100 protein-coding genes and 1 tRNA gene (1 of these 101 only partly in view) are annotated in these 113,505 nt (G+C 71.3%); 46 read left to right on the top strand and 55 right to left on the bottom strand.

Annotated elements, in window-relative coordinates:
• Window positions 1-22, bottom strand: partial view of a DUF2188 domain-containing protein gene (locus K8556_RS39700; RefSeq protein WP_223738916.1) — the beginning only. Its footprint begins 218 nt before the window's first position; only the first 22 of its 240 coding nucleotides appear in the window; it begins with the start codon at window positions 20-22; its stop codon lies off the left edge, out of view.
• A gap of 1,163 nt (window positions 23-1,185) precedes the next feature.
• Between K8556_RS39700 and K8556_RS05280 the strand changes: the two genes are divergently transcribed.
• Both K8556_RS05280 and K8556_RS05275 read left to right on the top strand, forming a co-directional pair.
• Window positions 1,186-2,268 carry an AAA family ATPase gene (locus K8556_RS05280; protein ID WP_223738915.1) on the top strand — a complete coding sequence of 361 codons (1,083 nt, stop codon included), beginning with the start codon at window positions 1,186-1,188 and terminating at the stop codon, window positions 2,266-2,268.
• Window positions 2,255-2,791 (top strand): hypothetical protein, encoded by a 537-nt coding sequence (locus K8556_RS05275; protein ID WP_223738914.1) that lies wholly within the window; start codon window positions 2,255-2,257, stop codon window positions 2,789-2,791. The genes K8556_RS05280 and K8556_RS05275 overlap by 14 nt, the downstream gene beginning before the upstream one ends.
• Window positions 2,792-2,832: 41 nt before the next feature.
• Here K8556_RS05275 and K8556_RS05270 read toward each other — a convergent pair whose 3' ends face one another.
• Window positions 2,833-3,915 carry an IS630 family transposase gene (locus tag K8556_RS05270; protein ID WP_223738913.1) on the bottom strand — a complete coding sequence of 361 codons (1,083 nt, stop codon included), beginning with the start codon at window positions 3,913-3,915 and terminating at the stop codon, window positions 2,833-2,835.
• Between the two features lie 128 nt (window positions 3,916-4,043).
• On the opposite strand from K8556_RS05270, the gene K8556_RS05260 reads away from it, so the two are divergent.
• Complete coding sequence (locus tag K8556_RS05260; RefSeq protein WP_223739278.1) at window positions 4,044-4,523, top strand: tyrosine-type recombinase/integrase; 480 nt, start codon at window positions 4,044-4,046, stop codon at window positions 4,521-4,523.
• A gap of 80 nt (window positions 4,524-4,603) precedes the next feature.
• Here K8556_RS05260 and K8556_RS05255 read toward each other — a convergent pair.
• Window positions 4,604-4,680: transfer RNA gene (locus K8556_RS05255), tRNA-Pro, on the bottom strand.
• Window positions 4,681-4,932: 252 nt separating this feature from the next.
• Here K8556_RS05255 and K8556_RS05250 point away from each other — a divergent pair.
• Window positions 4,933-5,331: a two-component system response regulator gene (locus K8556_RS05250; RefSeq protein WP_223738912.1), complete on the top strand. Its 399-nt coding sequence runs from the start codon at window positions 4,933-4,935 to the stop codon at window positions 5,329-5,331.
• Between the two features lies 1 nt (window position 5,332).
• On the opposite strand, the gene rpe is transcribed toward K8556_RS05250, so the two are convergent.
• Complete coding sequence (gene rpe / locus K8556_RS05245; RefSeq protein ID WP_223738911.1) at window positions 5,333-5,992, bottom strand: ribulose-phosphate 3-epimerase; 660 nt, start codon at window positions 5,990-5,992, stop codon at window positions 5,333-5,335.
• A gap of 174 nt (window positions 5,993-6,166) precedes the next feature.
• Here rpe and K8556_RS05240 point away from each other — a divergent pair, with 174 nt between their 5' ends.
• Window positions 6,167-7,675 (top strand): HD family phosphohydrolase, encoded by a 1,509-nt coding sequence (locus K8556_RS05240; RefSeq protein WP_223738910.1) that lies wholly within the window; start codon window positions 6,167-6,169, stop codon window positions 7,673-7,675.
• A 9-nt stretch (window positions 7,676-7,684) separates the two neighbouring features.
• Here the strand turns inward: K8556_RS05240 and pyk are convergent, their stop codons facing one another.
• The 4 genes from pyk to K8556_RS05220 form a co-directional block, all read right to left on the bottom strand.
• On the bottom strand, window positions 7,685-9,115 hold the full coding sequence (gene pyk / locus K8556_RS05235) for a pyruvate kinase (RefSeq protein WP_223738909.1): 1,431 nt from the start codon (window positions 9,113-9,115) through the stop codon (window positions 7,685-7,687).
• A gap of 99 nt (window positions 9,116-9,214) precedes the next feature.
• Window positions 9,215-10,030 carry a hypothetical protein gene (locus K8556_RS05230; protein WP_223739277.1) on the bottom strand — a complete coding sequence of 272 codons (816 nt, stop codon included), beginning with the start codon at window positions 10,028-10,030 and terminating at the stop codon, window positions 9,215-9,217.
• 152 nt (window positions 10,031-10,182) lie between these two features.
• Entirely contained in the window at window positions 10,183-11,643 is a 1,461-nt protein-coding gene (locus K8556_RS05225; RefSeq protein ID WP_223738908.1) for an NFACT RNA binding domain-containing protein, read from the bottom strand.
• Window positions 11,644-11,767: 124 nt separating this feature from the next.
• Window positions 11,768-11,971 (bottom strand): hypothetical protein, encoded by a 204-nt coding sequence (locus K8556_RS05220; protein ID WP_014399699.1) that lies wholly within the window; start codon window positions 11,969-11,971, stop codon window positions 11,768-11,770.
• A 347-nt stretch (window positions 11,972-12,318) separates the two neighbouring features.
• Between K8556_RS05220 and K8556_RS05215 the strand changes: the two genes are divergently transcribed.
• Window positions 12,319-13,635: a glycoside hydrolase family 1 protein gene (locus K8556_RS05215; RefSeq protein WP_223738907.1), complete on the top strand. Its 1,317-nt coding sequence runs from the start codon at window positions 12,319-12,321 to the stop codon at window positions 13,633-13,635.
• Here K8556_RS05215 and dusB read toward each other — a convergent pair.
• Window positions 13,614-14,627, bottom strand: coding sequence for a tRNA dihydrouridine synthase DusB (gene dusB, locus K8556_RS05210; protein WP_223738906.1), 1,014 nt, complete (start codon window positions 14,625-14,627; stop codon window positions 13,614-13,616). The genes K8556_RS05215 and dusB overlap by 22 nt on opposite strands.
• 97 nt (window positions 14,628-14,724) lie before the next feature.
• Here dusB and K8556_RS05205 point away from each other — a divergent pair, with 97 nt between their 5' ends.
• The 3 genes from K8556_RS05205 (at window position 14,725) to K8556_RS05195 (ending at window position 17,632) form a co-directional block, all read left to right on the top strand.
• On the top strand, window positions 14,725-16,152 hold the full coding sequence (locus K8556_RS05205) for a site-2 protease family protein (protein WP_223738905.1): 1,428 nt from the start codon (window positions 14,725-14,727) through the stop codon (window positions 16,150-16,152).
• A gap of 116 nt (window positions 16,153-16,268) precedes the next feature.
• Window positions 16,269-16,853 carry an RNA polymerase sigma factor gene (locus tag K8556_RS05200; protein ID WP_223738904.1) on the top strand — a complete coding sequence of 195 codons (585 nt, stop codon included), beginning with the start codon at window positions 16,269-16,271 and terminating at the stop codon, window positions 16,851-16,853.
• Window positions 16,850-17,632, top strand: a complete 783-nt coding sequence (locus K8556_RS05195) for an NrsF family protein (protein ID WP_223738903.1) — start codon at window positions 16,850-16,852, stop codon at window positions 17,630-17,632. The genes K8556_RS05200 and K8556_RS05195 overlap by 4 nt, the downstream gene beginning before the upstream one ends.
• Window positions 17,633-17,643: 11 nt before the next feature.
• Here the strand turns inward: K8556_RS05195 and K8556_RS05190 are convergent, their stop codons facing one another.
• Window positions 17,644-18,084 (bottom strand): peroxiredoxin, encoded by a 441-nt coding sequence (locus K8556_RS05190; protein ID WP_223738902.1) that lies wholly within the window; start codon window positions 18,082-18,084, stop codon window positions 17,644-17,646.
• 177 nt (window positions 18,085-18,261) lie between these two features.
• Between K8556_RS05190 and K8556_RS05185 the strand changes: the two genes are divergently transcribed.
• Both K8556_RS05185 and K8556_RS05180 read left to right on the top strand, forming a co-directional pair.
• A complete protein-coding gene (locus K8556_RS05185; protein WP_370639887.1) occupies window positions 18,262-20,373 on the top strand; it encodes a chloride channel protein in 2,112 nt (703 codons plus the stop codon).
• Between the two features lie 79 nt (window positions 20,374-20,452).
• Window positions 20,453-24,013, top strand: a complete 3,561-nt coding sequence (locus K8556_RS05180; protein WP_223738901.1) for a hypothetical protein — start codon at window positions 20,453-20,455, stop codon at window positions 24,011-24,013.
• Between the two features lie 130 nt (window positions 24,014-24,143).
• On the opposite strand, the gene K8556_RS05175 is transcribed toward K8556_RS05180, so the two are convergent.
• The 3 genes from K8556_RS05175 to K8556_RS05165 all read right to left on the bottom strand — a co-directional run bounded on the left by K8556_RS05175 (window position 24,144) and on the right by K8556_RS05165 (window position 27,304).
• Entirely contained in the window at window positions 24,144-25,196 is a 1,053-nt protein-coding gene (locus tag K8556_RS05175; protein WP_223738900.1) for a glycosyltransferase, read from the bottom strand.
• Window positions 25,197-25,407: 211 nt separating this feature from the next.
• Entirely contained in the window at window positions 25,408-25,968 is a 561-nt protein-coding gene (locus K8556_RS05170; RefSeq protein WP_223738899.1) for a peroxiredoxin, read from the bottom strand.
• A 55-nt stretch (window positions 25,969-26,023) separates the two neighbouring features.
• Entirely contained in the window at window positions 26,024-27,304 is a 1,281-nt protein-coding gene (locus K8556_RS05165; protein ID WP_223739275.1) for an amidohydrolase family protein, read from the bottom strand.
• A 325-nt stretch (window positions 27,305-27,629) separates the two neighbouring features.
• Here K8556_RS05165 and K8556_RS05160 point away from each other — a divergent pair, with 325 nt between their 5' ends.
• From K8556_RS05160 to K8556_RS05150, 3 genes are read left to right on the top strand one after another with little or no spacing between them, the layout of a single operon-like run.
• A complete protein-coding gene (locus K8556_RS05160; RefSeq protein WP_370639893.1) occupies window positions 27,630-29,789 on the top strand; it encodes a protein kinase in 2,160 nt (719 codons plus the stop codon).
• Between the two features lie 11 nt (window positions 29,790-29,800).
• Window positions 29,801-30,817, top strand: a complete 1,017-nt coding sequence (locus tag K8556_RS05155) for a PHB depolymerase family esterase (protein WP_223738898.1) — start codon at window positions 29,801-29,803, stop codon at window positions 30,815-30,817.
• Window positions 30,720-31,592, top strand: coding sequence for a carbohydrate deacetylase (locus K8556_RS05150; RefSeq protein ID WP_223738897.1), 873 nt, complete (start codon window positions 30,720-30,722; stop codon window positions 31,590-31,592). Before K8556_RS05155 ends, K8556_RS05150 begins: the two co-directional genes overlap by 98 nt.
• On the opposite strand, the gene K8556_RS05145 is transcribed toward K8556_RS05150, so the two are convergent.
• Window positions 31,579-33,483: an ATP-binding protein gene (locus K8556_RS05145; protein ID WP_223738896.1), complete on the bottom strand. Its 1,905-nt coding sequence runs from the start codon at window positions 33,481-33,483 to the stop codon at window positions 31,579-31,581. The genes K8556_RS05150 and K8556_RS05145 overlap by 14 nt on opposite strands.
• A 194-nt stretch (window positions 33,484-33,677) precedes the next feature.
• Between K8556_RS05145 and queF the strand changes: the two genes are divergently transcribed.
• Entirely contained in the window at window positions 33,678-34,043 is a 366-nt protein-coding gene (gene queF / locus K8556_RS05140) for a preQ(1) synthase (RefSeq protein ID WP_043322193.1), read from the top strand.
• A gap of 13 nt (window positions 34,044-34,056) precedes the next feature.
• Here the strand turns inward: queF and K8556_RS05135 are convergent, their stop codons facing one another.
• Complete coding sequence (locus tag K8556_RS05135) at window positions 34,057-35,070, bottom strand: serine/threonine-protein kinase (RefSeq protein ID WP_370639892.1); 1,014 nt, start codon at window positions 35,068-35,070, stop codon at window positions 34,057-34,059.
• 235 nt (window positions 35,071-35,305) lie between these two features.
• Between K8556_RS05135 and K8556_RS05130 the strand changes: the two genes are divergently transcribed.
• From K8556_RS05130 to K8556_RS05095, 8 genes are all read left to right on the top strand, one after another.
• Window positions 35,306-36,112, top strand: coding sequence for a hypothetical protein (locus K8556_RS05130; protein ID WP_223738894.1), 807 nt, complete (start codon window positions 35,306-35,308; stop codon window positions 36,110-36,112).
• Complete coding sequence (locus K8556_RS05125; protein WP_223738893.1) at window positions 36,109-37,047, top strand: DUF3396 domain-containing protein; 939 nt, start codon at window positions 36,109-36,111, stop codon at window positions 37,045-37,047. The genes K8556_RS05130 and K8556_RS05125 overlap by 4 nt, the downstream gene beginning before the upstream one ends.
• An 85-nt stretch (window positions 37,048-37,132) precedes the next feature.
• Window positions 37,133-37,720: a hypothetical protein gene (locus K8556_RS05120; RefSeq protein WP_223738892.1), complete on the top strand. Its 588-nt coding sequence runs from the start codon at window positions 37,133-37,135 to the stop codon at window positions 37,718-37,720.
• Window positions 37,721-37,837: 117 nt separating this feature from the next.
• Entirely contained in the window at window positions 37,838-39,358 is a 1,521-nt protein-coding gene (locus K8556_RS05115) for a Ppx/GppA phosphatase family protein (RefSeq protein ID WP_223738891.1), read from the top strand.
• 162 nt (window positions 39,359-39,520) lie between these two features.
• Window positions 39,521-40,744: a zinc-dependent alcohol dehydrogenase gene (locus tag K8556_RS05110; protein WP_223738890.1), complete on the top strand. Its 1,224-nt coding sequence runs from the start codon at window positions 39,521-39,523 to the stop codon at window positions 40,742-40,744.
• 88 nt (window positions 40,745-40,832) lie between these two features.
• Window positions 40,833-41,390 carry a helix-turn-helix domain-containing protein gene (locus tag K8556_RS05105; protein WP_223738889.1) on the top strand — a complete coding sequence of 186 codons (558 nt, stop codon included), beginning with the start codon at window positions 40,833-40,835 and terminating at the stop codon, window positions 41,388-41,390.
• Window positions 41,391-41,662: 272 nt separating this feature from the next.
• Window positions 41,663-42,322 (top strand): DUF6310 domain-containing protein, encoded by a 660-nt coding sequence (locus K8556_RS05100; protein ID WP_370639886.1) that lies wholly within the window; start codon window positions 41,663-41,665, stop codon window positions 42,320-42,322.
• A 1-nt stretch (window position 42,323) separates the two neighbouring features.
• Complete coding sequence (locus tag K8556_RS05095) at window positions 42,324-43,082, top strand: DUF5953 family protein (RefSeq protein WP_223738887.1); 759 nt, start codon at window positions 42,324-42,326, stop codon at window positions 43,080-43,082.
• A 106-nt stretch (window positions 43,083-43,188) separates the two neighbouring features.
• Here the strand turns inward: K8556_RS05095 and K8556_RS05090 are convergent, their stop codons facing one another.
• Entirely contained in the window at window positions 43,189-43,935 is a 747-nt protein-coding gene (locus K8556_RS05090) for a hypothetical protein (protein WP_223738886.1), read from the bottom strand.
• A 174-nt stretch (window positions 43,936-44,109) separates the two neighbouring features.
• Between K8556_RS05090 and K8556_RS05085 the strand changes: the two genes are divergently transcribed.
• The gene (locus K8556_RS05085) at window positions 44,110-45,600 is read left to right on the top strand and encodes a hypothetical protein (RefSeq protein ID WP_223738885.1); all 1,491 of its coding nucleotides are present in this window, start codon (window positions 44,110-44,112) and stop codon (window positions 45,598-45,600) included.
• Window positions 45,601-45,675: 75 nt separating this feature from the next.
• On the opposite strand, the gene K8556_RS05080 is transcribed toward K8556_RS05085, so the two are convergent.
• Window positions 45,676-46,380: a hypothetical protein gene (locus K8556_RS05080; RefSeq protein WP_223738884.1), complete on the bottom strand. Its 705-nt coding sequence runs from the start codon at window positions 46,378-46,380 to the stop codon at window positions 45,676-45,678.
• 251 nt (window positions 46,381-46,631) lie between these two features.
• On the opposite strand from K8556_RS05080, the gene K8556_RS05075 reads away from it, so the two are divergent.
• Entirely contained in the window at window positions 46,632-47,162 is a 531-nt protein-coding gene (locus K8556_RS05075) for a hypothetical protein (RefSeq protein WP_223738883.1), read from the top strand.
• Window positions 47,163-47,185: 23 nt separating this feature from the next.
• Here K8556_RS05075 and K8556_RS05070 read toward each other — a convergent pair whose 3' ends face one another.
• Entirely contained in the window at window positions 47,186-47,788 is a 603-nt protein-coding gene (locus K8556_RS05070) for a 2OG-Fe(II) oxygenase (RefSeq protein WP_223738882.1), read from the bottom strand.
• A gap of 95 nt (window positions 47,789-47,883) precedes the next feature.
• Here K8556_RS05070 and K8556_RS05065 point away from each other — a divergent pair, with 95 nt between their 5' ends.
• Window positions 47,884-48,501, top strand: coding sequence for a DUF4230 domain-containing protein (locus K8556_RS05065; protein ID WP_223738881.1), 618 nt, complete (start codon window positions 47,884-47,886; stop codon window positions 48,499-48,501).
• Window positions 48,498-49,007 carry an O-acetyl-ADP-ribose deacetylase gene (locus K8556_RS05060; protein WP_223738880.1) on the top strand — a complete coding sequence of 170 codons (510 nt, stop codon included), beginning with the start codon at window positions 48,498-48,500 and terminating at the stop codon, window positions 49,005-49,007. Before K8556_RS05065 ends, K8556_RS05060 begins: the two co-directional genes overlap by 4 nt.
• Before the next feature lies 1 nt (window position 49,008).
• On the opposite strand, the gene K8556_RS05055 is transcribed toward K8556_RS05060, so the two are convergent.
• On the bottom strand, window positions 49,009-50,265 hold the full coding sequence (locus tag K8556_RS05055; RefSeq protein WP_223738879.1) for a tetratricopeptide repeat protein: 1,257 nt from the start codon (window positions 50,263-50,265) through the stop codon (window positions 49,009-49,011).
• A gap of 35 nt (window positions 50,266-50,300) precedes the next feature.
• A complete protein-coding gene (locus K8556_RS05050) occupies window positions 50,301-52,346 on the bottom strand; it encodes a response regulator (protein WP_223738878.1) in 2,046 nt (681 codons plus the stop codon).
• Between the two features lie 174 nt (window positions 52,347-52,520).
• On the opposite strand from K8556_RS05050, the gene K8556_RS05045 reads away from it, so the two are divergent.
• The gene (locus K8556_RS05045) at window positions 52,521-53,306 is read left to right on the top strand and encodes a DUF2270 domain-containing protein (protein WP_223738877.1); all 786 of its coding nucleotides are present in this window, start codon (window positions 52,521-52,523) and stop codon (window positions 53,304-53,306) included.
• Between the two features lies 1 nt (window position 53,307).
• Here K8556_RS05045 and K8556_RS05040 read toward each other — a convergent pair whose 3' ends face one another.
• Together K8556_RS05040 and K8556_RS05035 are read right to left on the bottom strand one after the other, a co-directional pair.
• Window positions 53,308-55,224, bottom strand: coding sequence for a HEAT repeat domain-containing protein (locus tag K8556_RS05040; protein WP_223738876.1), 1,917 nt, complete (start codon window positions 55,222-55,224; stop codon window positions 53,308-53,310).
• 88 nt (window positions 55,225-55,312) lie between these two features.
• Entirely contained in the window at window positions 55,313-57,496 is a 2,184-nt protein-coding gene (locus tag K8556_RS05035; RefSeq protein ID WP_223738875.1) for a hypothetical protein, read from the bottom strand.
• A 389-nt stretch (window positions 57,497-57,885) separates the two neighbouring features.
• Here K8556_RS05035 and K8556_RS05030 point away from each other — a divergent pair, with 389 nt between their 5' ends.
• Entirely contained in the window at window positions 57,886-58,893 is a 1,008-nt protein-coding gene (locus K8556_RS05030; protein ID WP_014399738.1) for an isocitrate/isopropylmalate dehydrogenase family protein, read from the top strand.
• Between the two features lie 79 nt (window positions 58,894-58,972).
• Here K8556_RS05030 and K8556_RS05025 read toward each other — a convergent pair whose 3' ends face one another.
• Genes K8556_RS05025 through K8556_RS05015 form a run of 3 tightly spaced genes read right to left on the bottom strand, consistent with a single transcriptional unit; the run spans window position 58,973 to window position 61,104 of the window.
• Window positions 58,973-59,350, bottom strand: coding sequence for a translation initiation factor (locus tag K8556_RS05025; protein WP_223738874.1), 378 nt, complete (start codon window positions 59,348-59,350; stop codon window positions 58,973-58,975).
• Window positions 59,351-59,377: 27 nt separating this feature from the next.
• The gene (locus K8556_RS05020) at window positions 59,378-60,781 is read right to left on the bottom strand and encodes a thioredoxin domain-containing protein (protein WP_223738873.1); all 1,404 of its coding nucleotides are present in this window, start codon (window positions 60,779-60,781) and stop codon (window positions 59,378-59,380) included.
• A complete protein-coding gene (locus K8556_RS05015; protein WP_223738872.1) occupies window positions 60,778-61,104 on the bottom strand; it encodes a cupin domain-containing protein in 327 nt (108 codons plus the stop codon). Before K8556_RS05015 ends, K8556_RS05020 begins: the two co-directional genes overlap by 4 nt.
• A 38-nt stretch (window positions 61,105-61,142) precedes the next feature.
• On the opposite strand from K8556_RS05015, the gene K8556_RS05010 reads away from it, so the two are divergent.
• Window positions 61,143-62,219, top strand: coding sequence for a folate-binding protein YgfZ (locus tag K8556_RS05010; RefSeq protein WP_223738871.1), 1,077 nt, complete (start codon window positions 61,143-61,145; stop codon window positions 62,217-62,219).
• Window positions 62,220-62,279: 60 nt separating this feature from the next.
• Here K8556_RS05010 and K8556_RS05005 read toward each other — a convergent pair whose 3' ends face one another.
• The 7 genes from K8556_RS05005 to K8556_RS04975 form a co-directional block, all read right to left on the bottom strand.
• Window positions 62,280-63,374: a hypothetical protein gene (locus K8556_RS05005; protein ID WP_223738870.1), complete on the bottom strand. Its 1,095-nt coding sequence runs from the start codon at window positions 63,372-63,374 to the stop codon at window positions 62,280-62,282.
• A gap of 136 nt (window positions 63,375-63,510) precedes the next feature.
• The gene (locus K8556_RS05000; RefSeq protein ID WP_223738869.1) at window positions 63,511-64,386 is read right to left on the bottom strand and encodes a DoxX family membrane protein; all 876 of its coding nucleotides are present in this window, start codon (window positions 64,384-64,386) and stop codon (window positions 63,511-63,513) included.
• A 35-nt stretch (window positions 64,387-64,421) separates the two neighbouring features.
• Entirely contained in the window at window positions 64,422-66,032 is a 1,611-nt protein-coding gene (locus K8556_RS04995) for a bifunctional UDP-sugar hydrolase/5'-nucleotidase (RefSeq protein WP_223738868.1), read from the bottom strand.
• 96 nt (window positions 66,033-66,128) lie between these two features.
• Complete coding sequence (locus tag K8556_RS04990) at window positions 66,129-66,470, bottom strand: rhodanese-like domain-containing protein (RefSeq protein ID WP_223738867.1); 342 nt, start codon at window positions 66,468-66,470, stop codon at window positions 66,129-66,131.
• Window positions 66,471-66,575: 105 nt separating this feature from the next.
• Window positions 66,576-66,917, bottom strand: a complete 342-nt coding sequence (locus K8556_RS04985; RefSeq protein ID WP_223738866.1) for a co-chaperone YbbN — start codon at window positions 66,915-66,917, stop codon at window positions 66,576-66,578.
• 207 nt (window positions 66,918-67,124) lie between these two features.
• Complete coding sequence (locus K8556_RS04980; protein ID WP_223738865.1) at window positions 67,125-67,886, bottom strand: anti-sigma factor; 762 nt, start codon at window positions 67,884-67,886, stop codon at window positions 67,125-67,127.
• A complete protein-coding gene (locus tag K8556_RS04975; protein WP_223738864.1) occupies window positions 67,873-68,394 on the bottom strand; it encodes an RNA polymerase sigma factor in 522 nt (173 codons plus the stop codon). The genes K8556_RS04980 and K8556_RS04975 overlap by 14 nt, the downstream gene beginning before the upstream one ends.
• A gap of 195 nt (window positions 68,395-68,589) precedes the next feature.
• On the opposite strand from K8556_RS04975, the gene K8556_RS04970 reads away from it, so the two are divergent.
• Genes K8556_RS04970 through K8556_RS04960 form a run of 3 tightly spaced genes read left to right on the top strand, consistent with a single transcriptional unit; the run spans window position 68,590 to window position 70,575 of the window.
• Window positions 68,590-69,282, top strand: a complete 693-nt coding sequence (locus tag K8556_RS04970; protein ID WP_223738863.1) for an MBL fold metallo-hydrolase — start codon at window positions 68,590-68,592, stop codon at window positions 69,280-69,282.
• Window positions 69,283-69,310: 28 nt separating this feature from the next.
• A complete protein-coding gene (locus K8556_RS04965; protein WP_223738862.1) occupies window positions 69,311-69,766 on the top strand; it encodes a beta-lactamase hydrolase domain-containing protein in 456 nt (151 codons plus the stop codon).
• Between the two features lie 35 nt (window positions 69,767-69,801).
• The gene (locus K8556_RS04960; protein WP_223738861.1) at window positions 69,802-70,575 is read left to right on the top strand and encodes an MBL fold metallo-hydrolase; all 774 of its coding nucleotides are present in this window, start codon (window positions 69,802-69,804) and stop codon (window positions 70,573-70,575) included.
• A gap of 45 nt (window positions 70,576-70,620) precedes the next feature.
• Here K8556_RS04960 and K8556_RS04955 read toward each other — a convergent pair whose 3' ends face one another.
• The 5 genes from K8556_RS04955 to K8556_RS04935 all read right to left on the bottom strand — a co-directional run bounded on the left by K8556_RS04955 (window position 70,621) and on the right by K8556_RS04935 (window position 74,086).
• The gene (locus K8556_RS04955) at window positions 70,621-70,854 is read right to left on the bottom strand and encodes a hypothetical protein (RefSeq protein WP_223738860.1); all 234 of its coding nucleotides are present in this window, start codon (window positions 70,852-70,854) and stop codon (window positions 70,621-70,623) included.
• A complete protein-coding gene (locus K8556_RS04950; RefSeq protein ID WP_223738859.1) occupies window positions 70,851-71,144 on the bottom strand; it encodes a hypothetical protein in 294 nt (97 codons plus the stop codon). Before K8556_RS04950 ends, K8556_RS04955 begins: the two co-directional genes overlap by 4 nt.
• A gap of 101 nt (window positions 71,145-71,245) precedes the next feature.
• Complete coding sequence (hppD, locus tag K8556_RS04945) at window positions 71,246-72,409, bottom strand: 4-hydroxyphenylpyruvate dioxygenase (protein WP_223738858.1); 1,164 nt, start codon at window positions 72,407-72,409, stop codon at window positions 71,246-71,248.
• A gap of 40 nt (window positions 72,410-72,449) precedes the next feature.
• Entirely contained in the window at window positions 72,450-73,109 is a 660-nt protein-coding gene (maiA, locus tag K8556_RS04940) for a maleylacetoacetate isomerase (RefSeq protein WP_223738857.1), read from the bottom strand.
• A complete protein-coding gene (locus K8556_RS04935; protein WP_223738856.1) occupies window positions 73,106-74,086 on the bottom strand; it encodes a fumarylacetoacetate hydrolase family protein in 981 nt (326 codons plus the stop codon). Before K8556_RS04935 ends, maiA begins: the two co-directional genes overlap by 4 nt.
• Before the next feature lie 441 nt (window positions 74,087-74,527).
• On the opposite strand from K8556_RS04935, the gene K8556_RS04930 reads away from it, so the two are divergent.
• Entirely contained in the window at window positions 74,528-79,486 is a 4,959-nt protein-coding gene (locus K8556_RS04930) for an ATP-binding protein (RefSeq protein ID WP_223738855.1), read from the top strand.
• On the opposite strand, the gene K8556_RS04925 is transcribed toward K8556_RS04930, so the two are convergent.
• Complete coding sequence (locus K8556_RS04925; protein WP_223738854.1) at window positions 79,487-80,518, bottom strand: class I SAM-dependent methyltransferase; 1,032 nt, start codon at window positions 80,516-80,518, stop codon at window positions 79,487-79,489. It abuts the gene before it with no gap.
• Window positions 80,519-80,805: 287 nt separating this feature from the next.
• On the opposite strand from K8556_RS04925, the gene K8556_RS04920 reads away from it, so the two are divergent.
• The 3 genes from K8556_RS04920 to serA all read left to right on the top strand — a co-directional run bounded on the left by K8556_RS04920 (window position 80,806) and on the right by serA (window position 84,387).
• On the top strand, window positions 80,806-81,183 hold the full coding sequence (locus K8556_RS04920; protein WP_223738853.1) for an STAS/SEC14 domain-containing protein: 378 nt from the start codon (window positions 80,806-80,808) through the stop codon (window positions 81,181-81,183).
• 126 nt (window positions 81,184-81,309) lie between these two features.
• Window positions 81,310-82,977, top strand: coding sequence for a trypsin-like peptidase domain-containing protein (locus K8556_RS04915; protein WP_223738852.1), 1,668 nt, complete (start codon window positions 81,310-81,312; stop codon window positions 82,975-82,977).
• Window positions 82,978-83,133: 156 nt separating this feature from the next.
• Complete coding sequence (gene serA / locus K8556_RS04910; RefSeq protein WP_223738851.1) at window positions 83,134-84,387, top strand: phosphoglycerate dehydrogenase; 1,254 nt, start codon at window positions 83,134-83,136, stop codon at window positions 84,385-84,387.
• Here serA and K8556_RS04905 read toward each other — a convergent pair.
• Entirely contained in the window at window positions 84,384-85,787 is a 1,404-nt protein-coding gene (locus tag K8556_RS04905) for an FAD-binding oxidoreductase (RefSeq protein WP_223738850.1), read from the bottom strand. The genes serA and K8556_RS04905 overlap by 4 nt on opposite strands.
• 167 nt (window positions 85,788-85,954) lie before the next feature.
• Between K8556_RS04905 and K8556_RS04900 the strand changes: the two genes are divergently transcribed.
• Both K8556_RS04900 and K8556_RS04895 read left to right on the top strand, forming a co-directional pair.
• Window positions 85,955-86,302: a hypothetical protein gene (locus K8556_RS04900; RefSeq protein WP_223738849.1), complete on the top strand. Its 348-nt coding sequence runs from the start codon at window positions 85,955-85,957 to the stop codon at window positions 86,300-86,302.
• Between the two features lie 27 nt (window positions 86,303-86,329).
• The gene (locus tag K8556_RS04895; protein WP_223738848.1) at window positions 86,330-88,120 is read left to right on the top strand and encodes a hypothetical protein; all 1,791 of its coding nucleotides are present in this window, start codon (window positions 86,330-86,332) and stop codon (window positions 88,118-88,120) included.
• A gap of 5 nt (window positions 88,121-88,125) precedes the next feature.
• On the opposite strand, the gene K8556_RS04890 is transcribed toward K8556_RS04895, so the two are convergent.
• From K8556_RS04890 to K8556_RS04870, 5 genes are all read right to left on the bottom strand, one after another.
• Complete coding sequence (locus K8556_RS04890; RefSeq protein ID WP_223738847.1) at window positions 88,126-88,986, bottom strand: alpha/beta fold hydrolase; 861 nt, start codon at window positions 88,984-88,986, stop codon at window positions 88,126-88,128.
• 154 nt (window positions 88,987-89,140) lie between these two features.
• The gene (locus K8556_RS04885) at window positions 89,141-91,945 is read right to left on the bottom strand and encodes a YncE family protein (RefSeq protein ID WP_223738846.1); all 2,805 of its coding nucleotides are present in this window, start codon (window positions 91,943-91,945) and stop codon (window positions 89,141-89,143) included.
• Between the two features lie 113 nt (window positions 91,946-92,058).
• Window positions 92,059-93,312: a hypothetical protein gene (locus K8556_RS04880; protein WP_223738845.1), complete on the bottom strand. Its 1,254-nt coding sequence runs from the start codon at window positions 93,310-93,312 to the stop codon at window positions 92,059-92,061.
• 106 nt (window positions 93,313-93,418) lie between these two features.
• Window positions 93,419-94,153 carry a hypothetical protein gene (locus K8556_RS04875; protein ID WP_223738844.1) on the bottom strand — a complete coding sequence of 245 codons (735 nt, stop codon included), beginning with the start codon at window positions 94,151-94,153 and terminating at the stop codon, window positions 93,419-93,421.
• A gap of 2 nt (window positions 94,154-94,155) precedes the next feature.
• Window positions 94,156-94,797, bottom strand: a complete 642-nt coding sequence (locus K8556_RS04870; protein WP_223738843.1) for a carboxypeptidase-like regulatory domain-containing protein — start codon at window positions 94,795-94,797, stop codon at window positions 94,156-94,158.
• A gap of 362 nt (window positions 94,798-95,159) precedes the next feature.
• On the opposite strand from K8556_RS04870, the gene K8556_RS04865 reads away from it, so the two are divergent.
• The 3 genes from K8556_RS04865 to K8556_RS04855 all read left to right on the top strand — a co-directional run bounded on the left by K8556_RS04865 (window position 95,160) and on the right by K8556_RS04855 (window position 97,201).
• Window positions 95,160-95,759 (top strand): hypothetical protein, encoded by a 600-nt coding sequence (locus K8556_RS04865; RefSeq protein ID WP_223738842.1) that lies wholly within the window; start codon window positions 95,160-95,162, stop codon window positions 95,757-95,759.
• 18 nt (window positions 95,760-95,777) lie between these two features.
• On the top strand, window positions 95,778-96,329 hold the full coding sequence (locus tag K8556_RS04860) for a hypothetical protein (protein WP_223738841.1): 552 nt from the start codon (window positions 95,778-95,780) through the stop codon (window positions 96,327-96,329).
• Between the two features lie 92 nt (window positions 96,330-96,421).
• The gene (locus K8556_RS04855; protein ID WP_223738840.1) at window positions 96,422-97,201 is read left to right on the top strand and encodes a lytic transglycosylase domain-containing protein; all 780 of its coding nucleotides are present in this window, start codon (window positions 96,422-96,424) and stop codon (window positions 97,199-97,201) included.
• Between the two features lie 29 nt (window positions 97,202-97,230).
• Here the strand turns inward: K8556_RS04855 and K8556_RS04850 are convergent, their stop codons facing one another.
• Window positions 97,231-98,004, bottom strand: a complete 774-nt coding sequence (locus K8556_RS04850) for a glucosamine-6-phosphate deaminase (protein WP_223738839.1) — start codon at window positions 98,002-98,004, stop codon at window positions 97,231-97,233.
• Between the two features lie 229 nt (window positions 98,005-98,233).
• Here K8556_RS04850 and K8556_RS04845 point away from each other — a divergent pair, with 229 nt between their 5' ends.
• From K8556_RS04845 to K8556_RS04835, 3 genes are all read left to right on the top strand, one after another.
• Entirely contained in the window at window positions 98,234-99,271 is a 1,038-nt protein-coding gene (locus K8556_RS04845; RefSeq protein WP_223738838.1) for a 6-phosphofructokinase, read from the top strand.
• A 104-nt stretch (window positions 99,272-99,375) separates the two neighbouring features.
• Window positions 99,376-101,010: a long-chain fatty acid--CoA ligase gene (locus K8556_RS04840; RefSeq protein ID WP_223738837.1), complete on the top strand. Its 1,635-nt coding sequence runs from the start codon at window positions 99,376-99,378 to the stop codon at window positions 101,008-101,010.
• An 84-nt stretch (window positions 101,011-101,094) separates the two neighbouring features.
• Window positions 101,095-101,631: an FHA domain-containing protein gene (locus K8556_RS04835; RefSeq protein ID WP_223738836.1), complete on the top strand. Its 537-nt coding sequence runs from the start codon at window positions 101,095-101,097 to the stop codon at window positions 101,629-101,631.
• Here the strand turns inward: K8556_RS04835 and K8556_RS04830 are convergent, their stop codons facing one another.
• Window positions 101,632-102,333, bottom strand: coding sequence for a double-CXXCG motif protein (locus tag K8556_RS04830; RefSeq protein WP_223739273.1), 702 nt, complete (start codon window positions 102,331-102,333; stop codon window positions 101,632-101,634).
• Window positions 102,334-102,351: 18 nt separating this feature from the next.
• A complete protein-coding gene (locus K8556_RS04825) occupies window positions 102,352-103,008 on the bottom strand; it encodes a TIGR02269 family lipoprotein (protein ID WP_255651401.1) in 657 nt (218 codons plus the stop codon).
• 169 nt (window positions 103,009-103,177) lie between these two features.
• Between K8556_RS04825 and K8556_RS04820 the strand changes: the two genes are divergently transcribed.
• Window positions 103,178-104,350: a metallophosphoesterase gene (locus K8556_RS04820; protein ID WP_223738834.1), complete on the top strand. Its 1,173-nt coding sequence runs from the start codon at window positions 103,178-103,180 to the stop codon at window positions 104,348-104,350.
• Window positions 104,351-104,358: 8 nt separating this feature from the next.
• Here K8556_RS04820 and K8556_RS04815 read toward each other — a convergent pair whose 3' ends face one another.
• The 8 genes from K8556_RS04815 to K8556_RS04780 form a co-directional block, all read right to left on the bottom strand.
• Window positions 104,359-107,559, bottom strand: coding sequence for a CHAT domain-containing tetratricopeptide repeat protein (locus K8556_RS04815; protein ID WP_223738833.1), 3,201 nt, complete (start codon window positions 107,557-107,559; stop codon window positions 104,359-104,361).
• A 105-nt stretch (window positions 107,560-107,664) separates the two neighbouring features.
• On the bottom strand, window positions 107,665-108,309 hold the full coding sequence (locus tag K8556_RS04810) for a class II aldolase/adducin family protein (RefSeq protein ID WP_223738832.1): 645 nt from the start codon (window positions 108,307-108,309) through the stop codon (window positions 107,665-107,667).
• Window positions 108,306-109,421 (bottom strand): S-methyl-5-thioribose-1-phosphate isomerase, encoded by a 1,116-nt coding sequence (gene mtnA, locus K8556_RS04805; protein ID WP_223738831.1) that lies wholly within the window; start codon window positions 109,419-109,421, stop codon window positions 108,306-108,308. Before mtnA ends, K8556_RS04810 begins: the two co-directional genes overlap by 4 nt.
• Window positions 109,422-109,447: 26 nt before the next feature.
• Window positions 109,448-110,332, bottom strand: a complete 885-nt coding sequence (locus K8556_RS04800; RefSeq protein ID WP_223738830.1) for an S-methyl-5'-thioadenosine phosphorylase — start codon at window positions 110,330-110,332, stop codon at window positions 109,448-109,450.
• 34 nt (window positions 110,333-110,366) lie between these two features.
• Window positions 110,367-111,068 (bottom strand): acireductone synthase, encoded by a 702-nt coding sequence (gene mtnC, locus K8556_RS04795; RefSeq protein ID WP_223738829.1) that lies wholly within the window; start codon window positions 111,066-111,068, stop codon window positions 110,367-110,369.
• Window positions 111,065-111,610, bottom strand: coding sequence for an acireductone dioxygenase (locus tag K8556_RS04790; protein WP_223738828.1), 546 nt, complete (start codon window positions 111,608-111,610; stop codon window positions 111,065-111,067). Before K8556_RS04790 ends, mtnC begins: the two co-directional genes overlap by 4 nt.
• Window positions 111,607-112,236 (bottom strand): methylthioribulose 1-phosphate dehydratase, encoded by a 630-nt coding sequence (locus K8556_RS04785; protein ID WP_223738827.1) that lies wholly within the window; start codon window positions 112,234-112,236, stop codon window positions 111,607-111,609. Before K8556_RS04785 ends, K8556_RS04790 begins: the two co-directional genes overlap by 4 nt.
• A 124-nt stretch (window positions 112,237-112,360) precedes the next feature.
• A complete protein-coding gene (locus K8556_RS04780; protein ID WP_223738826.1) occupies window positions 112,361-113,173 on the bottom strand; it encodes an alpha/beta hydrolase in 813 nt (270 codons plus the stop codon).
• Window positions 113,174-113,505 lie beyond the last annotated feature (332 nt).

Genomic DNA, 113,505 nt, shown 5'->3' with positions numbered 1-113,505 from the left:
CGCGGTTCGTGTTCTTCGCCACCTGCGTACCTCCTACCAAGTGCCCCGGAATTGGGGACAGCAGGCAAGGTACCTCCGGGGTCTGACACCCGGCTGACCACCAGGGGAGTTCGCCGCGAGGGTGCGAGCGGAGCCCGGCCAGCCCGCCAAGGGCGAAAAGACGAAGGGCGCGGACCCGAGGATTTCTCCAAGGATTCCGCGCCCTCTGAATGGTCGGGGAGACAGGATTTGAACCCGTGAACACGGGGTACCCTAAACCCGCGACGGCGCACACCTTTCGCCCAGTCGTGAGTGAATCCGGGCACTTCGAGTCCACGGGAGAGTCCTCGCCAGTCCGCCTGTCGCCCACAGGCCCCTCCAGTCTTGGAGACATTCTAGAGACGGGAAACAAGAGGGACACGGTGCCCAGGGAGATTCGTGGGAGCCGCCTATGGCGTGTCCTCATAGTGAGCGCCTAGTAGGGAGCGGACTGAAGTGGGAGAGCTTCCAGTGCCGCACGGCCTCTATACCTGCTTGGCGCACAGTCTAGGGGCCCGTCAGCGGGCCTGGTTGCCCCTCTGCTTCAGACCGCACCTTCCACAGTCCTCCCATTCGCATAACGCACCACGTCACAGGCGGTTACGTGGAAGCCCGGATTCGGCGGATTGCTCCGCCCCCCCTATCACGGCGCCGTCGTTCCCCCGTCACCGGAGGAGTTCAAGCTCACGCGTCGGTGCCCAGAAACTGGACAGTCCAGCGCGGAAGGCACGGCGTTGAGCGGGGAGCCAACGATCGTCTGTGCCGAGGAGCAACCGAATACAGGCCCTCCCGTCCACGGAATCGGGCTACGCTCGGGTGTGCGAGCGGGTCGGGAAGGTGCTCGCGTGGCGTTGAGCACCAAACAACCGCTGCCCACAGGCTCACGCCTTGACCGCGCCCTGTTGGACGGGAGGCCTGGGCTGGAGTGTAACCCAAGGGAATTGCACTTTCTTCTGCCCCTGCCCGGTGCGCGCCCCCTGGGGCACCCGCCAGCAGCCCCTCTACTCACTGCACCAGCAGTACAACCCTCCACAAGGGATCTTCTCTACCCTATTTGCTCCATTGGGCCTCTCTTTGAGTCGTGATGGTCGCGCCCACGCCCCTCAGCATGTAAAGTGCGGGACCTTGATGCTGACGCGCCTCTACGCTCACAACTATCGATGCTTCGTGAACTTCGAGATCTGCCCCGGCTCGAACAGCCTGTTGCTTGGCTATAACGGCGTGGGCAAGACCTCCGTGTTCCATGTTCTTGGCGCCATCCAAGATCTGATTGTGTGGAACAAGGAGGTGGCCGAGGCGTTCCCAGGCGACACCTTGACCTTCTTCGGTGAAGGGACGCGGCAGCGGTTCGAGATCGACATCAAGTCACCACACGGTCCCATGCGCTACGTCCTTGTCCTCGATCACAGTGTCGAGCACGACACAGCGACGATCATGAGCGAGGATGTTCTCTGGCTTGAGGGCCCTCACGGGACTGATCGGGTCTACGGCTTCGTCAACGGCGAGGTGAGCCTGTCGGGCTCTGACGAGCCCGTCGATGTGCGCACCTTCCCGTTCACCGGCCAGCGCTCCTACCTGTCGTCCGTCGACAGGGAGAGAGCGAACCCTCGGTTGCTCTGGTTCCTCGACTTTATTCAGCAGATCTGGATTCTGAAACTTAATCCCCAGAACATTCGCGCGTCGGCGAAACGAGACGACCTGTTCCTGGAGCGCGACGGCACGAACTTCCCGTCGTGGTGCAGGCACCTGCTACTTGAGTCACGACATCATGTCGAAGCCGCCGAAGAACAGTTGCGACAAGTCATGCCCGGCTTTCGCTCGCTGAGCGTCCAAGCTGCGGGGCGCGTACGTGTCCTGGTTGCCAAGTTCGCGCCGGAAGGAACGAAAAAATCGGTCGATGTCGATTTCGACGTGCTGTCCGACGGACAGCGCGCCCTTATCATCCTGTACGTCATCCTCCATGCCCTACGGGGTAGTGCGAGGCTGCTGTGCCTTGATGAGCCGGACAACTACGTGTCGATCCGCGAGATCCAGCCTTTCCTCATCGAGCTCGCAAATGCTGCGGACGATTCCGGGCTTCAGACGCTGATCGTGTCACACAGCTCCGAGGTCATTGACTTCCTCGGCGTCAGCAACGCGCTGCTACTTGAACGTCCGGACGGGGGCCAGACTCGTGTCGGAACCCTCAGCCTGGGGCCGGGATTGAAGCTCTCCGAACAGATGGCGCGAGGCTGGCATGTCTCGCCCTGAGGTGCGTATCGTCGTCGTGTACGAGGACGAGCCGCACGGGAAGTTCGTGCGCCAGCTTACTCGCAAGCTAGGGCTCCGCCCCGAGCGTCTCGAACCGTGTGGCGGCTGCGTCAACGTGCTCGACCGCTTCGTCGTGGAACTCAAGGCGATGCGGCACCGGATGAAGTACCAGCACAACCTCGGGCTCATGGTTGTCATTGACGCGGACAAGGCCTCGATCGCGCCCCGCATCCGGGAACTTGAAGAGCGCTTGCGGGATACAGGCGGGCCGCGAGGAGCGACCGAGCGCATCGCGTACATCGTGCCGGCGCTGGAAATCGAGAATTGGTATGTCCACCTTTGCGTGCCAGCCGAGCGCCCCGTGGATGAAGGCAAGGACTACAAGCCCGAGCGGGTCTGGAAGGATCTTGAGAAGGATCTCGCGGCAACTGCCAGCCAAGCCGTCGACGCCTGGGTCCGTGCTGACAAAAAGGACGAGCCCGCGTCTCTAACCGCCGCGCGGCTGGAACTTGATCGGCTGTGAGCCGTCGCGGCTAAACGGACGATCGTAATTCTCGAACGGTCTCAAGCTGCGCGTCGAGCAGGTTCAGCGCGCAGAAGAGGACTGGCCGTCTTCTGCGAGTTGCGCGCGTCGAGGTAGGCGTCCACCTCGGCCATGAGCGCCTCCATCTTCTTGCAGCGGTGGTTGCGGGTGACGTTGGCGTGCACGTCCCACCACACGCGCTCGATGCGGTTACCTTCCGGGCAGTACGGCGGCAGGAAGTGCAGCACTACTCGCTCGCCCAGGTCCTTCAGGGCCTTCTTCGTCTTCTTGCTGGAGTGGGTGGCTGCATTATCGAGGATGAAATGCAGGCGCCTGGCCAGGGGGTAGGAGGCGTCCACGGCACGCACCAGGTCGATGAAGAGCGCACTCGTCTTCTTCTCCCCCTGCACCCAGGTCATCCGGGCCGTGCTCGCGTCCAGCGCGCCGGCCACGTAACGCTTCTGGTTGTTGCCGGGAGTCACCACTTCGCGCCTCTGCCCAGGCAGCGTCCAGTCCGGGCCGATTTTCGGGTTGAGGTGCACGTCCATCTCGTCCTCGAAGAGGACGGGCTCGTCGGGCCGCGCGTGGGCTACCCGGCACTTCAGTTGCCAAAGGCACCGCTGGCGTCGACGCGCAGGCCAGGGACAGCGCACCACGGGACGCGGACGCCTTCTCTTGGCCCCTACCGAGGCCAAGGCACGTCCCATCGTCGCGGGCGAGACATGCACCCGGCCTCGCCTCTCCACCTCGCGGGCCAACAACTCGCGCGTCCACGTTGTGCGTCGCCAGCCGGACTGCTGCGGCGTGCCTTCCAGCACCCGGCACAATGTCTGCCGGAATCGCTCGTCCACCTTGCGCTGCCCATTCTGGGCGCGACCGTCCAAGAGGCCTTCTCGGCCTGACTTCTGGAAACGCTGGACCGCGGCCACCACCGTGGACGTCGCGCACAGCAGTTGCCGCGCCGCCTGCGCTCGTGACTGACCACTGGCCACCTTCGCTACCGCCAGGCACCGCCGCAGGGTGAGCGGGCAGCCAGTCCTCTCTCCCCAGCGAATCAGCCGCCTGCGGTCAGGACATCGCAGGCGCAGCTGTTGCCTTCCCTGAGGCAGGGCTCGCTTCTTCATCCGGTTCTTGCGCACACAAGGCCGAACGGCGCGAGCTCCTGCCCCTTTCCTTGGCGAATAGAGGCGATGAGGACCATCGCCAGGTAGTTGGCGGCGCGCTTCTCGTAGCGCCTCGCCACGCGCCGGTTCTGCTTCAAGCGATTGAAGAGGCACTCCACCAGCACCTCGTATTCGTCCTGCTCGGCGGAGAGGCGGGGCTGCGCTGTGGCGAAATCATTGCCCTGGAGCAGACGGATGTGGACCTCACCCGGGGCGTCATCCACGTCCGCCGCTCGGAGTGGGAAGGGCACGTCACCCTGCCCAAGGGCGGACGGGCCCGGCAGGTGAACATGACCGCCCGGCTGGCGGACACCCTCCGCAAGCAGCGGCACCTCCGGGGCGAGCGCGTCCTCTGGCGGGCCGACGGTCACCCGAAGGTGCCCCAGGTGCTGCTGAACAAGTGGATGAGCCGCGTCCAGCGGCTGGCCGGGCTGAAGGTGACGAGCGGCATCCACATCCTCCGCCACACCTTCTGCTCCCGGCTGGCGATGGCGGGAGCACCGGCAAAGCCATCCAGGATCTGGTCGGTCATCAGAACCTCTTCACCACCCAGCGGCACATGCACCTGACCCCGGTGGCCATCCGGATGCTGGAGCCCAGAAACGAAAACGGGCTGGAAGCCTTTCGGCCTCCAGCCCGCTTCGTCGTTTGGTCGGGGAGACAGGATTTGAACCTGCGACCCCTTGGTCCCGAACCAAGTGCTCTACCAGGCTGAGCCACTCCCCGATATCCGGTGCTGCGCCAGGAACTGCCCTCGGGCCCGGCGAAGCGTGGGCGGATCTATCCGAGCCGCTTCCTTCAGTCAACGGACTCTTTTGCCTCCCCCTTCCCCCACCCCTCCCAACCCCCTCGCTCCCCCGATTGTTGTCCTACCTACCCTTCAGGACGGGACAATGTTCACCCTCTTCACAAGATCCGGGCCTTCCTGTACTTCCAAGATGTTGCACGGTGTTCCCCCCTGTCCCCCCACAGAGGACCATGACTGCTCCCACTGTCCTCATCTCGGATGATGAGCCCCTGGTCGTGTCCGCGCTCGCCCGGGAGGCCAAGCGCTCCGGCCTCGTCTGCGTGTCCGATACCACCTCCGAACATGTGCTGGAGCTGGCCCGCAAACACCGGCCCGCGGTCATCATCCTGGACATCAACCAGAACCAGGACGGACGGGACCTGCTCGCGCAACTGAAGAAGGACCCCGTCACCCGCGACAGCAAGGTCATCATGCTCAGCGGCGTGGAGGATCAGTTCACCCGCCACGTGTGCTTCGAGCTGGGCGCCGACGACTACGAAGTGAAGCCGTGCGACCCCACCTTCATGACCCGCATCGCCCGCATGGCCGCCGCCGCCGCGCGCCCCCCCGCTTCCCCCGAAGCCGCCTGACTCACGACGGCCGCAGCGACCGGATGGCCTGCGCGTAGTCCTTCGCGCCAAACACGTAGCTGCCCGCCACCAGCACCGTCGCCCCCGCGGCCACCACGCGCTTCGCCGTCTCGGCGTTGATACCGCCGTCCACCTCGATGTCCACGTCCTTCAGCCCCCGCGCGTCCAACATCGCGCGCAGCCGGCGGACCTTCTCCACCGAGGGCTCGATGAACGTCTGCCCCCCGAACCCCGGGTTCACGCTCATCAGGAGCACCATGTCCACGTCCCCCAGCACATCCTCGATCGCCGACAGCGGCGTGCCCGGGTTCAACACCACCGCCGGCTTCGCCCCCGCGTGACGGATGTGCTGCAACGTGCGGTGCAGGTGGGGGCTCGCCTCCTGGTGCACCGTCAGCACGTCCGCCCCCGCCTTCACGAACGCGTCCACGTACTTCTCCGGCTCCACGATCATCAGGTGCACGTCCAGCGGCTTCGTCGCCACCCGCTTGATGGCCTCCACGATGACCGGCCCCAACGTGATGTTGGGCACGAACCTGCCATCCATGACATCCACGTGAATCCAGTCCGCGCCGGCGGCCTCGATGGCGCGGACCTCCTCACCCAGGCGGCTGAAATCAGAGGAGAGCAGCGACGGAGCGATGCGGACAGGGCGGGTCATGGCGGCGCTTCATAACCGCTTCCGTCAGCCCCTGGAACCTTCGCCCGGCAGGACAGGGGGCTTGCGGACAGAGGTGGACCTGGCAGGTGGGGGGGTCCGGGCGGCCGGCACAGCCTGCGTGCTACAACCCGGTGCGCCCGCGGCCATCCGCCGCATCCCATGGAGCCCGCCCCGGTGCTTCCACAGTCCGTGCCCGCCTCCCCCAACCTGTCCCGCCGGCTCGCGAAGCTGACGTCCATCCTGGATGTCGCCAAGGCGATGAGCGCCGAGCGGGACCTGGACCTGCTGCTGCCCCTCATCCTCTATGAGGCCACCAAGGTCGTGGAGTCGGACCGCTGCTCGCTCTTCATCCTCGACCGCGAGCGCGAGGAGCTCTGGAGCAAGGTGGCCCAGGGGTCCAAGAACGAAATCCGGCTCCCCATGGGCAGCGGCATCGCCGGCCAGGTCGCCCACACCGGCGCCGTCATCAACATCCCCGACGCCTACGCCGACCCCCGCTTCAACAGCAGCTTCGACGTCTCCAGCGGCTACCGCACCCACACCATCCTCTGCGTCCCCATGCGCGACGCCAACGGAGAGGTGACGGGCGTCATCCAGGCCCTCAACAAGCGCGGCGGCCAGGTGTTCGACGAGGAGGACGAGGAGCTGCTGCTCGCCCTGGGCGCCCAGGCCGCCGGCGCCATCGAGAACGCCCTCCTCCACGAGGAGATCAACCGCCTCTTCGAGGGCTTCGTCTCCGCGTCCGTGGTCGCCATCGAGGCGCGCGACCCCACCACCGCCGGCCACTCCGGCCGCGTCGCGGACCTCACCGTGTCCCTGGCCCAAGCGCTGGAGCACCAGGCCACCGGCCCCTATGCCCAGACGCGCTTCACCGCCGTGGAGCTGCAGGAGCTGCGGTACGCGTCGCTCCTGCACGACTTCGGCAAGGTGGGCGTGCGCGAGAACGTGCTCGTCAAGGCGGAGAAGCTGTACCCGCATGAGCTGGAGGCGCTGCGCGCCCGCTTCCAACTGGCTCGCAAGGACCTGCAGTTGCAGAGCTCCCGGCGCAGGCTGGCCGCCGTGGAGGCCCGCGGCCTGTCCGCCCTGCCCTCCATCCATCAGGAGGAGGACGCGCGGCTGGGCCAGGAGCTGGCCCAGTTGGATGAGGTGATGGGCTTTTTGCTCACCTGCAACAAGCCCACGGTGCTGGCGCAGGGCAACTTCGAGCGGCTGCTGGAGCTGGGCACGCTCACGTACACCGACGCGCACGACCACGGGCAGCCGCTGCTGCTGCCCCACGAAATCCAATCCCTCTCCATCACCCGCGGCACGCTCTCCCCGGAGGAGCGCCGCGAAATCGAGAGCCACGTCGAGCACACGTACCGCTTCCTGTCCCAGATTCCGTGGACCCGCGCGCTGCGCCGCGTGCCGGAGATTGCGTACGCGCACCACGAGAAGCTGGATGGCACGGGCTACCCTCGCGCCGTCCCGGAGATTCCAGTGCAGTCCCGGATGATGTCCATCTGCGACATCTACGACGCGCTCACCGCGAGCGACCGGCCCTACAAGAAGGCCGTGCCGCACGCGCTCGCGCTGGACATCCTCAAGAAGGAGGCGGGGTCCGGACAGCTCGACAGGGACCTCTTCACCATCTTCGTCGAGGCGGAGATTCCCCGCCGGGCCCTCAAGAAGAGCCCGGCGTAGGGCCCTGCATCAGGCGCTGATGGTGTGCAGCCGGAGGCTGTTGATCTTCCCCGGCTGGCCCACCGGCGCGCCGAACACCACCACGATGCGGTCGCCCCTGCGCGCCAGCCCGCGCGACACCAGCTCCTCCTCCACGCGGCGGAGCATGGTCTCCGTCTCCAGGATGGGCTCCAGCACGCGCGGCACCACGCCCCAGAGCAGCGACAGGCGGCGGCGCACCTCCTGGTTCGGGCTGAACGCGACGATGGGCACCGTGGGCCGGTAGTGCGCGAGCAGGCGCGCCGTCACGCCGGACAGCGTGAAGGCCGCGATGAGCGTGGCGCCGCTGGCCTTGGCCGCCTCGCACGCCACGCGCGCGATGACGTCCGGGAAGTGCAGCGGCAGGCCCAGCGGGGCTTCAATCACGCGCGGCTGGAGCTGCGCGCGGGCGGAGGACTCGGCCGCCAGGATGATGCGCTCCATCATCTGCACGGAGTCCAGGGGGAACTTGCCGCTCGCCGTCTCGCCGGAGAGCATCAGCGCGTCCGCGCCGTCGTACACGGCGTTGGCCACGTCGCTGGCCTCCGCGCGCGTGGGGCGCGGGTTGTCGATCATCGAGTTGAGCATCTGCGTGGCCACGATGACGGGCAGGCCGCGCAGGTTGGAGCGCCGGATGATGTCCTTCTGGACGGCGGGCACCTCCTCCGGGGGAATCTCCACGCCCAGGTCGCCGCGGGCCACCATCACGCCGTCCGTCTTGTCGAGGATGGCGTCCAGGCGCGCGATGGCCTCCGGCTTCTCCAGCTTGGAGATGATGGGCACCGTGCGGCCCACCTCCGCCATGGCCTGGCGCGCGGAGTCCAGGTCGGACGGCTGGCGCACGAAGGACAGCGCGATGTAGTCCACGCCCGCCTTGAGGCCGAAGATGAGGTCCTCGCGGTCCTTGGGCGTGAGCGCGTCCGCGCGCACCGCCACGCCGGGCAGGTTGATGCCCTTGTTGTTCTTCAGCGTGCCGCCGTGGACGACTTCCGTCTTGATGAGCTGCTTCTTGTCCGTCTCCACGACGCGCAGCTCCAGCAGGCCGTCATCCAGCAGGATGCGGTCGCCGGGGTTCACGTCCGCCGCCAGGTGCGGGTACGTGGTGGACACGATTTCGTCCGTGCCCTTCACCGTCTCGTCGGTGGTGATGTGGAAGGTGCCGCCCGGCTTCAGCTCCGTGCTGCCGGTGACGAAGCGGCCGGTGCGAATCTTGGGACCCTGCAGGTCGCCCAGGATGCCCACCGCCTTGCGCACCTTCAGCGAGGCCGCGCGCAGCATGTCGATGTTCGCCTGATGCTGCTCGTGGCTGCCGTGGGAGAAGTTGAGCCGGGCCACGTCCATGCCGGCCTCCAGCAGCGCTTCCAACATCTCCGGGGTCTGACTGGCGGGGCCGAGGGTGCAGACAATCTTTGCTCGTCGCATATGAGGCCGAACATCCGGCCCCACAGCGTTTCGGTCAAGACATCCCCGAATGAGACCGAGCAGGTAAACCAGTAAATGTCCAGGCCGCTCGGCGTGCGCTCAACCGCGCAGCAGCGTGCCCAGGTTCTCGCGCTCCCAACGCAGCGCGGCGGCGTAGTGCGGGTACGTGCGCTCGCGCTCGCGGAAGGCGCGCGGGTGGTGCACGCGGCGCCCGGTGCGATTGCTGCTGGGGAACAACTGGTGGAGCATCTCGTGGAAGACGATGAACTCCACGAAGAAGGCGGGCACGTCCGGCTTGTCCAGCGCGGGGTGGATCCGGATTTCGCGCGTCTGGTGGTCGTAGACGCCCAGGCGGATGGACTTGCGGCGGCGGCGCGGGGGCATGCGGCCCCAGCCGATGCGGGCCTGGATGGCGTTCTGGAAGTAGGCCTCGTTGACGCCGTTGTAGAGCGCGCGCAGGTCGAAGCAGCGGCCCAGCGGGTTCAACTCCGCGTCGGATTCCCGGCGGAGCTGACGGATGAGCGGCTGCTGGCCCCGGATGTACTCGTCCAGGAGGGCGCCCGCGGCGCGGTGCCCGCGGCCCGCGTAGTCCGCCACCGCGCGCACGACGACCTCCGGCGCGTCCAGGAACATGTGGTGCAGCCGCAGTTGGAGCACCTGCGAGCCGCGGCGGAAGGACACCATGGTGGAGCGGTTGTCCGTCACGGCCAGGCGCACCGGCATGCCCAGGTTCGCGCTCAGCCGCCACGCGAGCGACTCCGCGCGAGACCAGAGCTCCTCACGCGACGCGGTGAGGACGCGCGGCGCCTCCTCCGGGACGCGGTTGCGCGGCGGCAGGGGCGCGGGTCCCTCCGGCGCGCGCTGCGCGGGAGTGGCGGCGCGTTCCGCGGACGAGCCACGCGGGAACAGGGACATCTGGCGGAAGGCTTCGGGCGTCACGCGGGGGGCATCGTACCCGGCACTTCCCGAACCTCAAGGCCAGGGGCTGGATGCCCGTCCGCCGGTCGACCTGGCCCACACGCCCCGCGTGACACCCCGGGTTGAATCCGTCCCACGGGCATCGCCCTTCAGGACAGGACGCCCGGGTCTCCGTGGCGCGACTTGAGCAGCCGCTCCAGCCGCTCCGGCTCCATGCGCACCACGAAGGTCTTCTCCCGGGCATAGGTCACCTGCCCGGGGGCCGCGCCCTTCTGCTTGCGCACGAACTTCACCGGCATGTAGCTGACCTCGCCGCGCGGTTCGCCCTTGGCGCCCGAGTGGTGCAGCGCGAGGTGCGCCGCGTCCAGCAGCACCTCCTGCGCCACCTCCGCGTTCTTCTCCAGCGGCACCACCACGTGGCTGCCCGGCAGGCCGCGCGCGTGCAGCCACAGGTGCCACGGGCGGGCCACCTTGAAGGTGAGCTGGTCGTTGTCCTCCGAGCCGCGCCCCACCCAGATGCGCGCGCCGCCGTGGCCCACGTACTCCTTGAAGGGGAGGCCCCCCTTCGGGCCCTCCTCCCCCTGGGTCACCTGGAGCACCTCCGCCTGCGCGAGCAGCGCGGCGTCATCCATGGCCTCAATCTGCGTGAGCGCCGTCCGCGCGTGGGCAACCTCTCGCGCGAGCTCCGCCTCGCGGTGGCGGGCCTGCTCCACGCCGCGAAGGAGCCGCCGGTACTGGTGGAAGTGCCAGTCCGCCTCCTCCTTCGGGGTGCGCTTCGGGTCCAGCTTCACCTGGACCTCCTCCACGCCCGCCTCCGTATAGGCGATGAGCGTCACCTGGGACGCGCCGCGCTTGAGCCGGTGCAGGTTCTGCGCGAGCAGCTCGCCCACCTCGCGGTGCTTCTCCGCCTCCGGGCCGCGCTGGGCCTCCGCGCGCACCTTCTCCAGCGTGCGCGAGGAGCGCTTCAGCCGCGCCCGGTACGGCTGCGCGAGCCGGCGGCGGATGGCGTCCGCGCGGCTGGTGCGGTCCTTCTGTCCGAGCACCCGCTCGGCGGCCTGCAGCCTGGGCAGCGCGTCGCCTTCCCTCGGCTCCAGCCGCGAGGGCTGCGCGCGGCCCTTCGCCAGCGCCTCCGCGGAGACGGGCTCCGGGGGCGACCACTGCGCTCCGGGATAGAGGTTGCGCCTGGGGCCGAAGCCCTCACCGGAGAGCATCAGGACGCGGTGGTTGTCGCTGAGGAGCAGCAGGCCTCCGGGCGCGCCCACCTCCAGCACCAGCCGGCGGCGCACGTCCTCTCGCTCGAACTCCAGGGCGATGGCGCGGCTCTCCTCCAGATAGCGCGCGGCCGTCAGCTTGAAGCCGGTGAGCTCCTGGCGCAGCCAGCGCTGGAAGGGGGCGGGCTCGCCCGGCGTGGGGAAGCGCTCCTGCGCGACGGACAGGCGCGACAGCTCGCCTTCGGCGCAGAGACACAACACGACCGATCTGCCGGGGACGCGCAGCTCCAGGTAGGCCAGGCGGGGCAGCGGGCACCATGCCTTCTGGGCCACCGCGCCCACCAGCCGGGCCGCGGCCTCCGCCACGACCTCCTCGAACTCCACCGGACGCAGCGACATGGCCCCTCCCGGGCGGACACGGAGGGGGACTTCAAACCCCTGGCCCGCAAAAGAAAAACGGCCCGGCGGGTTTCGCCGAGCCGTTCACCGGACGTCAACCGACGTCCGAAATGACGCCGTTACTTCAGGCTTCCGGGGTCGCCGGGGCCGCAGCGGCCTTGCTGGCGCTCTTGCGGGTCGTCTTGCGGGCGGACTTCTTCGCGGCGGCCTTCTTCGCCGGGGCCTTCTTGGCCGTACCGCGCTTGGCGGCAGGGGCCTTGCGGGCGGTCTTCTTCGTCGCGGTCTTCTTCGACGCGGCCTTCTTCGCGGTCTTCTTCTTCGCGGCCATCGGAATCCTCCGTTCAGTGTTGAGGCCCGCGAGGACGCGAGCCCTGCACCCACTTCGAACTGAACGTGAGTGCTTGAAATGAATGGTACGGGCGACATGCCAGTGTGTCAACGCATGGTGATGTATTGCAGTGCGCGGCGAGGCCGATTTTTGGCCTCCGGGCGCTTCGAACCGTTGGTGGCGGTCATTTCGGGGGTCCGGCGCGTCGCGTGCGGGGCCGAATTTCCGGCTCCGGACGCATTTCGAGGGTCCGCGCCACAGGTCTGGGTGTCCGCTGCCGTGCATCTGGCGCGCGCGCATCGCGTCGCTTCCCGTCGTGGAGGCGGCGGCCTACGGTGCCCGCCCGCATGAGCTCCGCCGCGCTGACCTTCCCCGCGTCCTTCACCTTTGGCGTCGCCACGTCCGCGTACCAGGTGGAGGGCGGCATCGAGAACGACTGGGCCCAGTGGGAGCGGCAGGGGAAGTTGAAGGAGCCCCACGCGAGGTGCGGCATCGCGGTGGACCACTGGCGGCGCTACGCGGAGGACTACGCCCTGGCGAAGGCGGTGGGGGCCACGGCGTTCCGGCTGTCGCTGGAGTGGGCGCGCATCGAGCCCGAGCGCGGCCGGTTCGATGGCGCGGCACTGGAGGGCTACCGCGAGCGGCTGCTCCAGATGCGCGCGATGGGCCTGCGGCCCGTGGTGACGCTCCATCACTTCACCCACCCCACGTGGTTCCACGCGTCCACGCCCTGGCACCTTCCGGAGAGCCTGGAGGCCTTCCGCCAGTACGTGCGCCGGTGCGCGCCCCTGTTGGAGGGGCTGGACGCGCTCGTCATCTCCTTCAACGAACCGATGGTCCTCTTGTTGGGCGGCTACCTCCAGGGGCTGATGCCGCCGGGCATCGCGGACGGGGCGAAGACGATGGCCGCGCTCGGCAACATGGTGCGCGCGCACGTCATCGCGCGGGAGGAGCTGGGCCAGCGCCTGGGCCGGGTGGAGCTGGGCATCTCCCAGAACATGCTCGCGTTCGCGCCGGACCGCTGGTGGCATCCCCTGGACCGCTCGCTGGTGCGGCTGGCGGCGCCCGCCTACAACCACGCGTTCCACGAGGCGCTGTCCTCCGGCCACCTGCGCGTGTTCATGCCGGGCGTGGCGTCCACGGACGTGCGCATCGAGGGGGCGCGCGACTCCGTGGAGTTCGTGGGCGTCAACTACTACACGCGCGCGCACCTGCGCTTCATGCCGCGCCCACCCTTCATCGACTTCAAGTACCGCGACCCGGACGGGCGCGGGCTCACCGACATCGGGTGGGAGCAGCGGCCCGAGGGCTTCCTCCAGCTCCTCCAGGAGGTGAAGCGCTACGGCAAGCCGGTGTGGGTTACCGAGAACGGCATCGACGACCGCCAGGGCACGGTGCGGCCGGAGTACCTGCACGCGCACCTGCGCCAGGTGCTGGCCGCGCGCGAGGCGGGCGTGGACGTGCAGGGCTACCTTTATTGGAGCCTGCTGGACAACTTCGAGTGGCTGGAGGGTTGGGGCCCGCGCTTCGGCCTCTACCACGTGGACTTCGACACGCTGGAGCGCCGCCCCACCCCGGCCTGCGACTACTTCCGCGCGGTGGCCACCGGGCGCGTGCTGGTGCCGCCGGGCCCTGGCGCCGCTCAGCCCAGCGCCGCGCGGTAGTCCACCTCCGGCTCCTCCAGGGGGGCCGTGGGGTCCGTGTCCGCGCCCGCGAAGAAGCGGCGCACGCTGTCCTCCACCGCCTCCGGCGAGTCCAGCCCGTTCACCTCCGAGCGGAAGTGCGCCGCGCCCTTGAGGCCATGGGCGTACCAGGCCAGGTGGCGGCGGAAGGAGCGCACCGCTCCCAAGGCGTCCCCGACGAACTCCGCGTGGGCGCGGGCGTGCTCCAGCACCAGCTCGCAGCGCTCCTCCGGCGTGGCGGGCGGGCCGCCCTGGAGCTCACGGAAGAGCCACGGGTTGCCCAGGGCGCCCCGGCCAATCATCACGAAGTCGCAGCCGGTGCTGTCCAGCATGCGGTGGGCGTCCGCCACCGTCTTCACGTCCCCGTTGCCCATGATGGGCAGCTCCGGGAAGTGGCGCTTCAGGTCCGCGATGTGGGCCCAGTTCGCCTGCCCCGAGTAGCCCTGCTCGCGCGTGCGCGGGTGCAGGGCGAGCCCCGCGCACCCGGCCTCCTGCAGCGACTCCGCCACCTTCAGGTAGTTGAGCGTGCGCGCGTCCCAGCCCGAGCGGATTTTGCAGGTGACGGGCAGGCCGGTGGCCTCGCGGATGGCGCGGACGATGGCGGCGGCGCGGGGCACGTCGCACAAGAGGCCGCTGCCGGCGCCGTTGCGCACCACCTTCTTCACCGGGCAGCCCATGTTGATGTCGATGACCTGCGCGCCCGCGGCCTTGCCCACCTGCGCGGCCTGGGCCATGGCCTCCGGCTCGCCGCCGAAAATCTGGAGCGAGTAGGGCTTCTCCACGGCCGGGTCGTACCGCAGGTACTTGAGGGTGCGCTGGTTCTGGCGCATCAGCCCCTGGGCGCTGACCAGCTCCGTGGGGCAGAGGGCCGCGCCCAGGCGGAAGGCGATGACGCGGAAGGGACGCTCGCTCACGCCGGCCATGGGCGCGAGGATGTAGGGGTTGGGGAGCGTGTAGGGACCCAGCTTCAGCATGGCGTGAGGACACCCTATACCTGGAAGGCGAGCAGAAGCGCGCGGGCCATGAGAACGACCCTGCGCGAGTGGGGGCCAACGATTAAGGTCCCCCTCCATGTTCCGTTTTCGGCTCGGGAGCGTCCCCGTCCACGTCCACACGAGTCACCTGCTCTTCTCCGCGGTGTTCGCCTACCAGTCCCTGCCCCTGCCGGGGCGGCACTCGGGTGCCGGGTGGCTGGGGGACCAGTTGGCCGACGCCGCGGCGCCCGGACACATGGGCGCGGTGGCGACCTACGTGCTGGCCTGGATGTTCATCGTCTTCGTGTCCGTGCTCGTCCATGAGCTGGGGCACGCGGTGGCCTTCCGCTTCTTTGGATACCGGCCGAGCGTGGAGCTGGTGTTCATGGGCGGCGTGACGCGGCCCAACGCGGACGCGCCCCTGCCCTGGCACAAGGAGGTGGTGAGCAGCTTCGCGGGGCCGCTGGCGGGCCTGGCGCTGGGCGTCCTGTGCTGGGCGGTGCTGATGCAGGTGCGGGGCCGCTCGGAGATGGCGGACTTCTTCCTGAGCAACTTCTTCTTCGCCAACATGGTGTGGGCGGTGCTGAACCTGCTGCCGGTGCCGCCCCTGGACGGCGGGCACATCAGCACGGCGCTGGCGACGCGGATGTTCGGGCGGCGGGGCTTCATCGTGTCGCACGTGCTGGCGCTGGGCCTGTGCGTGGGGCTGGTGCTGCTCAGCATCAAGAGCGGGGCCCTCATCATGGGCGTCCTCTTCGCCATGTTCGGCTTCCAGTCGTTCCGCGTGCTGTCGGACATGATGCGCGCGCGCAACGAGGCGAAGGAGGAGGAGGGCCCCAGCGCCCAGGCCCTGCGCGAGGCGCAGCAGGCGCTGCGCGAGGACCGGCTGGACGACGCGTGGCGGCAGGGCAACCGGGTGCTGGAGACGGAGGGGCTGTCCCCGAACCTCACCAGCCGGACCCATTACCTGCTGGGCTGGGTGGCGCTGAAGCAGGGCCACGGGCGGCCCGCGCTGGACCACTTCTCCCAGGTGCAGGGCCAGCCGGTGGAGATGCACGCGGTGGCGGCGGCGTTCTCCCTGGTGGGGGATGACGCCCGGGCGGTGGGCTACTGGAAGCAGGCGTGGGGCGAGTCGCAGGACCGCACCGTGATGCACGAGTACGCGGGCGCGCTCATCCGGCTGGGCCAGGTGAACGAGGCGCTGCGGCTGCCCGGCGTGGACGCGGCGTCCGCGTTCCGGTGCGCGGAGCGGGCGCTGTTCATCCGGGGCGCCTACTCGGAGGCCGCGGCGGTGAGCGAGGCGGCGCTCCGCCACGTGCCGGACCCGGGCATCGCGTACGACGCGGCCTGCGCCTTCGCGCGCGCGGGCAACGTGGCAGACGCGGTGCGGCTGCTCCAGCGGGCCGAAGGGCTGGGCTTCCGGGACGCGGCCTACGCCGCCTCCGACGAGGACCTGGCGCACCTGCATGGGCACCCCGCCTTCGAGGAGTGGCTGGCGAGGATGCGGCCGGCCGCCTCATCCTGACGGCAGGCGACTTTCTCCCGCCCGGCGCCCTCGGGGGCCGTAGAGTCCGCCTCCGTCCCGTGAGCCCTTCGTCCCCTCCCGTGAAACCTGGCGCCGCGCCCCTGCGTACCGGAGACATGCCGACGTCTCCGGGCGCTTCCGGGGGGGCCTCCGGCGACTCGGACGAGGTGTTGATGGAGCGGTTCTGCCAGGGCGACGCGCAGGCGTTCGACGCGCTCTTCCAGCGCTACGCGCGCCCCGTGCAGGGCTACCTGGCGCGCCTCACCGGCAGCCCCGCCACCGCCGAGGACCTGGCCCAGCTCACCTTCCTGTCCCTGGTGCGCGCGCGGGGCCGCTATCAGGCCGGCTCGCGCGTCCGGCCCTGGCTGTACGCCATCGCCACCAACGCCGCGCGGGACCACGCGCGCCGCCACCGCCGTCCGGAGGACCTCACGCCGGAGGGGGAGCTGCCCCTCACCGCCGTGGCGGACACGCCGGAGCCGCGCGACGCGGGCCTGGAGCGCGCGGTGCAACGCGCCCTGGCGCAGCTCCCCGAAGGCCAGCGGCTGCCCATCCTCATGCACCGCTTCGAGGGCATGGGCTTCGCTGAAATCGCCGAGGCCCTGGGCCTCACCGAGAGCGCGGTGAAGGTCCGCGCCCACCGGGGCTACGCGCGCCTGCGCGAGCTGCTCGCGCCCCTTCAGCAGGAGACCTCCCGATGACGCCCGAGTGCGAACGCGTCCTGGACCGGATGGACGGCCCGCTGCCCCCGGACCTGGCGTCACACGCGGCCGGGTGCGCGGACTGCCGGGCCCTGCTGGAGGGCTTCCAGGTGCTGGCACCTCCCGCCTCCGCTCCCCCCGCCGTGCCCATCGACGAGGCCCGGCTCGAAGAGACGCGGCGCCAGTCGCTGACGGAGCTGGCGGCGCACCCGCGGTCCACGCCGTGGTGGAGGGAGGTGGCGGTGCTGCTCGCCACCTATCTGGGCGTGGGCGTGGTGGGGCTGCTGTGGGTGGGCCGGCACGGGATGCTGCGCAACAGCGCGTCGCCGCTGGCGGTGGCGCTCGTGGCGCTGCTCATCGTCGTGAGCGTGGGCGGCGGAGCGATGGTGGCCCTGGCGCCGAGGCAGCGCGCGTGGCCCTTCACGCTCGTGGCCGTGGGCGCGCTCGCCGTGGCGCTGGCGCAGTTGAGCGGGCGCTCGGGCGTCCAGGTGCGGCCGTTCCTCGCGGGCACCCTGGGGTGCCTGGGCGCGGAGGTGATGCTGTCGGTGGTGCCGCTGGCCCTGGCGCTCGTCCTCCTGTGCCGCTCCGCCTTCCAGCCCGCGCGGGCGCTGGCGGCGGGGCTGTCCTCCGCGGGGGTGAGCCTGCTGGTCCTTCACGTGCATTGCCCGGACGGCAGCGCGGGCCACCTGATGCTGGGGCACGTGCTGCCGTGGTTCGCGCTGGCGGGCGTGGCGGTGTTCATCCGCTCGCGCCTGCCGTCCCGCTCGTTCGCGCCCTGAGCGCGGGCGCCCTACTGGAGCCGCGACAGCGCTTCCTGGGGGAAGGCCCGCGCGTCCACCTTGGCGTGCCACTCCTTGATGCGGCCGTCCGGCCCGATGACGACGCCCACCCGGCGCGCGTTGGGGGCCGAGGCGTCATCCGCGGCCCCATAGGCCAGCCCCACCTTGCGATCCACGTCGCACAGCAGCGGGAAGTTGAAGCCGAACTTCTGGGAGAAGGCCTGGTTCTCCTCCGGCGTGTCGAAGCTGATGCCCAGGATGGCGGTGCCCTTCGCCTCGTACTGGGTCTTGTGATCGCGGAAGGAGCAGCCCTCCGCGGTGCATCCCGGGGTGTCCGCCTTCGGGTAGAACCAGAGCACCACGTTCTTGCCCCGGTAGTCCGACAGCCGGTGCGTCTTCCCCGTCGAGTCCTGCACGGTGAACTCCGGGGCCACGTCTCCCTGCTTGAGCATGTGCGATGCCTCCTTCATGGGGTGGAAACCGGGGGCGTCGTAGCACGCTCCGGGGGCAGGGGGCCGGGCACCGCTCGGGTGATGTGTGGAGTGGAGTGCAGGCGGACGGCGCCGGGGCGTGGGCGTCATCAAGATGCTTGAAACCCACCGGGCTCCTCCGTTTAGTAGGTGCACCAAATGAACACCTCCGACGAACCTCCGCCTGCCGAAACGCAGCGGATGGCCGCGCTCACGCTCTGGGCGCGACAGAGCCTCTCCCGTCTCATCTACTTCCTGCTGGGCGCGTCCAACCGCATCCGCCTGCCGACCCCCTCGGTGCTGCCCATCGCGGGCGCGGTGGTCGGGCTCTACAGCGGGCTGGCCGCGGGCATCTTCTCCAACCTCATTGGCGTGATGAGCGGCATCACGTTCAGCGCCGCGGAGCTGGCGGCGACGTTCAAGCCGCAGCGGCTGCGCACGTTGATGGAGTCACTCTCCTCCGCGCGCTGGCACCTGGAGTACGCGCTGGTGGGCGTGCCGCTGGCGCTGGGCGCGCTCCTCCTGGCGCGGGTGATCGAGCCCGGCGGCCCTCGCGACGAGGTGAAGCGCCGCCTGCGCCTGCTGGCGCTGCTGACGCTGGGCGCGCTGTCGCTCTACTACCCGCTGGTGGGACTGGCGGCCGTGAACGCCGTGTTCGGCCACGCGCACAACCTGCCCGCGGTGCTGCCGCACCTGCCCTGGTGGCTGATGCTGCTCGCGCCCACGGTGGGCGGCCTGGCGGTGGGGCGGCTGTTGCGGGACCGGCCGGAGACGCACGGCCACGGCCTTCCGGAGGTGGTGCGCGCGGTGAAGAGCGGCGCGAACGTGGTGCCGGCGGACCGCGGGTTGCTCAAGCTCATCGCGTCCGCCATCACCATTGGCAGCGGCGGCTCCGCGGGCCGGGAGGGCCCCATCGTCTATGGCGGCGCCGCGTTCGCGTCCAGCGTGGGGCGCGTGCTGGGCTTCAGCCGCAGGGAGCTGTCCATCCTGTTGGCGTGCGGCGCGGGCGCGGGCATCTCCGCGTCCTTCAACGCCCCCATCGCGGGCGCGGTGTTCGCGATGGAGATCATCCTGCGCGAGTTCGAGCTGCGGGTGTTCTCCCCCATCATCCTGGCGAGCGTGGCGGGCACGCTGGTGAGCCGCGGCGTGCTGGACGAAGCGCCCATGCTCAACCGGGTGAACTACGAGCTGGTCAGCGGCTCGGAGGTCTTCGCCTACGCGGCGCTGGGCATCGGGTGCGGGCTGCTCGCGTTCGCGTTCGTGAAGCTGCTGCACGGGGTGGAGCACTTCTTCCACGGCGGCATGGGCGGGAAGCTGTCCCCGTGGCTGGGGAAGAAGCCGCTGCCGGTGCGCGCCGCGCTGGGCGGCCTGTGCACGGGCGTGCTCGCGTTCCTGAGCCCCACGGTGTGGGGCAGCGGGCACGACTACATCAACCTGGCGGCGGCGGGCCAACTGCCCTTCCTCTTCCTGGTGACGGCGTGCGTGCTGAAGCTCGTGGCCACGTCGCTCACCATTGGTTCAGGCGGGTCCGGCGGCACGTTCTTCCCGGCGGCGCTGATTGGCGCCATGGCGGGCGGCGCGTTCGGCACGCTGGTGCACTACTTCTTCCCGCACGCCACGGGCCCCAGCGGCGCGTACGCCATCGTGGGCATGGGCGGCGCGGTGGCGGCGCTCACGCGCGGTCCGCTCACCGGCATGATGATGCTGTACGAGCTGAGCGGCAGCCACGAGATCATCCTGCCGCTGATGGTGACGTGCACCATCGCGTCCGCGGTGTGCCACTTCCTCACGGAGCGCACGGCGCCCAAGGTGCAGAGCGACGAGGACCTGCTGGCGGCCACGCACGTGCGGGCCCTGATGACGGAGGTCCCCGCGGTGTCCGCGGGCACGCCGCTGCGCGCGCTGACGGACCAGTTGCTCACGTCCGAGGCCGGCACGCTGCCGGTGCTGGACACGGAGGGCAACCTCTACGGCACGGTGCAGGTGGAGCAGCTTCGCGAGGTGTGGCGCGACGAGTCCATGTACCCGCTGCTCGTGGCCAGCGACCTGGCGCGCAAGCTGCCCGCGCTGGCGCCGGACTCGGACCTGGCGCATGCGCTCCAGGTGATGGACCACGAGGACGTGGACGCGCTGCCGGTGGCGCCCGTGCTGGGGCTCTCCCCGTGCGGACTCATCACCCGCGCCGCCGTCCGGCGCTTCCTCTTCGCGCAGCACACGCGCGCGCACTCGACGGGCAACTACCCCGTCACTCCCTCGGAGGCGGCGCACTGAGCATCGGCCGCGCCTGGGGGGAGGCCCCGGGCGGGGTGGGTCTGTCAGGAAAGCCGGGGAGCGGGCATCCTTGGGCGCCATGTCCGACCCCGCCCTGTCCGCCCTGCGCGCCGAGCTGAACTCCACCTTCCACGATGCCCGGGTGCGGCGGCTGGTGGAGCTGGGGCGCAAGGCCCGGACGGACCCGGCGGCGCAGGCGGTGCTGGACGCGCTGTCCCGGGGTGACGCCTTCGAGCGGCGGCTGGCCCTGGCGGCCCAGTTCACGCGCCGGGATGGCGCGGCGGTGCTCCAGGCCACGGCGGACGCGTCCTTCCGCGTTCGCGCGCTGGCCTTCGAGCTGGTGTCGCTGGCCTGTGACGACGCCCAGGCGCTGGAGGCGCTGCGCATGGCGCACGGGATGCGCCGCGAGCAGGCCCTCATCCACCAGTTGCGCAAGCGCAAGCGGCACGCCGTCATCGACGCGTTCCTGGACGGGCTGGCGGAGAAGGGCGAGCACGTCACCTTCGCGGACACGGTGCCCCTCGCGTCCGAGCCGGCCCTGCGCCGGCATGTGGCGCGGGCCCTGGAGCGGCCCAGCCAGCGGTTCTGGGCGCGGCTGGCCCGGCATGCGCCGGCCGTGCTGGGCGAGGTCCTGCGGGAGCAACTGAGCGCTGTCACGGGCGAGCCGGACCCCGTCACGCGGCAGCACCTGGCGTGGGGCCTGGGGTGGCTGGCGGAGCGGGCGCCCGACATGGCGGAGACGCTGCTGGCGCTGCTGCTGGAGCGGGGCATCCCGCCGGATGAGCACGCCGTGCGGACGCTGGTGAAGCAGCGCCCCCTGCGCATGGTGGCGCTGCTGCGCCAACGCTCCCCGGCGTTCCTCCCGCACCTGCTGTTCGCCAGGTCCCTGGCGTCACTGGACGCCGGGTCCCTGACGTGGATCGTCCAGCGCGACCCGACGCTGCTGGGCCGCGCGGAGGACGTGCTGAAGGAGCTGCCGGAGCCGCTGCACGCGACGCTCACCGAGGCCTGGGCCGCGTCCGTGGAGCGGGCCCCCGCGTGGGGCACGCCGCTCATCGCCCGCATCGCGGACCCGGCGCTGCGTGAGGCGGTCCACGCGCGCTGGACCGTGGGCGCTCGCACCCGGGATGGCGTCATCGCGCCGGAGTACGTGCGGCACCTGCCGGTGGAGCTGCGCGAGCGGGAGGCGCGCCGTCACCTGGACGAGGTGGTGGCGCTGGGCACGCGCGCCGAAGCGCGGTTCGCCTATGCGCGCTTCCTGCCCTGGGACGAAGCGCTGGGCGCGCTGCGGGGCGCGCTGGGTCACCCGGACGCGGCGATGCGCGGAGTGGCGCTGGGCGCGCTGCTGGCACTGCCCGGCCTGCGCCCGGACGAGCCCGCGTGGGTGGCCCCCGCGCTGGCGCTGGTGCTGGCCCGGAAGAACGAACAGGACCCCGTGCGCGGGGTGATGCTCCAGGCGCTGGCCGAGTGGCCCCGCCGGATGTGGCGCGCCGAGCACACCGAGGCCCTGGGGCGGATGCTGCGCGACGCGCTGGACGCGGCGGACCTGTCCATGGGCACGGCGCAATCCGCGGAGCGGCTGCTGGTGCGGGCCTTCGGCGCGGACCCGGCGTGGGGCGCGCGGTGGCTGGGCACCTTCCTCAAGGAGCGCGGGCGCATCCAGGACGGCGGGCTGGGCCACCGGTTGACGGACGACGAGGTGCGCCGGGCCGCGCCGTACCTGCTGGCGCTGGCGAAGAGCTGGGCGGAGCGCGAGCGCGGCGGTCCCCTGCTCCAGCTCGCGGCGAGCCTGGGCAAGCGCGCGGCGCTGGTGCCCGGCCTGTCGGACTGGCTCGTCTCCGTGCGCGACACGGCGCCGGACAACCGGCTGTCGCTGGCGCTGACCGCGTGGCTGTCTCGGGAGGACCGGCCGCGCTTCGAGTCGACGCTCGCGGCCACCCTGCGGCGCTGGCGGGACCGGGGCTGGGACGAGGAGGTGGTGGCGCTGGCGGCGGCCGAGAAGCGTTCGCTTCCGCTGCACCGGGAGCTGGTGGAGGAGCTGGAGCGGGTGGCGCTGCGGCTGGGCAAGCCGTCCGGGAACGCGCTCTGGGTGCTGCGCCACCGCGCGGTGAAGGACTTCGACCGGATGCTGCCCGCGCTGCTCAAGCGGGACGAGAGCGCCATCGCCATCCCGGTGGTGCGCGAGTTCCTGCACCGGCGGCGGCAGGACCTGCTGGGTCCGTACCTGGACGCGCCGGTCATCACCGGCCAGTTCGCCACGGGGGTGACGCACTGGCTCTTGCCGTTCGACTCGGGGTTCTTCCGGTGGACGGTGGAGCAGAACCGGGCGTATTCGCGCGCGCTCGTCAGGCTGTGCGAGGACGTGGAGCGGGACACGCCGTCGGTGCTGGCGGCGGTGACCCGGATGGCGGCGCTGGACTGGGCGCCCATGGACGCGCTGCTCGCGCTGGCGGACGACAAGCGGCCCGCGGTGCAGGAGCGGGCCCTGCGGGTGATGGCCCGGTGTGACCAGGGCCAGGGCGTGCCCACGCTGTTGGCGGCCCTGGAGGATTCGCGCGCGCGCATCGCCATCTACGGCCTGCGCCGCGCGTTCAACGGCATGCCCGTCACGCGGGTGCTGTCGCTGCTGGCGGAGGTGCCGCTGACCCGGGTCACGGTGGCCAAGGAGGTGGTGCGCCTCCTGGGCGAGCTGCGCTCGGACGAGGGCTATGCGCGGCTGCTGGAGCTGGACGCGAAGCCCCTTCACCGCGACGTGCGCATCGCGCTGTTGCGCGCGCTGTGGGACCACCTGGACCGCGAGCCCACGTGGGCGGTGTTCGAGCGCGCCGTCACCGGCGAGGACGCCATCATGGCGTCGCGCGTGGGGGACATCCCGGCGGACCGGCTGACGGAGGCGCTGGACGCCCGGCTGTCCGCGCTGCTCGCGAAGGTGCTGGCGCGGCCGGAGCCGGATGCGCGCATCGACCTGCTGCGGCGCGCGGCCTGGCTGTCCGTGAAGGACCGCGAGCGGGTGTTCCTGTCCGCCTGTGGCGCGCGGCTGGCGTCGCCCTTTGACGACGAGGTGCGCGCGGCGATGGGCGCGCTGGTGTACCGGGCCGACGAGCGCGACGTGGAGCTGTTCGAGCGGATGCTGGAGGCGGTGGCCCAGGATCGGCGCGCGCTGAGCGTGGCGATGGACGCGCTGCTCCAGCCCCGGGACCGGATGCGGCCCGTGCCCCTGAGCGCGGTGCAGGGGCTGGTGACGGGGCTCCTCACGAGGGACCCGTGTCTGGCGACGCTGCGCGTGCGCTGCGCGGCGGTGGCCCTGGCGCCGCCGGCCTTCGCGAGCCACCTGGACACGATGGGACAGGAGGGGTGGCTCCACGCGGACGCGCTGATGGCGGCCCAGGTGGCGGTGTCGAACCTCCCGGTGGAGACGATGGAGGACGTGGGCGGGCGCCTGGCGCGGAGCCCCAGTCCGGAGGCGCGGCGCGTGGGCCTGCACTGCCTGGTGCGCGACGCGGGGGACGGACGCGGCTGGACGGAGGAGCGGCTGACGGCGCTCGCCATGTTCCAGCGCGATGAGTCCCCGCTCGTGGCCGGGGCCGCGCAGTTCGTGTTCCCGCCCCGGGAGATGGTGAAGGCCCCGGAAGAGGCGTAGGCCGCCCGGACGCGAAGGTGGGCCACGTCCCGCCCGACACAGGCGTCAAAAACCTGTCCGACTGTCGGACAGGTTTGTCCGGTGCGCCGCCGGCAGGGCGGCACCGTCCGTCATCCCGGGTTCCGGACGGTCAGTTCAGCGAGCGCACCGGTGCCAGCCATGGGGCTCCGCGCTCCGCTTCGCTCGCGTATTGCTCCAGTTGCAGCGCCCGGTGGGCCACGGTGTGTTCGGCCAGGACCCTGGCCCGGGCTCGCATGCCCAGTTGGCGCCGGTCCGCTTCCGGCATCGCTAGCAGGTAGCGCAGCACGTCCTGCTCCGTGCGGGCGACCATCACCTCCTCACCCAGCGCGAAGACGTCCTCCAGCCCTGGCCAGGGATCACTGATGAGCGCCGCTCCACGGGCCGCTGCTTCGAACAGGCTCGCCCCTGGCGTGTGCTCGGCCTGGGAGAGGACCAGCGTGAAGCGCTGCGCTCCCAGGAAGGCCTCGTGCTCTTGGTGGAGCGGGGCCGCGTGCCTCGCCACGTTGGCGGGCCAGGCGTCATCCACCGCTGACAGCGTTCCCGCGAGGACGAAGCGCCCCTGGGGCCAGCCGCGCGCGGCGCCCAGCAACCATTGCGTCAGCAGCCCCCGCCGCTCCGGCGACGCCGGCCCCGCGTACCCCAGGTCCCAGCGCGTCCGCCCGCTGCCGGGCGCGAAGTGCTCCGCGTCCACTCCCGGCAGGAACACGCGCGCGCGGGCCACGCCCCACTCTCGCTCCAACTGTCGGGGCACCGGCCCCCCACTCGAGCAGAGATAGAGCCGGTAGCCCGTGAACAGGTCCGGCGTCATGCAGGCCGGGTCCTCCCGAAGGGCGTGCCGCGCCAACGTCCGGGGCGTGTCCCGGTCCCAGAAGACCGTGAGCCCCCTCGCCGTGTTCGTGAGCCAGCGGCTTACGTCCGCGACCTGTGCCACGTCCGCGTCCACCAGCACCAGGTCCGCGCGGCGCACCCTCGAATGGAAGCGCGCGTGGAGGTCCGCCAGGTCCAGATACGACGCCTCTCCGCGCTCACCGGGCGCCGTGCGCTCCAGGAAGAGGACCGTGTGTCCGCGCCTCCGGAGCGCCTGCGCGAGCTGCCTCGGGGCCGTGGCCGCCTGTGCGTCGGCGGGGGCCCGGCACGCGGGGCCCAGGAAGACGATGTCCATCCACTCGGGCCTCCTCACGCCCCCAGCCCGGCGGACGGAGGACGCCCCGCGCACGGCATGCCCCAGGGCTATCGCTCCGCGCCCGGGGCGGACAAGCAAGCAGGCCTCGTGCCGCGTGAACTCCTCAACGGCACGGCCTGCGTCCAGCCCACACGTGCCATGGGGACGTCCGCGAGTGGACCGTGCCCCTGTCCTGAAAGCCAGAGCGCGGCTACTTCGTCGCGGGCGCGGCCTGCGTCGGCGGCGTGTTGCCCGCCGGGGCGGAGGCGGGCTTCGCGGCGCCGCCCTTGCGCAGGGGACACGCCGCGATGGCGCCCGAGACGTCGATGGCGTCCTTGCCCTCGCTCACCTTGAGCACCTTGCGGTCATCCCCCACGACGAACGTGTAGCGCTTGGACACCGTCACCACCGGCATCTTCACGTCGTACGCGCCCACCACCTTGCCGTCCGGATCCGGGATGAACACGAAGGGCGCCTTGAGCTCCGTCTTGAAGCGCGCCAGCGTCTCCGCGTCGTCCGTGGAGAAGGCCAGCACCTGACCCTGCGCCTGCTCGATGTCCTTGTAGCGGTCGCGGTACGCGGTCAGCTCCTTCGTGCAGCCGCTGGTGAACGCCTTGGGGAAGAAGGCCACGATGACCGGCCCCTTCTTCACCATCTCCGACAGCGTGTAGGTCGTCCCCGCGGTGTCCTTCACCGTGAAGTCCGGGGCGGTGTCGCCCACCTGGGGAATCGCTGCGCTGAGCCATCCGACGACGAGCAGGGAGTTGAGCATGCCCGGGACTTAACGGGCCCCGGGCACCGCGACAAGCTCCCCCAGGCTCCAGGCTCTACGACGACGCCATGCGGGCCCACACGGCGGCGGCGGCCTCGCGCGACTGCTCGGCCACCACCGTGGGGTTCACCGACAGCGGCCTTCGCGCCCAGACGCGCCACACGCCGTCCACCATCACCGCCTCCACATGGCGGCTGCCCAGCCCGTGCACCACGTGCCACGCCAGCGTCTCCGCGGTGAGCGGCGTGGGCGACAGGTAGTCCATCACCAGCAGGTCCGCGAGCGCGCCCTCGCGCATGGGGCCGATGGCCGCCTCGAACACCTGCGACGCCAGCCGGTGTCCGTTGGCCAGGTAGCGCAGCACGTCGATGGGCTGCCCCGCCTCGCGCGAGCGCAGGTACGCCGCCTGCGCCTCCGCGAACAGGTCCGGCGACGTGCCGTCCGTCCCCAGCGACGCGCGCGCCCCGAACTTCAGCGCGGGCGCGTAGCCCACCTCCTGGCCCTGGTTGGAGCGCGGCGTGTGCAGGAACCATGTCCCCGTGGCCAGCACCTGCGCCAGGTCCGCCCACGCCAGGTGGCCCGCATGCGCCGCCATGGCGCGGGGTGACAGCAGGTTGCTGGTCAGCAGCCGCGTCACCGGCGGGTTGCCGTGGCGCTCGGTGGACAGCCGCTCGTCCAGCGGATCCTCCGCGAGCGGGAAGTGCAGCCCGGTGCCGGTGGTGTTGAGCGCCTCGCCCAGTCCCTGGAGCGCGTCGTCGCCCAGCGTGAAGCAGGGGCCCGCGCCCACCTGCCCGCGGAAGCGGCCCCGGGCCTTGCGCGCGAAGCTGACCGTCTCCTCCAGCCCCTCCTCGCGGCCCACCGCGCCCATGCGGTCCGTCACCGCGTAGGACAGCACGCCACGCACGCCCACCTCATGGAGGCCGCGCGCCGAGCGCAAGAGCGACCCCGTCACCGCCTTGGGCGAGGCGTGCAGGTCGAACAGGGTGGTGGTGCCGCACTGGATGGACTCCAGGCCACCCGCCGTGGCGGCCACCTGCACCGCGTCCAGGTCCAGCGCGTTCTCGAAGGGCCAGCGCACCTGCTCCAGCAGGGCCTGGTAGGACGTGGGCGCCGGACTGACCAGGCCGCGCGACAGCACCGTCGCCAGCCGGTGGTGGGTGTTGACGAGCCCCGGGAAGACGAGCTTGCCGGACAGCGCGACCACCTCGTCGTCGGGGCCGGGCGAAAGGTCCTCGGCCCGCGCCACGATGCGCTCACCTTCAATGCGCAGGTCCACCCGCTCCACGGACGCGGGTTCCAACTCGACGACGAAACCACCCTTGAGGACGGTGCCCAACATCCCTCCCTGCATCCGCGACGAATCGCGAGGTTCGTGAAGGCGGCCCCCTCCCCTTAGGGGTCACGCGTGAGGCGGCGGAGGTTAGCACTCCCGGCCCGTCCTCCGTCACCGGCTCCACACATCCCTGCACCCACACCCATCGTCCCGGCCGGTCCAATACGGGGGGCATGCGCGGGGGGGCCGGGGCCAGGCAGGCAGGCGGCGCGTCATGACGTTGGGCGCCGGGGGCGCGGGCCCGTAGACTGCCGCCACCTTGGTGTCGGAACCCGGCGTTTCCTGGGCAGGCCGCTACCGCCTGAGCGCGCGCATCGCGACGGGCGGCATGGCGGAGGTGTATCTGGCGCGCGCCATCAGCCTGGACGGGCAGCGCGGCCCGGCCGTGGCGGTGAAGCGGCTGATGCCGCACCTGGCCGGGGACCGGCGCATCGTGCAGATGTTCCTCAACGAGGCGCGCATCACCGCGCAGGTGCGCCACCCGAACGTGGTGTCCATCCTGGAGCTGGGCATGGAGGGCGGGGAGCCCTTCATCGCCATGGAGCTGTTGGAGGGGCGCTCGTTCGCGGAGGTGCGGCAGGAGGCCGCCGAGCGCGGCCAGCGCGTGCCGCTGGGCATCACCCTGCGCGTGCTGGTGGACGCGTGCCGGGGCCTGGACGCCGCGCACCGCGCCGTGGACGAGGCGGGCCGGCCGCTGAAAATCGTCCACCGCGACTTCACGCCGGACAACATCCACGTCGGGGCGAACGGCGCGGTGAAGGTCATCGACTTCGGCATCGCGAAGGCGGACGCGCTCGGGTCGGGGACGGAGCCCGGGACGCTGAAGGGGAAGTTCTTCTACATGTCGCCGGAGATGATCGCCGGCCGCAGCGTGGACCACCGCGCGGACCTGTTCGCCGCGGGGGTGATGCTCTACGAGCAACTGTGCGGCCGGCGGCCCTTCACCGGCATGTCCACCGAGGAGGTGCTCACGCGCATCTCCGAGGGAAGGCCGAAGCCCCCCACCGCGTTCGACCCGTCCGTGCCGCAGGCGCTGGAGGCGGTGTGTCTCAAGGCGCTCGCGAAGGACCCGGAGGCGCGCTTCGACAGCCTGCAGACGTTCATCGCCGCCATCGAGCGGCTGGGCGGGCCCGCGGAGGTCGCCGCGCCCGCGCAGGTGGCCGCGTACCTGGACACGCTGTTTCCGCCGGACCGCGACCCCAAGCGGCTGGCGCTGCGCAACGCGAGGCTCGCGGATCCCTCCAGCTCGGGCGCGGAGGGGGCCCCCACCATGGACGTGCTCCCGCCGTTCGGCGTGCAGGGCATCCCGTCCTGGCCCGTGCCGCCGCCGGTCGCCGCTCCGCCGGCCTCACGTCCCCTTCCGCCCCTGGGCACCCACACCGTGTCGATTCGCGGCGCGACCCGGCCCGTGACGGCGGAGATTCCGGTCTCGACCCCGGGCTCCCCGGCGGAGGGCGCCGCCGGACTCCAGGCTCCGGCGCCGGGTGGGAGCCAGGCGCGCGGTGACGCTCCGGCAGGGGCTCGCGAGCCGGCGTCGCGTGGCGCGCCACGGTCGCGGCGGGCCCTGGCCATCGTCGCGGGCGTGCTCGCGCTGGGCGGACTGGGCGCGGGGGCCATGTGGCACCTGCGGCGCCCGGACCTGCCGCCCCCCGCGAGGCTCGCCGCCGCCGAAGCCGCCACCACGGCGGAGGCGAAGGTGTCCGCGCTGGAGGGGCTGGGCAAGGACGTGCGCGCCACGGCCAGGGAGCTGGCTCGCGCGGGCACGCTGCTGCTCGACGCGGGCGCCCACTCGCAGGCGCTGGCGCTGGCGGAGGCCTACACCTCGCGCTTCCCGAAGGAGGCGGAGGCGCACCTGCTCGCCGCGCGCGCCGCCACCGAGCTGCGCATGGGCAAGCGCGCGGAGCGCGCCATCGACGAGGCCACCGCCCTGGCCCCCAGGGACGTCCGCGCGCCGCTGGCCCTTGCCGACCTGCGGGCCCGCCAGGGTGACGTGCCGGGGGCGCTGACCGCGCTCGCGAAGGCGTACGCGCAGGCGCCGGGCTCCGCCCAGGTCGCGCCCCGCTACGGCCAGCTCCTGTCCCAGGGAGGCCGGCTGGACGAGGCCGCCACCGTGCTGTCCGCCTGGACGCGCCAGCACGACGACGCCGAGTCCCTGGCGGAGCTGGGCTTCGTGCGCTTCCGCCAGGAGAAGCTGGACGACGCCACCGCCCTGCTCAAGCGCGCGCAGCGCAAGGCCCCCACGCTCGCGGTGGCCCACTCCTACCTGGGGGCCGTCCTCTTCCGGCAGGGCGACCTGCGCGGCGCCGAGCGCGAATACCGGGAGGCCGAGCGGCTGGCCCCGGACGACCCCCGCGCCCTCACCGCGCGTTGCCAACTCCACGTCCACGAAGGCGATGCCGCCGGGGTGGCCGAGGTGAAACGTACGCTGGCGGAAAGGTTCCCGGACCGGTCGGCGGCGCTCGCGGCGGAGTGCGGAGCGGGGAACTAACTTCCACCACCATGCGCCTTCGCTTGCTCGCCCTCGCCGCGTCCAGCCTGCTGCTGACCGCCACCGCGTGCGGTGCCACGGACGACTCCGGCACGCCGCCCGACGACGAAACGGAGCTTCCGGACACGTCGGCCGGGGACGTGGCTCCCCCGGACCGCACGGCCTGTTCGGGCCTGACCGTGACGCCCGGCACCTACGACTGGACCGTCGAGCACGGCGGCCGCACCCGCGCCTTCCGCGTCCACGTCCCCACCGGCTACGACGCCACGAAGCCCACGCCCGTCGTCCTCAGCTTCCACGGCTTCGGCTCCACCGAGCAGGAGCAGGAGCTGCTGACCGGCTTCTCCTCGCTGGCCGACGCGGAGGGCTTCATCGCGGTGTACCCGCGCGGACTCAGCTTCCAGGAGGTCTACGGCCGGGGAGACGCGGACACCCGGGGCTGGAACGGCGAGGCGTGCTGTGGCCCGGCGCAGCTCGCCAACGTGGACGACGTGGGCTTCGTGGACGCGCTGCTCGCGGACCTGGACACCCGCGTGTGCACGGACCCGCGCCGCGTCTTCGCCAACGGCTTCTCCAACGGGGGGTTCTTCTCCTACCGGCTGGCCTGTGAGCGCGCCCAGCGCATCGCGGCCATCGCGCCCGTGTCGGGCATGGAGGGCGTGACGGACTGCCGCCCGTCGCGTCCGGTCCCCGTGCTCCACTTCCACGGCAGCGCCGACGAGACCATCTTCTACGACGGCGGCAGCAACGTCCCCGGCGGCAAGCCCTACCCGTCCGCCCCGGAGTCCGTGCGCCGCTTCGCGGAGCTCAACGGCTGCGCCGGTCCTCAGCAGCAGACGTATCAGCAGGGCAACAGCACCTGCGTGGCGTATACGGGCTGCCAGCCGGAGAGCGCCACCGCGAGCCTGTGCACCGTCACCGGCGGCAAGCATGCGTGGCCCGGCCAGCCGCTCTACAACGGCGGCACGACGGACCTGGACGCGTCCCTCCAGATGTGGCGCTTCTTCCAGGCGCGTCCCCGCCCCTGAAGGAGGCCGCGTCACGCCGCCCCGCGCGCTCATCATCAACGCCGATGACCTGGGCTACGACCCGGGCATCACCCGGGGCATCCTCCAGGCGATGCGCGAGGGCGTCGTCTCCTCCGCCACCCTGCTGGTGAACGCACCGGACTCCGAGTCCGCCGCGAGGCAGGCCCGGGGACTCGCCATCGGGTTGCACCTGAACCTGGACCGGGGCGCCCCCGTGGCCCCCGGATTCCCGAGCGGGTGGCGCACCGTGGACGGAGGCCTCGACGGCGGCCGCGTGGGCGGGCTCCCCGCGGACGTGGTGGAGGCGGAGGCGCTCGCGCAGTTGGAGCGGCTGGAGCGGCTGCTGGGCCAGGCCGCCACGCACCTGGACGTACACAAGCACCTGCACCGGCACCCCCAGGTCCTGGAGGGACTGTCGCGCGTCGCGAGGCGCGCGGGCCTCCCGGTGCGCTCCATCGACGCGGACATGCGCGGCGCGCTGAGGGCCCGAGGGGTGGCCACGAACGACCACTTCGTGGGCGAGTCCGGCGCGACGGCGTACTGGACGGCGGAGCGCTTCGCCCAGGCCCTGGCGGCGCTGCCTGGCGAAGGCGTCACGGAGTGGATGTGCCACCCCGGCCACCTGCCCGAGCTCGTCACCACGCGCTACGCCGCGCAGCGCGAGGTGGAGCGGGCCACCTTCGTGGATGCCCGTGCGCGCACGGCGCTGGAACAGGCGGGAGTCCGTCCCTCGGACTACCGCGCCCTGCGCGAGGACCGACTCACGCGGGCGTGACGAGCGGGAGCTCCGACTCCACCGGCGTCAGCGTCCGGCGCGCCTCGCGCGTCAGCACGGTGCGCACACCCGCGAGCAGCTCCTCCGGACGGTACGGCCGGGGACACAGCGCGGCGTTCTCCTGCGCCCACCACGGCCGCGCATCCCCCGCCAGCAGGATGGGCACCGGCCGCGCTCGGGGCAGCGTGGCGAAGGTCTCCAGGAAGCTGCCCACCGCGGACTGCGTGGCGCTCGTGGACAGGACGATAAGGTCCACCGGCAGGTGCGTCGCCTTGCGCAGGGCCTCCGCGCCGCTCTGCACGGTGAAGACCTCGAAGCCCTCCGCCCGCAGGGTGCGCTCCGCCGTGGCCTCCTGGTTCGAGTCCTCGTCCAACACCAGCACGCGCCGGGGCAGCCTCCGCACCTCATGCGCGGGCATGCGCGGCAGGTCCAGGAGGAACGTGGAGCCCTCGCCCTCGCGGCTGCGCAGCGCCAGCGCGCCGCCGTGCATCTTCACGATGGAGTGGCTGATGAACAGGCCCAGCCCCAGCCCCCCGAAGTTGCGGTGCGACACGTTGCGCGCCCGGTAGAAGCGCTGGAACACCAGCGCCTGGTCCGCGCCCGGAATCCCGATGCCGTGGTCCTGCACCTGGATGCGCGCCGACTCCGCCGTGCGCCCCACCCGCACCGCGATGGGCGCCCCGGCCGGGCTGTACTTGTGCGCGTTCTCCAGCAGGTTCACCAGCACCTGCTCCAGCCTGTCCCTGTCGCCCAGCACCCAGACGCCGTCGTGCGGCACGTCCACCGTGAAGGGGCGCTCGAAGGCGTGGCGGAAGTGGTCCACCACCTCCGCCACCAACTGCCCCACCTCCAGCGGCGACGACTCCAGCGCCAGCCGGCCCAGCTCCAGGCGGCTCGCGTCCAGCAGGTCCTCCACCAGCCCCGCCAGCCGGTCCACCTGCCGCTTCGACTTGAGCACGCTCGCGAGCGCCACCGGCTGCCCGGCGGCGATGCGGCGCTCCATGGAGTACAGGCCCAGCTTCAGCGGCGTGAGCGGCGTCTTCAGCTCGTGCGACGCGATGGACATGAACTCCTCGCGCACGCGCAGGGCGGACTGGGCTTCGCGCAAGAGCCGCGCGTTCTCCACCGCCACCGCCAGTTGGCTGGCCGCCGCGCTCCACATCTCCAGCTCGCGCACGGAGAAGGACGCGCCCTGTTCCTTGTAGATGAGCAGCAGGCCCACCGTGCGGCGCGGCGCGCACAACGGCACCGCCGCGAACACGGAGCCCACCGCGTCGCCGTAGCCGCGCTGGATGCCCAACTGCGGCTGGCGCAGGGCCAGGGCCTGACGGTAGGGGTCCTCGGACGGGTCGAACGCGTCCTGGGGCGCGTCCAGGCCCTCCAGGTCCGACACCGCCATGCGCTTGAGCGTCGCGTCGTCCTCCTCATAGAGGAACACCTCCGCGCGCCGCACCTGCGCGCACCGCACCAGCGACACCACGGCGGCCGAGCAGACGCGGTCCACCTCCAGCGACTCACCCACCGCGCGGGCAATCTCCCGCACGGCCTGTGAAAACGCCCCCTCGTCGTCCACGCCGGACGGCTCCACCACCAGCCACGCCCCGGCCGAGCCGTCCGTGTGGGTGGGCTTCACCTGCACACGCACCTGCCGGAGCGTGCGGGTGATGACATGGCCGGAGTGGGCCCGGTGCTCGCGGATGGCGCGCTCCAGGGCGTCCAGGCTGCGGCCGGGCTCCAGGGCCTCCAGCAGGGTGCTGCCCGGGGAGAGCGTCACGCCCGTCTTGGCCGCGAAGCCCGCCTCGCACCATTGGACGCGCAGGTCGGGTCCCACGCGCAGCAGCGCTTGGGGCAGGCACGAGAGGACATCCTCGACGTCATTGGGTGGCAGCATGGAAGGGGGCGAAGCAGGGGTCGCCGGAGGGAGATAGGAATCCCCGAGCATGATCGCCAACCACCCCCGGACGTTCTCCTGTCCCCGGGGGTCGCGGCACGTTGGGACCCGAACAGAGCCCCGGGCCGGGCAGCCGGGGAGGCGACGTCGTGGAGGGCGGTGACACGCGCCGAACGTGTGCTAGACGACAGCGCATGCCCTCTCAGCCGTCCAAGGAAATCCAGACCTTCCCCAACCCCGCCGCCGATCGCGACTACGAGATCGCCTTCGACGTGCCGGAGTTCACCTGCCTGTGCCCGCTCACGGGCCAGCCGGACTTCGCGCGCTTCACCATCAAGTACGTGCCGGATCAGCTCTGCGTGGAGCTCAAGAGCCTGAAGATGTACATGTGGTCCTACCGCAACGAAGGCGCCTTCCACGAGAAGGTGACCAACACCATCGCGGACGACATCATCAAGGCCATCCAGCCGCGCAAGCTCACCGTGGTGGGCGACTTCTTCGTGCGCGGCGGCATCGGGACCATCGTCACCGTCACGCACGACAAGAAGAAGCAGGCCTGAAGCCCCGCGCCGCTCAGCGGGTGAGCTGCTCCAGCAGCGGCGCCCACTGGGACTGGGACAGGTAGAGGCCGGTGCCCGCCGCGGCGATGCCAGCGGTGAGCGCGGCCAGCACCCACTTGAGCCTGCCGGGCGCGCGCGCGGGCTTCTTCGTGGCGAAGACGTCCAGCACGCCCAGCTCCTGCTGGGTGAGGTGGGCCAGGGCCTCCGTCTCCGTGAGCTTCTCGCGGTAGCGCAGGAAGGCCACGAGCAGCGCGGGGTGGGACACGCGCACCTCGTGGGCGAGGAACAGGTCCAGCTCGCGGCGCATGGCCGCGGCGTCCGGGAAGCGGGCCTCCGGCTTCACCGACAGCGCGCGCTTCACGATGCGCGCGAGCGGTGGCGGCACGTGCGGGGCCACCTTCTGGAGGGGGATGAACTTGCCGTCGCGGATGCGGGCGAACACCTCGCCGGCCGTCTTGCCCACGAAGGGGCGGGTGCCGGAGAGGGCCTCGTAGAGGAGCACGCCCAGGGAGAAGATGTCGGTCCGCGCGTCGATGGGCGCGCCCGTCACCTGCTCCGGGGACATGTACGACGGCGTGCCCACGGCCATGCCCTGCTGGGTGAGGGCCTCCAGGCTCACGTCCTTGGCGATGCCGAAGTCCATGAGCTTCACCTCACCGGACTTGGTGAGCATGACGTTCGCGGGCTTCAGGTCGCGGTGGATGATGCGGCGGAAGTGGGCGTGGTCGAGCGCGCTGGCGATGCGCGCGCCGATGACGGCGGCGACGTCCGGGGGCAGCGGGCCGTCCTTGATGAGGCCGTGGAGGGTGGGGCCGTCCACGTACTCCATGACCATGAAGAGGCTGTCGTTCTTCTCCACCAGGTCATAGAGCGTGACGATGTTCTGGTGGCGGAAGGCGGCGAGCGCCAGCGCCTCGCGGCGGAAGCGGGACAGGGCCTCCTGGTCGCGCTGGCCTTCGGGGAGCAGCTCCTTGATGGCGACCTCGCGCTGGAGCAGCTCATGCAGGCCGCGATACACGAGCGCCATGCCGCCCCGGCCCAGCTCGCCGAGCACGCGGCAGGCGCCAATCTTGCGGTGACGGATCCTCTCACTCTTCTCTGCGGCGGCGACGGTCACGGGTCGCAGGGTATCGATTCACGTCTCATGCGTCGATGGGCCCTCCCTGGCGGGGCGGATTCGCACAGGTGTGATGGAAAGGCGCGGTGTCGCTGTCTCGCGCCAGGGGGCCTACCCGGAGCCCGGGGACTGGCAGGATGGCGACATGGCACTGCGACCGTGGATGCGTGGACTGTGGCTGCTGCTGGGCCTGGGGCTGGGCGGCTGCGCGGGGCCACGTCCGCGCACGTATGCGCAGCAGGGCATGGACTCGGTGTCGAACACCTGCCGGACCCAGCCGGCGCTGTGCACCGGGCCGGAGTCGGTGATGCCCGTCCCGCGCGCGGCGCAGGTGGCCACGCTGATGGCGGGGGCGAAGCTGGCCATGGACGCGGAGGCGAAACGCGCGGTGGAGTCCGTGCTGAAGCAATGCGCGGATCAGGCGCGGACGGAGGTGCTGCTCCGGTACCAGGACGGGAGGGACCCTACGGTCGCGCAGTGCAACGAACTGGTTCGCAATGCTCGGGGTGAGACCGTGTCCCGCGCCATCTGGCTGGGGGAACAGATGCACGCCGTGGCGCTGGCATGCGCCGGAGAGGGCCTGGAGGCCGTGATTCCGGGGCGCTTCAGCATCGAGCCGACCTACCGCCCTGCTCAATACACTGGCACCTTCACTCCCTTGAGTCACGAAGAGGTCGAACTGCTCAAGCAACCCCGCTTCCTGTACGAGCTGAAGGGGACCCTCTCACCGGACATCGTCATCCACACCGGTGACCCCATCCGGGTCAGCGCGGTCTACGATTTCAAGTTCTTCTGTTCGAACGCCGCCACGAGGGGCGCGCCCGGGTGGCGGCCCCTTTCAAAGAACCCTTCGTCCACTGAACCGACACAGAAAAACACCTATATGGACGCCTTCAATCTAGCCCCTGGCCAGGTGCTTCGCGTCATTCCCAGATGGGGAGTCCTCGAATGACAAACCTGCCCCGCGTCCGGATCTACATCAAGAGTGACTTCGAGCCGGACTTCCTCGCCGTGAACGACGGCCTCCAGTTGTGTCTCTTCATGCCGCATGCGCACAACGCCTTGAAGCCTCGGATACAGCGAGCGCTCGACCTGTATCGCAAGGCCATTGGGAAGGACACTCTGGGCTTCTATGGAGATCTCGACGGACAATGGCAGACACTCGACACGGAGGGTTGGCAGCTCATCTACCAGCGGATTCACGATGGAGATGTCAGCCATCTTCAATTGCTGGGTGCCGCCACCACCTCCGACCCTTACTCGGAAAGCCATCGGTACAAGTTCCATTACGTGGGGTACGCGCTCGACCGTCCCCCCGAAGACCTCCATTGGCCGAACGCGGTCAGCGCACTGCAACTGACCTTTCCCACGGAGTTCCTGGAAGCCCAGGGGCCCGAGCGCTTCCGAGCACTGGCGATTGAGATTGCCAGCGCCCTCCCCTTCAGCTCGGGCCAGGCGGGCCTTTCATTCAACGGCGAGCCCCTGGCATCTGTCGTCCGCGATGAGGTGAAGGCACTGAGTTCCCGCCATCCGGCCATGGATGTGCCCAACCTGGACGACGTGGCCCGGGACCTGGGAACCCGCGTGCGCGCCCCGGCCTGGATGAACTTCCTGGGTCCACCGGTCCTCCAAGAACTGGGGGGAGTGGAAGGGCTGCGCTCCCGGCTGCACTCGCCGGGCACCACCGTGCAGGCACTGGGACCGGACCGGGCTGTCGTCACGCTGGGCCCGTGGCCGGAGGCCGGTGACGCCGAGCAGGGACAGACATTGCCTGCCTACCGGGAGCTCGCGCGCGTGCTCGAACCCTGGCTGTACCAGGGCTCCGGGCCCGAAGACTGTGACTTCTTCACCATGACGCGCCGCTGGCAGCGCCGTTTCCTCGACTGAGCGCTCCGCCTCCCGTTCCCCTCCGCCCTGCACCGCCCCGCGGGCGTTCCCATGCTTCATCCATTCAACGTGCCTGGAGGACGCCATGACGGAACGGGACGCATACATCCAGAAGCTGGAGGCCGAGCAGCGCGAGGCGACCGCTCGCTTCCGTGAAATCGAAGCCCAGGCGGACCTGGCCGACAGCGAGGACTCCCTCGATGTCCTCACCGGCGCCCAGGCCTTCGGCGACGACGTCAACCGTGAGCTCCAGGCGCTCCGCCGCGCGGACGAGCGCGACTGGGAGCGCGTCAAGGCCGGCGCGGAGAAGGCCCGCGGGCGCTTCCGTGAGCACCTGGACCGGGCCAGCAGCCGGTGGGAAGCGCTCCGCGAAGGCTACCGCCGCCAGCGCGAGGCCGAGCTGAAGGCGCTGGGCGCGCAGATGGACGGGTGGATCGCCGCCCACCAGCGCACCCGGGCCGAGGACTCGCTGCTCACGCGCGAGGAGCTCGACTTCATCACGCGCGGCCTGAAGACCTCCGGCGAGCTGCTCAAGAACCTGCGCCACGCGCACGGACATGCCTGGAAGACGGCCCGCGATCAGTACGAGGCCAACTGGCGCGAGTTGCAGGAGCGCTCCCGCCACATCCGCGCCGAGGGCGCCACCGCCCCCGAAGGCGCCTCCCCGCCCTGATAGGTCATCTTCACCAACGCCACACGGCTGTCACACGGCTACGCTAGGAACCGCCCCCACCCGGAGGGACACGGCCCGGAAGGACCGTGCCCCTCCAGGCGTTTCGTCCGCGAGCCCATGGCCCCTCCCGCACGCCCCTCCCCGACCCCCGTCCTCGCCGCCATCGATGTGGGCACCAACGCCGTGCGCCTGGAGCTGGCCCGCCCGGACGCCGAGGGCTCGCTCGAGACCCTCCACCAGGAGCGCGACCCCATCCGCCCCGGCGAGGGCGTCTTCACCACCGGCGAGATGCCCCCGGAGACGGCCGACCGGCTCCTGTCCACCCTGCGCCGCTACGCCGCGCTCTGCCGCCGCCACAAGGCCCAGGTGCGCGCCGTCGCCACCAGCGCGCTGCGCGAGGCCCGCAACCAGCAGGACATCGTGCGCCGAGTGCACGAGGAGGCCGGCCTGGAGCTGGAGGTCGTCAGCGGCAAGGAGGAGGCCCGCCTCATCTGCCTGGGCGTGCTGCACAGGAAGCCCTCCAACACCCGCTCGCTCCTCGTGGACATCGGCGGTGGCAGCACGGAGGTCGCCATCGCCACCGGAGAGAAGCCCGACGAGCTCTGGAGCCTCTCCCTGGGCTCCGTGCGCCTCACGGAGGTGTTCGACACCGCGCGCGCCGTGACGCCCAAGCAACTGCGGCTGATGCGCGGCTTCGTGGAGGAGGTCCTCCACAAGACGCTCCCGGAGAAGCTCCCCGCCCTGCCCCGCGTGGCGCTGGGCTCGTCCGGGACCATTGGCGCCGTGGTGGGCTTCGCCGCCGCGGACAACGGAGGCAACGCCACCGTGCGACAGCTCACCCAGACCGTGGAGACCCTGGCGAAGATGCCGCCGGAGCGCCGCCGCAAGCGCTTCGACCCGCGCCGCGCGGACATCATCGTCTCCGGCGCCGTCATCCTGGAGGGCGTCGCGCGCCACCTGGGCGTGGAGTCCGTCAGCGTCGTCAACCGCGGCCTGCGCGACGGCCTGCTGGTGGACCTGCTCTACCGCCAGGACGAGACGCGCGAAGACAGCAGCCTCGCGGACGCGGCGCTCGCCATGGGCCAGCGCTTCCGCTTCGACGAGAAGCACGCCCGCCAGGTGGCGCGCATGTCCCTGGCCCTCTTCGACGGACTGGCCGCGCTGCACCAGTTGCCCCTGTCCGTGCGCACGCACCTGGAGGTCGCCGCGCTCCTGCACGACATCGGCACGGCGGTCAGCTACGAGCGCCACCACCGCCACACGTACTACCTCATCCACAACGCGGACCTGCCGGGCCTGGCGGACCGCGAGCGGGAGATCATCGCGCGCGTCGCCCGCTACCACCGGCGCTCCCAGCCGGAGCTGTCCCACTCCGGCATGGCCGGGCTCACCCCGTCCGAAGCGCGGCGCGTGCGCAAGCTGGCCACGCTGTTGCGCCTGGCGAACGCGCTGGACCACAGCCACCACCAGCCCATCCGCGACTTCAAGGTGACGGACGGCCGCGAGGTGGTGACGCTGCACCTGCACGCCCGCCACCCGCTCGACCTGGAGCTGTGGAACGCCGAGCGCGAGGTCGCGGCCTTCCGCAAGGTGTTCGGCAAGCGGCTCGCATTCCAGGTCCACTCGGCCGGGCGCTAGGGCCGGCCTCCCCGCCCGCCCTCCTGTGGAGGGAGCGCTGCGCCCGTCCTGCCCCGCTCCACCGCCGTGGCCAGAGTCCAGACGAACGGGTCCCGTGCGCCTTCGTGACAGCGCCGTGGGCCTTCACGTCTTTCGAGGCCCTGGCGGGGCAAGGAGCGGAACATGAAGGCAGTCGTTTTCCATGGCATCGGGGACATCCGGCTGGACGACGTCGCGGAGCCGAAGCTGAAGGAGCCCACGGACGCCATCATCCGGCTGACCGCCAGCGCCATCTGCGGCACGGACCTGCACATGATTCGCGGCACCATGCCCGGCATGAAGCCCGGCACCATCCTCGGCCACGAAGGCGTGGGCGTCATCGAGGAGCTGGGCAAGGACGTGCGCAACTTCAATGTGGGTGACCGCGTGGTCATCTGCTCCACCATCGGGTGCGGCAACTGCTCGTACTGCCGCGCGGGCTACTATGCCCAGTGCAACGACGCGAACCCCCATGGCCCCGACGCGGGCACGGCCTTCTTCGGCGGCCCGGAGATGACAGGCCCCTTCGACGGCATGCAGGCGGAGAAGGCGCGCATCCCGCACGCGGCGGTCACCATGGTGAAGGTGCCCGAGGGCGTCACCGACGACCAGGCCATCCTGGTCTCCGACATCTTCCCCACGGGCTACTTCGGCGCGGAGATGGCGGAGATCAAACCGGGTGACACCGTGGCGGTGTTCGGCTGCGGCCCGGTGGGCCTGTTCGCCATCGTGAGCGCGAAGCTGTTGGGCGCGGGGCGCATCTTCGCCATCGACTGCCACGAGGACCGGCTGGCGCTCGCGAAGGCCCAGGGCGCGGAGGTCATCCACTTCGAGGAGGAGGACCCGGTGGAGACGCTCAAGCGCTTCACCGGCGGCATCGGCGTGGACCGCGCCATCGACGCGGTGGGCGTGGACGCGCAGCACGCGCACCTCGGCCCGGCCGCCAGGAAGGCCAGGGCGGAGAAGCCCGAGTTCAAGCGCGAGGTGGAGCAGGTCGCGCCCAAGCAGAACCCGGACGGAGACAACTGGGTGCCCGGCGACGCGCCGTCGCAGGCCGCGCAGTGGGCGGTGCAGGCGCTGGCCAAGGCGGGCACGCTGTCCATCATTGGCGTGTACCCGCAGACGATGAACGCGTTCCCCATTGGCGAGGCGATGAACAAGAACCTCACCCTGCGTATGGGCAACTGCAACCACCGCAAGTACATCCCCAAGCTGCTGGAGCTGGTGCGCTCCGGCGCGGTGGACCCCACGGCCATCCTGAGCCACGTGAAGTCCATGGCCTCCGCCATCGACGCGTACCGCAACTTCGACCTGCGCAAGCCGGGCTGGGTGAAGGTGGAGCTGGAGCCGGGCGCCACGCTCCAGTGACGCGTCACGCGTCCGAAGCAGCGAGGCGATAGCGGAGGAGCTCCGACGAGATGGCATGGGCGCCAATGCGTTGGCAGAATGCCAGCGCATGAGCGATGAGGACCTTCCCGGCAGGCTGGCGCGCAACCTGAGGACGCTGCGGGAGACGCGAGGGGCCACGCAGGTGCAGTTGGCGAAGCTGGCGGGCGTGCCCCGGGCCACCTGGGCGCATCTGGAGTCTGGAGCGGCGAACCCCACGCTGTCGGTGCTGCACCGGGTGGCGGGAGCGCTCCAGGTGTCCCTGGAGGAGCTGCTGGCCCGGCCCAAGGCGAGCGCCCGGCACTACCGGCGAGACAGCCTGCCCATGAAGCAGCGAGGCGCGGCCTTCCTGCGCAAGCTGCTGCCGGATCCGCTGCCGGGCATGGAGTTCGACCGGCTGGAGCTGCCGCCCAAGGCGCGCATCACCGGCGTGCCCCACACGCCGGGCACGCGTGAGTACCTGGCTTGTGAGTCCGGCACCATCGCGCTGGTGGCCAGCGGCGAGCGGTTCATCCTCGAAGCCGGTGACGTCGTCGTCTTCCGGGGAGACCAGAAGCACTCCTACGAGAACCCCGGCGCGCGCACGTCGGTGGGCTACTCCGTCGTGCTGCTCGCGCCGTCGCTGTGAGCCACCAGGACGCCGCCATGCGCAATCATGCCTGCATCGCGCTGCTCCTGTTTCTGTCGGCCTGTGCATCGCCCGCACCTGGCTTGAAGCAACCCGCGGCCCAAAACCAGAGGCTCACCAACCTCCATCGGGCGGCGTCGCTGCCGTGGAGAGACCAGGGTCGATGCGCCGTTCGCGAGGCCTCCCAATCCTGGCCTGTGCTGGCGGAGCGATGCTTTCGCGCTCTGGACCATGACCGGATCCGATTCCACGATCCGACTGGGAGATGCACGGTGGCCTCCGCGGAGGCCGCTGCGCTGGGACTTGGGGTCTGCGTCCTGGCAGCGCCGGAGATCGTCGTGGGGGTGGTGATTGTCGTCGGAGTGGTCGTGGTGGGCGTCGCCATCAAGGAGGCAATGGACGCATACGAGCTGAAGGGGATGTATCCCGAGAAAGCACGCCCCACGTCCGAGCCGGAGCCCGCCGCGCAGGAGTCCTCGCCAGTTCATGCCCCAATGCCGGATGGGGCCTCTTCAGGACGGGATTGGTTTCCTCCTGTCCCGCCAGGACTGGAGCCCCGTGACCGTCCCCCGGAATGCACGCCCAGACGGATTCCTCCCAAGGGAGGCCACCCTCTGCATAACAAGTGTGCCGACAACATCCCGTCCAACGCATTCCGCGGCGCCAACGTCCTCATCAACGGAAAGGCCTTCGATGCGCTCCAACTCGCCACGCTGACGCTGTGGGAGGTCAAGACGAATGACATCGAGACCTACAACCCCTTCGTCCGGCAAGCGGAGCTCGACAAGCAGGTCAAGGAGGCACAGCGTGAGCGCGCCCTTGCCGCGGCATGTGGCTATGACTTCGTCATCGGCGTCCGCTCAGAGGCCCACAAGGCAATGCTCGAGCGAGCGGACTTCACACTCAAGGTCGTCGTCATGGAGTGGTGCTGAAATGCCTGCCTCTAGAGAAGCCCTTGGCATCAGTGTCTATGCACCCGTTCTCGCAGGTAACGACAGCCGCCCGGCAGAGGTCGTTCGGGCCATGGAACAGGCGCTCTCCGGCGTGTGCCTGACGTGGATGGTCTCCAACGATGGCCGGCTCGTCGAATTGCCTCAGCGCGATGATTGGCTCGATGGGGCCAGGGCGAACGGTGGCTTTCCGCTCCTCTGCAACAATGATGAGGATCATCCCGTGATGATTTCGGCCAGGGAACGTCCGACGATGCCCGGGCCCAGCGGACACGCAGTCCTCGAAGTCCATGCGAGCATTCCGTTCGACGCAGATGGCATCGCGGCGGCATCACGTGTGTTGGAGGGACTCGCGGAAAGCGCTCGTGCATCCTGGGGACACGCTTCACCGGAAGGCATGGGTTCGGAACTCGCCAGGCAGATGCGCCATTCGCCCCAAGGCCCCGAGCATTCACCTCGTGGGCTCCCCATACTCAAGCTGCCATGGCACATCCGAACACCCGCTGTGCCCTACCATCTGGGATGGATGAACTACTGGTCGGCCGCTGCCGCACGCGCCATCGGGTTTCCCGACCCGGCCCGTGACGCGGACCTGCTGTCCCGAGCGCGGCACACACAGACGGGGGGATGGCTCGTGCAGCTCACGGATGCGCCGCTCGATTTCACCAACCCCGCCCATCTCGAAGTGCTCCTGCGCACCTATGAACGCTTCCCTCTTGTGGGAGGACGCGTGGAGCCTTGACCGCGCCAGTGTTGAGCCCATTGAGCTGCTTGCAAGTGAGGCTCGACGCCGAGATGACGCTCAGTGAATGGAGGGCTGGGAACCTGAAGTTCTCAGACGCCTGAGCCTACGCCCCACCGCCCTGCCACGTCAGCATCCCCATCACGCCCACGTCGCGGGCTCCTCCCGCGTGGAGCCTCCAGGGCACCGACACTCCGAACTCCAGGGACTTCAGCGGGCGCGCCAGGAGCCCCGGTGACAGGAGCAAGGTGGACGTTCCGTCCTCGTCCCTCCACCCGGCCTCCACCATGGGCCGCAGCGGCCCCAGGGCCAGCACCGCTCCGGCCGCGAAGTCCGGATGCAGCTCGCTTCCCAGGCCGCGCACCCCGGGCAGCTCCTCCGCCTTCAACTGGAGGTTGAAGCCCACCGGCCCCACGTCCTGATACGCCAACAGGTAGGGCTCGAAGCCCGGGCGGAAGCGGTCGTCCGTGAGGTCTCGCGTGGCCTCCAGGTCCATGCCCAGGCTCAGCGTGAAGCCCCGCCGTCTGTCATTGACCAGCGCCAGGGCGATGCCCGCCTCCGCCGTGTCCAGCCCTCGCGGATCCTCCGGCGTCGTCAGCGCCACCTTCGCTTCCACCTGCACACGGTCGCTCAGGCCGTACTCGCCGCGCACCGGCAGCTCGAAGCGCGTCTCACCGTCCTGACGCGTCCACTCCAGCCCCGTGCCCAGCTCCACCTGCCCCCGCTGCTGAGGCGGCGCTCCATCTCCCAGAAAGAACTCCTGCACCCGCCCCTGCACCCCCTCCTCCGCCAAGGCGGGCACCGAAAAGAGGCCCAGCAGTCCCACCGTGACGAGCCGCCGTCCGTTCGCCATGCCCCCATGCTGGACACGGCCCTCAGCCTCCGGGGCCCCTCCGCCGTGCGCCCCACCGCCCGGCTGCCCGCCCGCTTCCGGAACAACCCGTGACGCTGGGCCTCCGCGTGGAGGCTTGCATCACCGTGCGTGAGGGTGGCAAGCCTGCGCTCCCTCTTCTTCGAGACCGACCCCATGCCCCTCCCCTCCGCTCGACACACCGTGGCCCTGCTGGCGCTGGGCCTCACCGCCTGTGGCGGCAAGGACGTGCGCCCCGTCACCGACCCCTGCGTGGAGAGCACCGCCGCCGACCCGGCCAGCGGGACGTGCGCGCCCTTGCGGTTGCAGTGCGAGAAGGACCTGAGCGGCTTCAAGACGGACCGCTACGTCTGGCGCGACCGCGACTGTCACGTGCGCTCCGTGTCGCTCGTGCGCAACGACGCGGCGGACCCCGCGGGCTGGAACGGCGGCTACATCCGCCGCTACACCTACGAGGTCGCCGGCGCCGAGCGCGTCTGCGACGGCCAGAGCCCGCAGGTGCCCGGCTGGGGCATGGTGACCAGCCACCTGAAGGAGGGCCAGACGTGGGGCGCCTGGACCCAGGACGTGCGCGGCACCGGCCGCTTCGTCTTCAAGGGCGCGCACCACGCGCTGCACGAACTGAAGTGGCCCCTGTCGCTGGACGGCCGCGTGGTGCGGGTGACCGTGCAGTACCTCTTCGCCACCGGCCGCGACCACCCGCTGTACGCCATCACCCACGACGCGTCCGGCTTCCCCGCGAACCAGATTGAAGCCGACGTGCGCTCGCCCTACGGCGACCTGGCCTTCGACGGCAACGCCAACACGGACATCGCCGGCCTGGGCTGGGGCGACCGCTACCGCTTCGTCACGCTGTCCTCCCCCGTGACGATGAACACCGGCTGGGACTACCGCGAACCCAACGTCGTCCCCTACACGCGCATGTGGACCGCCGCCCCGGACGCGGAGATGGGCGCCGTGCAGACCCAGACGTGGGAGCAGAAGCCCGCGGGCGGCTACTGGCTGTATCCGGAGTGGGGCACGCGCCACGCCGAGGGCCCCATGCCCGTGGACTACAACTGGCCCTACCAGCTCAACCAGTACGAGTTGCCCGCCGTCACGAACTCCCACCGGCTCGCGTGGGGCAGCAACTTCGGCGCGGTGGGCCTCTCGCGGTACCCGCGCCTGGGTGACGACGGCGTGATGCTCTCCGGCCACCCCTACCAGAGCTACTCCGTCTTCATGGTGCTGGGCACGCACACGGCCAACCCCGTGCTGTCGCTCGCGTCGGAGGTGGAGGCCTGGCAGGGCGTGAAGCTCACCGCCTCCGAGGGCACCGTGCGCACGCGCGGGCCGGGCGGCGTGGGCCGGACCGACTCCGTCACCTACGACGTCCCCGGCTACAACCCCGTCTACGCCACGTGGGAGGCGGACGCCGCCTCCAACCGCGTGACGCTGGCGTTCGACACCTCGGGGCGCACGCTCGCGCGCCCCATGCTGGTGGTGCACGGCTACACCGCCACCACCGCGCCGAAGACGGTCACCCTGGAGGGCCAGCCGCTCGCCGCGGACACGGACTACTTCGCGTCCGTGGACGTGGAGGGCCAGGCGCTCTGGCTCACGCTCCAGCGCGACCTGAAGGGCACCGCCACCCTGAAGGTGCAGTAGCCCCTCGCGCGGGGCGGGCCCCTGGCACCCTCGCGAGTGCCCGGGGCCTCCCCTTCAGCGCTTCGCGCCGGAGCGTCAGTCCGCGTCGCCGCTGCCGCCGTAGCCCTGCGGGGCCTGCGAGCGCAGCCGCTGCCACTCGGCGCGGGCGTCCTGCTCCACGCGCTTCTGCTCGCCCAGGCGGCGCCGGGCGTCCTCCACCTCGCGCTTGGCATCCGCGACGGCGGCCAGGTAGTTCGCCTCGGACATGTCCCTGGCGCGCACGTCACCGCTGCGCTCCAGCGCCTTGTACTGGGCCAGGTTGAGCTCCGCGTCCGCCACCTTCAGCTCGGCGTCGCGCAGGTCCTTCTCCACCTTGGCGGTGTCCGTCTTGCGCTCGTGCCAGGCCACCTCGGCGTCCGCGGCGGCGCGTCCCGCCTCCGCGCCCTGGAGCTTGGACTGCGCCTGCGCGATGGGGGCCTGCTGACCGGTGGCCTGGGCGGCCTTCACCGCGGCCCGCTCCGCCTCCATGCGGCTTTCGGCGGCGTCGCCGTTGCGGCGGGCCACCTCCGTGGCGCGCTCGGCGTCGCGCACCGCCACCTCGGCGCGCGTCACGTTGTCGGCGGCCTTGGTGCGGGCCAACTGCGCGTCACGCACCTCGCCCAGTTGGTCCTCGGGGACACGCGCCATCATCGCGTCGTCCACGCGAGCCGCCTTGGAGCTGCCGCACCCGGCGGTGAACGCCATGGTCGCCCCCACCGCCAGTCCCATCACCCAATGACGCTTCGTCCTGTTCTGGAACATGCTCTCAATCCCCCGTACGAGATGACTGGGGAAGAACCTAGACACGCCCCCGTCACGCGACAGGTGCCACGGACGCCGCCGTTCCCCCTGGAATCCGCCCGCGTCCGGGCCGGCCGAGGAGCAGGCAGGCTCCGGCCCCTCACCGCTCCGCGCCGTTGCGGTCCGGCACTTTCGTCACGGGGCATGTCCCAACCCGGACGGGGTGCGTGTCTCAAGGTCGCGCGAACGACGCGCTACCAGGGAGGGACCACATGAAGCGAACCGGCTGGGGATTCGTGCTGGGGACGGGCTGCGCGATGTTGATCGCGGCCTGCGGCGCCGGCACCGAGGACGTCGAGGACCTCGAGGGCACGGAGTCCGTGAAGATGAGCATCTCGCTGGCGGGGGACGCGTGCGGCGTCACCTCGGCCGCGGCGACCGTGAGCGCGCCGGACCTTCCGCCCGCGTATCCCCAATCCCTCTCCGTGGGGAACGGCTACATCGAGAGCTACCTGAGCAACATCCCCGTCGGGCCCCGGCGCGTCGTGGAGGTGCGGGCGTACAACCGCGCGGGGCTGGAGGTGTACGCCGGCAGCACGGCCGTGGACGTGTACTCGGGCTCCGTGGCGTACGCGCAGCTCCAACTGAAGCGCAACCCGCAGAACTGCCCGGGCACCGGGACGGGCGACATCTACATCATCGGTACGCTGGAGGGCACCGGTCCGTCCTACGACGGAGGCCCGGGCCCGACCTACGATGCGGGGCCCATCTACGACGCGGGCAGCGCGTTCGACGCGGGTTAGAACGCCCGGAGGCGCCGTGGCGCTCAGATGCCCCGGCCGTAGAACCACGCGGTGAGGGCCAGGCGGGTGGCGTGGGCGGGCAGCACCTCGTGCTCCAGCCGCTCGCTCAGGAACACCACCAGGCGGTCCAGCACCGGCGCCACCTCCACGGGAGCGCCGGTGTCCTCCGGGAACAGGCGCAGCACGCCGCCGTGCTCCGGCCTCCAATCCGCGTTCGCGTACCAGATGGCGGTGAGCCGGCGGTTGGACTGGCCGGGGAACGCGTCGCGGTGGCGGGCGTAGTGGGCACCGCCGCCGGGATAGCAGGCGAGCTGCAAATCGAAGCGCCCCAGCCCCAGGTACGCGCCCACGGACACGGCCTCTCCCAGTGACTGGAAGCGGTGCCACAGGGCTTCGAGGTCGGGGGCGGCGCCGGGCAAGACCCATTCAATGTGGTCGCCGCGCACGGATGTATCGAGCGCGTGGGCCGCGCCGCGCCGGATGCCCGCGGGCTTCAGCATCCCGGCCTCCACTCGCGCGAGCGCCGCGGCCCGTGCCGCCAGCGCTCGCGCTTCGCCAAGGAAGGCATCCCGCACGAAGAATCCCTGGGAACCCAGGGCCTCCGCCTCCACGTCCGTCAGCTCCATCCTGCGTGACTCCTTCGCGAGTCCCTGTCCGGAAGCCCGCGTCCGACACGCTGCACCAGGACGCCCCCGGTGCGGAAGCGGGTAGACTTTCCCCCATGGCGAAGAACGTCACGCGAGCCCTCTCCCTCCTCGCCGCGGTCGCGCTCGGCGCGCTGGGGGCCTGGGCGCTGCTGCGCCCCACGTCTCCCCGGCTGCCGGACACGGCGGCGGTCGTGGAGCAGATGCGGGAGGTGGCCCGGCTGGAGACGCTGGACGTGTCCCTCTACAAGAAGGTCACGTTCACGCCGGAGCCGCAGGCCACGGACGCGCTGTGGAAGGACGTGCTGCTCTGGGCCAGCTACACGCTCCAGAACCCGCATGGCCGCGCCATCGTGTTCGCGGACGCGCACCTGGGGTTCGACTTCCAGCGCTTCGACGCCAGCCACCTGCGCGCCGTGGGCACGCGCGTGGACGTGCTCCTGCCGCCGCTCCAGGTCACGGTGGCCCTGCGGCCCGGGGAGACGGAAGTCATCGACTCCAACCTGGACAGCGCGCAGACGGCGCAACTGCTGGAGAAGGCGCGGCTGGCGTTCGAGCGGGAGGTGCGGCAGGACCGGCGCCTCCAGGAGAAGGCGCGTCAGTCCGCGGAGCGCTCGCTGCGGGGGCTGCTGCTCACGCTGGGCTTCCGTGAGGTGCGGTTCGTGGAGACCTTGCCGGTGGGGAGCGCGGGATGACGGAACGGCTGGAGCTGATTCAAGGAGACATCACGCGCGTCACGGCGGACGCCATCGTGAACGCGGCGAACTCCGGCCTGTCGGGTGGCGGCGGCGTGGACGGCGCCATCCACCGCGCTGCGGGGCCGGAGCTGCTCGCGGAGTGCCGCACGGTGGGCCGCTGTCCCACGGGCGAGGCGCGCATCACACGGGGCTACCGGCTGCCCGCGGCCCACGTCATCCACGCCGTGGGGCCCTCCTGGTGGGGCGGGGACCGCGACGAGGACTCGCTGCTGGCGTCGTGCTACCGCAGCACGTTCGCCCTGATGGAGCAGCACGGGCTGAGGACGGTGGCGTTCCCTGCCATCTCCACGGGCGCCTACGGCTTCCCCATCGAACGGGCCGCGCCCATCGCGCTGCGGGAGATTCGCGCGGCCCTGGCGCGGCGGCCTGAGCTGGAGCGCGTCACCGTGGTCCTCTTCAGCGAGCAGGACTTGAAGGTGTATCAGCGGGCGCTGGGCGCGTAGCTCACACGCTCCGCAACACATCCCCGTCCAGCACGAACGACCCGGGCACGCCATCCGGCGCGTGCCCCAGCGCCGCGAGCCTCCGCACCGACTCACCGTCCGACTCACGGCACAGGAGCGCCACCTCGCGCCGGCCCAGGCTCACGCGCAGGGGGCCTCCGCCCGTGGCGGCCTCCAGCCTGCGGCGCTGGGCCTTCGTGAGCAGCCGTGCGCCGTCATGCCCGTCGCCGCCCGCCACCGCCCAGATGCCGGAGAACGCCTCCGCCAGCCGCACCTCGCCCTGGTCGATGACGACGGGCCGCACGTCCGCGGGCCTGAGCTCCAGGTGGTGCCACGCCGCCGCGTCCACCGCTTCGAGCGTGAGCCCCGCTTCCTTCAGCGCGGAGGCCGGCAGGTAGCGCACGAACTCCGCGTCCTCCAGCACGTAGAAGACCTCCAGCCCCGCGGGCCCCGGACGGAACAGCGCGCCCTGGGTCCCCGCCACGAACCCTGAAGGCCGCAGCACCGGGCGCAGCGCCTCCAATGACACCCCCGTGGGCCCCACCCCCGAGGACAACCCACCCAGCCTCGACGCCAGCGCCTCCACGTGCGCGGTGAGCCCCTGCGCGCCCGGTGCCTCCTGATACGCGGCATACAGCGAGCCCACGTCCACGCGGCCCACGCCCCCCGAGGCCAGCTTCACCAGCAGGTCGCGCCCCTGACGCCGGAAGGCCACGCCCGCGCGGCCCAACGCGGCGGTGAGCGCGGCGGTGAACTCCGGACGCAGCACCTGCTCCTCGGGCGCGGGCGGCGGAGGCAGGTCCGCGGACTCCAGCTCCGCGCGCAAGAGCTTCGCCTCCGCGTCGAAGGGGTCCCGCTCCACGGCCTCCGCCACGTAGGCGCGGGCGCGCGCACCCTCGCCCTGCCGCAGCGCGAGCACGGCCAGCACCTTGAGGGCCTCCGGGTCGCCGGGGCTCAGGACCAGGGCCTCCCGCAGCTCGGCCTCCGCCTCCCGGTGCCGCTCCAATCCCAGCAACGCGCGCGCGAGCCCCAGGCGCACCTGGAGGTCCTTGGGGAAGTCCCGCCGCAGGGCCTGCATCAACGGCAGGGCTTCGCGCTCCGCGTCCGCGTTGACCAGCGCATGCGCCACGGTGAGGCGCAGCGTGGGGCCGGGCGCGCGCGCGGCCTCGTCACGCAGCGCCTCCAGCTCCGCGCCGCTGAGCACTTCACCCGCCTCCACCTTGCGGCGCAGGCGCTCCAGTTCCGCCGGGGAAATCACGCGCGGACTCTACTCCCTCCGGAGCTCCGGCCCCGTCAATGCGTCACGTCGTGCGGCCCCTGCTGCTCGGCCGTCTCCTCCTCGCCCCGGCTCTGGGAGAGGAAGTCATCCAGCGCGCCCACGTCGATGGGCTTGCGGAACACCGCATCCACCTGCGCCAGGCTCGCGCGGTTCTGCCCCCGCACGTCCATGCCGGTGACGATGGCCAGCAAGGCGTGGGGCGTGCGCCGCCGCAGCTCTCGCGCCAGCTCCCAGCCCGTCATCTCCGGCATCACCGCGTCCAGCAGCGCGGCGTCGTAGGGGCGCTTCTCCCAGATGCGCAGGGCCACGTCCGGGCTGTGCGCCACCTGCACCTCGTAGCCCTCCTCGCCCAGGACCTCGGCCATCATCCGCGCGTTGTCCAGGTCGTCGTCCACCACCAGCACGCGGCGCGCGCGCCCGGGCATGCGCGGCAGGCGTCCCGGCGCCTGCGCTGGCGGCGGCTCGGCGGACACGGGCGCCCCCGCCGCGACGTCGCGGAAGCGCGGCAGCCGCACGATGAAGTTCGCGCCCGAGCCGTCCCGCCGGTTCTCCACCGTCAGCTCTCCGCCCCAGCGCTGCACCTGCGTGCGCGCCACCGCCAGGAACAGCGAGAACTGCGGCGCCCCCGGGTCCCGGCGCAGCGGGTCGAACAGGCCCGCCAGCTCGTCCTGCGCGTAGGGCCGCCCCCCGTCCTCGATGCGCAGGTCCAGCCAGTCCTCCCCGGCGGGACGGGAGCGGACCACCAGCGTGCCGCCCTCCTCCATCCGGTCGCGCGCGGACAGCATCAGGTTGACGATGAGCTCGCGGAAGAAGCCCGCGTCCGCCTTCACGCCCCACGGGAAGCCCAGGTCCAGCTCCGTGTGCACCGGGTGCTGGCGCTGCTCCAGCTCTCCTCGCGCCAGCTCCAGCGCCTCGCGCACCGTCTGGTCCACCGGCACGTTGCCCAGGCGCTCCTCGGTGCGCTGCACGCTGAACTCCTGCAGCCGCGCCACCAGCTCGCCGATGTTGCGCACCGTCTTGTCCAGCGCCTCGACGTGCTCGGGTTTGTATTCGCGTTGCAGCAGCGTGATGCGCAGCCGCAGCACGTTGAGGAAGTTGTTGAGCGCGTGCGCGGCGCCGCTCGCCAGTTGTCCCAGCGCCTGCTGCCGGGTGCGCCGCAGGAGCTGTCCCTGGAGCCGGCGCACCTCGCCGTGCGCGTTCTCCAGGGCCTTGGTCTTCACCGCGGCCTCGGTGCGGTCGCTGAAGGTCTGGATGACGCCCGCCAGGACCTGGTCCTCCTCCCACACCGGCGTGGCGCTCATCTCCAGCGTGGCGTCCCCGCCGCCGGGGCGCTCCACCTGCATCATCACGCCGCGCACCGGCGCCTTCTCGCGCAGCGCGCGCAGGAAGGGCATGTCCTGCACCTTGAAGGGCTCCCCCGTGGGGTGCCTCGCGTTGACCTGGGTGAGCACGGGCCCCAGCGTGCTGGCGGCCCTCGCGCCCACCACCGCGCGCATGGGCACGCCCATCAGGCGGCTCACCGGCGGCGAGGCGAAGGACACCATGCCGTCCGTCTCCGCCAGCAGGATGCCCACCTCCACGTGGTTGAGCACCGACTCCATCACCGCCGCCTCGCGGAAGCGCACCTCCTCCGTCTTGAGCACGCGCGCGTAGGAGGCCTGCGCGGACGCGTCCGCCTCCCACACCAGCTCCGACACCAGCTCCGCCACGTCCGCGTGGATGACGCCCCCGTTGCGGCGCGCATAGACGTAGAGCAGCACCTCCTGGAGCGACTTGAACTCGCGGGTCAGGTCCTCCGGGTCGAAGTTCTGGTCGTACCGGAAGGCCCCGTGCGAACGCACCACCTCCGGCCACAGCCGCACCGCGTCCTCGCCCCGGTCCTCGAGCAGCCGGGCAAGCTCATCCAACAGATGGCGCAGCGGCGCGCGCAGGTCCCGGCCGGGGACCTCCACCTCGTACGTCTCCGCGCGCAGGCGCTTGGACCACAGGCGCGTGATGCGCTCGCCCTCGTCCGAGAGCAGCCCTGACAGCGCGGTGATGGCGGTATCGGAAGAAGGCACGCTCAAGGGCGCACGATGCGCACGCCCCGGGCGCCCGGCCACCCGCCCCCCGTCCCCTCCCGGTGCGGCAATGTCAGACGTTTCACAGCGACGCTCGCGTCACGGGCCCCGAGCGCCCGCCTGCCCGGCCGCCCTGGCGGCGGCGAGCGGTCGTCCCCACCTTTCCAGGCACGGATGAGCACGAAGGAGCACAGGAAGAACGACCTGGAGCAGCCAGAGGTCTCCCAGCAGGCCATGGCGCAGCTCTTCCGTGGCGAGCTCAGCCGCTCGGACACGTGGCGCACGCGGCTGGACACGACGACGAACTGGGCGCTCACCACGACGGCGGCGGTCATCTCCTTCGGCTTCGCGTCGCCGGAGAGCTCGCACGTCACGTTCCTGGTGGGCATCTGGATGGTGGTGTCCTTCCTGCTCATCGAGGCGCGGCGCTACCGCTACTACGACTTGTGGAACCGCCGCGTGCGCCTGCTGGAGGACGGCTGGTGGGCGCCGATGCTGCGGCGCGAGCCGGTGGACCCGGACGCGCTGCGGGAGCTGGCGGTGGAGATGTCCCGGCCGCAGATCCAACTGTCGCTGGTGTCCGCCATCGCGACGCGGCTCAACCGCGCGTACGGGCCCATCCTCATCGTCCTGATGGTGACCTGGTTCTTCAAGGTCTACAGCCACCCGCGACCGCCGCGCGACTTCCTGGACTTCGTGGATCGCGCGCACGTGGCCTGGATTCCAGGCCCGGTGGTGATGGCCGCGCTGCTGTTCCTCACCCTGGCGGCGGCGTACCTCTTCACCGCGTCCTTCTTCATCCGCTCGCCGCTGGGGGAGCTGCGCACCCGGCCGCGTGGACGCAGGGCCGCGCTCTGGGAGTCCTTCTACCGGCCCTACGCCATCCAGCGCCGCAGGCGCCCGCGTTCCCCGGGCGGCCGCGCCAGCACGCCGCGTCCGCCCGCCCCGTTCGAGCACTGACTCAGCCGCCGAGCTGCGCGCCCACCTGCGCCATCAGCGCCATCACCCGGGCGCGCGTGGGGGCCTGCAGGTCCGGCCGCACCGCGATGGCCTGGAGCATCTGGAACACGGGCGTGCCCCCCTCCAGGTGCTGGGCCGCGACCGCCAGCAGCGCGGGCTCCTCGCCGGGCGCCAGCCCTCCGGCGACCACCCAGGCCCGCAGGTGCTCCAGGGCGTTCGCGTCCAGGGTGCGCGTGTTCAGCGCGTCCAGCAGCGCCCGCTGCACGCCCCGGTCCTTCTCCGTCTCCAGCGCGTCCAACAGCAGCCGCGTGGCCAGCTCCTGCGGGGCGCCGCGCAGCGCATCCGCCGCCGCGGCCCGCACGTCCGGGGACTCCGCGCGCAGGTGCGGCGACGCCACGTCCACCACCCGCTCCGCCCGCGTGCCGCCCAGCGCGCGCAGCGCGTGCGCCCGCGCCTCGTCCCCCGGCGCCTGGGACACGGCGGTCTCCAGCGTCCGCACCGCGGCGCGCGCCTCCGCCGACTCCGGGGCCAGGTGAGACGACCAGACGCCCAGCGCGTACGACGTCGCCCGCTCCACCGGGACGTCGTGCTCCTCGCGGGCGCGCTCCAGCAGGCGGTGGATCATCACGCCCGTCTCCGGCTCCGGCTTCGTCAGGAACCCCGCGCGCTGCACCATCATCACGTACGCGCCCGCGTGCTCCCGGGCCTCCGGCGACTGGAGGAGCGTGCGCAGCGTGGCCTGCGCCTGCGCGTGGCCCGCGCCCACCAGCAGGTCCAGCATCAGCTCGCGCATGGCGGGCTTCGTGCCCGGCTTCAGGAACAGGCGCGCCAGCTCCTGGCAGCGCTTCGGCTCCAGCGTCAGCGCCGCGATGGCCCGCCGCGCGAACACGTCCAGCCCCGCGATGGCATCCGGGCCGCTGGCGTTCTCCAGCGTCTCCAGCAGCTCCTCCACCGTCATCCCGTCCGCCTGGCCGCGCAGCGCCGCCGTCTCCGGATCCATCTCGAAGGCAATCTGCGACGGCGTGCGCACCACCATCTTCTGTTCGTCCAGCGCCGGCAGGGGCTGCATCTCCCGCGACTGGTAGGTCAGCCGCAGGCGCAGCCGCTTGGACAGGAGCACGCGCCCGTCCGTGCCCAGCGCGTCCAGCACCTCGTCCTGGGTGATGGCGACGAGGCGCCCTTCCGCGTCGCGGTCGAAGGTCGTGAGCGAGCCCAGCTCCTGCTTCGCCACCGTCGCCGCGCCCGCCGCGCGCAGGCTCTGGTAGCGCGTCCTGCGGCGCGTCAGCCGCGAGGTGTCCCCGGGCTCGAAGGCGAACGCCGACGCCACGTCGCCCGTCTGCGTGGACTCGGTGGCGGTCCAGGACGCTTCGTCACGCAGCTCGGAGGGGAACAGCTCCGCCGCCAGCGTCTGCGCGAACTGGCGGAACAGCGGGGGCTCCGCCTCCGAGAAACGCACCGCCTGGAGCGCGCCGCGCGCATCCAGTTCCAACCACGCGCTGGCGGTGTCCGGCAGGTGGGCCTGGAGCGCCGCCGCGTCCGGCAGCAGCGCCTGTCCGGCGAGGACCGCTTCGTGCCGCGCCAGCCGGCGCAGCGTCAGGCGCAGCCGGGTGCCCGTCGCGCGCGTCTCCAACGCCTGGAGCGTCAGCTCGCCGTCCAGGTGCAGCACGCCCTCCAGCTCCTGGGCCTTCGCGTCCGGCGCCGGCATGGGCAGCGCCACGCGCGTCAGGTCATCCCAGACGAGGTGGAAGGTGTGCGCCTCGCCCACGCGCCAGCGGAACAGCGGCAGCCGGTGGGAGGACTCGGAGGCCTGCACCGTCGCGGCGGACGGAGAAGACCCGGACAGCCAGAAGGGCAACGCTCCCAGGCACACCAGGGCACCCAGGCCGGCCACGCCACGAACGAGGGTCGAGCGACGCATGAAACACTCCGCGAAGGAAAAGTCGAAGAAGGTGGGGAACCACGCCCCGGGGCCGTGGAAGGCGGCCCCGGGGGTCATGCGAGCGCGGCTAGTAGAGCTGCGCGAGCGGCAGGTAATGCTGGTCGTTGAAGAGCTGCGCGCTGGTGCCGATGCCCGGCCACGACACGATGGGAAACTCCCCCTTCAGGAAGCCCAGCTCCGCGAACAGGGAGAGCCGGCCGTCCAGGGAGCGCAGCGTGAAGTTCAGGCTGGTGCCCAGTGACAGGAACAGCGTGTTGGGGTTCGTCGGGTGCGTCGGCGAGCTCAGCGCCACGCCGATGCGGCCCTGGAGCGGCAGCTCGAAGCGCACGAGGGTCAGCGTGCCGCGGACGCCAATCTGGAGGCCCGGGATGCCGATGGCCAGCGACACGAAGCCGTTGGCGGACGCATAGGGCCCGATGTTGCCCAGCAGGTCCAGCGTGATGAGGTTGAGCGTGCAGTCACGGCCCAGGGCGCCGCCCATCGACGCGACGATGCCCACCTCCACGGACAGGCCTCCGCTCACCGTCACGGGGATGAACCACACCATGAACGTGGCGCTCCCCTTGGCCGCGTCCTTGTCCACGAAGGGCTTGCGCTCCACGAAGGTGAAGCGCGCCGGGTAGGACTGGTCGAACGTGAAGATGGGGTTGCCCAGCACGCGCGCGCTCAGCTCCACCCGGATGGCGGAGGGCTGCGTGGACGCGCGGCCCGTCAGGTAGGCGACCTCCGTGCGCGTCGGGCTGAACACGTTCGCGTAGAGCCCCAGCTCGCTGAAGATGGCGGCGTTGGTGTCGCACCAGTTGCCGTTGAACGCGGAGCCGGGCGTGGACATCTCCCAGCCCGCGCGCAGCGAATAGCCACCGCCGAAGTTGTTGTCACCCGAGTAGCCGCCCGCGGAGAAGTCCATCCCCTGGCGCTTGGTCATGGTGACCGGGTTCGTGGGCGGCTGCTGCTTCGCCGCCTGCTCCGCCAGGTACGCCGCCAGGGCCTTGACGTAGGAGCTCACCAGCTCCGGGTTGAGCGTGTAGTCCTTCAGGTCCAGGCCCTTGATCTTCAGCCGGTCCGCGTTGCGGATGAAGCTCTCCGCGCCGAAGTCGTTGCCGGTGACGGCGAGGCACTGGCGCAGGTCCGCCTCCCGGCGGGGCACCATGACCGCGTCCACCATGGCCTTGTAGCGGCGGGGGCTCCAGTCACACACCGTCGTCTTGTCGGCGACGAGGCAGCCCTCGGCGTCCGCCTTCGCCAGCGTCTCCTCCAGGGCCTTGTCCAGGTCGTAGAGACGCTCGGCGGTCTTCTCGTCCAGCTCCACGGTGCTGAAGTCGCGGCTGCGCAGCGCCTCCGCCTCGCGCTGCCAGGCGGCATAGACGGCGTTGCGCTGGTCCAGCAGGGCGGAGAAGGCCTCCTGGCGCTGCTGCGACTCGTTGAGCACGTCGTCGGCGACATTGCTCAGCGCCTTGCTCATGGACTGGTGCCACGCGTCCGAAGGCAGCACCGCCTGGCGGGCCTCGGCGTTGTTCGCCTTCCAGGCCGCCTCGGAGGTGAACTCATAGGCCTTGGTGTTCTTGGGGTACGGCCCCGGCACGAAGCGGAAGTACGCGTTCTTCTCCACGCGCGTCTTGCCGTCCCAGACAGGCGCCAGCTTCTTCCCGTCCTTGCTGTACAGCGTGCGCTCCGCGATGCCCCCGGAGCCGTAGGCCGCGGTGAACAGCGCGCGGAAGTCATCGCCGAAGCGGCCCGCGCCCTGCTCGAAGCGGCTGTAGTCGTAGTGCTTCTCGTGCACGTACTCCTGGCACGAGCGCTCCAGCACGCCGTTGGCGTCCCACTCCTGGCGCTGCTTGTCGTACGCCTGCTCCACCTTGGTGAGGTTCTTGTAGCCCTTGCGCGCCAGCACCTGGCCGCGCTGCACCTGGCCCACGATGGACTCATCCGAACCGGAGAAGAGCGTGTTGGTGACGGCGTTGGGCTGCACGGCCACCGTCTCCACGCCGCCGCCCATGCTGTCGGGCACCAGCGCGGTGCGCTTGGGCGCGGACGTGTAGCGGGCCTTCCACTCCGACTCCATCAGGCCCTGACAATAGGCGTCGTTCTCCTGGCCGCACGCGGACGCGCGGTAGTCCACGTTGGAGCACTCGGTCAGCGTGGGCTGGGGGCAGGTGGCCGCCAGCGCCTGGGGCGCCGCCAGCGACAGGGTGGACAGCATGGCCCAGCGCACGGGGCGCGGCAGCCGGACGGGGGTTCTGCGCAAGCTCATGGACAGCCTCATCGGGGTGCGCACGGGCCAGCACGGCCCGGACGCCGCGGCCCATGAGCACGATGCGTGCCGGGCCTCTTCACCCCGCGCCTCAGGGGGAAGCGCGCGAGCCGTGAGGCCCCCCAGACCACAAACGGCAAGAACCGCCGTTGCCCCGCAGGCAACGACAGACGCCGCGGCCTGGAGCCTCGATACACGTTCGGCACATGTGTCGGGCGAGCCCTTGCGCCGGGGCCCGTCCCCTGCCGTCACGCCCCGGGCGGCTCCCCCACGGTCCCCCGCCGGGCGGCCGGACGGGCCACCCGGGCTGATGGGGGCCATGCCCGGGGGTGAATTCCGGCCGCTTTCGCCCTTCCGGCCCTCCCGGATTTGTGGTGTGAACCGCCCCCATGGCGAACACGCGCACTGTGACGGTCATCAACGGCGACGGCATTGGTCCCGAGGTTTCCGCGGCCACCATCCGCGTCCTGGAAGCCCTCAAGGTCCCCCTGGAGTTCGAGTTCAAGGACGCGGGCACGGAGGTGGTGGCCAAGTTCGGCACCAACCTGCCCCACGAGACGGTGGAGGCCGTGCTGCGCAGCGGCGTGGCGCTCAAGGGTCCCACCGGCACCGTCGTGGGCGGCGGCCTGCCTTCCGCGAACGTGGGCCTGCGCAAGCGGCTGGACCTGTACTCGTCCCTGCGCCCGGTGAAGAGCGTCCCCAACGTCAAGACGCGCTACGAGAACGTCGACCTGGTGGTCGTGCGTGAGAACACCGAGGACCTCTACGCGGGCCTGGAGCACATCGTGGTGCCGGGCGTCGTGGAGGCCATCAAGGTCATCACGGAGAAGGCGTCCACGCGCATCGCCCGCTTCGCCTTCGAGTACGCGAAGAAGAACGGCCGCAAGAAGGTGTCCGCCATCCACAAGGCGAACATCATGAAGCTGTCGGACGGCCTCTTCCTGGACTGCTGCCGCAAGGTGAGCCGCGAGTTCCCGGAGGTCGCCTACGACGAGGTCATCGTCGACAACCTCTGCATGCAGTTGGTGAAGGACCCGACCCGCTTCGACGTGATGGTGCTGGAGAACCTGTACGGCGACATCGTCAGCGACCTGTGCGCGGGCCTGGTGGGCGGCCTGGGCATGGTGCCGGGCGCCAACATCGGCGAGCGCACCGCCGTCTTCGAGGCCGTGCACGGCACCGCCCCGGACATCGCGGGCAAGGGCATCGCGAACCCCACCGCGCTGATGATGTCCGCGGTCATGATGCTGGAGTGGCTGGACCTGCGGGAAGCGTCCCAGCGCATGGCCAACGCCATCCAGAAGGTCTACGGCGGCGAGTCCAAGGTGCGCACCGGCGACCTGGGCGGCAGCGCCACCACGCGCGAGTTCACCGACGCCATCATCGCCGCGCTGTAGTCCTCAACGCGCGGAAAGCGGCACCGCGACACAAGCAAAGGGGGCGGGAGGACTTCTCCTCCGCCCCCTTCGTGCTTCCTCAGCCGACGATGACCTTGCGCACGCCCCGCGCCTCCAGGAGCGCGGGCAGCCGTTCGCGCTGGTCACCCTGCAACACCAGCGCGTCCTCCTCCACCACGCCCCCGCAGCCCAGGCCGCCCTTGAGCGCCTTGAGCCAGGTGTCGAGCTGGGCGGCGGGCAGCCCCAACTGCTCCACCACCGTCACCTCCTTGCCGCCCCGGCCCTTGCGCTCCATGCGCACCACGGCGCGCGCGGGCCCCTTGGGCTCGGGCTTCTCGCGAGGCGCGGGCGGAGGAGGCCCCACCGGCAGCGCCTCCCGCTGCGCGGACAGGGCGGCGAAGGGGTTGTTGAAGGGCCCCGGCGGCGGGGCCTCGTCCTTCTTGTCGCGCTTGCCCATGGCGTCCCGTGCGCTCCTGGTGTCCCTCTACGGGTGGGCGTGGCCCTCGTGGCCGGGGGCGCCGGTGCCACGCGAGCGCGGAGGCGGCAGGGCGCTGAAGCCGGGGGCGTCCGGGTTTCCGCCCGACAGCACCAGCGCGTAGATGAGCGGCGCGGACGGGGGCACCTCACGGCCGTTCACCAGCACCAGCGGCGTGCCCTGGATGTTGAAGCGCATGGCGTATTCAACGTCCTGGCGCAGCTTCCCGATGGTCTCCGGCGCCGTCATGCACCCCTCGAGCTGCGGGCGCGCCACGGAGCCGGAGCTGGCGATCTCCATCACCTTGTCCGTGTCCAGGAAGGCCTGCGCGGCGAAGAGCTTCTCGCGCAGCTCCCAGAAGTCCTTCGCGCCCTCCAGGCACACCGTGGCCCGGGCCGCGGCGCAGCGCACGCTGAGCGCGTCCGGTCCGCGGTTGGGGATGGCCGGGTTGCACTGTCCATCCAGCGGGAACTGGCGCGCCTCCACGGACAGCGAGCCCTTGGGGGCGTGCTGCTTGATGAGGGCCAGCTCCTCCACCAGCGCCTTGCAGTGGGGGCACTTGCTGTCCGTCCACTCCAGCACCTTCACCGGCGCGTCCGCGGGGCCGTAGAGGGCGCGCGGCGGGTAGGCCGCGAGCTTCGGCGTGGCCGACCGGTACACGGCGAGCGCGTCCGACAGGAACTGGCGCTGCTGCGGATCCAGGCTGGTGATGAACTCCGGCAGCGTGGTCGGCGGCGCGGGCGGAGGCGGGGTGCTGCTGGAGCTGTCCGGCGTCCGCGTCTGGGTGGAGGCCACCGGCGGCAGGAAGGCGCCGGCCTTGGGCGCGTGCGGCGTGGCCCGGCCGGGCATCAGCATGGCCACGAAGGCCACGGCGGAGATGCCCACGGTCCACTGGAGCGTGCCGCCCCACTCGCCCGCCTGGGGCATCAGGGGGGCGGGCAGGCCGCGCCACGCCACGCCCGCGAACGCGAGCACCAGCACGTAGGTGCCCAGACACGTGGGGCACACCACGCCCACGCTCGCGCTGACGCTGGCGAAGACGGCGACGGAGACGACGCCCGCGGCCGCCAGCAGGCGCAGTCCGCTGGCCGCCGGACGCACCGAGCGGCCCGCCTTCGCCCACGCGAGGTACAGCGCGGCGAGGCCCACGGCGGACAATCCCCACACGAGCCCCAGGCCCGCGATGGGGATGCCCAGCGTGTCGTGCACGGCGCTGGCGAAGTCCGAGTTCCAGACGGTCTCGCAGTTGACGTGCTCGTTGATGCCGCAGCTCGTGGCGCCACCGGCGCGCAGCGTGAGCAGCTCCATCCATTGGTAGACGGCGAGCGCACTGGTGAGGAGGCCCAGCACCAGCAGCGCGAGTGCGCCACGGGTGGGGACGGGGGCGGCCGGGGTCGGGGCCTTCTTGCTCATGCGTGCTCCGGAGGGGGGGTCATCAGGACGAGGAGGCGGGCATTGTCCGGGCCGTCATTGACGACGCCGTGTTCGGTGCCCGCGGGGGCGAAAAGGGTGGAACCGGGGCCATGCGCCGCTTCCTCGTCACCGATGCGGAAGCGGCAGCGCCCCTCCAGCACGAGGTACACCTTGTCGGACGTGGCGTGCCGGTGGGGTTTCTGCGCCTGGCCCGGGGCCAGGCAGTACACGTCGAGGAAGAAGCGACCCGACTGGAAGACGGTGTGCTTCTGGAGCTTCTCCGTCGAGAAGCCCTGGAAGGCCGAAAGCTGCTTCACATCCATCGTGGCATCCGCTCCTGCGCCTCTATATAGCGACGGGCATGGAACCGCTGACGCTGCATTTTGTTCACGAGCGGGTGGGTGCCCGCTTCATTCCGGTGGGTGGCCGCGAGGTCGTGGCCGGGTATGGAGACGTGGGCGCGGAGTATGGCGCGGCGCGCGACGCCGTGGCACTGCACGATGCGTCCTACCGCGAAATCCTCCGGATAACGGGGGAGGATCGCGCCTCCTTCCTCCACGGCATGGTGACCCAGGAGGTGAAGAACCTCCCGGTCGGCTCGGCCGCCTATGCCGCCTTCCTCACGGTGAAGGGCGCCATGGTGGGAGACGCACGCATCCTCAAGCGGGAGGACGACCTCCTGCTGGACCTGGAGCCCGGCCTGGGCGCCAAGGTGCGGGAGTTCCTGGACAAATACCTCATCTCCGAGGACGCGGAGCTGCACGACGGCACCCCGGAGCTGGCGTGGCTGAAGCTGCTCGGCCCCCGGACGGCCCAGGTGCTGGCCGCCGTCCCGGGCGGCCCCCTGGAGCCCCCGGCGCCCCTGGCCAGCCGCAAGGCGTCCCTCGCGGGCCAGGAGGTGTGGCTGTTGGGGACGGCGCTGCCGGGCGGGCTGTCCGGCGTGGACGTGCTGGTGCCGCGCGCGGGGCTGGAGGCGGTGTGGGCGGCGCTGGTGGAGGCCGGCGGGGCGCACGGGCTGAAGCCGCTGGGGTTCGACGCGCTGGAACTCGTCCGGGTGGAGGCGGGGGTGCCGCGTTACGGGCAGGACATGGTGGACACCACCATCCCGCTGGAGGCGAACCTCACGAACGCCATCTCCTACAACAAGGGCTGCTACATCGGGCAGGAGGTCATCGCCCGGGCCACCTTCCGCGGGCACATGAACCGCAAGCTGGCGGGGCTGCTCTTGGGGGAGAAGGACGTGGCGCCCGGCACGGAGCTGCGCCGGGGTGAGAAGAAGGTGGGCTGGGTCACGAGCGTGGTGACGTCCCCGGTGAAGGGTCAGCGGGTGGCGCTGGGCTACGTGCACCGCGACTCGCTGGAGCCGGGCACGGAGCTGACGCTGGGCGAAGGCGCGGGCACGGTGACGGTGGCCGCCCTGCCCTTCACCGCCGCCTGACGCGCCCCGGCGTTCAATTCCTCTCAAAGAGAACGGCGTCCCGGCCACCCTCGCGAGGACCTAGCGCCGGTGCTGGAGGGACAGACCGAGCAGCCCCGTGGGTGCGGGGGACGCGGCGCCAGAGGTCGCGTCGCGGGGTGAAGGCCGCCAACTGCCCCCCAGCGTGGCCCGGACCGCGTGGTGGTCGACATACCAACTGAGGCCCCCCTCCAGCCGAAGGCCGCGAGCGGAGTCCTCCAGTCCCTCGCCAGCGGTCCTGGCCACCATCACCCACGGCTCCATCACGGTGGCCCCCGGGCCGGGCAGGTTGACGCCCGCGCGGACATGCGCGAGCAGCGCGCGTCCCTTTGCGGAGGCCACCTGGTGAAGCTCGGCCGAGAGCACCACCGGGCGCAGGCGCAGCAACGCGTCCACTCCCAACGAATGGGCATCACCCACCGCGTCCGTGCTGCCCTGCAGCGCGAGGGTGAGGCCCTGCCGGAGGCCCAGGTCATTCATGGGCAGGCCGAGGGCGTACGTCTCCGCCTCGGGCATCCCCAGGGTGAGGGCGGCGCGGGCCAGCAGCAGCGGCGGGCGCCCTTCTCCCTCCGGCCCGGGCCGGGCCATCACCACGCCCGCGTCGTAGCGCACGCTCCAGCCCTGCCTCAGCACCAGCCCTCCCACGTCCAACCCCGGAGCCCGCCCCGCCCCCGCTCCGGTGAGGTACTGGCGCAGGGGGCCCTGGGTGAAGGCCTTGTCGAGCGAGTCCACCACGAAGCCACTGGTGAGGCTCTCGCGGCCCAGTTGGGGACGAAACCACCCCACGCTCAGCCAGACCTGATGGGGCAGCACGGTGAAGGTAGCGCTGGCCTCATGAAGGGCGGGCGACGGCCCCCGGACCGGACCGGGCAGCAGGGTCACTCCGTCGAAGGACACCTCCACCGAGCCCCGCACCCACTCCAACCCGCGCAGGCGCACCCCCACGCGCCCCCGCCGCAGGCGCACGGTCGCTGGGTCCCCGGCCCGGAGCTGCTGGTCGAGGCGCACCTGGAGCGCCTCCTCGAGCTCCAGCCGCGGCCCCTCCTCCTTCTCGGCCTGGGCCGGCAGCGGCAGGCCGACCATGGCCAGCAGCCAGAGGGACAGCAGGGCCCGCCTGATGGGAATCGCGCTCGCCACGGGACGGAGCGCTACACCCCGTCCGGGCGGGCGCCGGGGGCATGGGACGGCGCCGCGACGAGGGGGCCGAGGACGGGCGGCAGGGTGCGGTTCAATCGAACACCTCCACTTCCAGGTCGACACGGGGGACGGGCGGCTAGAGCTCCACCGAGCGGAAGCCCTCGGCCTGCCGCTGGAGGGCCTCCACGAGGCCGTTCTCCACCACCTCCACGGAGGGTGACAGCGCGGCCGGGGCAATCCCCTTCTCCGCCAGGGTGAGCCCGCACGCGACCACCCGGATGCCGGCCTGCTTCGCCTCCACGAGCCGCGCCTCCATGGCGTCCCCCGCGAGGAGCGAGGTGATCGCGGGCCCGCACACCAGCACCTCCACCTCTCGCGCGGGAAAGCCGAGCCCCTTGAGCGACTGTTGACCGGCGGCCAGCACGGCCTTGAGCTGGGGTGGCTGCTGCACCAGGAAGAACACCCGCTCCGTGGAGCCCGCGCCGCGTCCGGCCGGGGCACCGGGGACGGCAGGCTGTCGCGCGAGCGCCGGCAGCGCCAGGGCCAGGGCCAGGACGCCCACCGCGCCCGCCACCGGGAGCCGGAGTCGGGGGCGCGAGGCCAGCCATGCATCGACGCTGACGGGGCCCGCGCCCTCCACGGCCCAGTGCAGCAGTCCGCCCAGGAGGGCCACGTTCTTGAAGAGCGGCCCCATGCCCCCGGCGGCGCCCACCTGCACGGTGAGGGTGATGGGGACCAGCACGGCGAAGAGCGCGACGGCGGCCCAGCGCGTGAGCGTCCCGGTGAGCAGGGCCACCCCGCCGAGCAGCAGCACCGCGCCGCTCAGCACGACCAGCATCCGGGGAGAGGCCAGCCCGCTGACGAGGGCGGCCCCCGGGGCCTCCGCCAGGCGCCCCACGATGGTGTCAGGAGCGAGCAGGTGCTTCGCGCCAGCGGTGAGGAAGATGAGGCTGAAGAGGCCGCGGAACGCGACCTGCGTGGCGGCACGAAGCCCGGGAGCGTGAAGGTTCATTTGAGGGTCCTTGGAAGGGTTGGGGGAGCGGGAGCTCACTGGGGGAGCTGCTGGGTGCGCAGCACCGGGGGGAGGTCCTCGCCCACCGCGCGGCCCTCCAGCGCGTCGTGCAGCCGCGGATTGCCGGCGAGGAAGCGGCGCAACGCCTCATGCGCGTCCACGTCCAGGACGCGCGGCTCCTGGACGCCGGGGATGCGGCAGACCATGTCGGGGGCATCCCCTTCCCGCTCGCAGGCCGTCACGGTGTAGAGGCGCGCGTCGTCCACGGGCTCGCCGCCGACCTCCAGGGCCAGGAGCCGCTGCCCCTTGGGCGCGCCCGCGCGGAAGCGCAGCGTCATCCCCGAGGGGCGCGGCAGCCACCCGCCGAAGCGCTTCTCCGGGTCCTTCGCGAAGACGTTCTCCAGCTCCTGCTCCCAGAAGGCTCGCAGTTGGCGGCCACTCACCTTGCCCGTCTTCAGCTTGTTGACGATGGGGAAGACGTTCCACAGGTCCGCCTCGCGCACCGGCCCGGGCAGCAGCGGCGTGCCGAAGCGGAAGCCATTGGAGAGGCCGATTTGCGTCCCGCCAGCGGCGCGGATGGCGTCGGCCAGCACGTTGTCCAGCGGGTTCTCCACCACCGCGTAGCGCGCGAGCGTCACGCCGGTGTGGCCCACCGCGGGGGCCAGCGCCGCCTCGTGCGGCGCGAGCGCGGCATCCACGAGTCGCGCCACCTCCGGGTCCTCGGGGAAGCGCGAGGCGGTCAGCTCGATGAGCTCCCAACGGCGGTCCACCACCTTCCCCGCCTCCACCCACAAGTCCAGCCGGCCGAGGAATGAGCCGAAGGCGCCGGGCTCCACCACCCAACTGCCGGCCTGCTCGATGGGCACCTCGGTGCGCTCGTGCGTGTCGCCGGACAGGTGGACGTCCACGCCGGGCACGCGGGCGGCGAGCCCCACCGCCTTGGCGAGCCCCACGTGCGTCATCAGCAGCACCACCTGGGCACCCTCGCGCTCGCGCACCTCCCGCACCAGCGCGGGCAGCGCCTCGGGGCCGTCGTAGCGCAGGCCCTGGCTGTAACCCGGGGGCTGGCGGCGCGGGACGTCCGGATCCGTGAAGCCGACGACGGCCACCTTCACGCCGCCCACCTCCTTCACCAGGTACGGCGGGAAGAGCCGCTCGCCGCTCCTCGCGTCGCGCAGGTTCGCGGCGATGAGCGGGTGCTTCAGCTCGCGGGCGCGCTGCCGCAGCACCTCGGGGCCGTACACCACCTCCCAGTTGCCGGGCACCGCACCGTCCAAGCCCAGCGCGTTCAGCGGCTCGATGAGGGCGCGGCCCTCGGTGAGCGCCGCCGCCCCCGACCCCTGGAGCGTGTCCCCCGCGTCGAGCACCAGCACGTCACCGCCGCGCTCGGCGCGGATCCGCTGGATGGCGGCGGCCACGCGGGCGAAGCCGCCGGCCTCCTCGATGCGCTCCTGCCCATCGCGCCAGAACAGCTCCGGGTGGGCGCGCAGTTGCGCGTGCAGGTCCGCCACGAAGAGGACGGTGAGCTGCTCGCGCCGGGGCGTATGGGCGCGGGCGGCCAGGGAGCCCGGCCGCGTCAGGGCACAGCCGGAGCCCAGGCCGCCCAGCGCGAACAGCGCGCCGAGCAGGGAGAACAGACGCATCATCGTGAAGCACCTTGGGTGAGGGGATCAGCGGATGGGACACGAGGCGCGCCGCGAGAAGTTCCCGCGGCGGGCCGGCGCCCCGGCCACCTCCACCCGTCACTCCCAGGCCGACATGGGGCCCAGGTTGAAGACGTCCTGGAAGCCGCGCTCCTTCAGGAAGAGCTCGGCGCGGCGGCTGCGCGCTCCACTGCGGCAGTAGACGACGAGGGGCTTCCGCGGCGAGCCGAGCTCGGCGAACCGCTGGGACAGCTCCTCCACGGGGATGTTCACCGCCCCGGGAAGGTGCCCGGCGGCGAACTCCTCCGGCGTGCGGACATCCACCAGCGTCGCACCGGCCTCCACCCGCTGGTGGGCCTCGGCTCCGGCGGAGCGAGAGTGCGAACAGGAGACGAGGAACGGACCGGCGGCCAGGACGGCGACGACGAGGACGGACTTCACGGAGCGGCTCCCATCAGGCCCGGAGGCCCGCGAGTGCCCCTGGGAAGTGGGGCACGCGCGGGGTGAGAGCCACCCCGGCGCGGAAAGGATTCTCCCCACCTGGCGTCAGGAGCCCGAGCCGCCGCCGCTCGCGGGCTGCGCGTGGGGCGCGCCCGGAAGGAGGAGCCCGGCACAGCGGATCCCCGCGATGGACTCCAGGCCCTCCCGCAGTGACGTCAGGGACTGCTCGCCCACACGGCGCGCCACCTCCTGGCCCGCGCCGTCCAGGAAGACGAACGTCGGCACGCCGCGGATGCCGTAACGAGCGGCGGCCTGCCGCCCCTCGGCGGTCCCGACATCGAGGCGAAGAACGCCGACGCCCTGTCCCGCGCAATGGTGCCCGGCCAGGGCCACCACGGGCTCCATCCGCTGGCAGACAGGACAGCCCCGGCTCACGAACTCCACCATCGTCGGGCGCCCGAGCCGGTCCAGCGCGGACGGGCCGTGGGGGGACGGGACGAAGCCCTCCTCGGGGAGCGCGCACGCCGCCTCTCCACCGGGAGGACGCAGGGCGACAGGAACGTCAGCAGGCCCGCGAGGAAGATGCCAGGGAGCCCCAGAACCATGCCCCCGAGGACACGGCCGGGAGCCTCGGAAGTTCCCGGCCTCGCGTCCTCAAGGCGCCAGGCGGGACAGGGCGTCGATGAGGACCGGCGGCTCCAGCTCGGAGACGGCGAGCGCGGCCTGCCCGCCCGCGCGCGGCGCCACGCAGATGCGCTCACCGATGGGGCCCTGCGTGCAGCGCGTGCTCGCTCCGGCGAAGCTCTCCGCCTCCCGCGCCGCGGGCGAGCCCGGTGGCGGCAGGAAGAGCGTCATCGCCGTGCCTCCTTCGTGCCGGTACAGCAGCGAGGCGGAGAGCTGTCCATGCAGCCGGCAGCGGCGGGCGCCCAGCAGCGTCGCGCCGGGCACCACCGGCACCTCCACCGCGTAGCCCACCTCCCGCGCCACCCAGGCCTTCACCGCGCCCGGGTCCGAGGACTCGAACTCGCAGGGCGTGGCGCGCGAGAAGGCCTTGAGGTGGTGCCGCTCCAGGTCCATCGCCAGCGCGTCGTTCATGCCGCTGGGCCATGACGTCCAGAGGATGCCCACCGACGCGAGCGCCGCGGCCAGGCCCGCCGCCAGCCTCCGCCTCGGGAGGGACGGCCGGGAGCCAGGGGCCAGGCGGGAGACGCGCGCCGCCAGCTCGGGCGGCACTCGCGTTGGGACGGCCCCCTCCGCCTTCAACGCCTCGCGCAGCGAGCCATAGCGGGCCGCCTCCCAGGTGCACCCCGCGCACCGGGACAGGTGGTGCTCCACGGCCTGCCGCTCATGGGCCTGGGCCTCCCCGTCGAACCACGCGGACAGGCGCTCCTGCCACTCCGGGCTACAGGCTTCCATGGGCCTTCTCCTTCTCGAGGAGGTCGAGCATCGCCAGCCGCGCCCTCGCCAGGCGCGAGCGCACGGTGCCCACCGGGCAGCCCTGCACCCGGGCGATCTCCTCGTAGCTCAGCTCTTCGACCTCTCGCAGCCACAGCGCGTCGCGCCACTCCGGCGCCAGCGCGTCCAGCGCCGCCTGCATGCCCGCGCTGAGGGTGCGCGCGTGCAGCTCCGCTTCCATGTCCGTGGAGGGCTCGGCGGGAAGCGCCTTGCCCAGCCCGCCCTCCAGCACCTCCAGGTGGGGGCGCAGGCCCCGGCGGGAGTTCAGGAACACGGTGCGCTGCACGGCGAGCAGCCAGCCCTTGAGGCGCTCCGGATCCCTCAGCTCCCCGCGCCGCTCCAGGGCGCGCGCCACCGTCTCCTGCACCAGGTCGTCCGCCTCCGCGGCGCTGCCCGTGAGCCGGCGGCCCACCCGCCGGAGGGCGGGCAGGTGCACCAGGGCACGTTCGATGAAGGACCGGCTGCTCACGTTGCTCCAGGACACGGTGAGGGCCGCGAAAAGTTCCCGACGGCGATGAAGCGGGCGACGCGCCTATCCAAGCGAGGAAGGGAGGAGGCGATGACGGCGCGTGAGAACCAGATTCGGAGGGAAGGGATTCAGCAGGGGGGAAGGTCCTGAATCCTTCCGCCCGCCCCCTGGCTCTCATGGACAGGAGGCTACGACATGATTTTCCGCCAGCTCTTCGACGCAGAGACCTCGACGTATACCTACCTTCTTGGCGACGAAGCGACGCGCCAGGCTGTCCTCATTGATCCGGTGCTGGAGCAGGTCGACCGGGACCTGCGGCTCGTGGGCGAGCTGGGCCTCACCCTCACCCACGTCTTCGATACGCACGTGCACGCGGACCACGTCACCGCGTCCGGCGTGCTGCGCGAGCGCACCCAGGCCACGGTGGTGGGGAGCGTGGGAGGTGCCGCTTGCGCCAACGTCCAGGTGCGCCACGGAGACGAAGTGCGCGTCGGGGGGCTCGTCTTCCAGGTGCTCGCCACGCCGGGCCACACGGATGACAGCGTCAGCTACCTGCTGGGCGACCGCGTCTTCACCGGCGACGCGCTGTTCGTGCGCGGCAACGGCCGCACGGACTTCCAGAACGGCAGCGCGAGCCAGCTCTACGACAGCCTCACCCGCGTCCTCTTCCGCCTGCCGGACGAGACGCTCGTCTACCCCGGGCACGACTACCACGGCCACATGGCGACGAGCATCGGCGAGGAGAAGCGGCACAACCCGCGCGTCGCGGGCAGGAGCCGCGAGGAGTTCATCGCCATCATGGACAACCTCCACCTGCCCAAGCCCAAGAAGATCGACATCGCCGTCCCGGCCAACCGCACCTGCGGACTCGTGGTGCCTTCACCGTGAAGAGCTTCGCAACCCGAGGAGGAGAACCATGGCAACGGAGCGCATCAAGCTAGGTGAGCGATGGACCGTGGAGCTGTCGCAGCCCACGCGGGAGCGGGTCGAAGCGCTCGCGGCGGAGGGGTTCCGCAGCCTCGTCAACCTGCGCACCTCGGAGGAGGTGGGCCAGGCCCTCTCGCCGGATGAGGAGGGGGCGGTGGCCCGCCAGCACGGACTCCAGTACCTGCACATGCCGGTGTCCCCCTCGAACCTCGGAACCGAAGCCGCCAGGAGATTCGACGAGGCGGTGGCACGCCTCCCCGCGCCCACGCTGGTGCACTGCGCCTCGGGGCGCCGCGCGGGGCTCCTCACCCTGACGCAGGTCGCCCGGGCCGAGGGGCTCTCCGGTGACGACGCCGTCGCCCGGGCCGAGCGGCTCGGCATCGAGCTCAACGATCAGGCGAAGTCGATCCTCAGGCAGTACGCCGACGGCGAGGGGCGGCGCTGAGCCCTGGACCGCGGGGCCACGAAAGGAACGTCCGCATGATCTTCCGTCAGCTCTTCGAGCCTGAGTCCTCTACGTACACCTATCTCTTCGGCTGTCCGCGGACGGGGCAGGCCGTGCTGCTCGACCCCGTGCTGGAGACGGTGGACCGGGACCTCGAGCAGCTCCAGCGGCTGCAACTGAAGCTCGCGTATGTCCTGGAGACGCACATCCACGCGGACCACATCACCTCCGCGTGCCGGCTGCGCAACCTCACCGGGTGCAAGATCGCGCTCCCGGCGCTGGAGCAGGTGTCGTGCAGGGACGTCGGTGTCGAGGAGGGGCGGCCGTTCAGCGTGGGGAGCCTCCACTTCCAGCCGCTCTTCACCCCGGGCCACACCGACACGCACCACAGCTACCTCGTCGAACTCCCGGACGTCATGCGCGTCTTCACCGGGGACGCCCTCCTGATAGACGGCTGCGGCCGGACGGACTTCCAGAGCGGTGACTCCGCGGCGCTGTACCGCTCCATCCACGAGAAGCTCTTCCCGCTGCCGGACGACACCCTCGTGTACCCGGCGCACGACTATCAGCACCGTCACGTGTCGACCGTCGCGCAGGAGCGCGAGCGCAACCCCCGGCTCGGCGGAAAGACCCTCGCGGAGTTCAGCGCCATCATGGCGAACCTCAAGCTCGCCTATCCCAAGAAGATCGACATCGCCGTGCCCGCCAACCGCCTGTGTGGGGATTGTCCTCCGGAGGCAGTGGAGCAACTGCATGCGCTCGGAGGGAAGTCAGCGCAGGGCGTGCCGGCTCCGGACGGAAGCGCCTGAGAGCCGGGACCCCCTGCGCCTCGGGCCGTGGTGCCTGGAACGGGCCTAGCGGGATCTGCGCCAGCGCAGCTCGCGCAGCACCGCTCGCGGTCCTTGCTTGAACAGCGTGATCAACATCCCCAGGACGACCAGCAGAAGCACCAGGAAGAGCGGACCCAGCACGACGCCTCCGAGCAGTCCCACCACCGCCCAGCCGATTCCGGATCCAAAACCCCAGACAGCGCCCGTCACGCCACCGATGGCGGCTCCCACGAGCATGATGGGTTCAATGAGGGTCATGGGGAGTTGGCGTCGCAGTAGACGTACTTCGTCCCGGTGGAGCAGCCCATGACGGCACACTGCGGGTCCCTCCGGGCCTCTTCGTCCTTCTGGATGAGGGCCTGGAGGTCATCGCCCTTCGCGCAGGACAGACACTTCACCTCTGGCTCCACCCCGCCGCAGCAGCCACAGCCGCAGGCGACGTAGGTGGCGGTGCAGTCCAGGGGCGCCTTCGCTTGCGCCTTATCCCCGGCGGACTGGCAGCCCCACCCCACCACCCCCGCCAGCAACAGCGGCACGAGCATTCGCATGGGAAAAACATAGGCCATTCCCCGGACGAAGAAACCCCACCGCCCGCTGCCCCAAAAGGGAGCGAGGGGTGGGGCTTTCATTCCACGAATGCCGTTGAGGCCTACACGCGCCCTTCAGCCTTCTGCGCGCGCTCGATGCTCTCGAACAGGGCGCGGAAGTTGCCGCCGCCGAAGCCCTGGTCGCCCTTGCGCTGGATGATTTCGTAGAAGAACGGGCCCGCGTCCGCCTGCTTGTAGAGGCTCGCCGCGTCCTTCATGAAGATCTGGAGCATGTAGCTGCGCTCCTTGTCCCCGTCGATGAGCACCTCCAGGTCGCGCAGGACGTTGATGTCCTCGTCGATCTTCTTGATGCCCATGCGCTGGATGCGCTCCGGCAGCGCGTCGTAGTACGAGCCCGGCGTCGGCATGAACTGGATGCCCGCGTTCTGCCGCATGTCCTTCACCGAGGACAGGATGTCCTTCACCGTGATGGCCAGGTGCTGCACGCCGTCACCGCGGTGGTCCTCGTTGAAGATGTTGATCTGGCTGGCCTTGAAGAACGGGAACTTGGGCTCGTTGTTCGCGAACTTCACGCCGCTCTTGGGGTCCCACATCACCTCGGACTTCAGGCCGCTGCCGTGGTCGCGCTTCTGCTGCGACGCCACGTCCTCGGTGTGGAACTCGATGTGCCAGAACTTCTCGAAGCCCATCACGTGCTCCATCCACAGGAGCATGGGCTTCATCGTCTGGAAGTTCGACGTGACGTGGTCCAGCTTGTCGAAGCCGTACTTGTTCTTGCCGCCCTTGGGCTGCGCGTGCACCAGGAAGCCCGGGTAGATGGACTTGTAGTTGTCCCGCTGCAGGAAGCGGAACGTGGTGTCGCCAAACGGCGTCGTGATGGAGAAGAACGACAGCTTGCCGCCCGCGTCGTCCGTGAAGCGCTGGATGTCCGTGATGAACGTGGCGCCCCGCTGCTCCAGCAGCTTGAACGTCTTCTCCACGTCCTCCACCACGAAGTTCAGCGTGCCCACGCCGTCCGGGTGCTTGCGCAGATAGCGCCACGCGCGGCCGCCCTCGCCCACGGGCTGGCTCACCACCAGGGCGATTTCACCCGCCTGGAACAGCGCGGACTTCTGCTTGCCGTGCGCCTCCAGCTCCGGCCCGGACACCGCCACCTCCGCGAAGTCCAACCCCTTCGTGTAGAACTGGCGGCTGCGCTCCAGGTCATGCACGTACCAGTGGATGCTCTCCAGGGCCTTGATGCCCAGCGATTCCTGCTTGGCCATGTCGCTGACTCCTCGTGGTGATGAAGAAGGTATTGAGTGACTACGCCGGCTGCGCGTCGGGCTGCCGGTCCGGCTGCGCCGCCTGGAAGGCGGGGAGTTCGTTGCACGCCGCTTCAATCCGCAAGAGCGTGGGGTAGGGCTTCAGGTCTACACCGAACCGGCGGGCCCCGTAGAGCTGGGGAACGAGCAGGACGTCCGCGAACGACACTGCGTCTCCCACACAATAACGCCCCGCCGTCGCCTGCACCGCCGCCTCCAGCGCCGTCAGCCCGTGCACGTTCCAGTGCGCCGCCCAGGCCTTCTCGTCCGCCTTCAGCTCGTTCTTGATGCGCAGCGTTACCGACGTGTTCTGCAGGGGCTGCATGCCGGCGTTCACCATCTCCGCCAGCATGCGGGCCTTCGCGCGCAGGTACGCATCCGTGGGCAGGAGGGCGGGCGAGGGCACGCGCTCCTCCAGGTACTCCAGGATGGCCATGGACTCGGAGAGCTTGCGCGTCTGCCCGTCCGCCTCCGTCCACTCCAGGGTGGGCACGCGGGCCATGGGGTTCAGCGCGCGGTAGTCCGCGGAGTTCTGCTGGCCGCCGTCCTTGAGCAGGTGCACCGCCAGGTACTCGAAGGGCAGCCCCTTCCAGTTCAGCGCGATGCGCGCGCGCCAGGAGGCGGAGGAGCGCCAGTAGCCGTGCAGCTTGAGGTTCCTCATGGCGCCTTCACCACCGTCTGGGAGATGCGGCCGAAGAGGCTGTGCCCTTCCCCATCCAGCATCTCGATTTCGATGGTGTCCCCGGGCTTCATGAAGGCCGTGCTGGGCTTCCCCGAGTCGATGGTTTCGATCATCCGGCGCTCGGCGAGGCAGGAGATGCCGCGCGAGCGGTCCTCGTTGGACACCGTGCCGCTGCCCAGGATGGTGCCCGCGGTGAAGGCGCGCGTGCGCGTCAGGTGCTGGATGAGGTCGCGGAAGGAGAAGTGCATCTCCGGGCCCGCGTCCGCGTCGCCCACGAGCTGGCCGTTGAGCGTGCTGCGCATGCGCAGGTGCACGCGGCCGTCCCTCCACGCCGGGCCCAGCTCGTCCGGCGTCAGCGCGAAGGGGCCGAACGCGGTGGCGGGCTTGCTCTGGAAGAAGCCGAAGCCCTTGGCCAGCTCCTCCGGGATGAGGTTCCGCAGGGACACGTCGTTGGCGATCATCACCAGCTTGATGTGCTTCTCCGCGTCCTCGGCCTTCGTGCCCATGGGCGTGTCGCCCAGCACGACGCAGACCTCGCTCTCGAAGTCCAGGCCCCAGGCTTCATCGCGCAGCGGGATGTCCTGCGTGGGCGCCAGGAAGTCGCCGGAGCCGCCCTGGTACACCAGCGGATCCGTGCGCAGCGTGGCCGGCGGCTCCGCGTTGCGCGCCTTGCGCACCAGCACCACGTGGTTGATGTACGCGCTGCCGTCCACCCACTCGTAGGCGCGCGGCAGGGGCGCGTGCAGCGCCTTCACGTCCAGCGGGCGGCTCTGCACCGCGCCGGCTTCCAGTTGCTGCGCCAGCGCGCGCAGTTGCGGCTCCTTCGCGCCCCAGTCATCCAGGGCCGCTTGGAGCGTGAGGGCCACGTTGGTGGCCAGCGCGTAGGCGGAGTTGTCCCGCTTGACGACGATGAGCCGCCCGTCGCGGGTTCCGTCCTTGAGCGTCGCGAGCTTCAATTCCGCGCTCCCTCGGCGGCCTGTGGGGGAGGAAGGGGGAGGCCGCCCGACCCGACGGGCTTTTCCGCCGGGCCACCAGACGAGTCAAGCACGCCCGTTGAACGCGGCGCGGCATCCTTCCTTCCTCCAGCAACGTTGCTGGCCGCTCGCATTCGCGCGGCTGTCGGCTGAAGGACGAAGCGCGGGCCGCCGTGCGCCGGGGCGTCGTGGAAATCCACGTGTTCGCCTGTCGGGCCGCCTGCTCCACGAACGGACAGGGGGCACCGGGGGATGGAGGCGGGAAGCGGGCGCGTTCCGACTGTTCAAATCCCGAGCAGCGCGCGCACCGCGCGGGCCGCTCCCCCCTGGCAGGGACCCGGGCGGAAACCCAGCTTGAGGAAGAGGGACATCCGGCCGACCACGCCGCCGGGCGACGCGGTTGGGGGCTCGCGAGGGCATTGAATGGCGCAAGGCTTCCAACAGGCCGGCGACACCCCCAGGGAGCCACACCCGGGCCAGCGGCTGGGCAACCGCTACGAGCTGCGCCAGCGGGTGAAGGCCGGCCGGGGCATCTCCACGTGGCAGGGGTTGGACCTGCTCACGCACGAGCGCGTGCTCGTGAAGGTCACCGCCCTGGCCGCCTTCGTCCCCACGGCCCGCCACCGGCTGGAGCACGAGGCGGAGGTGCTGTCGCGGCTGCAGGGCCCCGCGCTGGTGCCCGTGCGCCACCTGGGCACGTCCGCCGAGCTGCTCTACCTGGTCACCCCGTGGGTGGACGGCGAGACGCTGGAGGAGCGGCTGCGGCGCGGCGCCCTGTCGCTGCCGGAGGCCATCGTCCTGGGCCAGCGCCTGCTGGAGGCGCTCGCGGAGGCGCACCGCGAGGGCGTCCTCCACCGCGACGTGAAGCCCTCCAACATCCTGGTGCGCGACTTCCCGCTGTCCGCCGCGTGGCTCACCGACTTCGGCCTGTCGCGCAGCGAGCGGTTGGACCCGTCCCTGCGCGATTTGCCCGTGGGCACCGCGCGCTACATGTCCCCGGAGCAGGCGGGGCTCATCAACCGGCCGGTGGAGGCGCCGTCGGACCTGTACTCGGTGGGCCTGGTCCTCTTCGAGGCGCTGTCCGGCCGCCCCGCCCTGGAGGGCGCGACGGTGGGCGAGGTGCTGCGCCTGCACCTCACCGCGCACCCGCGCCTGCGGCCCGTGGGCGTGGAGGTGCCGCTGGCGATGGAGGAGCTCATCGCGCGGCTGAGCCAGACCGACCCGCGCGACCGCTACCAGTCCGCGGACGCCGCGCTCGCGGACCTGAACGCGCTGGAGGCCGCGCTGTCCCGGGGGGAGGCGGAGCCCGCGCTCGTCACCGGCGCGCACGACCACCGCCAGAGCCTCACCGAGCCGTCCTTCGTGGGCCGCCGCGAGGAGCTCCTGACGCTGGAGCGCGAGCTCGAGCGCACGCGCGAGGACGGCTCGCGCGCCGTGGTGGTGGAGGGCGAGTCCGGCGGCGGCAAGAGCCGGCTCCTGGAGGAGTTCTCCGCCCGGGCCGCGGGCCAGCGCGCGTGGGTGCTGCACGGCCAGACGCAGGACCAGGCCGCGCAGCGCCCCTTCCAGCTCTTCGCGGGCGTGGCCGAGGGCATCGCCGCCGCCGCGCGCGAGGAGCCCGCGCTGGGCGCGCTCCTGCGGGAGCGGCTCGCGGGCCAGGAGGCCGGCCTGTGCACCGTGCTGCCCCCGCTCGCGGAGGTGCTCCTGCCGGACTCGCGGACGGCGCGGCCCCAGGGGCTGGGCCCGGAGTCCCTGAGCGAGAGCCGCAGCGTGTGGAGCCTCACGGCGCTCTTGAGCGCGCTGGGCACGCCGGACGCGCCCGCGGTGGTGGTGCTGGAGGATTGCCAGTGGGCGGACACGCTCACCCTGCGCGCGCTGGAGGCGTGGTCGCAGGGCCGCCGCGCCGGGGACGGGCGGCTTTTGCTCATCGTGTCCTTCCGCAGCGAGGACATCCACGCGGACCACGTGCTCAGGCGCCTGGCGCCGGGCGCGCACCTGAAGCTGTCCGCCTTCGGCGCGGCGGAGGTGGCGCTGCTGGCGGAGTCCATGGCCGGCGTGCTGCCGCCAGAGGCCGTGGAGCTGGTGACGCGGCTGGCGGAGGGCAACCCGTTCATGGCCTCCGCGGTGCTGCACGGGCTGGTGGAGGACGGCGTCCTCATGCCCGGCCCGGAGGGCTGGTGGGTACAGCCGGAGGCGATGGCGCACGCGCGCTCGTCGCGGCAGGCGGCCACCTTCCTGGTGCGGCGCCTGCGCCTCTTGCCGCCGGAGTCCTTGCACGTGCTCAGCGTGGGCGCCGTGCTGGGCAAGGCCTTCGACGCGAAGGCGGTCGCGGCCCTCTCCGGCACGCCGCTGGAGGCCGTCACCACCGCGCTGGAGCCCCCGCGCCGCCGGCACATGCTGTGGACGCAGGGCACGCGCTCCACCTTCGTGCACGACAAGCTGCGCGAGGTGCTGCTGGACCTGCTCTCCCCGGAGGAGCGCCGGGAGCTGCACCGGCTGGCCGCGCGGGCCGCCCAACAGTCCGCGCCCACCGACCCGTTCGAGCTGGCCTACCACTTCGACGCGGCGGGCGAGAGCGCGCAGGCCCTGCCCTACGCGCTGGTGGCCGCGGAGCAGGCGCGCCAGCGCTTCTCCCTGGACACCGCGGAGGTGAACTACCGCATCGCCGAGCGCGGAGCCTCCGGCGCGGACGCGCGCACCCGCTACCGCATCGCGTCCGGGCTGGGCACCGCGCTGATGATGCGCGGCCGCTACGACGAGGCGCAGCGGCAACTGGAGACCGCGCAGACCCTGGCGCACGACCGGCTGGAGCAGGGCCGCACCCTGGGCCACCTGGGCGAGCTCGCCTTCAAGCGCGGCCAGACGGTGCAGGCCAACGCCTACCTGGAGCAGGGCCTGAAGCTTTTGGGCCGCTGGGTGCCGCCCGGCACGCTCACCACCGGCGCCAGCGCGGCGTGGGAGATCCTCACGCAGGCCGCGCACACCGTGGCGCCGCGCCTGTGGCTGGGCCGCAAGTCCCTGGCGCGGGGCGAGGAGGACCTGCTCGCGGTCAACCTCTACAGCCGGCTCGCGTACGGCTACTGGTACCAGCGGGGCCGCGCCGCGGTGCTCTGGGCGCACCTGCGCGACATGAACCTGGCGGAGCGCTACCCGCCCACGCCGGAGCTGGCGCAGGCCTACTCCGCGCACTCGCCCGCGCTCACCACCCTGCCCTGGTTCCAGCGCGCGTACGCCTACGCGGAGAAGTCGCTGGCCCTGCGCCAGCAACTGGGCGACGTGTGGGGCCAGGGCCAGTCGCTGCACTTCTACGGCCTGGCCCTCTACGCCTCGTCGCGCTTCAGGGAGTGCATCGAGAAGTGCCGCGAGGCGGTGCGCCTGCTGGAGCGCACCGGCGACCCGTGGGAGGTGAACAACGCCACCTTTCAAATCGCCATGTCGCTCTACCGCCTGGGCCGCCTGAAGGAGGCCGCGGCGGTGAGCCAGAAGCTGCACGCGGCGGCGCTCGCGCTGGGGGACCGGTACTCGCTGCGCCTGGGCCTGGAGGCGTGGGCCAAGTCCACCGGGGGCCGCATCCCCGCGGCGCTGCTGGAGACGGAGCTGGCGGCGCCCACCGCCACCGACCCGCAGAGCTTCGCGGGCGTGCTCCAGGCGGAGGGCCTGCGCCTGTTGCGCCAGAACGAACCCGCGCGCGCCGCGGAGGTGCTGGAGCGCGCCGAGCGCGTGGTGGAGGACGCGCACCTGCGTCAGGAGTACGTGGCCCCCATCACCCCATGGCTCGCCACCGCGCGAAGGCGCCTGGCGCAGCAGGCCAGCCCCCTGAACCCGAAGCAGCGCGACCGCCTGCTCGCGGAGGCGGACGGCGTGGCGAAGCGCGCCCACGAGGTCGCGCGCACCTACCGCAACAACCTGCCCCACGCGCTGCGCGAGCGCGGCCTGATGTGCGCGCTGCGCGGCCGGCCCGCGCGGGCCCGCAAGCACCTGGACGAGGCCCTGCGCGTGGCCGAGCAACTGGAGATGCGCCAGGAGCGCGCGCTCACGCTCCAGGCCCGGGGCGAGGTGGGCCGGGTGCAGGGCTGGCCCGGCGCCGCGCGCGACCTGGAGACGGCCGCGCGCGAGCTGGAGGCCATGGAGGACGGCCTGCACCGGGAGGCGGAGCACGCCACGGGCGTGGAGACGCTGTCGCTGGTGGACCGCTTCCCGCGCGTGCTGGAGGTGGGGCGCAGGCTCGCCTCCGCCCTGTCGCGCGAGGCCGTCTTCGAAACCGCGCGCCAGTCCATGCAGGAGCTGCTGCGCGCGGAGCGCTGCGCCGTGGTGGACCCGCGCGCGGTGGTGTCCGAGGAGGACGCGAAGAACCAGGGCCTCAGCCGCACCGCGCTCGCGCGCGCGCTGGAGACGGGCCGCATCACCGTGCTGGGCCAGGGGCTGCCCGGCGGCATCAGCGAGAGCATGGAGCTGCTCGGGGTGCGCTCGCTGCTGTGCGCGCCGCTCCAGGTCCGGGGCAAGACGGTGGCCTGCGTGGTGGCCAGCCACCGCAAGGTGGGCGCGCTGTTCGGCGAGGACGAGGAGCGCCTGGCGTCCTTCGTGGCCATCCTCGCGGGCGCGGCGCTGGAGAACGCGGAGAACTTCGAGCGCGTGGCCGCCCTCTCCGAGGAGCAGGGCCGCCTCTACCGCGAGGAGCAGGAGGCCGTGCGCCGGCGCGACGACTTCCTGTCCATCGCCGCGCACGAACTGAAGACGCCGCTCACGTCGCTGCAACTGCACATCCAGGGGCTCCAGTCCCAGGCCAGGGGCGCGCCCATGGCGCCGGAGAAGCTGACCGCGAAGCTGGAGTCCGCCTATTCGCAGACGCAGCGGCTGGGGAAGCTGGTCAACGACCTGCTGGACATCTCCCGCATCGCGCAGGGCCAGTTGCACATCAAGCGCGAGGACGTGGACCTGGTGGCGCTGGTGCGCGGCCAACTGGAGCGCAGCCGCGAGGCCCTGGTCCGCGCCGAGTGCGAGGTGCGCTTCCACGCCAGCGAGCCGCGCCTCATCGGCCACTGGGACGCGCTCCGGCTGGAGCAGGTGGTGGGCAACCTGTTGACCAACGCCATGAAGTACGGCGCGGGCAAGCCCGTGGAGGTGACGCTGGATGGGGACGCGACGCGCGTGCGGCTGGAGGTGCGCGACCACGGCATCGGCATCGCGGAGGAGGACCGGGCGCGCATCTTCGAGCGCTTCGAGCGCGCGGTGTCCGTGCGCCACTACGGCGGCTTCGGGCTGGGGCTGTGGATCGTCCGCGAAATCGTCCAGGCGCTGGGCGGCAACATCGACGTCGCCAGCGCCCCGGAGCAGGGCTCCACCTTCACCGTCACCCTGCCCCGCTCCGGCGCGCCGGTGCACTGACTACCGGCGCGTCACCTCCAGATAGATGACGTTGTCCTGCGAGTCGCGGAACAGCCGCACGCCGTCCACCTGCTCCAGCGGCGTCTCCGACAGGAGGCCGCGCATGCCGTCCTCGTCCCGGTAGGTGAGCCACCAGTCCATGAAGGCCTCCATGTAGCCCGTCTCCGGCGGGTGCACCGCGAAGTTGGCCACCAGCAGGCGTCCACCCGGGCGCAGCATCTGGAAGAGCAGCGCGGTGAGGCGGGCGGCCACGGAGTCCGACAGGTAGTCGTACAGCCCGGCGGAGTACGCGAAGTCCAGGTCGTGGAACGCCGCCTTGCCCGCGAGCAGGGAGCGGACCGAGCCGCACACCGGCCGCACGATGCCGTTCGGGTGCAGGCGCGAAATCTCCGCCAGGCTCACCGGGTCCTGGTCGAACGCGATGAGCTCCTGGAGCCGCCGCTCCGCCACCGCGCGTGACGACTCCGCCTCCCGCAGGTGCCCGCACGCCACCGACAGCACGCGCCCGTCGGGCCGCCGCCCGGCCGTCTCGTCCATCATCCGCGCGAGCAGCTCCCGGCGCTCGCGCACGCTGCGCGCGGAGGGCTGCCCGTGCATGTAGCGGTAGATTTCACGGCCCGCGTGCAGCTCGTCCGCCGCGTGGTCCATGTAGAGGTAGTCGATGAGCGCCGCGTCCCCCGCGTAGCCGCGCGGCCGCTCGAAGGCGTGCCGGGTGAAGGGACACTGGTGCAGGAAGGGGCGCATGGGGTGCTTGCGCGCCAGCTCCTGGCAGAAGCGCTTCCACACCTCCGGGCTCCACTGCCGCCGCCGCTGGATGAGCCCCCCGTGCAGGGCCGTCATCCCGGCGTGCAGCGTCTCGTCCGGCCCCTGCACCATCCGCGAGTGCAGGCGGTCCAGCCACTCCCGGGCCTCGGTGAGCGCTTCCTCCGCGGGGGTCGCTTCCTCCCTGGGGGCGTTCACCAGGATGAGGTGGTTGGTTTCAGGCGCGACCGGCAGAGCCGCGCCGTGGACCGACAGGATGGGCTGGCGCATAGGCATCATCCTGACAACCTGGGAGCGGGGGTCATCCACTTCCCGCGCCCGCGCTTTTCGCCAGGCCCCGCTCCGGCCAGCCGGCCGGGCCCCGCCTGCACCGGCCGGCCCACACCGGCCGCACGTGGCGTGACGCCCCGGGTCCGCCGGACCCTCCAGGCACGGTTCTGCCCGCAAGGCCCGACAATCCCCGCCCCGGTGGAGCGATTGCGGGGGGCGCGGTATCCGGCGACAGACACTGCGGCTAGGATGGCGCGCCCCGCCTGGAAGAGAGCCGCAAGCCGCGCATGAAGATTGAAATCGCCCACCTGCCCCACGACATCATCGAGATCATCTATCCCTCGGAAGTGACGCCGAAGGACGTGACCGAGTACGTCGAGCAACTGAAGAAGGACATCACCGCCCGCGGGGGCGCGGAGTGGTCCGCGCTGGTGGACCAGTCCAGGCTGCGGGTGATGCCGGCCACGGTGGTGGGGGAGATGGCCCGGCTGAACGCCTACGCCCAGCAGCGCGGCATGAAGCGCTCCGCGCGCGTGGTGAGCGACCCCGGCAGCGGCCTGCAGGCGTGGCGCATGACCAAGAACGCCGGCCTCACCATCCCCGCGAAGACCTTCGAGTCCCGCTCCGAGGCCCTGTCCTGGCTCGAAGCCCCCGACGCGGACTGAACGCGGAACCCCTGGCATCCCCTCCCCCCGGTCCTTCCATGCGACCGCACGGGTCCGTCTACGTCTTCCAGTAACACCCCCATTCTTCGCTGTGTCTGTCGCCGTACCCGTCAGGAGTCACCCCGCATGTCCATGTCCGCCCCCGCCCGCCGCGCGAAGCTGCTCGGCACCCTGTTCTGTACCCTCACCGCCCTGGCCTGTGGTCCGGCCCCCGAGTCCGGCGCGCCGGAGCAGCAGCCCGCGCTGAACGAGTCCAGCGCGCCGGTCGTCTACGGCAACGACGACCGCATGGACGTCTACGCGCACCCCAGCGCGGCCCTGCGGGACCTGGCGCGTCAGTCCACCGTGATGCTGACGATCCCGGAGTTCCTCGACATGTCGAACCCCAACGACGTCAAGGTGGATCCGCTGACGCTGGGCGAGTGGGAGGGCCTCTGCACGGACCAGCGCTTCTTCAACGATCCGATCCCGGCCCTCTGCTCCGGCACGCTCATCGACGATGACCTGGTGCTCACCGCCGGCCACTGCGTGGGGCCCGCGACGCCGAACGACGACTTCATCGAGTGCAAGGACGCGCGCTTCGTCTTCAACTTCTACAAGACGGCGGAAGGCCAGCTCCAGACCATCACCAGCCAGGACGTCTTCTCCTGCAAGAGCATCGTCGCGCGGCACCTGAGCACGGGGAGCGAAGCCACCAACGTGGACTACGCCATCATCCGGCTGGACCGCTCGGCGGCGCCGCGCTTCAAGCCCGCCCCGGTGCGTCCGGGCAGCGCCCCCCTGACGGTGGGCCAGAACGTGGCCGTCATCGGCAGCGGCAGCGGCGTCCCGTTCAAGATCGACTCGGGCGGCTCCGTGCGTGAGAACTTCGCCGAGTACATGGACTACTTCGTCGCCAGCACGGACACCTTCGGGGGCAACTCCGGCTCCGGCGTGTACGAGACGGGCACCTACACGGTGGCGGGCATCCTGGTGCGCGGCGACGACGACTACGTGGAGCGCGCGGGCGCCAACTGCAACGAGGTCAACGTCTGCGCGGAGAATGGCTGCAACGGCGAGGAGGTCACCTACGTGCACCAGGCCATCCAGGGGCTGTGCGCGGCCACCACCAACCTGCGGCTGTGCGGCACCACGCCGCCGAACTTCACCTTCACCGCGACCAACACCGCCAGCGCCACGCGCAACACCGTCAACGGCACGGTGACGCTCAAGGCTGGCGACAAGCTCACCGTGGGCACCTGCGGCGTCAAGGACGCGGCCCTCACCAGCGGCGACTCCTGGCTGCGCCTGCGCGGCCCGTCCGGCACGGAGGTCGCCTCCAACGACGACGGCTGCGGCAGCGGCTACGGTTCGAAGATCACCTTCACCGCCACGGTCGCGGGCACCTATGAGGTCCGCGCCGGCTGCTACCAGGCGGGCGCCTGCGCCGGCACGGTGGCCTGGGAGATTGCCCAGGCCAGCGCGTCCACCCAGGGCTCGTTCACCTTCGACGTGAGCAACACCGCCAACGCCACCACGGGCACGGCGAACAGCGACGTGACCCTCGCCGCCGGCCAGACGCTGACCTTCGGGAGCTGCGGCGTGGCGGGCGCGTCCGGCACGGGTGACACGGTGGTGCGCCTGTTCAACGCCGCCGGCCAGCAGGTGACGTTCAACGACGACGCCTCCGGGTGCGGCTCGCTGTCCCGCGCGACCTACACCGCGCCGGCGAGCGCGGGCGGCACGTATCAGATCCGCGTGGGCTGCTTCGGCAACGAGGCGTGCAGCGGCACGGTGGCCTGGACGCGCCAGTAACCTCCCGCGTCCCCGTGGTTCCTCCGGGCCCGTCCCTCTCCTCCTTGGAGAGCGGCGGGCCCGGTGTCTTTTGTCCCCCAGCTCCCCCGCCTCGGAGGGCACCCCTCCCCACCCGAGGCTTGACACCTTGGAGGGCGAGGTCTAACGCAAGGCGCCATGAGCACACCCCGCTTCCCGCCGTCGCCCCGCCGCCCCGTGAACGCCGAGGGCCCGCTGCGAGTCCTGCTGCTGGAGAACATCCACGCCTCGGCCCAGGAGATGCTGAAGGCGGAGGGCTTCGAGGTGGAGCGGCTGTCCGCCGCGCTCAAGCCGGAGGACCTGGCGGAGCGGCTCAAGGGCGTGCACCTGCTGGGCATCCGCAGCAAGACGACGGTGCCGGAGGAGTCGCTGAAGTACGCGGACGACCTGCTGGCGATTGGCGCCTTCTGCATCGGCACCAACCAGATTGATCTGCTCGCCTCCAGCGTGCACGGCGTGCCGGTGTTCAACGCGCCGTTCAGCAACACGCGCAGCGTGGCGGAGATGGTGCTGGCGGAGGTGGTGGTGCTGACGCGCCAGCTCTTCGACCGCAGCCGCGAGGTGCACACGGGGCAGTGGCGCAAGGTGGCCACGGGCAGCCACGAGGTGCGCGGCAAGACGCTGGGCATCGTGGGCTACGGGCACATCGGCTCGCAGTTGGGCGTGCTGGCGGAGGCGCTGGGCATGCGCGTCCTCTACTACGACGTGATGACGAAGCTGCCCCTGGGCAACTCGCGGTCGGTGCCCACGCTGAACGCGCTGTTGGCGGAGTCCGACTTCGTGACGCTGCACGTGCCGGCGCTGGCCTCCACGCACCTGATGATGGGCCCGGAGCAGTTGGCCGCCATGAAGCCGGGCGCGTGCCTCATCAACGCCAGCCGCGGCACGGTGGTGGACATCCCGGCGCTGGCCCAGGCCCTGCGCTCCAAGCACCTGGGCGGCGCGGCGGTGGACGTGTACCCGGAGGAGCCGGAGGGCAACTCGGACGGCTTCGTGACGGAGCTGCAGGGGCTGCCCAACGTGGTGCTCACGCCGCACATCGGCGGCTCCACGGAGGAGGCGCAGGCGTCCATTGGCAAGGAGGTGGCCACGTCGCTGCTCAAGTTCGTGAAGGGCGGCGCGACGACGGGCGCGGTGAACTTCCCCAACGTGGAGGCGCCCATCAACCCGGGCACGCACCGCATCATCAACGTGCACCGCAACACGCCGGGCGTGCTGCGTGACATCAACCGCATCGTGTCCGACCTGAACGCCAACATCCACGCGCAGGTGCTGAGCACGGACGCGAACGTGGGCTACCTGGTGATGGACCTGGACCAGGACGTGTCCCGCCAGGTGTGCGAGGCCATCGCCGGGCTGGAGACGGACATCAAGACGCGCATCGTGTCTTAAGCATCCAGGATCTTCCCCGGGTTGAGGATGCCCGCCGGGTCCAGCGCGCGCTTGAGGGTGCGCAGCAGCTCCAGCTCACCGGGCGCGCGCGTGTAGTCCAGGTAGTCCTTCTTGAGCAGGCCGATGCCGTGCTCGGCGGAGATGCTGCCGCCGTGCTTGCGCACCAGGTCGAACATGGCGTGGTCGGACTGCTTCGCGTGGGCGAAGAAGTCCGCCTTCTCCACCGCGTCCGGCTTCATCACGTTGACGTGCAGGTTGCCGTCCCCGATGTGGCCGAAGAGGCAGATCTCCCATCCCGGGTAGCGGCTGGCGAAGACGGCGTCCAGCTCCGCGCAGAACGCCTCCAGGTTCGCCACCGGCAGGGAGATGTCGTTCTTGTGCAGCACGCCCGTGGCGGAGAGGCTCTCGCTGATGGACTCGCGCAGCGACCACAGCTCCTGCGCCTGCGCGGCGCCTTGCGCCTGGGTGCCGTCCGTGACGAGCCCGCGCTCGAACAGCGAGCCGAGCCACGCCTCCACCGCCGCCGGGTCGCCGCCCTCGGACTCCAGCAGGACGTAGCAGCCGCTGGGGGCCTCGAAGGGCGAGCGCAGCTTGCGGTGGCGCTGCACGCGGGCCAGGCACTTGTCGGTGAAGAACTCGTAGGCGGAGAGCACCAGGGGCGCCTGGCGCGCGTCGCGGAACAGCCGCAGCACGGCGGCCACGTCCGGCACCGCGAAGAGGAAGACGTCCTGCTTGCCGGGCAGCCGCGTCAGCTTGAGCGTGGCCTCCGTGATGACGCCCAGCGTGCCCTCGCTGCCGATGAAGAGCTGGCGCAGGTCCACGCCGGTGTTGTTCTTCTCCAGCGCGCCGTTGAGCTCCAGCACCTGCCCCTGCGCCGTCACCACCTGGAGCCCCAGCACCCACTGCCGCGTGAGGCCGTAGCGGATGACCTTCACGCCGCCCGCGTTGGTGGCGATGTTGCCGCCCACCGTGCTGCTGCCCTTGGACGCGAAGTCCACCGGCCAGGTGAGCCCGTGCGGCGCGCAGTGCTGGTGCACGGCTTCCGTCACCGCGCCGGCCTGCACGCGCACCGTGTTGCCCAACAGGTCCACGGGCTCCATGCGCGTCATCCGCTGGAGCGACAGCACCACCTCGCCGTGCATGGCCACCGCCCCGCCCGCCAGGCCCGTGCGCCCGCCCGAGGGCACGACGGCCACGCGGTGCTGGTGGCACAGCGCCACGAAGCGGGCCACCTCGTCCGTGGTGCGCGGGAAGACCACCGCGCCCGGAGCGGGGGCGTACACGCGCGTCCAGTCGCGGCCGTACTCCTGGAGCTCCGCGGGCTCCCGGGTGAGGAAGCCGGCGGGGAAGGACTCGGCGATGGCGCGGAGGAAGTCGGCGGGCAGCGCGGCGGTGGACATGGCTCCAGGCGTATTGCAGCCCCCGGGGCGTGACAAGCCCGGCGGCGGCCTGGAGCACGGCCCCTGACGCATGCCGGGCTGGCAAAGAACCAAGGAATCCGGGGCTCCCCGTATAGGACTCCGACGCCGCGCCCCCGTCGCGGCCCTGCCCTTCCGAGGAACACCCCATGTCGTCGCTCCGCGCACTCGCCCTGCTGGCCACCCTGTCCCTCGTCCCGAGCACCGCCGGGGCCCAGGCCCAGCCGGAGGAGCCCGTTCAGGGCGTGGCCTACGTCTTCACGACGGTGGATGCCTACACCGTGGGCAACGGCACGCTCGATGTCACCGGCACCCTGGTGGGTGAGAGCGCCCCGCGCACCTTCCGCTTCTGGGCCATTGGCGACGCGTCCGTGGAGGCGGCGCGGTGTGACCGGCTGGCGCTGCTCGCCATGACCCGTCCCGGGCGCTACCTGTTCACGTGGAAGTGGACGAACGACTTCAGCAACTACCTGACCTGCACGCTGACCCGTCAGTAGCCCGGGCCCTCCTCCATGGACACGCGGGTGCGAATGATGCGGGCGTGGGTGTGGCTCGCCCTGGGGCTCCAGTTGGGCTGCGGTGGCGGCGTGGGCGCCCGGGACCTGGACGGCGACGGTCATCCGGCGGAGCTGGACTGCGATGACGCGAACCCCACCCGGTGGCGGTCCGTCACGGGCTACGTGGACACGGACGGCGACGGCCATGGCGAGCCGGGCCAGCGCATCACCTGCGTGGGCGACACGATGAGCGGCTGGGCCCGGGAAGCCGACGACTGCGCTCCCGGGGACCCCACCCGCTGGCGCTCCGTGCAGGGCCTGTACCCGGACGCGGACGGAGACGGGGCCACGGGCCCGGGGCCGGTGACGGTCTGCGTGGGGGCCACGGTCGTGGGCTACCAGGAGCAGCCGGGCCCGCCGGACTGCGATGACGGGGACCCGGCGGTGGTGTCCCTGACGGAGGCGTGGCCGGACACGGACGGGGACGGCGTGGGCGCGGGGACGCCCCTCCCGTGGTGCCCGAGCCGGGGGCGCTCGCCGCCCAGGGGCTCCGCGCTCACCTCCAACGACTGCGCACCCGAGGACGCGAGCCGCTGGCGGATGATCGCCTTCACGCACGTGGACATGGACAGGGACGGCTTCACCGTGGAGGCGCGGGGCGAGCAGTGCTCGGGAGAGCAGTTGCCCTCCGGCTACACCACCGTGTCCGGCCCGGTGGACTGCGACGACTCCAACGCGAACCGGACGGCCCTCGTCGAGCGCTGGCTGGACCCGGACGGGGATACGTACGGGACCGGGGAGCCGGTGCTCCGCTGCCTGGGCCCGGGGGAGTCCCCGCCAGGAGAGACCTTCCGGGGCGGCGACTGCAACTTCTGGGACAGCACCCGCTGGCAGCTCCTGCCCTACGCATCCTGGGACCCGGACGGCGACCGCCGCCTGACGCCCGGGACGGGCGAGGTGTGCAGCGGCTTCTGGTTGCCCACGGGCTACTCCTCGGAGGTCCGCGACGACGACTGCGAAGAGGGGAACCCCGCGCGGTTCGACCTCTGGACCGTCCACGTGGACGCGGATGGAGACGGCGTGGGCGCGGGCGAGGCGGCCTCCGTCTGTGGCGGCGCGCGCGTGCCCGAGGGCTACTCCGAGGACGCCTCCGACTGCGCGCCCCAGGACGCCGCCTTGTGGCGTCTGCGGGCCTACACCCACCTGGACGCGGATGGTGACGGGTACACCGTGTGGAAGACAGGGATGGTGTGCTCGGGCAAGAGCCTGCCCGCCGGGTATACCGACCAGATGGGCTGGGGCCCGGACTGCGACGACACGAACGCCGCCGCGTTCCACACCGTGAAGGCCTACGCGGACACGGACGGGGACGGCGTGGGCGCGGGACCGGTGACGGAGCTCTGCACCGACGGTCAGGTTCCCGCCACCTGGTCCGAGAAGGGCACGGACTGCGACGCGCAGGACGCGACGCGGTGGCGGAACCTGTCGGCCGCCCACGTGGACCGCGACGGGGACGGCTTCACCGCGCCCATCCCCGCCCAGCTCATCTGCACGGGGATGTCACTGCCCCCGCCCTACCGCCTCCAGGCCGTGGGCAATGACTGCGACGACGCGGACGTGGCCCGCCACCAGTGGGCCTACCGCTACCGCGACCAGGACGGCGACGGCGTCGGAGCCACGCCCCGGGAGATGATGTGCCTCGGGCCGTCGGCGGTCGCCGGCTGGTCGCGGTACGGGGACGACGCGGACGACCAGGACGCCTCCGTCCAGACGGATGAGGCCATGGAGGACGAACTGAGCCTCATCCTGGACCTGTAGGGCCGCTATTCCTTGAGGAAGGCCAGGAGTGCTTCGTTGATGACGTCCTTGTTGACGGAGCACATGCCGTGGCTGAAGCCGGGGAAGACCTGGAGCTTCGCGCCCTTCACGAGCGTGGCGGTGAGGCGCGCCGCGCCGTCGATGGGGACGATCTGATCGTCCTCGCCGTGCATCACCAGCGTGGGCACGTCGATGCGGGCCAGGTCCGCGCGGAAGTCCGTCTCGGAGAAGGCCTTCACGCAGTCGTACTCGGCCTTGAGGCTCCCCATCACGGCCTGGAGGCGGAAGCTCTCGCGCAGGCCTTCCGACACCTTCGCGCCGGGCCGGTTGAAGCCGTAGAACGCCAGGCTCAGCTCCTTGAAGAAGCTGGAGCGGTCCCCGCGCACCCCCGCGCGGATGTCGTCGAAGACCTTCATGGGCAGGCCGTTGGGGTGCCAGTCCGTCTTGAGCATGATGGGCGGCACCGCGCTGATGAGCACCGCCTTCGCCACGCGCGAGGTGCCGTGACGCCCGATGTAGCGCGTCACCTCGCCGCCGCCCGTGGAGTGGCCCACGTGGACGGCCTTGCGCAGCCCCAGCGCGGAGGTCAGCTCCGCCAGGTCATCCGCATACGTGTCCATGTCGTGGCCCGCCCAGGGCTGGGAGGACCGCCCGTGCCCCCGGCGGTCATGGGCGAGGGTGCGGAAGCCACGCTCGGACAGGAACAGCATCTGGTCCTCGAAGGCGTCGGACGTGAGCGGCCAGCCGTGCGAGAAGACGACGGGCTGCCCGTCCCTGGGGCCCCAGTCCTTGAAGTAGAGCCGCGTGCCATCGCGCGTGGTGAGGAAGTCGCCGGAAATCCGCCCCGTCTGCGTCTCGCTGGTCATGTGTCCGCCCTTCGCCGTGGGAAACCACCGTCCACGACGGTGCACATCGCCCCGGAAGCCGGGCATTGCCCCCGGGGTTGGGGCACCCCTGCTCCCCCTGAAACGACAAGCGGCCCGGGCAACAGGTGCCCGGGCCGCCGAGTGTCTTCCGCCGCTACGGGTGGCTGGCGGGGTCCGCGGGGTGGGTGCCCGCGGCCCGCTCATCGCCATCCAGGAAGCCGTCCAGGTCCCGGTCGATGCCCATGCGCTGGCCGGAGCCCGGCGGCGCGCAGGTGTACGTCAGCACGCCCTGGTTCGCGGCCACGCCCGAGCGCAGCGCCGCGGACGGCACCTGCGGCAGCGCCGCGCGGTCCGCCTTGAACTGCCCGCTGCCCAGGTAGCGGAAGCCCATCTCGTACGTGCCCGCGCGGCCCTTGGCCACCAGGTCGCACTCGCCCGCGTCCGCGCGCGCCATCAGCAGGTCGATGCGCGGACCCACCACCGCCGCGTTGCTCGCGGTGAGCGTCACCTGCTGCCCGACGATGGGCGCCAGGTTGGTCTCGAAGGCGAACATGTACTGCTCCATGTCCTTCTTCGCCTGGAAGCCCGCGGGCGTGTCCGGGATGCCCACCTGGTTGAAGAGGGGGTGGAAGTCGAAGCCGCTGTTGAAGAGGAACAGCGTGGGGATGGCGCCGTCGCTGTTGAAGCCCGTGCCGCGCACCTGGTCCCCCAGGAACGGATCCGCCGGCGTGTTGCCGAAGGGGAAGCCGGCGCCGAACATGCCGACCTTCTGGTACATGTTCCGCAGGTGCGGAACCTTGGGGAACAGCGGCTCCGCGTCGAAGGAGCTGAGGCCGTCCGTGCCGAAGAAGCCCTTGAAGGGACCCTCGCCCGGGTTGGCGTTCACGTCCACGCGGTGGCAGGTCTCGCACGAGCCCGGGAAGAAGCTGGTCGTGTTCGTGAAGAAGTCCTTGCCCGCCTGCTGGGAAGCCGTGAGCGAGTTGTCCAGCTTGCGGATGGGGTTGGGCGGGTAGACGACCTGGAGGATGAAGTCGGAGAACTTCCGCATCTCCGCCTCCGTCAACTGCGCGCTGCGGCCCAGCAGGTCCTTGAACGCGGGGTTGAACTGCTTGAAGGCCGCGGCCTCGTCGAAGGTGCCGCTGTTGGGCTGCACGCTGGGCGCGCTGTCGCCGCCGGTGCGGTCGCCGCGCCAGTGCATGGGGCCCTGGTTGGCCATGCCGCGCAGGCTCTGCGTGGACAGGGGGCCCTTCATCGGGTGGAAGGACGTGTCCTGGCCGAAGGTGGGGTCCGCGCCGAACTCCGGCAGCACCGGGACGATGGGGTTGAAGCTCGCCTTCACGTCACCGTCCGGGTTGCCCAGGTCCCACGTGGTGCTGTCGAAGTCGCCGAAGATGTGGCAACTGCCGCAGGACGCGTCGCCGTGGCTGGAGCTGTTGCGCGCGTCGTAGAGGAACGGGCGGCCCTGCACCACGCTGGCCGGCTCCGGGTTGAACATGGGCAGGTGCGCGACCTCCGTCTTCGTCGCGGTGTTGACGACGGAGATGGCGTTGTCGAAGCGGGTGAGCACGTACAGGCGCCCCCGCGCTTCATCCAGCACCAGGCCGGTGGGGCCGCCGCCCGTCAGCGAGACCTGGTTCGCGGTGGAGGGCGTGAAGGTGCCGGACTCCAGTTGGGAGGTGGCGTACACGCCCAGCTTCGACGAGCCGAACGCGGCGACCCAGAGCGTGGCGCCGTCGGACGTCACGGCCATGCCCGTGGGCTGCGCGAGGCTCTTCTCGCTCTCCGCGTTGGGCGTGGGCGCGCAGCAGGCCGCGTAGTCGATGTGCGTGTTGAGGTGGCGGGGCGTGACGGTGGGGGCGCCGGGGCCGCCCAGCACGGTGATGCGGCTCTCGTGCAGGTGGCCGCGCAGGCTGCTGCCCGTCATCGTGCCGGGGCCCTCGAAGCGCAGGTCGTTCCGCGCTTCGGTGTTGCTCACGTAGACCTTCCCGCTCACCGGGTTGACGGCCATGTTGAACAGGATGGTGCCCACGCCCGCGTAGGTGCCCGCCGCGCCGGACACCTGCACGGGCGGGTTGGCGTTGGCGGAGATGGCGAAGACGTCCTTGTCCGGCAGGGAGAAGCGGACGGCCCCGGTCCACGGGCGGCTGAGCACGTCCACCCAGTCCTCGCCGTTGTGCTTCACGATGACGGAGACCTCCGGGGCGGGGATGCCCTGGTGGTTGACGTTGGGGCCGGGGACGCCGCCCGCGGACTCACCGCCGTTGGGCACCAGGCTCTCGTGGACCACGGTGGTGCGGTTGCCGGAGTGGAACGCCGCCGCGTACACCCGGCTGCCGTCCGGCGTGGCCGCGAGCGCGCGAGGCGTGTCACCGAACAGGGTCAGGCGGGTGAGCGGCGTGCCGCCCAGCGTCGTGCCCAGGTTGTCCGAGTCGAACACCCAGACGTCCGCGCGGCCCACGCCCGGCGTGGTGAGCTGGGGGTCGAAGCCGGTGTTCTGGCCGCGGTGCGCGGCGGTGATGAACGCGCGCTTCCTGCCGGTGCCCGCGAAGACGATGTCGCGAGGCTCGTCGCCCACGAGCAGCGTGCGCGTCACGCTGCCGCCCTGCCCGTCCGCGTCCACCTTCACGACGCTGACGCTGTCGGACAGGTGATTGACGACCCAGACCTCGCTGTTGGTGCGCACGGCCACGGCCACGGGCTCCAGGCCCACCGGCACGGAGCCCTTGTGGGTGAGGCCGCTGGCGCCCACCTGGAAGATCTCCAGCCGGTTGTCGGGCGTGTTGACGGCGTAGAGCCACTGGCCGTTGGGAGACAGGGCCAGGGGGCGCACCTGGCCGCTCTCGAAGACGGTGAAGTGCTGCGCGTGCGACGGGCCGCCCATGGCGAGGCCCAACAGCAGCGTCGCCGCGGAGGCGGTGCGAGTGAAGACGCGGCGCACCGCCGGGTGTCTGGCTTTCATGATGCCTTTCGGGAAAGGGGCTGGGGACCCCGGCTTCGCTTGAAGTGAGGGGATGGCGCAGGAAACGCCATCCCTGTGTACGCAGTGAAGGGGGTTCCCTGGTCGGGCCGCCTTCAACGAGGCCAGTCGCGCAGGAGCCGTTCAGCGGCGTCCTGCTGGTCCCAGTTCACGCGGCCGGTCAGCGTCAGGCCCCGGTGCTCGACGCGGATTCGCCGCCACACGGGGGAGCCCGGCACGTAGCGCGCATCCGCGCGGGCCCACGCCACGCCGCCGGTGGCCTCCACCATGCGCGTCACGCAGGCGTCGAACTCCGCCTCCGGAAGCCAGCGCAGCGCGTCCAGCACCAGGTCGGAGTCGAAGCCGCGCAGCGTGGACGGATGACCGGTGACGGCGCGGAGGGACTGGGCGCCCCGTCCCTCCGGGATGAAGGAGAGGCCCTGGGGTCCCAGCACACAGAAGCCCTTGCGCTTGCCGAGCCTCGCGGGGAACACCGCCACGGTGTCCAGGCGCACGCCCGCCCGGGCCGCGCCGCGCAGGGGAGGCTGACGGTGCAGTTCGATGAGCAGGGCCAGCTCGGGCGCCTCCCAGAGGGAGCGCGCGCGCCACCGGCGGTCACCGACCACGCACACATCCCAGGCCCGCTCCACCCGGACGCCGCCCTCCGCGATGGTTCCCAGCCGCACCTCCTGGGTCTCCCCGAGGAGCGGCTTCCACAGCAGCCGCTCGCTGGTCAGCCGCGTATGCCCCGAGCGCAGCAGGTCCCAGACCGCGGGGGCCATGGCGATCGCCATGAACAGGAACCCGGCCAGCTTCTTCAGCTCGGGAGGCGCCAGGAGGACGACCGCGAACGCCGCGCACAGGCTGACGGCGAGGCGCCAGCCGTAGTGCGCGGGCAGCTCCGAGCGCAGCCGTCTTGCTTTGTCCCGCCGCTGGAATCGCTGCGCGAAGGCCTCGTGGACGAGCACCTCGCCGGGCTTCAGCTCCCAGCGCACCACCTGGCGCACCAGCGCATCCAGCCGCGTCAGCGCCTGTTCCAGCGGGATGTCCTTGGGCGCGACCGTCAGGACATCCAACCTGCGCCGGGCCAGCCGCGTCAGCCGCTCCCGCCGCGCCGACAGCTCCCGGGCCGCCTTCAATACAGGCATGTCGTCCGGCCAGGCCTCCTGCACCGCGCGGCGCTGGACGCGCTCCAGCGCCTCCTCCACCGCCTGCGCTTCAGCCACGAGCGCGGGCACCAGCTCCGGACGCCGCGCCAGCGCCCGCCGCCACCGCCGGCCGGACAGCGCCTGCTCCAGCTCCAGGTGCGGACGCCGCGCCGCCGCGAGGACCTCCGCGCGGCCCTCCAACTGACGCTCGACGTCGGCCACCGTGAGGCCTGGCGGGACAGCGCTGGGACGTGACCGCTCGGGCATCGCGCGCGACAGCATAGCCCCGCGCGCACCTACCTGGCGGATGCGCGCCAGCCCCACGCCGCTACTCCACCGTCGGCCCCAGCTCCAATCGCTCACACTGACGCAGCATCTCCTCCGCGTCGGCGGGTTCGTCGGGCGAGGAGGAGCCCGCCTCCGACCAGGGCACGGATGGCTGGTCCGGCGTGCCCAGCGACTCCTTCAGGAGCGCGATGAGGTCCCTGGCGGGGTCCCTGGGAAACGACGTCACCGCCTGCAACGGCCGAGGCGCGACGGGCGGTGCGTCCGGCGGCTCCTCGCATGGGAGCGCCGCGGCCTGGAGCAGCAGCGCGGGCGACGGCGGCGGGGCCACCACCGCCACGGGCTCCGCGGGCAGCAGGTCATCCGGGTCGAAACCGAAGGGCACCCGGGGCACCATCCGGAGCGTCACGGGCTCGCGCTCCACTTCCGGCGCATCCCCCTCCTTCGGGATGCACCGCAGCGTGTTCAAGCGGGGCGTGGGCGCCTCCGGGAACACCGGCGTGGACACCATGTCCGCGTGCTCCTGCGTCAGGAATTCCTCCCCCCTGGGAGGCCACAGGGGCACCGGCAGCAGCACCACCGCGGGCTCGCGCAGGGGCAACGAGCGGACCCGCGCGCCTCCCAGCTCCACCGCCGCCTTCGCCACCGCGGCGGCATGCTCCGCGAGCACCCGCTCCGCCCAGGTCTTCACCCACCGCGCCAGGGACAACACCCAGGCGAGGTGCCGCCGCGCGCGGGGCCGCGCCACCACCGCCTCGGCTGGCGGACCCGCGAGCATCGTCACTCCTCCTTCACCGGCATCCGGATGATCACCGGCGACGTCCCCGTGGCCAGCCCCTCCGACTCCACCGACAACAGCTCCCCTTCCGCGCGCACCTCCAGCCGGCCCAGCGACCCGCCCTGCGGCAGGTGCGCGAAGTGGAAGTGCCCCTGCGCGTCCGTGCGCGTGCTCAACTGCAACGAGGGCAGCGCCACCCACGCGTCCGGGATGGGGACGTCGCCGGGCCCCACCACCCGACCCAGCAGGGGGGCCGGCGCACAGCCCCCTTCCACCAATGACAGACATCGCACCTCCGCCAGGGGTTGCTCCTTGCGCACCTGCACCCGCAGGCGGAACGCCGGACGCGGCACCGAACGCAGACCCGCCCACAGCGCCGCGGGCACCGGGCTCAAGTCCACCTCCAATTCCTTGTCGCCCATGGCCGCGAAGACCAGGTCTCCCAACAGCCGGTGCGCGCGCTCGGGCGTCTCCGCGCCCACCGTCACCAGATAGCAGACGGTGAACTGCAGCGCGCCCCGCTTCCCCGCCCGGGTCAGCGGCGCCGGCCCCAGCTCCAGGAGATAAAGACAGACACCCCGCTCCAGGGCCTCACGGTCGGGCACGCCCAGGTGCACCGGCGCATCCGTGGCAATGCGTCCCACCCACGCTTTCATGCGCAGATCGACTTCGTCGATCATCCTTGGCCCCCCGGTTCCCGGCCCTGAATGCCACGTCACCGTTTCCTTTCATCATACGCTCGCATCCGGTGGTTTGGATGCACATCGCCCACGGGAGTGAAGGGGACGTCCTTGATTTGACAGGCATTGCGCGCATTTCCCGAGTCCTGGGTGACCACCCAGCGTGTCGGGAACCGGGCAGTCCCTCCACCGCGGGTCGCGGCATCCCGGAAAGCCCGTACGGGTTTCGCGTGAGGCCCTTCATTTCCCGCTCGCCTTCCGCGAAGAATGGCCGCTGGGCCGGCATTCACCGTGGAACTTTCGTCATGACGATGGACTCTTCTTCCTTGAGACGACGACACCCCTCCCTCCGCTCCTCCGGCATCGCCCTGGGGTGCATGGCCGTGTTGGGCAGCGCCACTCCGGCGCTCGCCCAGGACGACGCGCCCCACAAGGTGGGCCTGCTGCTGGACGCGGGCGCTCCGCACGGCATCGGCGTGTCCGCCGTGGTGCGCCCCACGAACTGGCTGCGGCTGCAGGCGGGCCCCACCACGAACACGCTCAGCATCGGCGTGCGCGGCGGCCTGAGCATCCTGCCCATGGACACCTTCATCGCGCCGTCCCTCAACGCGGAGGTCGGGCACTACTTCGGCTCGGAGTACAGCGAGGTGCTGGACTGGCTGGGCCGTGAGCCGAGCGCCACGTCGGAGGCCATCCGCGACGTCACCTACAACTACGTGACGGGCAGCGTGGGCCTGGAGGTGGGCACGCGGAGCCGCTTCAACTTCTTCCTCAACGTGGGCCTGAGCTACGTGGCGATGACCGTGCCGGACCCCACGCCGCTCATCCAGGACGCCTCCGGCGACGACAGCGTCACGTCCGGACCGCTGCACCTGCGCGCCACCATCCCTTCGGTGAAGCTGGGCTTCATCGTCTACTTCTTCTGAGCCAGGAGCCCATCCACCATGCGAACGAAAACCTTCCGCACCCTCCTGCTCGCTGGCGCCGTGGCCCTGTTGGGCACGGGCTGTGATTCGCTCTTCACCGTCGAGGTGGAGGCCGAGCGCATCTGCAAGAACGAGAACGACCTGTCCTTCCCCGCCTCCCCGCCCCTCGCCGGCTCCGTGGAGCAGTCCTTCACCATCCCGCTGGGTGACTTCGCCAGCGCGCTGCCCGCGGACGCCGACGTGGAGACGGAGCTGCGGCTGAAGCTCTTCGACGCCACCGCCAGCACGGACATCAGCGGCATCGAGCGCGCCAGCCTCTCCGTGCGCAAGCCGGGCTCCGCGGAGTACGTGCTGCTGGGCGAGTTCCGGCGCACCGGCGCCGGGAGCGCCACGAACAAGCTCCAGCTCACCAGCAGCGGCGCGGTGGACGTGCTGGACCTGGCGAAGCAGGAGGAGCTGGAGTTCCTCTTCCAGGCCACGGGGACGCCCCCCACGCAGTCGTGGACCGCGGACGTCGAGGTCTGCGTGGGCGCCAAGGCGCGCGCCAACTACTTCGGCCTGCTGTTCTGAAGCCTCCACTCCCGCCCCGGCCAGAGGACGCGGCCGGGGCGGCGGGTGGCCGGAAGCTGGACGGGGACGCGCGGCGCCCTTAAGTGGGGAGGGTGGGACGCAAGCGGGCCGTGGGCGGCATCGAGATTCCGGGATGGGCGTGGCTGGTGCCGTGCGCGCTGGTGCCCGTGGTGCTGCTCAACCTGGGCGTGGCGTGGCTGGGCGGGACGCAGGTGTCGCCCCTGTCCTTCTCCTTCCTCCAGACGAAGGCGCGCGCGCTGGGGGCCTACGTGGCGCACCGGCCCGAGTGCGTGCTGGACGGCCACCCGCCGCTGGAGCCGCTCATCGAGGACACGGAGCGCCGCCACGGGATTCCGCCGGGGCTCCTGAAGGCGCTCATCCAGGTGGAGTCGGAGACGCGGGTGCACCGCATCTCGCCCGCGGGGGCCATGGGGCCCGGGCAGCTCATGCCGGACACGGCGGCGCTGATGCGGGTGGAGGACCCCTTCGACCCGGCGCCGTCCGTCGACGCGAGCGGGCGCTACCTGGCCGAGCAACTGCGCAGGTTCCGCGACGTGCGGCTGGCCGTGGCCGCGTACAACGCGGGCCCGGGGTCGGTGAACGGGCGCGTGCCGCACAACGGAGAGACGGAGTTCTACGTGGCCAAGGTGCTCGCGGCCTATGAGCATACCCGCCCGAAGGCGCCGGCCGTGGCGAAGCGCCCGGCCGGCTCCGCGGCTCCGGCCAAGGCCCCCGTCGCGCGGAAGGCCCGTCCGCCGGACGCGCCCTCGAAGCCGTCCACCGCGCCGAAGGCGAAGGCCCCCGTGAAGCCCGCGACCCGCCCGGCCGCGGGCAGCAAGCCTCCCGCGAAGCTCGCCTCCGCGACACGCTAGGGGCGAGCGCCGGGGGAGGCCCCGCCGCGTCAGCTCCCGCCGTCGCGGGGCCGGACCGCTTCCAGCTTGCGCCCGTGCAGGCCGCTGGCCGCGCCCGTGTCCAGCCACAGCTCCACGTCGCGGTGGAGCTGGAGGAACGACGCGGGGCACCGGGGCGTGAGCGGGCCGTGCACCATCGCCGTCACCGCCGCGGCCTTGTTCACGCCGAACGCGAGCACCACCACCTTGCGCGCCTGGAGCACCGCCGCCATGCCCAGCGTCAGCGCCGCCATGGGCACCTTCGACGGGTCATCCCCGAACGCCATCACGTGGGACAGCCGCGTCTCCCGCGACAGGCGCGCGCGGTGGCTCGTGGCCGTCAGCACCTCGCCGGGTTCGTTGAACGCGATGTGCCCGTTGGGCCCCACGCCCAGCAGCAGCAGGTCCAGCCCCCCGGCCGCCGCGAGCGCCGCGTCATAGCGCGCGCACTCCGCCTCCGCGTCCGGCGCGCACCCGTCGAAGAAGTGGATCCGCTCCGTTGACAGATTCACATGCCGGAACAGGTGCCGGTCCATGTACGCGCGGAAGCTGCCCGGGTCCTCGGGCGGCAGGCCCAGGAACTCGTCCACGTTGAACGTCGTGGCCCGCGACAGGTCCAGCGCCCCCCGGGCCGCCAGCGCCGCCAGGCTCCGGTACACGTTGAGCGGCGAGCGCCCCGTGACGAGCCCCAGCACCAGCTCCGGCGTGTGACGCACCGCCTCGGCGATGCGGGCCGCGCAGGGGGTGGCCGCCTCCTGCTCCGACTGGAACACCCGTAGGTCCATGGGCCGGCCAGCATATGCCGGCCTCCCCGCCCGGATCGCCGGCCCCCCAGCCGCCCGGTGCGTGGCGCCGCGCGGCAAGGCCACCCGCTCCCGGGAATGACACGTGAACACGGCCGGCGATTGACAAGCCCGGTCCCCCGCACGCCCGGGGACCGGGGAAGGTTTCCCACGGGCATTGCGCGCAATCCGTCCTCACGCGCGGAGGCCGGGTCGGGCTAGAACCGGACCCATGAAAGTCGCCGTGCTCACCGGCGGGGGTGATTGCCCCGGCCTCAATGCGGTCATCCGAGCCATCGTCCGCCGTGCCAGCGAGCACGGCTTCGAGATGATGGGCCTGCGGGATGGATGGAAGGGCCTGCTGGATGACAACCACTTCCGCCTCACGCGGGAGACCACCTCCGGCATCCTCCACCGGGGTGGCACCATCCTGGGCACCTCGCGCGTCAACCCGTTCAAGGTGGAGAACGGCCTGGAGCGCGTGAAGCGCGCCATTGAACGCAACGGCATCCACGCGGTCATCGCCATTGGCGGCGAGGGCACCCTGTCCGCCGCCACGCGCATGTCCCAGGAGGGCCTGCGCATCGTCGGCGTGCCGAAGACCATCGACAACGACCTCAACGGCACGGACTTCACCTTCGGCTTCGACACCGCGGTCGCCATCGCGACGGAGGCCGTGGACCGGCTGCACTCCACCGCGGAGTCGCACAAGCGCGTCATCGTCTGCGAGGTGATGGGCCGGCACGTCGGGTGGATCGCCACCTACGCGGGCATCGCGGGCGGCGCGGACGTCATCCTGGTCCCGGAGATCCCCGCGGACCTGGAGGCCGTGGCGCAGCACCTCCAGCGCCGTCACGCGGGCGGGCGCACCTTCTCCATCGTGGTGGTGGCGGAGGGCACGCGCATCAAGATGTCCGCGGAGCAGACCGAGCAGCTCGTCACGACGGGCGCCCTGGACGAAGCGGGCCGCCCGCGCCTGGGCGGCGTGGGCAACATCGTCGCGGCGGAGATTGAGCGGCGCACCGGCTTCGAGACGCGCGTCTCCGTGCTGGGCCACATCCAGCGCGGCGGCGCCCCCACGGCGCACGACCGCGTGCTCGCCACCCGGTTCGGCGTGCATGCGTGCGACATGGTGGCCCGGGGCGAGTTCGGCAAGATGGCCGCCCTGCGCGGCAACGAAATCGTCAGCGAGCACCTGGCGGAGGCCACCCGCGAGCTCAAGCGCGTGCCCCGGGAGTTCTTCGAGGTCGCGCAGGTTTTCTTCGGCTGACATTGACGTGATGCGCCATGCCTGCCCCCACCAGGAGTGGAGGGCATGGCGCCGTGCATCCGGTAGCATCTGGCCCTTCCCCCTCTCCCGAAGGGATGGTGTCGATGCTCCCCGGTCGCATGATGGACTTCCCGCTCACCCTGACGCACTTCCTGGAGCGGGCGCGCTCCTATTACGCCGCGCAGGAAATCGTCAGCCGCAAGCCGGACAAGTCCCTGCACCGCTACACGTACGCGGACTTCCACCAGCGCGTCTGCCAGTTGGCGAACGCGCTCACGCGGCTGGGGGTGAAGCCCGGGGACCGCGTGGCGTCGCTGAGCTGGAACCACCACCAGCACCTGGAGGTGTACTTCGGGGTGCCGGCGATGGGCGCGGTGATGCACACGCTCAACCTGCGGCTGCACCCCAACGACCTGGGCTACATCGCGCGCCACGCGGAGGACACGGTCATCGTGGTGGACCGCTCGCTCCTGCCGCTGGTGGAGAAGTTCGAGAAGGCCGCCGGGAGCCTCAAGCACGTCATCGTCATCCCGGATGACGGGCCGGTGCCGGAGGGGCGGCTGGACTACGAGAAGCTGCTCGCGGCGGAGTCGCGCACGTTCGAGTTCCCGCGCCTGGATGAGAACAGCGCGGCGATGCTCTGCTACACGTCCGGCACGACGGGCAACCCGAAGGGCGTGCTCTTCAGCCACCGCTCCATCGTGTTGCACACGCTGGTGTGCTGCATGCCGGAGGTGCTGGGGCTGAGGGAGTCCGACACGGTGCTGGCGGTGGTGCCCATGTTCCACGCGGCGGCGTGGGGCCTGCCCTTCGACGCGTTGCTCACGGGCGCGAAGCAGGTGCTGCCGGGGCCGCACCTGGACCCCCAGTCACTGCTGGAGCTGATGCAGAACGAGAAGGTCACGGTGGCGGGCGGCGTGCCCACCATCTGGCTGGGCATCCTGGCGCAGTTGGACCGCGAGCCGGGCAAGTGGGACCTGGGCCGGATGCGGCACATGGTGATTGGCGGCTCCGCGGCGCCGCCGGCGCTGATTGACGGGTTCCGCAAGCGCCACGGGCAGAACGTGCTGCACGCGTGGGGCATGACGGAGATGAACCCGGTGGGCACGCTCGCGCGGCTCAAGGGGGACCTGCACACGGCGTCGCCTGAGACGCAGTTGGAGGCGTACGCGTCGCAGGGCTACTCCGTGCCGTTCGTGGAGACGCGCCACGTGAGCGACACGGGGGAGATTCTTCCCTGGGATGGCAAGGCCATGGGCGAGCTGGAGGTGCGCGGGCCCATGGTGGCGGCGTCGTACTACGGCGACGAGGGCAAGGATCGGTTCACGAAGGACGGGTGGTTCAAGACGGGCGACGTGGTGACCATCGACCCGGCGGGCTACCTGCACATCACCGACCGCAGCAAGGACGTCATCAAGTCCGGCGGCGAGTGGATCAGCTCCGTGGCGCTGGAGAACGCGCTGATGGCGCACCCGTCCGTGCTGGAGGCGGCGGTGTTCGCGGGGCGGCACCCCAAGTGGGACGAGCGGCCGCTGGCGGCGGTGGTGTTCAAGCCGGGGCAGCAGGCGACGAAGGCGGAGCTGACGGCGCACCTGGAGAAGCAGTTCGCGAAGTGGTGGCTGCCGGATGACATCCTCTTCGTGACGCAGATTCCGCGCACGTCGACGGGGAAGTTCCTGAAGATGAAGCTGCGGGAGGACTACGGCGACCACCTGATGAAGGCGCCGGTCACGTCCTGAAGTGGCTGGAAGGACCGCCGGGCATCTGACACTGGGAGTCCGTGGCTCGCGCACGAGCGGGGCTGGGGGTAACGTGACGGCGTGATGCCTTCCGTCCAACAGCTCCGCCCGTTCGCCTACGCGCCCGTCCAGGCGTTCCTGCAAGCCTCCGGACCGGTGGTGCTGATCCAGCAGCCGCCGGAGCCGGTGTTCCAGCAGGTGGCGCTGCGGCTGGCGGAGGCGCGCACGGTGGGGATGGCGCACCGCTCCCGGCTGGTGGACCGGCTGCTGGTGATGCTCCAGGCGTTCGATTCGCTGGAGGTCCACTTCCTGGGGCCGGAGCGGGACGGGCAGGAGCTGCGGGTGGGGCGGACGGAGGGGTGCGCGCTGATGGTGCACGACCCGTCCGTGTCGAAGCAGCACGCGGTGCTGCGCTGGCACTCGGCGCAGGGGACGTGTTCGGTGCAGGACCTGAAGTCCATGAACGGCACCTGGCTGAACGCGGCGGAGCTGGGCGAGGGCGAGGAGCGGATGCTCGCGGACGGGGACGCGCTGGCCTTCGGGGACGCGCAGTTCCTGTACCTGAGAGCGGAGACGCTGCACTCGCACCTGCGGCTCGCGAGCCCGGGTGGAGGGATGTGACTACTCGGCGGGCAGTTCGCGGTAGTGCACGTCGCTGGGGCCCAGGCGCTGCACGGTTTCGACGAAGCGCTCGCTGACGACGCGGGGGTTGGCCCCTTCGATACCGAAGACGTCGAGGCCTTCCGGAATGGAGGAGCGCAGCAGCCAGCGTTTCGGCGGCAGGTCGAACATTTCGGGTCGACCGCATACGAGACACGGGGGAGTCTTGAACTCGCCGATGCAGTCAGGGTGCAGCTTCGCCAGCGGCCGGGCTTCCAATTCGTAGAGCGCGGGCATCGTGCTCCGACGGGACTTGAGCTCCATCCGGACCGTGATGACACCTTGGAGCCCTTCGGCTTTGAGCAATTCAACCGCGTCTTCACGAAGGAGCACTTGCCACGAAGGGTAGCAAGTCACCGGGCCGAACCTTCCGCGCGCTGTCCCGCTCATGGGACCGAAAGAGGTCCCCCCCTCCAAGGGAATACCTGGCGGAAGAAGGGGCCGCACCAGGGCAATCAGTCGCATGTACTCCGCGAAGCCCGTGGGGCCTCGGACCTTGTCGAATGCGGGCTCAGCGAGGGCCGAAAGGTCCACGGAAGGATATGCCCCCATTCCCACCCAGGTTCCGCAACGAGGACACTCGACGCCCGGCAGATGCCACCTGTGGCGCGCCCGATACTCTCCGCTCCATTGGCCCGGCTCGTCGAAACGCAGGCTTTCCATCGAAAAGTAGCGCACGGCTCAGTCCTCGACTGGCAGGGGAAGAAGGTCCACCTTCTGCCAGTAGGTCATCGTCAATCCGAAGAGCCCGTACTTCTGGAGCATCCATCCAGCGTGCTCGAAGTACGTCGGGATATCGGCCCGCCTGCCTCGTGTACTGAGGAATTCGAACCAATCAGCGTTCCAGGGGCCTCCGCGTTCGCCTTTGTGGATCCGGGCATGCACTTCCGCATCGATCGCTATCACGTATTGGTGGATGTCGATGCCCTTCCGCTCGAAGTCGTCCTTGAACGCCTGCGGGAAGATGTGGTGCCGCTCCTTCGGCCGCTTCGCCCACTCCTGTTGCGCCCTCTCGCGGCGTAGCTCGCTGGGCAGCTTCTCCCGCCGGTGCCAGCGGAAGACCATGACGGGCACCGCGTCTCGCGGCAGGCCCTGCGCACTTCCCCAGGTCCGCTGCGGACCGCTGCCGGGTGCCACGAAGATGGGCGCCACCGGCATGGCGCCTCGCGTCCGCACGATGCGCTTCTGCGCCAGGTCCTCGCACCGGAACAGCGCGCAGACGTCGTCCTCGCAGACCTGCGTGAGGCACTGATCCTCTTCGCTGGCTTCGCACTCCCGTGACGACCCGTCCGAGAGATACGGCCCGGGCGCGGAAGCGCACCCCAGCAGCAGCACCAACCACAGCCACCCGACGCAGAGACCGGCTCCAGAGCCTCTTCTCATTTTTCCGTTATTACACGTTAAGTTCCGTGAAGCCCAGGAGGCGAGCAACCCGGTCTCAGGGCACAGCGCGCTGTCAGGGGAGCCGTTATCCTCGGGGCTCCTCACACCCGAGAGCGCGCACACCATGGGAAGGCTGTTGGTCCTGCTGTTCGTCTACCTGGGCGCGTACCTCGTGCTGCGCAGGCTGTTGCCCGCTGTCACCCGGGGCTGGCGCCATGGCGTGCTGCTGGGGCTCTCTGGCTTCGCGTTCGCGGCGTGGACCGTGCCCGCCGTCACCGGCTACGGCCTGCACCACACGCCTCCGGCCCTCGTGCCGGTGAAGCTGTTCGCCGTGGTGTGGAGCATCGCCGCGCTGCTGGTGATGCTGATGGGCCCGCCGTTCCTCATCCTCAAGCTGCGCTCGGAACGGAAGCGGCAGGCCGCGCCTCCGGGCGTGGACCTGGGGCGCCGGGACCTCCTGCTGAAGGCCGGTCAGGCCATGCCCGTCCTTGCCATCAGCGCCAGCGGCGTGGGCGTCGTGGGCGGCAGCGTGGGCTTCACCGTTCGAGAGGTCGAGGTGAAGCTGCGCGGCCTCCCCGCCGCGCTCGACGGCTTCCGCATCGGGCAGATCACCGACGTGCACGTGGGCCCCTTCATCTCCCCCGAGTACCTGCGCGGCGCCGTGGAGGTGATGAACACCGCCGGTGTGGACCTCCAGGTGATGACCGGTGACCTCATCGATGACGTGAATCAAATCGACGAGACCATGGCCGCGCTCGCCTCCACGACGGCCCGCCACGGCATGCTCGCGGTGCTCGGCAACCATGAGCACTGGCGCGGGCTCGATGAAGTCCTGGGCGGCTACGCACAACTGGAACAGCGGGGCGCGCCGGTCCGGCTGCTCGTGGATGAAGCCCATGTGCTGGAGCATGGCGGTCAGCGCCTGCGCGTGGTGGGCGTGGACTTCCCCATGTCCGGCGCCAGCCGCACCGGGCGCGACCGGCGCTGGCAGCGCTCCGCGGAGACGTCCTTCAAGGACGGGAACCCGGACGACGTGGTGCTCTGCCTCTCCCACCACCCGGACTTCTTCCCCTACGCCGCCGAGCGCGGCGCCCGCCTCACGCTCTCAGGCCACACGCACGGCGGACAGGTGGCCTTCCTGGGAGTGCCGCTGTTCGGCTTCGCCTTCAAGCACATGCTGGGCCGCTACCGCTTCAAGGACAGCCACCTCTACGTCTCCGGCGGCACCGGGCACTGGCTCCCCTTCCGCATCGGCGTCCCGCCCGAGGTCACCCTGCTCACGCTGCGCAGCGCCTGAAGCGCGGGCTACCGCCGCGCGTCCGCGTCGAGCCATCGCAGCGGCGTATCCCGCCCCATGGCGATGAACGGCGCCCAGTAGTGCGGATGGGGCTGCGCGACTCGCAGCTCCCGCATCGCCTCTCGCAGCGCCGTGGCCAGGCCCTCGCCTCCGAGCAGGTGGCGATAGTAGGTCTCCATCAACGTGCGCGTCGTCGCGTCGTCCACCTTCCAGAGGCTCATCACCACCGTCTCCGCGCCCGCCACCAGGAAGGCCCGGCGAAGACCGTAGACGCCCTGCCCTCGCCGGACCGCGCCGCGCCCCGTGTCACACGCGGACAGGACCACCAACTGCGTGCCCCACAGGTCCAGCCCCGCCAGCTCCAGCGCCGTCACCAGCGCGCTGTCGGACGCGCTCGCCTTCTCCATCTCCCCCGCGAGCAGCAGGCCCGAGCGCAGCAGCGGATCCGGCGGGCGCGCGGCCTGCGGGTCCTCGCCCAGCGCTCCGAAGGTCGCGACGGCTCGCGCGTTCTCCGGCGCGGCGGCGTCCTCCAGGAAGAAGCCGTGGGTCGCAAGGTGGAGGATGCCCGGCGTGCTCAGGTGCAGCAGCCGCTCCTTCGTCGCCTTCGGGCCCAGGAACAACTGCGCCTGCGGGAACAGGCGCTGGATGGCCTCCGCCTCCTCGCGCGAGCCCGGCAGCGGAACCGGCGCCCAGTCGCGCGCCACCAGGTCCTCACGGCGCAGCGACGGCGAACGCTCCGCCACCACGGGCGCGCCTCCCGCGGAGGCTTGCATCCCCGTGTTGAAGGCAGGATCCGCCAGCACCACCACCGAGGACGCGGGCCTTGGCTGCTGCGGCCGGGGCAGCAGGTCCTTGCCGGACGTCACGTAGGTGAAGTCGTAGCTGTCCACCAGGTACTGCCGCCCATCATGCAGCGCCGCGAAGGGCACCAGCGCCAACTGACCGTCCGGTGAGAGGAAGAGGCGGCGGGCCTTGCCCAGCAGCGGGAGCAGCGGCTGGAACGCGAGCCGGTACAGCGCGTGGGCGGAGTCCTCGAAGGCCGCGTCACGGCGGGCCAGCGCGTCCCGCAGGCTGGAGGCCGCGGCCTCGATGGGCGCCGCGGGCCCCAAATCCAACGCGCGGATGTCCCCGTCCGGCCGGAGCACCAATGCCAGACAGCGGAGCTGGGCCGTGCCCGTCCCCAGCACGAGGGGACGGTCCTCGTAGGTGATGAACTCCACGAGCGCGCCATCCTCCGGCAGGGCGCCAGCGACGCGGTCGACGATGTCACCGGGCGCGGGCAGCGCGGCCAACGCGCGCAGCGGCGCGGAGCGGCTGGCGAGCGTCGTCTCCAACGCATCGCCCTGCTCGGTCAGCGCCGTGAGCTGCCGCTGGTAGGCGGACGGCGTGAGCGCGCCGGGCCCGTGCAGCGAGAGGCTGGCCAACTGGGTGCGCAGCTTGCGCAGCCGCTCGAAGGTGCCGCGCTCCTCCGCGCCCAGGCTCCGGTAGACCGCTCGGGAGATGTCCGCGGTCTCCTCCACGGAGCGGCCCTTGAGCAGCAGCGCGGCGCTCAAGGCCAGACGCCGCACGGCCGCGGAGTCCGGGTGCGCGCGCACGAGCGCGTAGAGCTGCTCCTCGTCCGCGCGCAGGTGCTGGAGGAAGCTGGCCAGCCGCGCCTCGGAGAACTCGAGCGCCTCGCGGCGCAGGCGCTGCTCGGAGACTCCAAACGCGCGCGTGAACAAGGGCACCGCGTCATCCAGGCGCCGCTGCGCCAGGCGCAGGAGCGCCAGGTTGTTGAGCGACGCCGCGAGGTCCGGATGGTTCCGGCCCAGCACGGCCTCACGAATCGCCAGCGCGCGCACGTAGAGCGGCTCCGCCTGGGTGTACTTCCCCTGGTCCCGGTAGAGGGTGGCCAGGTTGTTGAGCGAACCGGCGACGTCCGGGTGGTTCCGGCCGAGCACCTCCTCCCAGAGGGCCAGCGCCCTCGCGTAGAGCGGCTCCGCCTGGGTGTACCGCCCCTGCTTCCGGTACAGGGTGGCCAGGTTGTTGAGCGAAGCCGCCACGTGCGGGTGGTGCCCGCCGAACGCCTTCTCCCAGAGGGCCAGCGCCCTCGCGTAGAGCGGCTCCGCGCGGTCGTACCGTCCCTGCGCCTGATAGAGGGTGGCCAGGTTGTTGAGCGCGGCCGCCAGGTCCGAGGGGCTGCCGTCCGTCGCCGCCTCCCGGATGGCCAGCGCCCTGGCGTAGAGCGGCTCCGCGCGGTCGTACAGCCCCTGGTCCTGATAGAGATTGGCCAGGTTGTTGAGCGAGTCCGCGACCAGCGGATGCGTCCTGCCCAGCGCCTCTTCCCGGATGGAGAGCGCGCGCAGGCCCAGCGGCTCCGCCCGGCCGTACTGCCCCTGGTCCTGGTAGAGCGTGGCCAGCGTGTCGAGCGAGTCCGCGACCAGCGGGTCCTCCTTGCCCAGCGCCGACTCGCGCAGCGCGAGCGCCCGCACGTAGAGCGGCTCCGCCCGGCCATACAGCCCCTGCTCCCGGTAGAGCAGCGCCAGGTTGTTGAGCGAGTCCGCCACGGTGAGGTGGTGCTTGCCGAGCACCGTCTCCCGCAAATCCAGCGCGCGCGAATAGAGCGGCTCCGCCCGGCTGTAGAGCCCCTGCTGCTGGTAGAGGTTGGCCAGGTTGTTGAGCGACTCGGCGTAGGCGGACTGGTTCTCGCTGAGCGTCACCTCCTGGCTGGCGAACGCCCCCATGCGGCGGCGCTTGTCCAGGCTGAACAGGTTGTTCGTCCGCCGGGACAACGCGTGCCCGTGGTCGTAGAAGCCCCCGGCCTGACGGTCCGTCTCCATGGTGGGCGAGGCGGCGAAGCTGAGCAGCGAAGCCACCGTGACGGACTTCGCCGCGTCGTCGTTCACCACCGCTTCCCGGAGGGCCAGCGCGCGCTCGTGGAGGACGCCCGCCCGCGCGAAGTCCCCCTGGAGGCGGTACACCTCGCCCAGCAGGTTCAGGCAGTAGGCGACGTCCGGATGCGAGCCCCCGAGCACGGCCTCCCGCAGCGCCAGGGCCTGCTCACCGGGCGCCACGGCCTCCGCGTAGCGGCCCTCCTCGTAGAGCGTCGCGGAGCGCTCGTAGGCCTGGAGCGCCTCCGTCAGCCGCGGATCCGAGGGCTCCCGCCCCGCCGGCATGAGCGAGGCACACCCCAGTGCCATCATCACCATGCACCCGAGAACCCACCGCATGCCGACTCCTCCTGGAGACCGGGGGTGACCCATCCGTCTCCCCCCTGTCCGACTTAGAGGCAGGGACCCCGGGAATCATGCAGGAACGTGTGCGCGGAGCACTTCCTACTGGCCATACCCCCGGAATTGCTGGAACACGCGCTCCATTTCGGCGTCGTCCAGCACCACGGGTTCGCCCACCTGGAGCGCGCGCCAGTACATGGCCGCGAGCGTCTCCACCTCCACCGCCAGCTTCCAGGCCGCCGCCAGGTCCGCGCCCATGGCGACCATGCCGTGGTTGGCCAGCAGGCACGCCTTGCGGCCCTCCAGGGCCACCATCATGTGCCGCGCCAGCTCCGGCGTGCCGAAGGTGGCGTACTCCGCGCACCGGATGTCCGTGCCGCCCGCGGCGGACACCATGTAGTGGAAGGCGGGGATGCCCCGGCGCAGGCACGCCAGGGTGGTGCTGAACATGCTGTGCGCGTGCAGCACCGCGTTCACCTCCGGCCGCGCCTGGAGGATGTCCCGGTGAAGCTGCCACTCGGTGGACGGCTTGCGGTGGCCCTCGTGCGAACCGTCGAAGCGCATGAGGACCAGGTCCTCCGGCGTCATCGTCTCGTAGTTCATCCCGGACGGCGTGAGGAGGAAGCCGCCCTCCACGCGCTGGCTCAGGTTGCCGGAGGTGCCCTGGTTCAGCCCGGACGTGTTCATCCGCCGCGAGGTGGCGACCATCGCCTCGCGCAAGTCCTGGTGGTCCCCCGCCCCGCTCACTTCGCCGCGCTCCGCTGCGCGCGCCGCTCCGGAAAGAGGGACAGCATCCCCTCCTCCGTCGCCGGACACACGCCGCGATCCGTGATGAGCGCCGTCACCAGCCGCGCGGGCGTCACGTCGAACGCGTAGTTCGCGGCGGGGCTCCCCGGAGGCGTGATCCGCACCGTGGCGATGTCCCCCGACGGCAGCCGGCCCGTCACGTCGCTGAGCTCCGCGCCGTCGCGCTGCTCGATGGGGATCTCCTTCACGCCGTCCTGGATGGTCCAGTCGATGGTGGGCGACGGCAGCGCCACGTAGAAGGGCACGCCGTTGTCCTTCGCGGCCAGGGCCTTCAGGTACGTGCCGATCTTGTTCGCCACGTCCCCGCGCGCCGTCGTGCGGTCCGTGCCGACGATGCACAGGTCCACCTCGCCGTGCTGCATCAGGTGGCCGCCGACGTTGTCCGCGATGACCGTGTGCGGGACGCCGTGCTGGCCCAGCTCCCACGCCGTCAGCACCGCGCCCTGGTTGCGCGGGCGGGTTTCATCCACCCAGACGTGCAGGGGCAGGCCCGCGTCGTGCGCCAGGTACATGGGCGCCAGCGCCGTGCCCCAGTCCACCGTGGCCAGCCAGCCGGCGTTGCAGTGCGTGAGCACGTTGAGCCGCCCCTTGCGGCCCTTCTTGTCCCACGCCTCCTGGAACAGCTTCAGCGCGTGCTCGCCGATGGCGCGGTTGATGGCCACGTCCTCGTCGCACAGCGCCGCCGCGTGCCGGTACGCCGCGGCCACGCGCTCGGACGGCTTCAGCGGCGCGAGCACCTGGCGCATCCCGTCCAGCGCCCAGTGCAGGTTCACCGCCGTGGGCCGCGTGGCCCGGAGCATGGCGAGGGCCTTCTCCAGCGCGCCGTCGGACGCGTCCTGCCGCATGGCCAGACACACGCCATACGCCGCCGTGGCGCCGATGAGCGGCGCGCCGCGCACCAGCATGCTGCGGATGGCGTGGCCCGCTTCATCCGCCGTGGACAGCTTCACCTTCACGAACGCGTGCGGCAGGCGCGTCTGGTCGATGACGCCGACGCTCCAGCCGTCGGACTCGACCCAGATGGAGCGCATCGGAACGCCTTGGACTTTCATCGCCGTGTCTTCCTTGTTCCGTGCGTTCAGCGCTTGAGGACGCGGCCCGCCACCGCGGAGAGCTTCTCCACCATGGCCGGGTCGCGCGCGTCGGGCGACGTCATGATGGCGTGCTCCAGCGCCGTCTGGCAGCCGGCCTTGCACAGGGCCGTGTGCTGGCTCACGAGCGGCGCGATGTTCTTCACCAACCCGCGCGCCTTGCCCGCGTTGCCCAGCAGCACCGAGACCACCTGGTCCACCGTCACCGCGTCGTGGTCCGGATGCCAGCAGTCGTAATCCGTGACCATCGACACGCTCGCGTAGCAGATCTCCGCCTCCCGGGCGAGCTTGGCCTCCGGCATGTTGGTCATGCCAATCACATCGCAGCCCCACTGCCGGTACAGCTTGCTCTCCGCCAGCGTGGAGAACTGCGGGCCCTCCATCACCAGATACGTGCCGCCGCGCACGACCTGGATGTCCAGGCCCTCGCACGCGGACATCACCGCGTCGCCCAGGCGCGAGCACGTGGGCTTCGCCATGGACACGTGCGCCACCAGCCCCTGGGAGAAGAAGCTCTTCACGCGCGCGAAGGTGCGGTCCACGAACTGGTCCACCACCACGAATGTGCCCGGCGGCAAATCCTCCCGCAGGCTGCCCACCGCGGAGACGGAGAGGATGTCCGTCACGCCGCTGCGCTTGAGCGCGTCGATGTTCGCGCGGAAGTTCAGCTCCGAGGGCGGAATCTTGTGCCCGCGCCCGTGGCGCGGCAGGAACACCACCGGCTGGTCGCCGATGCGCCCGAAGCAGAACTCGTCCGACGTCTCACCGAACGGCGACGACACCCGGCGCCACGAGACATCCGTCAGGCCATCAATCTGATACAGGCCGCTGCCGCCGATGATGCCCAGCACGGGCTTGTTGGAACTCGACATGGGGAGGGACTCTGCTCCTGGAAGAGGAATCAATTCAAGACACGTGCGCGAACGGGTCGAGCGACGTGAAGTCGTGGAACACCGGGTGCCCGTGGCCGGGCGGCAGGGCCACCTCGCCCCGGTCCAGGGCCGCGGTGCGCAGGCCCGCCTGCTTCGCCGCGTCCAGCTCCGCCGTGTTGTCGGAGAGGAACAGGATGTCGCCGGGAGGCAGCTCCAGCGCCTGGGCAATCTTCGTGTACGACGCCGCCTCCACCTTGGGGCCGGTGGTGGTGTCGAAGTAGCCGGAGAACACCGGCGTCAGGTCCCCCTCCACGCTGTAGCCGAAGATCAGCTTCTGCGCGGCGATGCTGCCGGAGGAATAGACATACAGGCGCATCCCCTTCGCGTGCCATTCGCGCAGGGCCCGGGCCGCGTCCGCGTGGACGTGGCCCTTGATTTCGCCGCGCGCGTAGCCTTCCTCCCAGATGAGCCCCTGGAGCGTCTTGAGCGGCGTGGCCTTGCGGTCCACGTTCAACCAGCGCTGGAGCAGCGCGACGGTGCCCACCTCGTCCAGGCCGGGCTCGCCCGCGAGCGTGCGGGCGTCCGACAGGCACTGGCGCACGGTGGCCTGCTGGCCGTGCGTGGCGACGTACTCCGCCAGGTGCTTCCGGGCGAAGGGGAAGAGCACGTCCTTCACGAAGGCGATGGAGCTGGTGGTGCCTTCGATGTCCGTGACGACCGCCTTGGGGGCACTCACGGCGCGTACTTCGGGAAGCGCTCGGCGATGGTCTCGCCGGTGAAGTGGCCCACCCAGCCGTCCGGGCGGATGAAGAAGCGGATGGCGGCGAAGCGGGGCTTCTCGCCCATGTCGAACCAGTGCTTCATGCCCTCCGGCACGCTGATGAGGTCGCCTCGCGTGCACTCCACCTGGAAGACCTTGTCGCCCGCGTGCAGGTAGAAGCAGCCGCTGCCCTCCACCATGATGCGGGACTCGTCCTCCGTGTGCTGGTGCTCGGAGAGGAACTTCTGGCGGGCGGCCTCCACGTTGGGGGCGTCCGGCTTGATGCGCGCCACGTCCACGGTGTTGTAGCCGTGGGCCTTCATCTCCGCGTCCACGATGTGCTTGTAGGCCGCGAGGACCTCCTCCTGGCCCGCGCCGTCCGGCAGGTCCACGGACGCGTCCACGCGCTCGAAGCGCACGCCCGCGGGCTTCAGCTCGCGGCGGATGTCCTCGGGCTCGGTGAAGACGCCCAGCGGCGCCTCCGGCTGGTGGTCGTGGTAGACAATCAGCTTGCTCATCGCCGCACCTTCATCTTCTCGAGTTCGTACGTCAGCAGGTGTTCCAGCGCCACCACGTGGCGGCGGGCCTCGGCCATGCTCCGGCCCCAGGTGTACAGCCCGTGGCCGGCGATGAGATACGCGACCAGGTCCGTGCGCTTCTGGAGCATCGCGGTCACCTTGTCCGCGAGCCGGGGGATGTCCTGGTCGTTGGGGAAGATGGGGATGGACACCGCGGCCTCGTGCGTACGCGTGTCGCCCAGGGCCTTGAGCAGCTCGAAGTCCTGGAGCACCAGCTCGCCTTCCGCAAGCCGCAGGTTCGACAGGAGCGCGGCCACCACGGAGTGCGTGTGCAGCACGGCCTGCGCCTCCGGCCGGTCGCGGTAGAGCTGCAGGTGCAGGGGCGTCTCCGCGGACGAGCCCCTGGGCGGCGGCGCGTGGATGTCCGCGACCAGGATGTCCGCCTCCACCAGCTCGCCCTTGTCCACGCCGGAGCGGGTGACGGCGGCGGTGCGGGCATCCAGCCTGCGGGAGAAGTTGCCGCTGGTGGCGGGCACGAAGTTGCGCACGCTCAGGAAGCGGCCCACTTCGACGATTTCACGGGCCGCTTCGGACAGGGTCGCGGCGGGGGCCGGGTCGATGCTCATCCATCCCTCGGGGGAGCTTGAGGACGCGATGAAACATCGCGTTGATGACACGGAGCATAGTCCGGCGATCGCTGGTAGGCGCAAGGGAACGCAACGCAGGACGTCATGCGTCCTGCCGCCCTGCTCAGGTCCCGTCGAGCGCGAACGTGGCCAGCCGCGCGAACTCCTGCAGCCCGTCCCGCTCCAGCACGTCGTTGTGGCCGGCGCCCGGCACGGTCACCACGCGAGCGTGCGGGAAGCGCTGGCCCAGCGTGCGGCCCATGTCCACGGGGACCACCTCGTCCTGCTCGCCGTGGATGATGAGGACGGGGATGGGGATGTGGGGGGCCTTGTCGAGCGACAGGTAGCGGTCACGCATCAGCAGCGACGCGGGCAGGAACGGGAGGGTCCGCTGGCCCATGGCGACCATGGACGTGTAGGGGGACACCAGCACCATGCGTGCACCGTATCCGCGCCGGGCCATCTCCACGGCGACGCCGGTGCCCAGGCTGCGCCCGCTGAGCACGATGTCCTCCGGCTTCACGCCCTGCTCGCGGAGGAACTGGAGCGCGGCCTCCGCGGACGCGTACAGGCCCGCCTCCGAAGGGCTGCCCGGCGACGCGCCGTAGCCCGGGTACTCCACCGCGAGGAAGCCCAGCCCCGCGTCCCCGAGTGCCTGGCCCAGGCCCTGCTGCCACAGGAGCTGTTCGCCGTTGCCGTGGAAGTGCACCACGGTGGGGGCGCCCGGAGGCGCGGGCAGGTAGAAGCGGTCCACGTTGAGGCCGGTGGCCAGCGGCACCACGCCGAAGCCCGGCTGATCACGCAGCGCCGAAGGCTCCGCGAGGGGCGCGGGGTAGATGAGGGACCGCTGCGCGGCGAAGGCAAGCGCGCACAGCGAGAGGTACAGCATGCCGGCGATGAGGACGAAGGCCATGAGGAGGCGGCGGAGGCGTTGCACGCGGACACTCCATCACACCGCGCGCTTCCGGGGCGACACCCGGGCACTGAAGAGGTGCGGCCGCCACGTCACCGTTGGCGCCTGGGGCGTTGAGGAAGGCGTGCTTCGCGCCCGCGAAAGTGGAGCGCTCTGAAGAGGCGGCGGCTGCTTCACGACGACCGCACGCCTCGGAGCGAACTCTGTCCGCCGGATGAGAAGGTGAGAACCCCACGAGGGCACACCTGTGGCGGAGCAGCTCGCGAAACCTGTCCGACTGGAGGTCTGCGCGGAATAGCGAGGCCAGTTGGCCGGCTGCCAAGCGACAAGGGGGACAGGAGCTTCGAGCACAATGC

This window comes from Corallococcus sp. AS-1-12 (assembly GCF_020036995.1).
In the GTDB taxonomy this organism is placed as follows: domain Bacteria; phylum Myxococcota; class Myxococcia; order Myxococcales; family Myxococcaceae; genus Corallococcus.
Note: the sequence above shows the minus strand (reverse complement) of the source record. Positions and strands in the feature narration are given on the sequence as shown.

Bases quoted from the DNA above. Each gene is read 5' to 3' on its own strand.
- K8556_RS05275 (WP_223738914.1), top strand. From the start codon at position 2,255: ATGTCTCGCCCTGAGGTGCGTATCGTCGTCGTGTACGAGGACGAGCCG.
- K8556_RS05270 (WP_223738913.1), bottom strand. From the start codon at position 3,915: ATGAAGAAGCGAGCCCTGCCTCAGGGAAGGCAACAGCTGCGCCTGCGA.
- K8556_RS05250 (WP_223738912.1), top strand. From the start codon at position 4,933: ATGACTGCTCCCACTGTCCTCATCTCGGATGATGAGCCCCTGGTCGTG.
- rpe (WP_223738911.1), bottom strand. From the start codon at position 5,992: ATGACCCGCCCTGTCCGCATCGCTCCGTCGCTGCTCTCCTCTGATTTC.
- pyk (WP_223738909.1), bottom strand. From the start codon at position 9,115: ATGCGACGAGCAAAGATTGTCTGCACCCTCGGCCCCGCCAGTCAGACC.
- K8556_RS05230 (WP_223739277.1), bottom strand. From the start codon at position 10,030: ATGTCCCTGTTCCCGCGTGGCTCGTCCGCGGAACGCGCCGCCACTCCC.
- K8556_RS05225 (WP_223738908.1), bottom strand. From the start codon at position 11,643: ATGTCGCTGCGTCCGGTGGAGTTCGAGGAGGTCGTGGCGGAGGCCGCG.
- K8556_RS05220 (WP_014399699.1), bottom strand. From the start codon at position 11,971: ATGGCCGCGAAGAAGAAGACCGCGAAGAAGGCCGCGTCGAAGAAGACC.
- K8556_RS05215 (WP_223738907.1), top strand. From the start codon at position 12,319: ATGAGCTCCGCCGCGCTGACCTTCCCCGCGTCCTTCACCTTTGGCGTC.
- dusB (WP_223738906.1), bottom strand. From the start codon at position 14,627: ATGCTGAAGCTGGGTCCCTACACGCTCCCCAACCCCTACATCCTCGCG.
- K8556_RS05205 (WP_223738905.1), top strand. From the start codon at position 14,725: ATGTTCCGTTTTCGGCTCGGGAGCGTCCCCGTCCACGTCCACACGAGT.
- K8556_RS05200 (WP_223738904.1), top strand. From the start codon at position 16,269: ATGCCGACGTCTCCGGGCGCTTCCGGGGGGGCCTCCGGCGACTCGGAC.
- K8556_RS05195 (WP_223738903.1), top strand. From the start codon at position 16,850: ATGACGCCCGAGTGCGAACGCGTCCTGGACCGGATGGACGGCCCGCTG.
- K8556_RS05190 (WP_223738902.1), bottom strand. From the start codon at position 18,084: ATGCTCAAGCAGGGAGACGTGGCCCCGGAGTTCACCGTGCAGGACTCG.
- K8556_RS05185 (WP_370639887.1), top strand. From the start codon at position 18,262: ATGAACACCTCCGACGAACCTCCGCCTGCCGAAACGCAGCGGATGGCC.
- K8556_RS05180 (WP_223738901.1), top strand. From the start codon at position 20,453: ATGTCCGACCCCGCCCTGTCCGCCCTGCGCGCCGAGCTGAACTCCACC.
- K8556_RS05175 (WP_223738900.1), bottom strand. From the start codon at position 25,196: ATGGACATCGTCTTCCTGGGCCCCGCGTGCCGGGCCCCCGCCGACGCA.
- K8556_RS05170 (WP_223738899.1), bottom strand. From the start codon at position 25,968: ATGCTCAACTCCCTGCTCGTCGTCGGATGGCTCAGCGCAGCGATTCCC.
- K8556_RS05160 (WP_370639893.1), top strand. From the start codon at position 27,630: ATGGCGGAGGTGTATCTGGCGCGCGCCATCAGCCTGGACGGGCAGCGC.
- K8556_RS05155 (WP_223738898.1), top strand. From the start codon at position 29,801: ATGCGCCTTCGCTTGCTCGCCCTCGCCGCGTCCAGCCTGCTGCTGACC.
- K8556_RS05150 (WP_223738897.1), top strand. From the start codon at position 30,720: ATGCGTGGCCCGGCCAGCCGCTCTACAACGGCGGCACGACGGACCTGG.
- K8556_RS05145 (WP_223738896.1), bottom strand. From the start codon at position 33,483: ATGCTGCCACCCAATGACGTCGAGGATGTCCTCTCGTGCCTGCCCCAA.
- queF (WP_043322193.1), top strand. From the start codon at position 33,678: ATGCCCTCTCAGCCGTCCAAGGAAATCCAGACCTTCCCCAACCCCGCC.
- K8556_RS05135 (WP_370639892.1), bottom strand. From the start codon at position 35,070: ATGGCGCTCGTGTATCGCGGCCTGCATGAGCTGCTCCAGCGCGAGGTC.
- K8556_RS05130 (WP_223738894.1), top strand. From the start codon at position 35,306: ATGGCACTGCGACCGTGGATGCGTGGACTGTGGCTGCTGCTGGGCCTG.
- K8556_RS05125 (WP_223738893.1), top strand. From the start codon at position 36,109: ATGACAAACCTGCCCCGCGTCCGGATCTACATCAAGAGTGACTTCGAG.
- K8556_RS05120 (WP_223738892.1), top strand. From the start codon at position 37,133: ATGACGGAACGGGACGCATACATCCAGAAGCTGGAGGCCGAGCAGCGC.
- K8556_RS05115 (WP_223738891.1), top strand. From the start codon at position 37,838: ATGGCCCCTCCCGCACGCCCCTCCCCGACCCCCGTCCTCGCCGCCATC.
- K8556_RS05110 (WP_223738890.1), top strand. From the start codon at position 39,521: ATGAAGGCAGTCGTTTTCCATGGCATCGGGGACATCCGGCTGGACGAC.
- K8556_RS05105 (WP_223738889.1), top strand. From the start codon at position 40,833: ATGAGCGATGAGGACCTTCCCGGCAGGCTGGCGCGCAACCTGAGGACG.
- K8556_RS05095 (WP_223738887.1), top strand. From the start codon at position 42,324: ATGCCTGCCTCTAGAGAAGCCCTTGGCATCAGTGTCTATGCACCCGTT.
- K8556_RS05090 (WP_223738886.1), bottom strand. From the start codon at position 43,935: ATGGCGAACGGACGGCGGCTCGTCACGGTGGGACTGCTGGGCCTCTTT.
- K8556_RS05085 (WP_223738885.1), top strand. From the start codon at position 44,110: ATGCCCCTCCCCTCCGCTCGACACACCGTGGCCCTGCTGGCGCTGGGC.
- K8556_RS05080 (WP_223738884.1), bottom strand. From the start codon at position 46,380: ATGTTCCAGAACAGGACGAAGCGTCATTGGGTGATGGGACTGGCGGTG.
- K8556_RS05075 (WP_223738883.1), top strand. From the start codon at position 46,632: ATGAAGCGAACCGGCTGGGGATTCGTGCTGGGGACGGGCTGCGCGATG.
- K8556_RS05070 (WP_223738882.1), bottom strand. From the start codon at position 47,788: ATGGAGCTGACGGACGTGGAGGCGGAGGCCCTGGGTTCCCAGGGATTC.
- K8556_RS05065 (WP_223738881.1), top strand. From the start codon at position 47,884: ATGGCGAAGAACGTCACGCGAGCCCTCTCCCTCCTCGCCGCGGTCGCG.
- K8556_RS05060 (WP_223738880.1), top strand. From the start codon at position 48,498: ATGACGGAACGGCTGGAGCTGATTCAAGGAGACATCACGCGCGTCACG.
- K8556_RS05045 (WP_223738877.1), top strand. From the start codon at position 52,521: ATGAGCACGAAGGAGCACAGGAAGAACGACCTGGAGCAGCCAGAGGTC.
- K8556_RS05040 (WP_223738876.1), bottom strand. From the start codon at position 55,224: ATGCGTCGCTCGACCCTCGTTCGTGGCGTGGCCGGCCTGGGTGCCCTG.
- K8556_RS05035 (WP_223738875.1), bottom strand. From the start codon at position 57,496: ATGAGCTTGCGCAGAACCCCCGTCCGGCTGCCGCGCCCCGTGCGCTGG.
- K8556_RS05030 (WP_014399738.1), top strand. From the start codon at position 57,886: ATGGCGAACACGCGCACTGTGACGGTCATCAACGGCGACGGCATTGGT.
- K8556_RS05025 (WP_223738874.1), bottom strand. From the start codon at position 59,350: ATGGGCAAGCGCGACAAGAAGGACGAGGCCCCGCCGCCGGGGCCCTTC.
- K8556_RS05020 (WP_223738873.1), bottom strand. From the start codon at position 60,781: ATGAGCAAGAAGGCCCCGACCCCGGCCGCCCCCGTCCCCACCCGTGGC.
- K8556_RS05015 (WP_223738872.1), bottom strand. From the start codon at position 61,104: ATGGATGTGAAGCAGCTTTCGGCCTTCCAGGGCTTCTCGACGGAGAAG.
- K8556_RS05010 (WP_223738871.1), top strand. From the start codon at position 61,143: ATGGAACCGCTGACGCTGCATTTTGTTCACGAGCGGGTGGGTGCCCGC.
- K8556_RS05000 (WP_223738869.1), bottom strand. From the start codon at position 64,386: ATGAACCTTCACGCTCCCGGGCTTCGTGCCGCCACGCAGGTCGCGTTC.
- K8556_RS04995 (WP_223738868.1), bottom strand. From the start codon at position 66,032: ATGATGCGTCTGTTCTCCCTGCTCGGCGCGCTGTTCGCGCTGGGCGGC.
- K8556_RS04985 (WP_223738866.1), bottom strand. From the start codon at position 66,917: ATGGTGGAGTTCGTGAGCCGGGGCTGTCCTGTCTGCCAGCGGATGGAG.
- K8556_RS04980 (WP_223738865.1), bottom strand. From the start codon at position 67,886: ATGGAAGCCTGTAGCCCGGAGTGGCAGGAGCGCCTGTCCGCGTGGTTC.
- K8556_RS04970 (WP_223738863.1), top strand. From the start codon at position 68,590: ATGATTTTCCGCCAGCTCTTCGACGCAGAGACCTCGACGTATACCTAC.
- K8556_RS04965 (WP_223738862.1), top strand. From the start codon at position 69,311: ATGGCAACGGAGCGCATCAAGCTAGGTGAGCGATGGACCGTGGAGCTG.
- K8556_RS04960 (WP_223738861.1), top strand. From the start codon at position 69,802: ATGATCTTCCGTCAGCTCTTCGAGCCTGAGTCCTCTACGTACACCTAT.
- K8556_RS04955 (WP_223738860.1), bottom strand. From the start codon at position 70,854: ATGACCCTCATTGAACCCATCATGCTCGTGGGAGCCGCCATCGGTGGC.
- K8556_RS04950 (WP_223738859.1), bottom strand. From the start codon at position 71,144: ATGCGAATGCTCGTGCCGCTGTTGCTGGCGGGGGTGGTGGGGTGGGGC.
- hppD (WP_223738858.1), bottom strand. From the start codon at position 72,409: ATGGCCAAGCAGGAATCGCTGGGCATCAAGGCCCTGGAGAGCATCCAC.
- maiA (WP_223738857.1), bottom strand. From the start codon at position 73,109: ATGAGGAACCTCAAGCTGCACGGCTACTGGCGCTCCTCCGCCTCCTGG.
- K8556_RS04930 (WP_223738855.1), top strand. From the start codon at position 74,528: ATGGCGCAAGGCTTCCAACAGGCCGGCGACACCCCCAGGGAGCCACAC.
- K8556_RS04925 (WP_223738854.1), bottom strand. From the start codon at position 80,518: ATGCGCCAGCCCATCCTGTCGGTCCACGGCGCGGCTCTGCCGGTCGCG.
- K8556_RS04920 (WP_223738853.1), top strand. From the start codon at position 80,806: ATGAAGATTGAAATCGCCCACCTGCCCCACGACATCATCGAGATCATC.
- K8556_RS04915 (WP_223738852.1), top strand. From the start codon at position 81,310: ATGTCCATGTCCGCCCCCGCCCGCCGCGCGAAGCTGCTCGGCACCCTG.
- serA (WP_223738851.1), top strand. From the start codon at position 83,134: ATGAGCACACCCCGCTTCCCGCCGTCGCCCCGCCGCCCCGTGAACGCC.
- K8556_RS04905 (WP_223738850.1), bottom strand. From the start codon at position 85,787: ATGTCCACCGCCGCGCTGCCCGCCGACTTCCTCCGCGCCATCGCCGAG.
- K8556_RS04900 (WP_223738849.1), top strand. From the start codon at position 85,955: ATGTCGTCGCTCCGCGCACTCGCCCTGCTGGCCACCCTGTCCCTCGTC.
- K8556_RS04890 (WP_223738847.1), bottom strand. From the start codon at position 88,986: ATGACCAGCGAGACGCAGACGGGGCGGATTTCCGGCGACTTCCTCACC.
- K8556_RS04885 (WP_223738846.1), bottom strand. From the start codon at position 91,945: ATGAAAGCCAGACACCCGGCGGTGCGCCGCGTCTTCACTCGCACCGCC.
- K8556_RS04875 (WP_223738844.1), bottom strand. From the start codon at position 94,153: ATGCTCGCGGGTCCGCCAGCCGAGGCGGTGGTGGCGCGGCCCCGCGCG.
- K8556_RS04860 (WP_223738841.1), top strand. From the start codon at position 95,778: ATGCGAACGAAAACCTTCCGCACCCTCCTGCTCGCTGGCGCCGTGGCC.
- K8556_RS04850 (WP_223738839.1), bottom strand. From the start codon at position 98,004: ATGGACCTACGGGTGTTCCAGTCGGAGCAGGAGGCGGCCACCCCCTGC.
- K8556_RS04845 (WP_223738838.1), top strand. From the start codon at position 98,234: ATGAAAGTCGCCGTGCTCACCGGCGGGGGTGATTGCCCCGGCCTCAAT.
- K8556_RS04840 (WP_223738837.1), top strand. From the start codon at position 99,376: ATGCTCCCCGGTCGCATGATGGACTTCCCGCTCACCCTGACGCACTTC.
- K8556_RS04835 (WP_223738836.1), top strand. From the start codon at position 101,095: ATGCCTTCCGTCCAACAGCTCCGCCCGTTCGCCTACGCGCCCGTCCAG.
- K8556_RS04830 (WP_223739273.1), bottom strand. From the start codon at position 102,333: ATGGAAAGCCTGCGTTTCGACGAGCCGGGCCAATGGAGCGGAGAGTAT.
- K8556_RS04820 (WP_223738834.1), top strand. From the start codon at position 103,178: ATGGGAAGGCTGTTGGTCCTGCTGTTCGTCTACCTGGGCGCGTACCTC.
- K8556_RS04815 (WP_223738833.1), bottom strand. From the start codon at position 107,559: ATGCGGTGGGTTCTCGGGTGCATGGTGATGATGGCACTGGGGTGTGCC.
- mtnA (WP_223738831.1), bottom strand. From the start codon at position 109,421: ATGAAAGTCCAAGGCGTTCCGATGCGCTCCATCTGGGTCGAGTCCGAC.
- K8556_RS04800 (WP_223738830.1), bottom strand. From the start codon at position 110,332: ATGTCGAGTTCCAACAAGCCCGTGCTGGGCATCATCGGCGGCAGCGGC.
- K8556_RS04790 (WP_223738828.1), bottom strand. From the start codon at position 111,610: ATGAGCAAGCTGATTGTCTACCACGACCACCAGCCGGAGGCGCCGCTG.
- K8556_RS04785 (WP_223738827.1), bottom strand. From the start codon at position 112,236: ATGAGCATCGACCCGGCCCCCGCCGCGACCCTGTCCGAAGCGGCCCGT.